A 114,769-nucleotide genomic window follows, 5' to 3' on the forward strand; every position below is an offset into this window, starting at 1 on the left:
CGCTCCGGTCAGGACTGGCGTGCGGCCGAGCACGACGAGCGCCGACTGTATCTCGAGGAGATCGAGCCGACGCTGCGCAGCGGAATGGAATTCCTGCGCGACAACGGCACGGACGTCGGCTGCTACAGCAATCGCTACGTGCGCTCGATCGATCTCGACGGCAACGTGCTCGACGAGAGCTACAACATCGGCCACTGGCGCTCGCTCGACCGCCTCGAGCGCTGGGCCGAATCCCATCCGACGCACCTGCGGATCTTCGTCACGTTCTTCCGCGTCGTCACCGGGCTGTCGAAACTGCGGCTGTATCACGAGGTTTCCGTCTTCGACGCCAGGCATCAGGTCTACGAATACGTGAACTGCCATCCGCGCACCGGGCTGATGCGCGACGCCGTCGCCATCGCCCGCTGAATCCCGCCGGCACCGCCGGGGCCGGCGGTGCCGCTTACCGAACTGGAGAACGTCGATGGCCATCAAACGCCCGACCCGCGAACAACTGTCCGACATTGCAGCCGGTTTCGGCTTTCATGTCGATTCCCGCCAACTCGCCGAATACGACGAGGCGCTGCAGGCGAACTTCGACGCGTACGACGCGATCGACGCGCTGCCCGACTATCTGCCCGTCGTCGCGTATCCGCGCACGCCCGGCTACCGCCCGGAAGGCGACGAGAACCGTTACGGCGCGTGGGCGCGCAAGAGCACGATCCACGGCGCCGCCGACGGCAAGCTGCGCGGCAAGACGGTGGCCGTGAAAGACAACATCTGCGTCGCTGGCGTGCCGATGCGCAATGGCGCGAGCACGTTCGAGGGCTACGTGCCCGATATCGATGCGACCGTCGTCACGCGCGTACTCGACGCCGGCGGCACGATCGCCGGCAAGGCGACCTGCGAGTACTACTGTTTTTCCGGCGGCTCGCACACGAGCGCGTCGGGGCCGGTGCACAATCCGCGCAAGGCCGGGCACTCGTCCGGCGGCTCGTCGTCCGGCAGCGGCGCGCTCGTCGCGAGCGGCGACGTCGACATGGCGCTCGGCGGCGACCAGGGCGGTTCGGTCAGGATCCCGTCCGCCTATTGCGGCATCTACGGGATGAAGCCGACGCACGGGCTCGTGCCCTACACCGGCGCGATGCCGATCGAGGCGACCGTCGATCATCTGGGGCCGATGACGAGCACCGTGCTCGACAACGCGCTGCTGCTCGATGTCATCGCGGGTGACGACGGGCTCGATCCGCGCCAGCGGGCGTTGCCGCCGCGCACCGACTATCTCGGTGCGATCCGCGACGGCATCGCAGGCCTGCGGATCGGCATTCTGCGCGAGGCGTTCGGGCTCGCGAATTCGGAGAAAGTGGTCGACGAGGCCGTGCTGGTCGCCGCGCACCGGTTGCGCAAGCTGGGCGCGAGCGTCGAAGAAGTGTCGGTGCCGTTGCATGCGGCCGGCACCGCGATCTGGCTGCCGATCGCGGCCGAGGGGGCGACGCAGCAGATGATGAAGGGCAACAGCCACGGTTTCAACTGGGGCGGCCTGTACGTGACCGGCATGATCGATCATCACGCGGGCTGGCGCGAGCGCGCCGACGAGTTGCCGGATACCGTGAAGGTGACGATGCTGCTCGGCGAATATTTCACGAGCCGGTATCGCGGGCGCTACTACGCGAAGTGCCAGAACCTCGCGCGGCGCTTGCGATCGGCTTACGACGCGGCGCTGCAGTCGTACGACGTATTGGTGATGCCGACCGTACCGATGCGCGCGTCGAAACTGCCGGAGCCCGATTGTGCGATGTCCGAGTCGCTGACGCGGGCGTTCGAGATGCTCGCGAATACCGCGCCGTTCGACGTGTCCGGGCATCCGGCCATGTCGCTGCCGTGCGGGGTGGCCGACGATCTGCCGATCGGGCTGCAACTGGTCGGGCGCCGCTTCGACGAGGCGACGCTTTACCGCTGCGCCTATGCGTATGAACAGTCTTCCGACTGGCGGCAGACGACATTCGCATGACAAGTCCTGAGCGGTAGCGCATCGCCGCCGCGCCGCGTGCCGGTCCGACCGGCAACGCGGCGTACACGGCGATCGATTGGACAATGCGCTTTTGAACGGGCACGCTACCGGCTGCGTGTTTGCTAACCCATGTGGGGCACGACCATGACGATGCGTCCTATCGCGCGCGCCGCAAGCGGCGACGCGCCCGGCCCGGCGTCCGACAGCCCGCCGGACGAGCGGACGAATTCGGCCATCGAGGTGGCGACCGAAGGCTCGCTCAGCCAGCGTATCGAATTCTGGCGCGAGACGATTCTGCGCCTGTTCGCGGACGTGCAGATCGCGGCCGTGCAGAAAGACGATTTCTTCGGCCAGGTGCGGCAGCGCAAATGCGAAAAGATGCGAATCTCGGAAATCCACGCGAGCGAGCAGGCCGTGATCCGGCGGTATCGGCAGGCGCGCAGCGAGTATGAGGACAAGTATTTCGGCGTGTTGATGCTCGAGGGCAGCCAATCGGTCGAGCAGGACGGCAAGATCGTCACGCTGCACCCCGGGGATTTCGCGATCTACGACGCGACACGGCCGCACCACCTGCAGTTCGGCCAGTCGTGGCGCGAGATCGTCGTCAGCATTCCCCGCACGACGCTGAACCAGCTCGTCGTCGGGATGGAACACCGCACGGCCAGCCCGACGCAAACCGGCGAGGGCGTCGGCAGCGTCATGCGCGCGTTTCTCGAGCAGATGTCGTCGCAGATCGGTAGCGTGACCGAGGACGAGATGCGGCAGTTGTCGGATACCGCGATCTCGCTGATCGCGATGACGCTCGGGGGCATGCAGCGCAACGACCTCGCGCAGTCGAGGATGAAGGCGTTGACGCTGACGCGTGTGAAGCGGCATCTGCTCGAGCACCTGCACGACCCGGAGCTGAACCCGCTGATGATCGAGCGGTCGATCGGGATTTCGTCGCGGTACATCAACAAGCTGTTCGAGGCCGAGAACACGTCGCTGATGCGTTACGTATGGAACCTGCGGCTCGAACGGTGCGCGCAGGATCTCGTGAATCCGCAATGCGCGGTGCTGCGCGTGTCCGACATCGCGCTGCGCTGGGGATTCAACGACATGTCGCATTTCAGTCGCGTGTTTCGCGAGCGGTTCGCGATGTCGCCGCGGGCGTGGCGCGAGCAGGGCAGCAAGCCACGCGCGTGACGCGTCCCGGGCCGAGTCCGTGGCGGGCAAGCGGCGATCGGAAGCGGCTGGACTTCGACAGGCGCGGCCGCCGTCAATGCATCGCGCGCGGCGCGTGCGCCGGCCGCAGCGCGTGCGGGTCGCCGGCATCGGCTGCGCGCAGCGGGCCGCTGCTTCCCGGTTGCGTCGACACCGAGAAGCCGAATGTGTTGACGCCGCCCGCGCATGCGACGAACACGCTGCCGCCGTGCATCTCCGCGACGGCCTTGACGATCGACAGCCCGAGTCCGTGATTCTCCTTGCTGTTCGCGCGCGCTTCCTCGAGCCGGTAGAAGCGCTCGAACACGTGCGCGCGCTGCGCCGGGTCGATCGGTTCGCCGGGGTTGGCGACCGACACGTCGACGAGCGTATCGCGCGGCGTGATCGTCACGTTCAGCGTCGCGCCGGGCGCCGAATGCTGGATCGCGTTGATCAGCAGGTTGGTCATCGCGCGGCGGAACAGCGACGGGTCGACGGCCGCGCGCGCATCGCCGTGCAGTTCGGCGCGCAACTGCGCTTCGTCGAGCGGAATCTCGAGGAAGTCGAGCATGCGGCGCACTTCGTCGGCGAGCGACACGTGCTTCAGGTCGGTCGCGCGTTCGCCGCGATCGCTGCGCGACAGGAACAGCATGTCGTTGATGATCACGCGCAACCGTTCGAATTCCTCGAGGTTCGACTGCAGCGTCTGGCGCATCCGGTCGACCGAGCGGTCGCGGCTCGTCAGCGCGACCTGGGTCTGTCCGATCAGGATGCTGATCGGCGTGCGCAGCTCGTGCGCGACGTCCGCATTGAACGCCTCGAGCCGCGCGTAGGTCTGCTGGATGCGTTCGAGCGCGCCGTTGAACGACGCGGCGAGATCGCGCAGCTCGGTCGGCAGCGCGTCGGTGTGCAGCCGCTGGCGGCGGTCGGTGGCGCCGATGGCCGCGGCGTCCTGCGACATCCGTTCGAGCGGCGCGAGCCCGAAGCGCGCGACCGCGCGGCTCAGCAGCAGCGTGATGACGGTGGCGATCGCGATCAGCGCGGCGAGCGTCCACGCGAAACGACGCAGCATGCGCTGCGTGCGCTCGCACGACGACGCGACGACCAGCTTCAGGTCGGGGCGCTCGCCGCTGCCTGCGATCGGGACGGTCTTCGTCATCACGTCGTAGCTGCTGTGGTTCAGCGCGTACTGCTGGAACGCGCCGAACGGTTCGCCGACGGGCACGCCGTCGACCGGACGGCCGAAGCGGAAGTCGGCGTCGGGGCTGTCGACCTGGTAGCGCGTCGAACCGTCGGGCGGTTCGAGGTCGGCGAGCTTTTCCTGCATCAGGCGGCCGCGCGCGGCCGTGGTCGCGTGCGACACGATCATCTGCGCGACCTTCGCGCGCGTGTCGATCGTCGCACGCAGTTCGGCGAGCAGCTGGCGCTCCATCATCACGAACAGCCCGCAGCCGACCAGCGTGAACACGAGCAGCGACACGATGCCGAACATCGCCGACAGGCGCAGGGTGATCGAGCGTTTCATGCGTGCCGCTCCGCGTCGCCGTCCTCGCGCGCCTCGAGCACGTAGCCCATGCCGCGGATCGTATGCAGCAGCTTCTCCGCGAACGGGCCGTCGAGTTTCGCGCGCAGGCGCTTGATCGCCGTCTCGACGACGTTCGCGTTGCTGTCGAAGTTCACGTCCCACACGAGTTCGGCGATCGTCGTTTTCGACAGCACCTCGCCGCTGCGCCGCGCGAGCACGCCGAGCAGCTGGAATTCCTGCGCGGTCAGGTCGAGGCGTGTGCCGTCGCGGGTCGCGCGCCGGCCGATCAGGTCGACGCGCAGGTCGCCGATCGAGATCAGCGTCGATTCCTGCACGCGCGCGCGGCGCGTCAGCGCGCGCAGCCGCTCGATCAGCTCGAGGAACGAGAAGGGCTTGGTCAGGTAGTCGTCGGCGCCGCCGCGCAAGCCCCGCACGCGATCGTCGACGCGGTCGCGCGCGGTCAGCATGATCACGGGCGTCTGCTTCTGCGCGCGCAACGCGCGCAGCACGCCGAAGCCGTCGAGCTTCGGCAGCATCACGTCGAGCACGACCACGTCGTAGTCGAATTCGACGGCCTTCCACGCGCCGTCCTCGCCGTCGAGCGCGGTGTCGACGACCCAGCCTTCCTCGCTCAGGCCGCTCTTCAGGTATTCGACGACTTTCGGTTCGTCTTCGACGATCAGGACTTTCATGGGCGGGTCCGCGTAACCGGGTTAGGGGGTGACGCTCGTGGCGGGGCGCGGGCCGGCCGCCGCGACGTCGGTCGGCGCGGCGCCGCCCGTCGCGGCGCCGTCCCAGCCGCCGCCGAGCGCCTTCGCGAGAAACACGACGAGCGCCGCGCGCTGGCCCTGGATCTGCACGGCCTGGCGCTCGCTCGTCAGCAACTGCTGCTGGGCCGTCAGCACGTCGATGAACGGCGTCAGGCCGCCCGCATAGCGGTCTTGCGCGAGCGACACGAGCTTGCGCGCGTCGTCGACGGCCGCCGACGCCTGCTGCGCGGCTTCGGCCAGCACCGACAGGCCCGTCACCGCATTCTGCACCTCCTGGAACGCGGTGAGCACGGTCTGCCGGTAATTGGCCTGCGCGGCGACGTAGCCGGCCTGCGCGAAATCGACGCCGGCCTTCAGCTTGCCGCCTTCGAACAGCGGCTGGCTGACCGACGCGCCGATCGACCACAGCAGCGCCGGCACGGTGAACAGGCCGGAGAAGCGCGTCGCGTCCCAGCCGAGGTCCGGCGACAGCGCGATGCGCGGGAAATACGCGGCGCGCGCGACGCCGATCTGCGCGTTCGCCGCGGCCATCGCGCGCTCGGCCGATGCGACGTCGGGCCGGCGCTGCAGCAGGTCGCTCGGCATCCCGGTCGGCAGCGCGGGCGCGTTGATCGGCGCCACGCGCGGCGGCAGCGAAAACGCGGGGGCCGGCGTGCCGACCAGCGTCGCGATCGCCGTCTCGACCTGAGCGCGCTGCTGGATCAGCAACTGCGCCTGCGTGCGCGTCGCGTCGAGCTGCGCGCGTTGCTGCAGCAGGTCGAGGCCGGACACCGCGCCGAGGTCGTGGCGCGCGCTCACGTAGTCGAGCGCCTTTTGCTGCAGATCGATCGAACGCCTGACGACGTCGATCTCGGTGTCGAGCTCGCGCAGTGCGAAGTAGCTCGATGCGAGATCGGCGCTCAGCACCAGGCGCGCGTTCGCGAAATCGTCGCGCGCCTGCTCGGAGCTGGCCTGCGCGGATTCGACGCTGCGCCGCACGCGGCCGAACAGGTCGAGTTCGTAGCTGACGCTCGCGGCGACCTGGATGTCGTTCTGCACGGTCGACATGCTCTTCGTCGCGTAGTTGGTCTGAGGCCGGTCGGCGGAGATCTTGAAGCGCTGGCCGCTCGCGTTCAGGCCGACGGCCGGATACTGCGCGGACGCGACCGATGCGAGCGTCGCCTTCGCCTGGTCGTAGCGCGCGGCGACGGCCTTCAGGTTCTGGTTGTTGCGCAGCGCGTCGGTTTCGAGCGCGTCGAGCTGCGCGTCGCCGAACGCGGTCCACCACGCCGGGTCGAGCGGCGCACGGGCCGGCGCGGCCGGGTGCCAGTATGCATCGGCCGGGTCGAGCCGCCACGCGGCGGGCGTCTCGACGGCAGGGCGCCGGTAGTCGGGGCCGACCGTACAGCCGGTGAGCGTCGCGGCTGCGACGACGGCCACGACCGCTGCGGGGGGCAGGCAGGCGCGCAGCGCGCTCACGACTGCGCTCCCGCGGCCGCGGAGGCCGGCTTCACGACCGGCGGCGCCTGCACGATCACGGTGTCGCCGTTCGCGAGCGCATCGCTCGGGTTCGCGACGAGGCGGTCGTTCGGCGTCAGCGGGCCGTCGACTTCGAGCGTCTGCCCGATCGTGCGCGCGATCGTCACCGCCTTCAGGCGCACCTGGCCGTTCGCGTCGACGGTCGCGACCGTCGGCCCTTCGGCGCGGAACAGCAGCGTGTTGGCCGGAATCTGCAGGCGGCCGACCGGCGTCATCGGCAGGGTCGCCTGCACGTATGCGCCGGGCAGCAGCCGCCCGTCCGGGTTCGGCAGCGTGATCTCGATCTGCAGCGAGCGCGTCGCGACGTCGATCGCCTGGGACGTGCGCGTGATGGTGCCGTCGAAGGTCTGGCCGGGCAGTTCTGCCTGCGCGACGCTCACGCGCTGGCCGACCTTCACCTGCTGCGCATAAGCCTGCGGCACCTGCACGTACAGGCGCAGCCGGTCGGCCTGCACGACCGTGAACAGCGCACGGCCCGCGTTGCCGGAATTGACGAGGTCGCCGACGTCGACGTTGCGCTGCGTGACGATCCCGTCGATCGGCGCGACGATGCGCTGGAAGCCTTTCAGCTCGGTGAGCCGGCGCATGTTCGCATCGGCCGCCGCGAGGTTCGCGGTGCCCTGGTTGAACGCGCCTTGCCGGTCGTCGAGTTCCTGCTGCGACACCGCATCGCGCTGGCGCAGCTGCTGCGCGCGGTCGAACGACGTCTTCGCGAGCGCGAGCGCGGCCTGCGCCTGCTGGCGCTGCGCGGTGGCCTGCGCGAGTTCCTGGTTCAGCTCGGGCGTGTCGAGTTCGGCGAGCAGCTGCCCCTGCTTCACGTGCGCGCCGATGTCGGCCTGCCAGCGCAGCACGTAGCCGCTCGCACGCGCGTAGATCGGCGCTTCGACGAAGCCGCGCAGCGTGCCGGGCAGCGCCAGCTTGCCGCCGGTGGCCGCATCGACCGGATGCACGACGTTCACGTACTGGCGCGTGTTCTGCTCGGCCACCGCGTCGAGCTGATTCCGGTTCAGCACATTGACGACGATCGTGCGCGCGGCGCCTGCGGCCAGCAGCACGCCGATCACGACCAGGACGACCCGCCCGCGCCGCGACACCGACGTGCGCGTCGGCAGGTGCATGCCGTGTTCGTCCACCTGGATGCCGACGGAGCTGTGATGTTTCTCTTCCATGAATTGACCGGGTCGATAGGCTAGAAAGTCAGTGTCCGGCCGGGCGCGCGCCGGCGGGCCAGCCGCGCATGCACGCCGCCGAACACGAGCGGCACGAACAGCAGCGTCGAAACGGTGGCGAACAGCAGGCCGCCGATCACCGCGCGGCCGAGCGGCGCGTTCTGCTCGGCGCCTTCGCCGAGACCGAGCGCCATCGGCACCATCCCGATGATCATCGCGAGCGCCGTCATCAGCACCGGGCGGATCCGCGTCGCGCCGGCCTCCAGCGCGGCCGTGAGCGGCGGCGCGCCGGCCGCGAGGCGCTGGCGCGCGAACGACACGACCAGGATGCTGTTGGCGGTCGCGACGCCCACCGTCATGATCGCGCCCGTCAGCGCGGGCACGCTCAGGTGCGTGCCGGTGATGAACAGCATCCATGCGATGCCGGCGAGCGCGGCCGGCATCGCGCTGATGATGATCAGCGGATCGAGCCACGACTGGAAATTCACGACGATCAGCAGGTAGACGAGCACGATCGCCATCGCGACGCCCGCGCCGAGGCCGAGATACGACGTGCGCATCGTCTCGACCTGGCCGCGCACCGTCAGGTCGGTGCCGCGCGGCAGCGTCGCGCGCGCGTCGGACACGATGCGGTCGATCGCGCCCGCGACCGAGCCGAGGTCGCGGCCCTCGACGCTCACGTACAGGTCGATCGCCGGGCGGATGTTGTAGTGCGTGATCACCGCCGGGTTCGCGACGGGATGGATCTGCACGAGGTTGCCGAGCAATTGCAGCGGCATGCCGGTGCGCCCGCTCGCGGAAATCGGCGTGCCGAGCAGGTCGTCGATCGACGCGATGTTGTATTGCGGGGTCTGGATCTGCAGCGGGTACTGGACGCCCGAGCGCGGATTGATCCAGAACGACGGGGTCGTCTGGGAACTGCCGGACAGCGAGATCAGCATGTTCTGCGCGACGTTCTGCGCGGAGAGGCTGAGCTGCTGCATGCGCGTACGGTCCATGTCGGCCACCAGGGTCGGTTCGTCGTTGCGCTGCAGTACGTGCACGTCGACGGTGCCGGGGATTTGCCTGATCTTCTTCATCAGGCTGCTCGCGATAGCCATGTTACTCGCGAGATCGTTGCCGAGCACCTGCACGTCGATCGCGGCCGGCTGACCGAAGTTGAGGATCTGCGTGATGATGTCCGACGGCTGGAAGAAGAATTCGACGCCCGGGAAGCGCTGCGGCAGCAGCGTGCGCAGCGTCTGCACGTAGTGCGCGGTCGCGCGGTGCCCCGGCTTCAGCGCGATCATCAGTTCGCCGTCGAGCGTGCCGATCGTGCCGCTGTTGCTGTACGACAGGTTGATGCCGCTCACCGGCAGCCCGAGGTTGTCGACGATCGCGCCGAGCTCGTCCGCCGGCACGGTTTCGCGGATCACGCGCTCGACCTGGTCGGCAAGGCGCGCGGTCTCCTCGATCCGGTAGCCGGTCGGCGCGCGCATGTGCAGCCGCAGGTTGCCGGAATCGGCGTTCGGGAAGAAGTCACGGCCGAGCACGAACACGAGGCCGGTCGACAGCACGCAGAAGCCGAGGAAGCACGTCGCGTAGAAGCGGCGGCGCACCAGCAGCATGCTGAGCAGCACGATGTACCACGCGCGCAGCCGCTCGAACGCGGCGTTGAACGCGTGATGGATACGCGCGAAACGCGACGTCGAATGATCTGCGCCGCTGGTGGCCTGCTGCGGGCGGAACAGCAGCATCGCGAGCGTCGGCACGAGCGTGCGCGACAGCACGTAGGACGCGAGCATCGCGAACACCACGGCTTCGGCGAGCGGCACGAACAGGAAGCGCGCGACGCCCGTCAGGAAGAACATCGGCACGAACACGATGCAGATGCACAGCGTCGACACGAACGCGGGCACCGCGATCTCGCCCGCGCCTTCGAGGATCGCGTCGTGCAGATTCGTACCGAGATGCAGGTGCCGCTCGATGTTCTCGATCGTGACGGTCGCGTCGTCGACCAGGATCCCGACCGCGAGCGCGAGCCCGCCGAGCGTCATGATGTTGATCGTCTCGCCGAGCGCGGAGAGTGCGATCAGCGACGTGAAGATCGACAGCGGAATCGAGATCGCGATGATCAGCGTGCTGCGCCAGTTGCCGAGGAACAGCAGGATCATCATCGCGGTCAGCACGGCGGCGATCAGCGCCTCGTGGATCACGCCCTGCACGGCGGCGTTGACGAACACCGACTGGTCGAACAGCGGCGTGATCGTGAGTCCTTCGGGCAGCGTCGGGATCACCTTCGGCAGCAGTGCCTTCAGGTCCGACACGACCTTCAGCGTCGACGCGTCGCCGGTCTTCAGGATCGACATCAGCACGCCGCGCTGGCCGTTCTGCCGCACGACGTTGGTTTGCGGCGCGAAGCCGTCGCGCACCGACGCGACCTCGCGCAGGTAGGTCGTCGCGCCGTTGACGGTCTGGACCGGCAGGCCGTTGATGTCCGCGACCGTGTCGGCAGACGCGTTCGTGTCGATCCGGTATTCGGTCTGACCCATCTTCGCGGTGCCGGTCGGCAGCACGAGGTTCTGGGTGTTGACCGCGTTGACGATGTCGGCGGGCGTGAGGCCCTTCGCGAGCAGCGCCTGCGGATCGAGGTCGATCGCGACCACGCGCGTGCGGCCGCCGTACGGAAACGGAATTTGCGCGCCCGGGATCGTGATCAGTTGCGGCCGCAGGAAGTTGAGCGCGATGTCGGCGAGCGACTGTTCGCTGAGCGTCTTGCTCGACAGCCCGAGCTGGATCACCGGGATGCTCGACGCCGAATAGGTGATCACGAGCGGCGGCGTCGCGCCCTGCGGCATCTGCCGCACGATCGCCTGCGCGGACGAGACCGTCTGCGCGATCGCGGTCTGCACGTTCGCGCCGGGCTGCAGGAACACCTTCACGACCGCGATGCCCGGCAGCGACGTCGACTCGATGTGCTGGATGTTGTTGACGGTCGTCGTCAGGATCCGTTCATGGACGGCCGTGATGCGGTTGGTCATCTCCTTCGCGGAGAAGCCGGTGTAATTCCAGATCACGCTGATGACGGGAATGTTGACCGCCGGCAGGACGTCGACAGGCGTGCGCATCAGCGCGAGCGGGGTGGCCAGCACGATCATGATGGCCATCACGATGAACGTGTAGGGGCGCCTGAGCGCGAGATTGACGATCCACATGGAGGCGGCGGGACAGGCGGTGATCAGGCGGCGGTGAGGGGAACCCGAATGATAGGCGTCGGGGCTGAACGAGTCACTGACACGAAACTGGCGGATTTGTCAGGTTCGGCGCGCGGCGACTGAGGCGACTTCAGGTCGATTGATCGGATGAAACGCGCACGGACGCCGATGCCCGAAAAAGGCCGCCGCACCGCACGCGCATGCCGCAGCAGCGACGCTTCCGTTCATCGGGCGTCGCTCAGATCTGTTCCATCCCGACCCGCGCGAGCGCGGCCAGGTCGACGACTTCGATCTGGTTGTACGCGAGCCGCAGCACGCCGAGTTTCTCGAGTTGCTGCAACGCCTGGTTGATCCGCTGCCGCGACACGCCGACGAGCATTCCCAGTTCCTCCTGCGAGATCGCGAGCGACGGGCCGGTGTCCGGATACAGCGCGGGGTTGAACAGCTGCGCGAGCGCCTGTGCGACGCGCGCGTCGACATCGAGCAGCCGGCTGTTCTGGATCGACGCAATGAACTCGCCCATCCGGTTGTTCAACTGGTGGATCACGAAGCGCGTGAACGGCAGGCTCGTGTCGAGCAACGCATGGAACGTGTCGACCGGGACGAACAGCACGATCGAGCGCTGGACGGCGACGACTTCGTACTTGCGCAGCTCGCGCTTGATCACGCTGCCTTCGCCGAACCAGCCGCCCGACGGCACGCCGGAAAACGTGCAGCCGCGCCCCGACGCGTTGAAGATCGCGAGCTTCAGCAACCCGCGATGCACGCCGATCCAGTATTCGGACGGTGCGAGCCGCTGCGCGATCACGTCGCCGGCCTCGCGCTGCTCGGCGCGCGACTGCGCGAGCACGAGCGCCTGGTGTTCCGGCGCCAGCGCGCGGAACCACGCGCACTGGCCGAACAGCACGGACAGGGCGGGCAACGGGCCCGGTTCGAGCGGCGTGTCGGCCGGCGGGCTGGCCGGCGGGCTGACAGCGGCGGCCGCGTCGGGCGGCGCAACGAGGTGGTCGTGCATGGTTGCGGGTTTGCGAGGATAGGGATAACGCGCAGCGCTCGTGAGGCACTCTGTCGTTTCGATGACAGACGGCTCACAATAGCGCCCGTTAGGCTAGCGGCAATTGAACCACATCAAGACCGGTCGGGGTGCATGCACACTTGCCGGATACGAGGCCGACGCACGCGCCGGTCGACAGAAAACGGGAGACAGGATCATGACGCAGATGTTCGAGGCCGGACTCGGCCGCCGCGATGCCAACTACGTGCCGCTCACGCCGATCGACTTTCTGGTCCGTGCGGCCGAAGTCTACGGCGCGCGCCTCGCGATCGTGCACGGCGACGTGCGGCGCACGTGGGGCGAGACCTACACGCGGGCGAAGCAGCTCGCGAGCGCGCTCGCGCGGGCCGGCGTCGCGCGCGGCGAGACGGTGGCCGCGCTGCTGCCGAACATCCCGGCGATGGTCGAGGCGCACTTCGGCGTGCCGATGGCCGGCGCCGTGCTCAACACGATCAACACGCGGCTCGACATTTCATCGGTGCTGTTCATGCTGCGTCACGGCGAGGCGAAGGTGCTGATCGTCGACACCGAATACGCGGAGCTCGCGCATCGCGCGGCGCTCGAAGTGCCGGGCCTGAAGATCGTCAGCGTCGCCGATGCGATGCCGGCCGACCCCGCGCGCTTCGCGGGCGCGACCGACTACGAGGCGTTCGTCGCGGGCGGCGACCCCGACTACGCATGGACGCCGCCCGCCGACGAGTGGGAGGCGATCGCGCTGAACTACACGTCCGGCACGACGGGCGACCCGAAGGGCGTCGTGTATCACCATCGCGGCGCGTATCTCGCGGCGATCAGCAACCTCCTCGAATGGGACATGCCGAAGCACGCGGTGTATCTGTGGACGCTGCCGATGTTCCACTGCAACGGCTGGTGTTTCCCGTGGGCCGTCGCGGCGCGCGCGGGCGTGAACGTGTGCCTGCGCAAGTTCGACGCGAAGACGGTGTTCGACCTGATCCGCAGCGAACGCATCACGCATTACTGCGGCGCGCCGATCGTACAGAGCGCGATCGCGAATGCGCCGGCCGAGTTGCGCGCCGGCATCGATCACACGGTGCACGCGATGGTCGCCGGTGCCGCGCCCGCGCCGGCCGTGATCGCGAAGATGAAGGAGATCGGCTTCGACCTGCTGCACGTGTACGGATTGACCGAGGTCTATGGCCCGGCGACCGTCTGCGCGAAGCAGGCGCACTGGGACGAGCTGCCCGACGACGAGCGCGCGCGGCTCAATGCGCGGCAGGGCGTGCGCTATCACCTGGAAGCGGGCGCGACGGTGGTCGATCCGGACACGATGGCGCCGGTGCCGGCCGACGGCGAGACGCTCGGCGAAATCATGTTCCGCGGCAACATCTGCATGAAGGGCTACCTGAAGAACCCGCACGCGACGGAGGAAGCATTCCACGGCGGCTGGTTCCATACGGGCGATCTCGGCGTGCTGACGCCGGACGGCTACATCCGCATCAAGGATCGCCGCAAGGACATCATCATTTCGGGCGGTGAGAACATCTCGAGCATCGAGGTCGAGGATGCGCTGTACCGGCATCCGGCCGTCGCGGTCGCGGCGGTGGTTGCGATGCCCGACCCGAAGTGGGGCGAGGTGCCGTGCGCGTTCGTCGAGCTGCGCGAAGGCGCGAGCGCGACCGAGGCGGAGATCGTCGCCCACTGCCGGCAGTTGCTCGCGGGTTTCAAGGTGCCGAAGGTCGTGCGCTTCGGCGAGCTGCCGAAGACGTCGACCGGCAAGATCCAGAAATTCCAGCTGCGCAACGCGGTCGGATCGGACAAGGCGATCGACCTGGCGGGAGACAAGAAGTAACGGCGACGGGGCGTCGTGCGGGCGGACGCCTTGATGCGTGAATGCGCCAATGCGTCAAGGCGCCAAGGCGCCAAGGCGTCAAGGCGTCAAGGCGTCAAGGCACGACGAGCCACGCGATCGCCAGATACCGCCCGACCTTCGCGATCGTCACGATCGCGACGAAGGTCGGCAGCGGCTCGCGCAGCACGCCGGCGATCATCGTCAGCGGGTCGCCGATCACCGGCGCCCAGCTCAGCAGCAGCGACCAGCGGCCATAGCGCCGATACCAGCCCTCGGCGCGCGCGAGCGCGGCCGGCTTCACCGGAAACCAGCGGCGGTCGCGGAAGTGCTCGATGCCGCGGCCGAGCGCCCAGTTGACCGCCGCGCCCGCGACGTTGCCGACGCTCGCCACCAGCACCAGCGCCCACACGGGTTCGCGCCCGGCGAGCAGCAGGCCGGCAAGCACGGCTTCGGACTGGAGCGGCAACAGGGTTGCGGCGACCATCGACACGGCGAACAGGCCGCCGTAAGTGAGCAGTTCGGACATCGCGCGATTGTACTGGTCGTACCGGCCGCATGTCGGCCGGCATGGGGTGGCGCGCGCCGCAGCGCGCCACGTCACGCGCGCAGGCGGCCGCTCAATTCCAGCCGACCATGATCGCGCCCATCCCGACCAGCAGCCCGCCCGTCACGCGATTCATCGCGCGCATCCGCGCCGGCCGCTGCAGCGCACGGCTCAGCCGGTGCGAGAACAGCGCCATCGACGCGACGCCGCCGGCGAACAGCAGCGCGAAGCTCGCCGCGAGCAGCAGGAATTGCGCGTTCAGGCTCCAGTCGGGATCCGGGACGATGAACTGCGGAAAGAACGACGGAAAGAACAGCAGCGTCTTCGGGTTCAGGCCGGAGGTGGCGACGCCGCGCCAGAACAGCGCGCGTCCGGTGGCGGTGTCGTCGGGTGCCGTGTTGCCGGCGTCCGTCGACGCGGCGGGCGCGGTGACCTGCGCCCGGCCGAGCCATTGCTTGCAGCCGAGCCATACGAGGTACGCGGCGCCGGCCCAGCGCAGCACGGTCAGCGCGTGCTCGTCGAGGTGAACCAGCGAATTCAGGCACAGCGCGGTCAGCGCGAGCTGCAGCATCACGGCGAGCGTGCCGCCCCAGACGCACGGCAGCGCGCGGCGCCAGCCGGCGCGCAATGCCTGGTTCATCGTGAGGAGGTTGACGGGGCCGGGGGCGTAGATGAGGACGGCGGACGCAGCGAGGAACGACAGATAAAGCCTGAACGACATGACGGGAGTGCGGAAACGGAGGATCAGGCGCCGGCCCGTGCGACCGGGTAGGCGCGCGGGGGGCGGGACGTTGCATGCCTGCGTGTCCTGCGCCGCAACTCGTGATTGCGGCCAGGCGTCCCGGTGCGAAGGGGTTGTCGCGGGGAGCGTGCCGGACACCAGGCATGGAGAAAATGTATCAAGCGGGCCGGTTAAAAGGCTTCCTGTTTTCCAGCAAAACGCACCCGAAACCGGAAGCCTGTTCAGATAGAATGCGGATTTTCAGTAGAAGATTCTTCCTGTCATGGCTACCCGCGAACGCACGCCGAAAACCCTCGACAACCAGGACCGCAAGATCCTCGGTGCACTGCAAAAAAATGCGCGCCTGTCGAACGCCGAACTGGCCGAACAGATCGGCATGTCGACCACCGCCTGCTGGAACCGCACGCGGCAGCTCGAACTCGACGGTTACATCGACGGCTACGTCGCGCTGGTCAACCAGCGCATGCTCGGCTACGCGGACATCGTGATCCTCGAAGTCACGCTCGATCGCCACGAGGACGATGCGCTCGCGCGTTTCGGCGCCGAACTCGCGGCACTGCCCGAAGTGCTCGAGGCCTACCTCGTATCGGGCGAATACGACTACTGGATCAAGGTCGCGGTGGACGGCACGGCCGGCTACGAACGCTTCCTGCGCGAGAAGCTGTACAGGATTTCGAGCATTCGCCACAGCCGCTCGATGTTCGCGCTGCGGTGCATGAAAGATGTGCCGTCGATTCAGGTGTGAAGACGGGGGCGACGCGTCGCGCGGCGTCGTGACGACGCGGTTCGCGGCGGTGCTGGAGAAGGGCGGGAATCGGGCTGTCGCGACCGTTGCGCGCGGCCCGAAGCCGGATACCGGCAGGCCATGCCCGCGCGGCGGGAAAACGGATGAATCTTCCGTGACGGCCGGGCCCGGCGCATGGTGCGCAGCGGGCATGCATCGGCTACGCAGCGGCCGGACATTCCGGGAAGCTCCGATCGACACCGTGCCGACAAGTTCGTCGGCACCGGCATCCGCGTATCGACATCGCTGCGACCGTGCTCACAGCGCGTGAGCACCATGCCATCGACGGCATTCGCCCTTTTTGCGCCTTCCGTCCGGCGCCCCATGCCGGACGCGGCGGCCTTTCGGCGCGCGTCCCGGCGAGGCGCATCAGACGGATGGAGATGGCGTGCGGCCGGCTGGCGGCCGGTCGCCGCGCTTAGCGCGGCAGGCGTGCGTGCGCTTCAGCGATGACTGCGCAGTTCTCGAGGTGCAGTGCCCATGCTTCTGCAAGCAGCTCGCCGACACGTGCGAGCCAGCCAGCGGATTGGGTGGAACGATCGGAGACATTAGACGTTTGCATGACGAAGCCCCATGTAGGTGGCGAGTTAGGGATAACCCTAATCATAAAGAAACGTCACCGTCTTGTGAAATGCGATTTCGTTATATGAGAATTACTGACAATTTATGTTGCTGCCGCGCAACATGAGCTACACCACCTTCTGCGTGGCGGACAGGCGTGCCGAGACCGCGGCGAGCGCGGCCTCGCATTGACGGGCGAAAACGGAAAGCGGGGCGACGAGAACGGGCGCGGCAGCGCGGCGGCGATTACCCGCCGATCCACCCGAAGCGCCACGACAGGCGGCGCGCCGCGGCGAGCAGCGTATGCGCGAGTTCGCTGTGCGGCCCGCGCGGGAAGCCGCGCGACGAGCCGATGATCGCAATCACGAGCCGGATGCTGCCGGTGTGATCGAACACGGGCGCGGCGATCGTCCCGATGCCCGGCACCGGCGCATCGAATGCGAAATCGAGTTCGTCCGCGCGGATCGTCGCGAGCCGCGCGCGGAACGCGTCGTCGACCTGCGTCGCGCGGCCTGCGAGGCGCACCGGCTCGTCGGCCAGCAGGCCGGCCAGCACGTCGTCGGACATGCCGGCCGCGAACATCCGCCCGATCGCCGTATTCACGAGCGACATCACCGTGCCGACCTGAAGGCTCACGTGCTGCGGCCGCGCCGATTCCTCGAGACGGATCACGGTCGGCCCGAGCGGCCCGAGCGTCGCCGCGGCCACGCTCAGGTCGGTCGCGGCCGCCAGCGCGACGATTTCGGCTTCCGCATCGCGCGTCGGCGACACGCGCTGCATCGCGATCAGGCCGAGCGCCTGCGCGAGCGGCCCGCCGCCGAAGCAGCCCGCGTCGTCGCGGCTCAGCAGGCCGATCTTCTGCAGGCTCACGAGGTGCGGAAACGCCTTCGCGGCCGGCATGCCGGCAGCTGCCGCGAGATCGCGCAACGGCAGCGCACGGCCCGCCGAGACGAGCGCGAGCAGCAGTTCGCCCGTGCTGTCGAGCGCGTTGATGCCGCGCTGCGCCTTCGTGTCGTCGGCGAGCGCGGGCGGCATGCGCTGCGTGGCCGGCGGCATGCCCGGCGCGACCGGCGGTGCGTCGCGTCCCGCGTCGAGCGCCGCGGTGGCTTGCCGTGCCGCATCGCGCAGCGCCGTCGCGATCGGGCCGTCCCAGCCGACGTCGATCGAGCCGCTCGAACCGATCACCGTCAACGCGAGTTGCAGGCGGCCGTCCGCGTCCAGCACCGGCACGCACATCGCGCTGACGCCGGGGCTCGGCCGATCCACGCCGCGCTCGATCCCGCGCGCGCGGATCGCGTCGAGTTCGGCCTGCCACGCGCGGGCGTCGGACGGGGGCTGGTCGCCTTCCGCGCCGGCGAGCGTGGCGCCGGCGCCGGCCTGGCTGGCCGCCATCGCGTCGAGCTGGGCGGGGTCGCCGAACGCGCGGAACACCCGGCCGGTCGCCGTCGTGTCGAGCGACATGACGGATCCGACGTGCAGGTTCACGTGCAGCGGATAGCCGCCGTGCTCGATGCGCACGATCGTGGGCCCGAGCGCGCCCGGCACCGACAGCGCGACGCTCAGGCCGACCGCTTCCGCGAGCCGCGCCGCGTGCGGCAGCGCCGCGCGATAGGCCGGCTGTCGCTCGATCGACATCAGCCCGAGCCGCAGCGACAGCGGTCCCGGCTCGTAGTTGCCGGTGAGCGCGTCGCGCTTCACGAGCGCGAGCCGCGTCAGGCTGACGAGATAGGTGTGCGCCTGCGCGGTCGACAGGTCGGCCGCGGCCGCCAGCTCCGACAGCCCGAGCGGCTTGCGCCGGCGCGCGAGCGCGTCGAGCAGCCGGCCGCCGACCTCGACGCTCTGGATCCCGCGCTGCGCCTTGGGCGGCGCGTCGTCTGCGCTGACTTCGTGGTTCTGCACGCGATGATTCTTCCGTTGACGAAACCCCGCATGGTATCCGACGCCATTTGACGCGCCAGCCCGCAGGTTTACCCGTATTAGACAATAGCAAGCGACTTTGTCATTGACAAATAATCGGCGCGGGAAGATGATCCGCTCATTCCCCTCAACACATGGCTCGCAGCCACGGAACGCAACATGGCCAAAGCATTCGCCTCCCAAGCCGATCTGGAAGAGAAGAAAGTCACCTGGACGCAGCTGTCCGAGAACGCGTACGCATACACCGCCGAAGGCGACCCGAACTCGGGCGTGATCATCGGCGACGACAGCGTGCTGATCGTCGACACGACCGCGACGCCCGCGATGGCGCAGGACCTGATCGCGAAGATCCGCAGCGTGACCGACAAGCCGATCAAGCACGTCGTGCTGTCGCACTACCACGCGGTGCGCGTGCTCGGCGCGTCCGCGTATTTCGACGAAGGCGCGCAGCACGTGATCGCGAGCCGCGGCACCTACGAAATGATCGTCGAGCGCGGCGAGGCCGACATGAAGTCGGAGATCGAGCGGTTCCCGCGGCTGTTCGCGGGCGTCGAGACGGTGCCGGGCCTGACCTGGCCGACGCTCGTGTTCGAGCGCGAGATCACGCTGTTCCTCGGCAAGCTCGAGGTGAAGATCATGCACGTCGGCTCGGGCCACACGAAGGGCGACACGATCGTCTGGCTGCCGTCGCAGAAGGTGCTGTTCTCGGGCGACCTGGTCGAGTACGACGCGGCCTGCTATTGCGGCGACGCGCAGCTCGAACAGTGGCCGGCCACGCTCGAGGCGCTGCGCGCGCTCGGCGCGGAAAAGCTCGTGCCGGGCCGCGGCCCCGCGCTGCTGAATCCGGCCGAAGTGAACAAGGGCCTCGACTACACGAAGGACTTCGTGACGACGCTGCTCGCGCAGGGCCGCAAGGCCGTCGAGCGCAAGCTCGACCTGAAGGCGTCGATGGCGCTCACGCGCGAAGCGATGGATCCGAAGTTCGGCCACGTGTTCATCTACGAGCACTGTCTGCCGTTCGACGTGTCGCGCGCGTACGACGAGGCGAGCGGCATCACGCATCCGCGCATCTGGACCGCGCAGCGCGACAAGGAAATGTGGGACGCGCTGCAGGACTGAGCGGGTCACCGCGGCGGGGCGTCCGGGCGGGCGCCGCGCCGTTTTCCTGACGGCGCCTGAGCGGCGGCCGCATCGCGCGGCGGTTCAGGGAGCCGACTTCCGATCTCACAAGAAAGCCGGGCGCATGCACGCCCGCGGAGACTGCTGCGCGCGCGAATCGCGCGGCCCGTTTGGAGAGAGACATGCCCCAATCGCTTCCCGCCGAAGCGACGATCGCGCACGCGAGTGCCGCGTCGTCTTCCGTCCACGAATCCGCGTCGGCACCGGCTGCCGGCGACGCGCTGCTGTTCCGCAAGATCGCGTGGCGGATCGTGCCGTTCCTGTTCCTCTGCTACGTCGTGTCGTTCCTCGACCGCATCAACATCGGCTTCGCGCAGTTGCAGATGAAGCACGACCTCGGCTTCAGCGATGCGATGTACGGCCTCGGCGCCGCGGTGTTCTACGTCGGCTACGTGTTCTGCGAGGTGCCGAGCAACCTGCTGCTCGCGCGCTTCGGCGCGCGCCGCACGTTCACGCGGATCATGCTGCTGTGGGGCATCGCGTCGACCGCGATGATGTTCGTGTCGCAGCCGTCGCATTTCTACGTGCTGCGTTTCCTGCTCGGCGTGTTCGAGGCCGGTTTCTTTCCGGGCATCGTGCTGTACCTGACCTACTGGTTCCCGGCGAACCGCCGCGCGGCGGCGATCTCGGTGTTCTTCGCGGGTGTCGCGGTGGCGGGCGTGCTCGGCGGCCTGATGTCGGGCTGGATCATGCGCGACATGAGCGGCGTGCTCGGGCTGCACGGCTGGCAATGGATGTTCGCGATCGAAGGCGCGCCGGCGATCGTGCTCGCATGCTTCGCGTTCACGTACCTGGTCGACCGGCCGCAGGACGCAGCGTGGCTCACGTCCGACGAAAAGGCGCGCGTCGCCGCGCTGTGCAGCGATGGCGGTGCGCATGGCGCGCACAGTGCGCACGACAAACGCAGCCTGGTCGCCGCGCTCGCGAACCCGCGCGTCTACCTGTTCGCGTTCATCTATTTCTCGCTGACCTGCGCATCGCTGACGCTCAACTTCTGGATGCCGCTGATGATCCGCGATTTCGGCGTGACCGACGTCGTGTCGGTGAGCCTCTACACGGTCGTGCCGAACGCGGTCGGCGCGGTCGGGCTGATCCTGATCGCCCGCCATTCCGACCGCACCGGCGAGCGCCGCAAGCACTTCGCGTGCTGCACGATCGGCGGCGGGCTGGCACTCGCGGCGCTGACGCTGCACCTGCACAGCTTCGCGGCGATGCTCGCGTGCCTGTCGATCGCGGCGACGCTGATCTTCGCCGCGTTGCCGATCTTCTGGGCCGTGCCGACCCGCTACCTGTCCGGCAACGCGGCCGCGGCCGGGATCGCGCTGATCAGCAGCATCGGGATCACGAGCGGCATCGTCAGCCCGTGGGTGATCGGGCTGATCCGCACGCGCACCGGCAGCATGGATCTCGCCGTGTACCTGCTGGCCGCGCTGCTCGCGCTGAGCGGCGCCGCGCTGATGCTCGGCGTGAAGGGCGAACCCGCACGCCGCGCCTGAATCGCGGCCGGGCGCTGCCGGCGGGCGGCGGCGACCGGCGCCGAATTTCCTGTCAGCACCGTATCCGCATCCATCGAGGAGACGATCGATGTCAGCCCATCTTCAAGCGAACGCCGCGCAGGCGGTTGCGTCCGGTTCCCGTGCGCCGGCGTCGGACAACGACGCGCTGTACCGCCGCATCGGCATGCGGATCGTGCCGTTCCTGTTCATCTGCTACATCGTGTCGATCCTCGACCGCAGCAACATCGGCTTCGCGCAGCTGCAGATGCGGCAGGATCTCGGCCTGACCGATGCGATGTACAGCCTCGGCGCGGTGCTGTTCTTCGTCGGCTACGTGCTGTTCGAGGTGCCGAGCAACGCGCTGCTGCGCCGCTTCGGCGCGCGCCGCACGTTCGCGCGGATCATGGTCCTGTGGGGCGCGGTGTCGGTCGCGATGATCACCGTCGACAGCGCGAAGCACTTCTACGTGCTGCGCTTCCTGCTCGGGCTGTTCGAGGCCGGCTTCTTCCCGGGCGTCGTGTTCTACCTGACCTACTGGTATCCGGCGCGCCGGCGCGCGTCGGTGCTGTCGATCTTCTATGCGGGCGTCGCGGTGGCCGGGATGGTCGGCGGGCTGCTGTCGGGCTGGCTGATGCGCGCGATGTCGGGCGTGCTCGGGCTGCACGGCTGGCAGTGGATGTTCGCGATCGAGGGCGCGCCCGCGATCCTGCTCGGCGTGATCGCGTGGTTCTGGCTGTGCGACCGCCCCGAACAGGCGCGCTGGCTGTCCGACGGCGACCGCCAGCGGCTCGCGGCCGACCTGGCCGCCGACCGGGCGGAGGCGCCCGCGCATGCGGCGTCGTCGCTGCGACAGGTGCTCGCCGCGCCGCGCACCTGGCTGTTCGCATTCATCTATTTTTCGCTGACGACGGCGCTGTTGATGCTGCTGTTCTGGATGCCGCTGATGATTCGCGAATTCGGCATTCACGACGTCGTGCACATCAGCCTGCTGTCGATCGTGCCGAACGCGATCGGCGCGGCCGGCCTGATCGCGATCGCGCGGCGCTCCGACCGCAAGCGCGAGCGTCGCCGGCACTTCGCCGCGTGCGCATTCGGCGGTGCGGTGGCGCTCGCGTTGCTGACGCTGCACTTGCCGAGCATCGTCGCGATGATGGCGCTGCTGTCGATCGCGGCGATGCTGATCTTCGCCGCGCACCCGGTGTTCTGGGCCGTGCCGTCCGCGTATTTCTCGGGCGCCGGCGCGGCGGGCGGGATCGCGCTGATCAGCAGCATCGGCGTATCGAGCGGGATGATCACGCCGTGGATCGTCGGGGTGATCCGCACCCGTACCGGCAGCATGGATGCGGCGATGCTGATGATCGCGGGATTGCTGGCCGCGTGCGCGGTCGCGATGCTGCTCGGTGTGCGGGCGACCTCGCGCGACGCGGCGCCCGTGGCGCGTTGATCGCGTGATGCGTCGACGCGGCGCGCGTACGACGGGGTGGGCGGCCAGGACGGGCGCGAGCCCGTTGTCGGCGGGAACGCGCGCTAGGCCCGATACACCTCGATCCGGTTGCGGCCGCGCTCCTTCGCGACATACAGCGCCTTGTCGGCCCGCGACAGCGCCTGGTACGCGCCGAAGTCGGACGTCCGCATCGCGTCGATGCCGATGCTGACGGTCAGCACGAGCGGCTGATCCTCGTGCACGAGCCGCGAATCGGCCACGCGCTGCTGCACGCGCAGCGCGAGCGCGCACGCCGCGTCGATCCCGGTGTGCGGCAGCACGATCGCGAATTCCTCGCCGCCGATGCGCCCGACGATGCCGTCCGTCCCGATCTCCGCGAGCAGCAGCCGCGCGAAATGCCGGAGCGCGCGATCGCCGAGCGGATGGCCCCAGCGGTCGTTCAGCGCCTTGAAGTGATCGAGGTCGAGCATCAGCACCGCGGCGTCCTGGCCGGTCGCGCGCACGCCGCGCAACGCGGCTTCGCTCTGCCGCATGAACGCGTGGCGGTTCGACAGCTGGGTCAGGTGATCGGTCGTCGCCATCCGGTGCAGTTCGGTCTCGATGTGCTTGCGCTCGGTCGCGTCCGTGATGAAGCCGTGCCAGACCGTGCCGCCGTCCGGCGTGCGTTGCGGGCGCGCGTCGCCTTCGCGCCAGCGCATTCCCTGGTCCGGCAGCAGCACGCGGTATTCGAGCCGCCACGGCGCCAGGCGCTCCGCCGACACCCGCAGCGACTGACGGTAGGCAACCAGGTCGGCAGGATGAATCCGGGTTTCGACCGCATCCGCGTCGCGGGCGATCTGCTCGGGCGTCAGTTCGTAGATGTCGCGTGCGCCCGCGCTCGCGTACGAAAAGAACCGGCGGCCGTCGGCGGTCTGCCGCAGCTGGAACACGAGGCCCGGCACCTGGTCGGTCAAGCTCGTCACGAGCGTGACGGAGTCGCTCAACCGGCCGGCGAGTTCGCGCAGCGCGGTGATGTCCGTGGTCGTGCCGACCATGCGCAGCGCGCGCCCGTGGCGGTCGCGGGCGATGACCTTGCCGCGGCTGCAGATCCATTTGTACGTGCCGTTCTTGCAGCGGATGCGGTGTTCGACCGCATAGCTGTCGGTCCGGCTTTCGAAGTGCGCGAGCATCGCGGCTTTCACGCCGGCGACGTCGTCCGGGTGCAGCCGTTCGTATGCATCCTCGATCCGGCTCGTCAGTTCATCGGGCGCATATCCGAGCAGCGCCTTCCACGCTGCCGAGTAATGGATCTCGCCGGCTTCGACGTTGCGATCCCACACGCCGGTGCCGCTTTCGTTCAGCGCCAGCGTGGTCAGCGCGCTGTGTTCCTCGACGACGCCGAGCCGTTCGCGCAGCGCGGCTTGCGCGTTCGCGCGGCCGATCGCGCGTTCCGCCAGTGTCGCCAGGTCGTGCAGGAAAGCGCGCTGCGCGGCGTCGAGCGTCAGGCCGGTGCTGCCGGCGACGCATAGCGCGCCCAGCGCGGTGCCGTCGGGCGCGAGCAGCTCGCAGGCCGCGACGACGTGCGGCGCGTCATTCGGGAGGTCGCCCGCGGCGGGCGTGATGAAGCGTCGGCCGGCCGCCGGAACGGGCGCGGCACGCGGCGGGAAATGCATGGCAGGAAGCGTGGCGGGCAGCGTGCCGTCGGACGCCGCCACGCGCTGCGCGCCGGCTTCGGCGGACGCGATGAACGCACCGGCCGTGCCGAAATGCGCGCGGGCGAGACGGCACACGGTGTCGAGTTCGGGCAACGGCGCAAGCGCCGGTCGAGCGTCGGCGGGAGCGCGACAGGAGCCGGGCGTGTCGCCGGTCCCGGTGGTGAACATACGGAACCGCATGGTCGAAATCCGCGACGGTCGATTGCGCCGATGATCGGACGAATGCCGGAGGGCGCTGCTTCGGAGGCTGAGATCGTAGAGCTTATCGTCGCGAGGAATGCGTGGCAAGCAAGGGCGAAACGGGTTGGTTGGCGGCGAGTTCGGGGCGTGGAGAAGGGACGTGGAGAAGGGACGTGGAGAAGCAGCGTGGAGAAGGGTCGCGGAGAAGCAGCGTAGAGAGGCCGCGTAGAGAAGCGTTGCAGAGAAGCAGCGCAGAGAAGCAGCGCAGAGAAGCAGCGCAGAGAAGGGCCGCTTCAGGCATCCTGAATGAATGCGCGGGCAAACCGGCAAGCGCCGGCTTCGCAGTCCGATCGTGCGGAAGCCGGCGCCTTTCGGCAGATCAATGCGTGCGCGGGATTGCGCCGCGCGAGATCACGCGACGGGAATCGGGTTGTCGACAACGAAGCGGTTGAACTCGTCGACGAACGCGTGCTCGTTCGGCCCGGCATTGTCGCGCAACGGCTTCGCCGCTTCGACGACGACTTCGGTGGTGGCGGTCTCGAGCAGCGCCAGCGTCTCGGCGACGAACGCGTCGACCGGCATCGCGCGCGGATCGCCGCTCTTGTGCACGAGATCGGTGTCGACCCACGGCGGCGCGATTTCCAGCACGCGCACGCTCGTGTCGCGCAGCATGAAACGCTGCGACAGCGTGTACGAATGGATCGCAGCCTTCGTCGCCGAATACAGCGCGGCCGACGCGAGCGGCACGTACGCGAGCACCGAGCTGTTGTTGATGATCGTCGCGTCCGGCTGCCGCTTCAGGTGTTCGACGAACGCCGCGCTGACGCGCACCGGGCCGAGCAGGTTCGTCTCGACGAGGCGCACGGCCTGTTCGTCGTCGAGCGGCCCGGCCGCATCGTCGAACGGCATGATGCCCGCGTTGTTGATCACGACGTTCAGCGCCGGGTAGCGGTCGATCAACCGCGCCGCGACCGCGCGGATCTGCGCGGCATCGCCGACGTCGAGCTCGATCGTGTCGATGTTCGGATACTGCCGCGCGATCTCGTCGAGCAGCTTCGTGCGCCGGCCGGCGACGACGACCTTGTTGCCCAGGTCGTCGAGCGCGATCGCCAGCGCACGGCCGATCCCGGACGTGCCGCCGGTGATGAGGATGGTGTTGCCGTCGAGTTTCATGACGATGCGCCTCAGCGGGCGGCCGCATAGCGCGGCGCCGGCGAATCGGTCGACAGGTGCGGCGCCATCGTGCGGCGCGCGGCCTCGAACGCATCCCATTCGTCAGCCGCGTGCAGCGACGGAATCGTCACGAGTTCGCGGCGGTCGAAGCCGACCAGCGCCGCGTCGACCAGGTCGGACGCCGGCATCACGATCTCCTTCGGCAGGTGTTCGAGCGGCAGGCCGCCGGTCTGCCAGAAGTCGGTGGCCGTCGCGCCAGGCAGCACGGCCTGCACCTGCACGCCGTGGTCCGCGAGTTCGTGATGCAGCGACTGGCTGAACGCGAGCACGAATGCCTTGCTGCCGCCGTAGACGCCATTGAGCGTTTCCGGCGACAGCGCGACGATCGACGAGATGTTGATCACGGCACCGCGGCCGCGCGCGACGAAGCCGGGCACGGCTGCATAGGTCAGGCGCGTGAGCGCGGTCACGTTCAGGTCGAGCAGCCGCGTCATCGCGTCGACGTCGCTGTCGAGCAGCGGCGTGTGCGTGCCGACGCCCGCGTTGTTGACGAGCAGCGTGATGCTCGCGTCCTGCTTCAGCTTCGCTTCGACGGCGGCGAGCGCCGCGCGGTCGTTGAGGTCGGCGCCGACGATCTCGACGCTGCGCTGCGTGTCGTTCGTGATGCGCTCGGCGAGCGCGGCCAGCCGGTCGCGGTTGCGCGCGACCAGGATCAGGTCGTAGCCGCGGCGCGCGAGGCGGTCCGCATAGATCGCGCCGATGCCGGACGATGCGCCGGTGATGACGGCGGTACCGCGATGTGCTTCAGTCATGATGTCGCTCCGTGTCGAGGAAAGGGTGAGTGCGTGAAGGCATTCTGGCCTCGAATCGCGGCGACACAAATGACGTAGATGGGTATGATTCAGGACATCGGGTGCCGATCGTGCCGCCCGCCACCGGAGACACGCATGCACCGCATCGGCTTTCTGATCAGCGACGGCTTCCAGATCATGGCGCTCGCCACGCAGTCGGTGTTCGAGTACGCGAACCTGGCCGCGGGCGAACCGTTCTACGTGATGGACAACTATTCCGTCGAGGGTGGCGACGTGCGCTCGTCGCTCGGGTTGTCGGTCGCGACGCGCGCGCTCAGCGGCCGGGTCGACGTCGATACGTGGATCGTCGCGGGCGTCAACGATCCGCTCGCATCGCCGGCGCCGGCCGGCGTCGTCGCGTTCCTGCGGCGCGCGAACGCGCGCGCGCGGCGGGTCGCCGGCATCTGCACGGGCGCGTTCGTGCTCGCCGAGGCCGGGCTGCTCGCGCAGCGCCGCGCGACGACGCACTGGGCGTACGGCCGCGAGATGCAGAAGCACTTTCCGGACATTCGTGTCGAGGAGGACCGGATCTACATCGTCGACGGCCCGATCTGGACGTCGGCCGGGATGACGGCCGGCCTCGACCTGACGCTCGCGATGGTGGAGAAGGATCTCGGCGCGGACGCCGCGCGCTCGGTCGCGCGCAAGCTCGTGATGCACCAGCGCCGCTCGGGCGGGCAGTCGCAGCATTCGGAAATGCTGGAGCTCGCGCCGAAATCGGACCGGATCCAGAACGCGCTCAACTATGCGCGGCAGAACCTCGGCCGCGCGCTGACCGTCGAGGAACTGGCCGACGCCGTCCACCTGAGTCCGCGCCAGTTCAGCCGCGTGTTCACGCTGGAAACCGGGCAGTCGCCGGCGAAGGCGATCGAGCGGCTGCGGCTCGAGGCCGCGCGGCTGATGATCGAGCAGAGCCGGCACTCGCTCGACGTGATCGCGAAGGAGAACGGTTTTCGCGACCGGCGTCACCTGCGCGACGCGTTCGTGCGCGGTTTCGGCGTGCCGCCGCAGGCGGTGCGACGCGACGCGCGGGTGGACGAGCGCGAATCGGCCTGACGTTCGCGGGCGCGAGCCGCCAGCGCGCGTCCGGGAAATCGCGCAGAATCTCCCGCATTCCTCGCGAGGAGACACCATGCACGCCGCCCCGTTCAACATTGCGATTCCCGATCGCGCGCTCGACGACCTGCGTCGGCGCCTGCGCGACATGCGCGCACCGCTGCTGACGCCCGCCGACCCGTGGCAGCAGGGTGTGGATGGCGCGTGGCTGCGCGAACTGGTTGCGTACTGGGCCGAGCGCTTCGACTGGCGTGCGGCGGAGCGCGCGTTGAACGGGCTGCCGCAGTTTGTCGCGGACGCATGCGGGCAACGCGTGCATTTCATCCATCGGCGCGGGGCGGGGCCGAAGCCGTATCCGCTCGTCATCACGCACGGCTGGCCGGGCTCCGTATTCGAGTTCGACGCGCTGATCGATCGCCTGTGCGATCCGGCCGCATTCGGCGGCGATCCGCACGACGCGTTCGACGTCGTCGCGCCGTCGCTTCCGGGCTTCGCGTTCTCGCCCGCGCCCGCGGCGCCCGGCATGTCGGCATTTCAGGTCGCCGACAGTTGGGCGGCGTTGATGTCCGGGCTCGGATATCGCCGCTTCGGCGCGCAAGGCGGCGATCTCGGCGCAGGCGTGTCGATTGCGCTCGGCGCGCGACATCCCGACGTGGTGGACGGCATTCATCTGAACTACCTGCCCGGCAGCTACGAGCCTCCGGCCGACGCGGCTTCGCCGCTCACCGAGGACGAACGGGCCTTCGTGACGCAGCGCGGAGAGTGGGCCGCGCTGGAGGGCGGATACGCGCATGTGCACATGACGAAGCCGCAGACGCTGGCTGTCGCGCTCAACGACTCGCCGGCCGGGCTGGCCGCGTGGATCGCCGAGAAATTCCGCGCGTGGAGCGATTGCGACGGCGACGTCGCGCGGCGGTTTTCGCACGACACGCTGCTGACCGGCATCTCGCTCTACTGGTTTACCGGAAGCATCGGTTCGGCAATGCAGATGTATTGGGAAAACCGGCTGCAGCCGATGCGCTTCGCGGCCGGGGAACGCGTGGCGGTGCCCGTCGCGTTCGCGCGCTTTCCGAAGGAAATCAGCCGCCCGCCGCGCAGCTGGCTCGAACGGGTGTTCGACGTCGTGCAGTGGGCCGACATGCCGAGCGGCGGGCATTTTGCCGCGATGGAAGAACCGGACCTGCTGGCCAGCGATATTCGCCGATTTTTCCGGCGCTTTCGGTAAGGCACCGGGAGGCGGCGTCGCTGGCGAAGTGCGCCGGCGGCCATCCGCGCGCTGGCGAGCGCCGGCACCGTGCGGATCGTGACGCGACGCTCTCGCCTGTCTTATCGCATGACTTATCGCGTAACAAACGGCGCCGCGTCATGCGGCGCCGTACGCGCATGCTTGCGCTGGCGCAGCAGCGCGACGCGGCAATTCTCGCGCGCGGTCTCGCGGCCGTCGTCGTCGAGCAGCACCAGGTCGCCGCGCATCACGTTGAGCGTGATTACGTCGTCGCCGGGCGCGCCGAGCGTTTCCGGCGTGTGCACCGACCCCGCCGGTTCGAGCACCGTCGAGCCGGCCTGCGCGACCCATTCGTACTCGCGGTAGCGCCACGCACCCTGCAGCGTATGGACGAACACCTCGCCGTCGTGGCGATGGCGCGGCAGCGTGCCGCCGGCCGGCATCTTCAGCAGCGCGGTCAGCGTGTCTTCCGCCGCATTGATATGCAGATACTTGATCGCGAGCCCCGGCAGGTCGGCGCTCATCGGCAGCCACGGCAGCGCGTCGCCGGGCAGGCACGAAATCGGCGGCAGGTCGGTGGAGAGCGGGGCGGACGGCTGCGTCATGGCGGAGGGAGAGCGGAAACGGGGAAGTGCGCATTATCGCAGAGCGCGAGCGGGCGGCAGCCACGGCCGCGGCCGGACGCCAGCGCGGGCGAAGCCCGAATCGGGCTACGCGTCGGCGCTGTCGTCGCCCGGTCGCGGCGCCGAATGCGCGGCCTCGAGGCAAGACTGGAACAGCAGCGCCGCCCGCGACGGCCGCGGCGAGCGCCGCAGCAGGCTCACGAACCGGCACCGGTAGTTGAAGCGGTGCGGCGCGATCGGCTGCATCAGCCCCTTGTTTTCGAAGCTCTCCGCGTAATGGTCCGGCAGGAAGCCGAGATAGCGGCCGGACAGGATCAGCGTCGCGATCGATTCCTGGTCCGACGCCGTCGCGCTGCGCGTGAGCTTCGCGCGATGGCTCAGTTCCATGTTCGGCGAATGGAAGCCGAGCCCGGCGAACGCATGGTTGCGGATCGTCGTCCACGTGAGCTTGCCGTGCGGCGCGTCGAACAGCGGGTGCTGGCGGCCGCAGTACAGCAGCATCCGCTCGTCGAACAGTTCCGAATACACGAGGCTGCCTGAGCTGCGGTGCGCGGGGATGATCCCGACCTGATAGCTGCCGTCGATGATCCCGCGCTCGACCTCGTTGATCGACGCGACATGCAGGTTCAGCGCGACGTCGGGCGCCTCGTCCGCGAACTGGCGGATCGCGTCGCCGAGCCGCGCCTGCGGGTTGGTGGCGGTCTTGTCGAACACGGCGACGTGCAGTTCTCCGCCCATTTTGTCGTGAATGCCGTCGATCCTGCTGCGAAATGCCTCCATCGACGCGAGCAGGCGCAGGGTTTCCTCGTAGACGGTCTGCCCCTCGGCGGTCAGCGTGAAGCCGGCGCGGCCGCGTCGGCACAGCACGAGGCCGAGGCGCGTTTCCAGATCCTTCACGTGCCGGCTGATCGTCGAGATGCCGATATTCAGCTCGAGTTCGGCCGCCGCCATCCCGCCGCACTGCACGACGCCCTTGAAGACCCGCAGCAGCCGCAGATCCATGTCGCTGAGCTGCCCGAGCAGCGCGCGGCTCTTCGGTTTCTTTGCTTGCATAGATGAGCAAGTGAACATTGATATTGCGATATTGAAGAGACTAATTGTCGTCCCGACAATGCGCAACATCAACACAAGAAGGAGGGGCGCGCCGCGCCGACCGACATGACCGATACGACCATCGCCAAGCAGCAGGAAGAGACGAACCTCCGCACCGACGCCGCGTGGCTCGACGCCCACTGGATGCCGTTTACGGCGAACCGCCAGTTCAAGTCCGATCCGCGCATGATCGTGTCGGCGAAGGACGCGTATTACACGGATGGCGAAGGCCGCAAGATCTTCGACGGTTTGTCGGGCCTGTGGTGCACGGGCCTCGGTCACGGCCGCACGGAAATCACGGAAGCCGTGAGCCGCCAGGTCGCGCAGCTCGACTACGCGCCGGCGTTCCAGTTCGGTCATCCGAAGTCGTTCGAGCTCGCGAACAAGATCAAGGACCTGACGCCGGCCGGCCTCGACTACGTGTTCTTCACCGGCTCGGGCTCGGAAGCGGCCGACACGTCGCTGAAAATGGCCCGCGCGTACTGGCGCGCCAAGGGCAAGGGCACGAAGACGCGCCTGATCGGCCGCGAGAAGGGCTATCACGGCGTGAACTTCGGCGGCATCTCGGTCGGCGGGATCGGCGCGAACCGCAAACTGTTCGGCCAGGGGATCGACGCCGATTTCCTGCCGCACACGCAGCTCGCGGAAAACCGGTTCTCGCGCGGGATGCCGGAAAACGGCGCCGACCTGGCCGACCGCCTGCTCGACCTGATCACGCTGCACGACGCGTCGAACATCGCGGCCGTGATCGTCGAGCCGTTCTCCGGCTCGGCGGGCGTGGTGATCCCGCCGAAGGGCTATCTGAAGCGCCTGCGCGACATCTGTACCGCGCACGACATCCTGCTGATCTTCGACGAAGTCATCACGGGTTTCGGCCGTGCCGGCGCGATGACGGGCGCCGACGCGTTCGGCGTGGTGCCGGACATCATGAACTTCGCGAAACAGGTGACGAACGGCGTGCAGCCGCTCGGCGGCGTGATCGCGACGAAGGAAATCTACGACACGTTCATGGCCGCGGGCGGCCCCGAGTACATGCTCGAGTTCCCGCACGGCTACACGTATTCGGCGCACCCGGTCGCGTGCGCGGCCGGCGTCGCGGCGCTCGACCTGCTCGTGAAGGAAGACGCGGTGGCCCGCGTGCGCGATCTCGCGCCGCATTTCGAGGCGGCCGTGCACGGCCTGAAGGGCCAGCGCCATATCACGGACATCCGCAACTACGGGCTGGCGGCCGGCCTGACGATCGCGGCGCTGCCGGGCGAGCCGGCACGGCGCCCGTACGAGATCGCGATGCGCTGCTGGGCGAAGGGCTTCTACGTGCGCTACGGCGGCGACACGATCCAGCTCGCGCCGCCGTTCATCGCCGAGAAGCGCGAGATCGACAACCTCGTGAACGCGCTGTCCGACGCGCTGAACGAAGTGGACTAAGCCGCGGCCCTTTTCCCGCGACAACCGAATTCACGAAAGAGCCTCAACGATGAAACACGACAGCAATGTGACCTCCACCCTCGGCCACCTGATCGACGGCAAGCGCGTCGACGGCGGCAGCCGCGTCCAGCCGGTGTTCGACCCGGCCACCGGCGAATCGCACAAGAGCGTTGCGCTCGCCGACAAGCTGACCGTCGAAGCCGCGATCGCGTCCGCGCAGGCCGCGTTCCCGGCGTGGCGCAATACGCCGCCGCTGAAGCGCGCGCGCGTGATGAGCCGCTTCAAGACGCTGCTCGAGGAGCATGCGGACGAACTGTGCGCGCTGATTACCGCCGAGCACGGCAAGGTGCTCGCCGACGCGATGGGCGAACTGCAGCGCGGGATCGAGAACGTCGAATACGCGTCCTACGTGCCCGAGCTGCTGAAGGGCGAGCACAGCAAGAACGTCGGCCCCGCGATCGATTCGTGGAGCGAATTCCAGGCGCTCGGCGTGGCCGCCGGCATCACGCCGTTCAACTTCCCGGTGATGGTGCCGCTGTGGATGTGGCCGATGGCCGTCGCGTGCGGCAACACGTTCGTGCTGAAGCCGTCCGAGCGCACGCCGTCGTCGACGCTGCGCATGGCCGAGCTCGCGCTCGAGGCCGGCCTGCCGCCGGGCGTGCTGAACGTCGTGAACGGCGACAAGGAAGCCGTCGACACGCTCCTGACCGACCCGCGCGTGAAGGCGGTGAGCTTCGTCGGCTCGACGCCGATCGCCGAATACATCTACTCGACCGGCTGCGCGCACGGCAAGCGCGTGCAGGCGCTCGGCGGCGCGAAGAACTTCGCGGTCGTGATGCCCGACGCCGACATCGGCAACGCGGTGAACGCGCTGATGGGCGCCGCGTACGGCTCGTGCGGCGAGCGCTGCATGGCGATTCCGCTGGTCGTCGCGATCGGCGAGGAAACGGGTGACAAGGTGGTCGAAGGCCTGCAGGCCGAGATCGCGAAGATGAAGGTCGGCCCGGGCAACGGGGCCGGCGTCGACATGGGGCCGCTCGTCACGCAGCAGCATTTCGAGAAGGTGACGGGTTTCGTCGAGGCGGGCGTGGCGGCCGGCGCGACGCTCGTCGTCGACGGCCGCAGCGTGAAGGTCGACGGCCACGACGGCGGCTACTACCTCGGCCCGTGCCTGTTCGACAACGTGAAGCCCGGCATGCCGATCTATCAGCACGAGATCTTCGGGCCGGTGCTCGGCGTGATCCGCCTGAAGTCGCTCGACGAGGCGATGGCGCTGATCGACGCGCACGAATACGGCAACGGCACGTGCCTGTTCACGCGTGACGGCGAAGCGGCGCGCTACTTCAGCGACAACATCCAGATCGGCATGGTGGGCATCAACGTGCCGCTGCCGGTGCCGGTCGCGTACCACTCGTTCGGCGGCTGGAAGCGCTCGCTGTTCGGTGATCTCCACGCGTACGGCCCGGATGCGGTGCGGTTCTATACGAAGCGCAAGACGATCACGCAGCGCTGGCCGTCGGCCGGCGTGCGCGAAGGGACGGTGTTCAGCTTCCCGTCGAACCGCTGACGCGCTGACGCGTGATCGGGCCGCAACGCGACGCGCGCCGCTCGGCGTGTGTCGCCACGCGGCCGGCGCAAGGACGCACGAGCCCGCCCCGGTCGACGATCGGGGCGGGCCTTTTTACATGTGCGGCGGTCGTGCCGACGCTGAAGACGGGGAAAGAACGCTTACGGCGCGACCACGTGCCACATGTTCTTGAAGTTGTCGCCGTTGCGGTCGCCCTGTTTCATGTCCTTCGCGAAGAAGTACAGCGGCTTGCCCTTGTAGGCCCATTGCGGGCTGCCGTCGTCGCGCTTGACGATCGTATAGGGGCCGACCGGAACGTCGGTCGCGCTGGCCTTGTACGGCGGCCAGAAGGACTCGCATTGGCCCTTGCATGCGCTGGTGCCGGCGTTGGGCTTGTCCTGGTCGAAGGTGTAGACGGTCATTCCGTTCGCGGCGACGAGCGCGCCGTTTTCGACCTTGGTGATCGAGCCTTGAGCCGAGGCCGAAACGGACGCCATGGCGAGCAGGGCGGAGCTGACGAGCAGCACGGCTTTCATGATTACCTCCTTGTAGTCCGGTGGGCGGCGCGCTCGCGCGCACGGCCGGGCGTGCGCGCGAGCGCGGGGAATGGTGCCGGAACGCGGCGCCGTGGCCGCCGGTGCGAGCGACGCGAAGTCGAATGACGGCGGAACGGACCCGCTTCATTCACCATAGGCGGTTTTTCGCGGGGCTGCGAGAAGAACCGGGGGCGCATCGGCGGCGCGTAGGCGTCGCGCAACGTCGCGGCGGTCGTGCGCGTGCAGCGGTATTCGACATCCGTCCCCGCAGCGGCGCGAACTGGCGCCGCAGGTGCTGCCGTGCATCAACGCCGCGCGCGATGGGGCGGTGCGACGCCCCGCGATCACGCGCGCCGTCGGCGAGCATCGACTCGGACAACGGCTCGCCGGGCAGCGCGACGGCGATGCCTGTGCGATCGCGGCGCACGATATCGACTCCGCGACGGGCGGATTCAGGTCGGTCCGGTGGCTGTTGAATCGCGATTGCCGATCTCGTTGCATTCGGCAACGGTGCCACGCCGTCAGCGAAACACCGGCGCCGACGCGAGCGCCGTCAGCACGGCCGGCATCGCGAGCGCGGCGGCGATCGTCTGGAACGCGGTGATGCCGGCCATCAGCGGCGCGTCGCCGCCGAGCTGGCGCGCCATGATGTACGACGAGGACGAAGTCGGCAGCGCCTGGAACAGCAGCGCGATGGTCAGCGCGGCATCGCCGAGCCCGAACAGGCGGCCGGCTGCGAGCGTGGCGAGCGGCATCGCCATGAACTTGAACGCCGACGCGATGCACATTGGCTGCATCCATCCGCGCGCCGCGTCGAACTTCAGTGCCGCGCCCACGCACAGCAGGCCGAGCGGCATCGATGCGGCGCCGAGCGCGCGCACGGCCGGTTCGACGGCGGCCGGAAACGCGAGGCCGGCGGCCTGCATCGCGATCCCCAGCGCGCACCCGACGACGAGCGGATTCGACAGGATCTGGCGCACGAGCGCCCACGCGCCGAGCCGCGTGTCGCCGTAGCGCGCGAACACCAGCACGCACATCACGTTCACGGTCGGCACGATCGCCGCGACGCACACGGCCGCGAGCGCGATGCCGTGCGCGCCGAACAGTCCGGCGGCGAGGGCGGTGCCGACATAGTTGTTGAAGCGCACCGCGCCCTGGAACACCGACGTGAACCCGGCGCCGTCGACCTGCACGAACCGGCGGACCAGCAGAAGCAGCGCCGCGACGAGCACGGTCGAGCCGACCAGCGCCGCCGCGAGCGGCAAGACGGGCAGCGCTTGCAGCCGCGCAGTCGCGAGACCGTGCGCGAACAGCGCGGGCAGCAGCACGTAATAGCAAAGCCGCTCGGCGTGCGGCCAGAACGCATCGGCGATGAAGCCCGTGCGCCGCAGGCCGTGGCCGAGCGCGACCAGCAGCGCGACCGGCGCGAGCGCGAGCACGATCGGGCCGATCATCGACGCGCCTTCAGGCGACGCGGGCCGAACGGCCGGCGGGCGGCGCGGCGGAACGAAGCGGGAATCCATCCGGCGGGCAACATGGCGGCACGCAATCGAAAGAGTGACGATGCCGCCAAGTTAACACGCGCAAGCAGCAGGAATAATGGTGAATTATCGGGTGTTCAATGAGAAATTCTCATCGATGATGCGCTGACTTCGGCGGCCAGCGCACGTGCGAAACGCTCGGTCGGACGCGACTGGTGTTCGAGCAGCACGACCGCGCGGCCCATCTGCGGCTGGCCGAACGGCAAGCGCGTGACGGGCGGCAGCCGCGCGAGCGTCGCGTCGGGGAGCGCGACGATCGCCGCGCCGAGCCCGCGCGCCACCATCCGCGCGATCGTCTCCGCGCTGTCGAGCACCATCTCCTCGCGCACGCGCACGCCGATGCGGCGCAGCTCGGCGGCGATCATCCGGCCGGCCCACGCCTGCGCGTCGAAGCGGATGAACGGCAGCGCCTCGAGCAGCGTGCCCGCGTCGCGCTCCGCGTAGTGCGGCGGCGCGAGCAGCCAGAAGCGGTCTTCGTACAGCGTGGTCCACGTCAGTTCCGCCGGATGCGGGCGCACCGGGCGCGTCGTGATCGCCGCGTCGAGTTCGCCGGCCGCGACGCGGTTCGCCAGTTCGGCCGACATGCCGGCCGATACGTGCACGCGCAACGACGGGTGCGCATCGCGCAGCGCGAGCAGCGCATCGGGCAGCGGGCCGGACAGCGCGGTATGGATCGCGCCGATCCGCAGGCGGCCGACGAGCTTCTTCTCGTCGCTGAGCGCATCGGGAATCCGGTCGACCATCGCGAGCACCTGCTCGGCCTGCGCGACGAGGATCTTGCCGGCTTCGGTGAGTACCGGCTGGCGGCGCGAGCGGTCGAACAGCCGGACGTCGTATTCGCTTTCGAGCGTCTTGACCTGCAGGCTCACGGCGGACTGCGTGAGCCCGATCGCTTCGCCGGCGCGCGCGAAGGTGCGGTAGCGGGCGATCGCGACCAGGGTTCTGAATGCGCGTAGTGACATGGGCTCGGTGAGAGGGGCGGCCGGGACCGGCACGCGGATTGCTCGATGATGCCGGAGGCGGTGCAGGGGCGACGTGCCGATTGCGCCGCCGACGCCGCCGACGGCTGCCGAAGCGGACGGGTGCGGCCGGCACGCTGCCGGACATCATGCCCGCGCGTGCGGAAACGGGCAACCGCGGCAGCGGCGGCATCGGCTGCCCGCGGCTGAATGCGGCAGAACGCGCGGTGCGTCGCGTGCGGACCGGCCGGTGCGGGTTTTCGCGAATGGCATCGCGCCGGGCCGGCGCGCTCATCTGTGAACGCAGGATGGGCCGCGCTCGCGCGTGCCGCCCGCCCGCGTTTCATCGATACCTCGGGGCGACGCGTGCCGTCGCGTCGCCCCGACTCTTTGCGGAGGTAACGACGATGCCAGAGGACCCCGGTGAGGTTGCGCGCGCCAGCTATCGCGCGTATGTCGACAAGGACCGCGATGCGATCGAAGCGCTGATCGCGCCGGACTTCCATTTCACGAGCCCGCTCGACAACCGGCTCGATCGCGACGCGTATCTCGCGCGCTGCTGGCCGAACAGCGCGATGCTCGCCGGTTTCGAGTTCGTCGACGTCGCCGTGCACGGCGAATACGTGTTCGTCGTGTACGAAGCCGCGACGACCGCCGGCAGGCGGTTCCGGAATGCGGAGCGGTTGCGGGTCCGCGACGGCCGGATCGTCGAGGCCGAGGTGTATTTCGGCTGGTACGTGCCGCATCAGGCGCCCGATGGCGGGTTCATCGAATCGGGCGGTTGACGCGCGACGTGCAGCGGCAGGTCACACCCAGAGCCGGTACATCCAGAACGATTCGTCCTCGGCGAAGCGCCGCACGAACTCGGTTGGCGAGAAGCCCGTGATGCGCCGCGTCGCGCGGCTCAGGTGCGCCTGATCGGCGAACCCTTCGTCCAGCGCGAGCGCGGCCCAGTCGACCGGTTGTCCGGCGTCCTGCCGGTCGCGCGCGGCGAAGAACACGCCTTCGGTGCGCACCAGCATTTGCCAGTCGCGCAACGAGCGCCCGCTGTACGCCTTGATGCGCCGTTCCACCTGGCGCGGGCTGTGGGTGTGCCGCCATTCGCGCGCGATCGACGCGAGACGCCCGACCCAGCTGCGCCCGGCATCGCGCAGCGACCACAGCGGCGACACGCTGCCGCGCAGCGCATGCCAGCGCGGCGCGAGGTGTCGGTCGAGCGCGGCCAGCGCGTCGTCGTCGTGCTCGGCACCGGCGAGCGCATCGAGCAGCGGCCGCCAGCTGTCGTCGAGGCATGCATGTGCGTCGACGAAGGTGTCGTGGATCGTCGGCAGCGCGACGCCGAACAGCGCGCGCGCAGCATCGGCATGCAGGCAGACGATGCCGCCTTGTCCGCCCGTCGGCGCCCAGCTCGCGACCGGCATCGACTGGCTGCCCGACAGCGTCGCCGATGCACCGAACGGCCGCCATACGGGGCCGTCGCCCGTGGGCCGGACGAGCCCGACGTCGAAGCCGCGATACCACGACAGGCAGACGATCGGCGACGCGGGGAAATGCGTGAGCCGCTGCGCGTCGCTCAACGCGAAGCCGCGCGTGTCGCGGCAGACGATCGCGACGACCGCGCCTCGCAGCGCGGCCGGTGGCGGATACAGCCGCGTGGGCGGCGATCGGCCGTCGCACCGCACGCGCGGCGCACGCGCGTACGGATCGGGACACGGCGACGGATTCGGAGACGGACCGGAGGGCATGACGCCGGAGTATAGGGACCGGCGCCGCACGTGTCGATGTCGTTTGCGTTCAAGACCGGCAGCGTGTCGATCCGGACAATCCGGAGCATGAACCCACGATCCTCTTCCCGATGCCCGTTTCATGCGGACGCCGCTGATGCGTCGCCCGTGTTTCACCCGCCCGGCGTATGGCCGCCGGGGCCGCGTGCCGGCCTGACGGGGTGGCCGCTGCTGCGCGCGATGTCGCGCGACCTGACCGGCGCGCTCGCAGGCTGGCAGCGTGCGCATGGCGACGTCGTGCACCTGCGCATGTGGCCCGAACATGCGGTGGTCGTGACCGATCCCGCCCTCGTGCGCGAGCTGCTGGTCACGCATCACGATGCGTTCGTGCGCTGGGAGCGCGGCATTCGCGTGTTCTCGCGGGTTCACGGGCACAGCGTGCTGGTCGCCGAGGGCGACGCATGGCGCGACAAGCGGCACGCGCTGCAGGCGAACTTCGCGCCGAAACCGGTGCAGGCGTTCGTGCCGTCGATCGCCGCGACAGCCGGTCGTGCGCTCGCGCAGTGGCCCGCGTGCGACGCACACTGGCCGGTCGAGAGCGCGCTGACGTCGCTGGCGATGGACGTGATCATGCGCACGATGTTCTCGGATTCGATCGGCGCACACGCGCGCGTTGCCGAAGAGGCCGTGCGCACGGTGGGCGCGGCGGCGAACGCGGAGTTCTACCAGCCGGCCAGCGCGCCGGACTGGATGCCGTGGAAGCGCGGCAAGGCGCGGGCGCTGGCGGTGCTGAACGGACTGATCGACCGGCAACTGCATGCGCGTCTCGACATGCCGGAGCACGGCTGGCCGGACGACCTGCTGTCGCGCCTGTTGCGGCTGCACCGTGCCGACGGGCACGCATGGCCGCTGCGGGCCGTGCACGACGAGTGCATGACGGCATTCCTGGCCGGCCACGAGACGGCCGCAGCCACGCTGACCTGGTGGGTGTGGAACATGGCCGCGAATCCGGCCGCGCAGGCCGCCGCGCGCGACGAGGTCGTGCGCGTGCTGGGCGGCCGTGCGCCGACCGCCGACACGCGCCCCGCGTTGCGCTACCTGACGCAGACGCTCGAGGAAACGATGCGCCTGTATCCGGCGGCACCGATCCTGATCAGCCGTCGCGCAGTGCGGCCGGTCGCGCTGGGCGCATGGCGGTTTCCCGCGCGGACGCTGTTCATGCTGCCGATTCAGCTGATGCATCACGATGCACGATGGTTTCCGGAACCGCGGGCCTTCCGGCCCGAGCGCTTCGCCGACGACGCACCGGCGATTCCGCGCGGCGCATACATGCCGTTCGGCACGGGGCCGCGCGTGTGCCTCGGGCAGCATCTGGCGATGACGGAGATGACGGTGGTGGCGGCGATGATCCTGCAGCGCCATGAATTGTCCGTGCCGCCCGGCATGGCGGCGCCGCGCGCGGCGCTGAACGTGACGTTGCGGCCCGAGCGCGCCCTGCACGTGGCGATCGCGCCGACCGGGCTGGCGGCGGACGTCGCATTGTCGTAACGCGGCGGCGTGTCGCGTTTACCCCACCGCATCCTCCCCAAGCGCCTGGATGAACCGCGAAAACAGCTCCGGCTGCGACGAGATCCCGAGCTTCGCGTAAAGATGCCGCCGATGCACCTTCACCGTTTCCGGTGAAATCGCCAGCCGCTCGGCGATCGCCTTCGACGAATTGCCGCGCAGCACCATTCTCGCGATCGACATCTCGCGATCGGTCAGCACGCCCGCGCCGAAGCGCGCGAGCGCTTGCTCGACGCGCGCGCCGAGATCGTCGTCGGGCGTCGCGCGCGCGGCGTCGCCCACCAGCCGCCAGTGCTGCCGGATCGTCGCGAGCACCCACGGCATCGCGGCCGTCAGCTTGCCGAGCGGTTCGACGTCGAAGCGCGCGGCCGCGCCGAGCGACAGCGACAGCAGCAGGTCGGGGTTCGGCCGCAGCAGGATCTGGATTTCATCGTCGCCGACCGCATCGCGGAAGTAGCTCAGGAAATACTCGCTCTGCCGGAACAGGTCGGGGGCGACTTCCTCGAGCCGGTAGCAGCCGTCGGCGAGCCCGTCGTGCGCGGCCTGCAGGAACGGATCGAGCAGATATAACCCGTTGAGGTAAAGCGGCACCGGCGACGCACTGTCGGTGCCGCCCGTGTCGTATTCGTCGAGGACGAGCGGCACGCCGTCGCGGCCGATCGCGGTCGCGAGCGCGTTGTCGAACGGCACCATTTCGTTGAGCAGCAGCACCAGGAAACGCCAGAAGCGCGGCTGGCCGAGATGATCGATCGCGCGGCCGAGCGCCTGGTGCATCGCGATTTCGGAGAAGAGTCGATCCATATCACCACCGAAGGGTGTAACACGAAGGGGGAATAGCGGTCCTGAAATTGGCTTCCTAGACTGCCACGCAATCAATCGGGCCCGAGTATGGGTGTTCAAAAAAGCGCAGGACAGAAGCAACAGGAGAACGAAATGGCGATGATGTCGGAATCGACGGGCACGCTGCAAGCGACGCCTGCCACGGAAGGCGCGCCGCGCGCGTTGTCGCAGACGCTCAGCGTGCGCGACGCGGTGATGATCACCGTGTCGGGCGTGACGCCCGCCAGCTCGATCTTCGTGATCGCGCCGTTCGCGATCCAGCAGGCCGGCAGCGGCGCGGTGCTGTCGTTCCTGCTCGGCGGCGTGCTCGCACTCGCGTTCGCGCTCTGCTACGCGGAGCTCAGCGCCGCGCACCGCAGCGCGGGCGGCGAATACGTGATGGCCAAACGCGTGTTCGGCACGCTGCCCGGCTATCTGACCTTCATCACGGTGCTGTCCGTCAGCGTGTTCATTCCCGCGGTGCTCGCGAGCGGTGCCGCGCCCTACCTGAACAACGCGCTCGGCACGCACTTCAGCAACCAGTCGGTCGCATTGACGATCGTGTTGCTCAGCTACGTGCTCGGCATGCTGAACATCAAGACGAACGCATGGATCACCGGCGCGTTTCTCGTCGTCGAGATCGGCGTGCTGATGCTGATTGCGGGGCTCGGCTTCGGCTCGCCGCATCGCGGCGCGGACGCACTGGTCGCGCCGGTCGTCGCGAGCGGCAATGCGCTGGTGCCGGCCACGCTCGCGGCGATCGTGCCCGCGATCGGCACGGCGATCTTCTGCTACAACGGCTTCGGCTCCGCCGCCTATCTCGCGGAAGACCTGCGCGGCGGCAACCGCAACGTCGCGAAGGCGGTGATCTACTCGCTGCTGGTGATTCTCGTCGTCGAACTGATTCCGCTCACCGCGATCGTGCTCGGCGCGCCGTCGCTGACGGAACTGACGAAGAGCGCCGACCCGATCGGCTATGTCGTGCGCTCGCTGAGCAACCCGGCGGTGTCGCGCGCGGTCAGCGGCGGGATCTTCCTGTCGGTATTCAACGCGATCATCGCGATCGTGATCACGATGGGGCGCCTGCTGTACAGCAGCGGCCGCCATGCGCTCTGGTCGCGCACCTGCAACCGCGCGTTCTCGACGATCCATCCGCGCTTCGAATCGCCGTGGCTCGCGACGCTCGCGCTCGCCGTGCCGTCGTCGGGGCTGGTGTTCGTGTCGAGCCTCGACGAGCTGACCGCGTTCACGGTCGACCTGCTGCTGCTGATCTACCTGGTCGTCGGGCTGGCCGCGCTCGCGAGCCGGCTCGTGCGTCGCGACGTCGAGCATCATTACCGGATGCCGCTGTGGCCCGTGACGCCGCTCGTCGCGGTCGCGGGTGCCGCATACACGCTCTACACGACGCTCGCGACGGCGACGAAGCCGACCGACCTGATCATCATCGGCGCTCTGCTGGTGGCCGCGCTCGCGATGTATGCGGTCTGGGCGCGCCACAGCGATGCGTTCCGCTCGCTCTGAACCACTCGCACACCGAACCATTGAAAGACTGGAGGAATTGCATCATGCGCACGAGGGATCTCGGCATCCGCATCGGACTCGGCACGCCGGGCCGCTTCAACGCGATCACGGACGTACCGGGCGTGCGGGTCGGACATTGCACGCTGAACGTCGAGAACGGCGATGCATCGATCCGCACCGGCGTGACCGTGATCGAGCCGCGCGCGGGCGCCGCGCACGATTCGCCGTGCTTCGCGGGCGTCCATGTGCTGAACGGCAACGGCGACGCGACCGGGCTCGAATGGATCCGCGAAGCCGGCCTGCTGACGACGCCGATCGCTTATACGAACACGCACAGCGTCGGCGCGGTGCGCGATGCGCTGGTCGCGAACGAACGCGAGGCGGCGGCCGGGCGCGTGTACTGGTGCATGCCGGTCGTGATGGAAACCTACGACGGCCTGCTCAACGACATCTGGGGGCAGCACGTGCGTGCCGAGCACGTGCTGCGCGCGCTGGCCGCCGCGCAGTCGGGGCCGGTCGCCGAAGGCGGCGTGGGCGGCGGCACCGGGATGATCTGCCACGAGTTCAAGGGCGGCATCGGCACCGCGTCGCGGGTGGTGGCGGCCGACGCGGGCGGCTGGACCGTCGGCGCGCTCGTGCAGGCGAACTACGGCGTGCGCGAGATGCTGCGCGTGGCCGGTTATCCGGTCGGCGACGTGCTGCGGCACGTGCCGTCGCCGTTTCGCGCGCCCGACGGGCAAGGCGAGGCCGGGATGGGTTCGATCGTCGTCACGATCGCGACCGACGCGCCGCTGCTGCCGCATCAATGCACGCGCCTCGCGCAGCGCGCGAGCGTCGGGCTGGCACGCGTCGGCGGCGGCACCGAGGATTCGAGCGGCGACATTTTCCTTGCGTTCGCAACGGGGAACGACGGTCTGCCCGCCGCGAACTACGGCAGCAAGGGCGCGCCGACGACGGCCGTGAAGATGGTGAACAACGACCACATCTCCGCACTGTTCGTCGCCGCGGCGGAAGCGGTGGAGGAAGCGATCGTGAATGCGCTGGTCGCCGGGAGCGACGTCGAGTCGCGCGGCGCGCGGGTCGAAGGGCTGGGGCAGGCGCGCTTGCTGGATGCGTTGCGCGAAGTGGGGTGGCGGCCGGAGCGCGGCGCCTGAAACGGCATGCGCCGCTTCAATCGAAGCGGCGTGGCGGGCAGGGTCGTTGCGGCGATCGTCCGGCTCGTCGTGCACGCGCGCAGGCGATACGTGCGATACGTGCGATGTGCGCGCGGCGAGCCCGGCCGTGACGACGCGGCGTCATGCTCAGCTGCCGAAGTAGACGTTGCAGAAGCTGACGGGGCCGACGCATGCGTTCGGGTCTTCCTGCTTCGATTGCGCACGATCGACGCGGCCCGAGGCCTGGACGGCTTCGGCGCGGTTCGCCGGTTGTTGCGCGACGTCGGCCGGCGCGCTCTGCGCGTGCGCGACGGCGGCGGTGAGCGACAGGGCAACGAGGGCGAGGTGCAGCGGCTTCATTTCGGTTTCTCCTGGGTCAGTGCCAGTCTCGCTGGCAGTGAGGAAACTATAGGCTCGCCCTGCCTGGAAATTAATCACCGCGGGTGCAGAGCTTATTTCCAATCGGAACAAGGGTGACGTTGCGTATGCATCGATCTCCCGCCGACCCTCGTCGGCGCTCAATGACGATGACGGTTGAACGGCGCATCCTTGTCCAGCAGCGCGCTGCGAATGAAGTGCAGGCAGCCGACGATGCGCTGCATGCGGTGGCGTTCATCGGGCACCGCGTACCATGCGTGCAGCGTGTGCTGTGCGGCGCGAATCGCCAGGTTCACCGACTTGAGCGTGCGCGCATGATGGCCGGGCGTCGGATCGTCGAAGAAGCGCGGCAGCTCGTGCAGCACCGCGTCGACCGAGGCGGTCCAGCGCAGCGTCTGCGGCGGTTTCGATTCGCTGAATCCGTGCAGCTCGTCGCGCAGGTCGATCACCGCATGGCCGACTTCGAGCGTCGAGAGCATCCAGCGCAGCGCGTCGCGATGCTGTCGCGTGCGCTTGACGAGCAGCGTGCGCAGCTGCGCCATGAGGTCGTGCGTGCTCGACTGGAAGCGCGCGGCGAGCCCGTCGCGCGCGCCTTCGCACGCGAACGTGACCTGGCGGCGCAGGTCGTGCGCGATCCGCGACGTGAGCCACGGCATGTGGGTCGGAAACACCACGGCGAACACGATCGAGCACGCGAGCATCGCGACGACGACGGCGAAGCCGTTGTTGATCAGCACCTCGGGCGTATACGCGATCGCGTTGTCGGGGCCCGCGAGCAGGCAGAAGAACACCGCGAAGCCGATCCCGTAGCCCGACAGGCCCGGGCGCATCGCGAGAAACGCGCCGAGGCCGAGCACCGGCGCGAGTGCCGCACACAGCAGCGGAAAACCGTCGATGTTCGGATAGACGTAACAGAGGAACACATAGCCGACGGCCGTCGCGAACGCCGCGCCGACGCCCATCTGCGCGACGAACTTCGGTGCGCGCGGCGACGTGGAGCTCAGCGCGCACGCGATCGCGGTGGCGATCACGGCGAGCGAGCCGCTCGGCCATTCGGACGCGAGCCAGAACGCGCTCATCGCGCCGACGGCGACGAGCGTGCGCAGGAACGCGAAGCCGACGAAGAACGAATTGGTCTTCACCGCGTAGTGCGTGACCGAGCGTTCGAACGCGTGATCGTCGCGATCGAGCGACGCGTTGGTGTCGGCGTAGCCGAGATACTCGCCGATGAAGCGATACATCAGCTCGATCGCGGTATCGAAGTCGAGCAGGCCGCCGGCCGCGTGATCCTCGATCGCACGACGCGACGCGCGCGCGGCCTTCGGCAACGCGGCGTGAAAGCGGCGCAGTTCGAGCAGTGCGCCGGTGGTCGACGCGATGCCGCGCTGCCGCTCGTCGCGCAATGCGGTGATCCGCTGCGCGAGCGCATCGATGTGCGGCGCGAGTGCGTCGAGCACCGCGTCCGACCGGTTTGCGCGCAGGCGTTTGACGAGCTGGTGCAGCGCATGCAGGCGCGTGCATGCATTCATGAACTCGCTGTTGAGCCGCGCGAGCCGGCGGCTGCGCGCGCGAATGTGCGGATCCTCGAACGACGCGAACGCGCGGTTGGCCTCGAACCCGACGATCTCGTCGACGAAATCGGCGAAGCGCCGCTCGAAGTCGCCGCGCGCGAGGTCGCCCGACAGCGCGCCGGCCGCGAACGCCGCGAACTTCACATGACGCGCGCTCAACGAGCGCATCAGCGCTTTCGCGGAACTGAGCGGCAGGATCAGCGCACTGACCGCGCCGGAGCATGCGATGCCGAGCGCGACTTCCGCGGCGCGCGTGAGCGCGGACTGGAACAGCGTCTGCGGCGTCATCACCGCGGGCAGGCCGATCAGCGCGGCGGTGTAGCCGGCGAGCACGAACCCGTACCAGCGGAAATGGCGGTTGCGCACCGCGAGCGCGATGCAGCCGCCGACCCACAGTGTGATGCCGGCCATGTACAGCTCAGGCTGCTGCGCGAACAGCCCGCCGAGCGCGAGCGCGGCGACGAGGCCGGCCGCCGTGCCGAGCATGCGGTAGAAGCTCTTCGCGAACACCATCCCCGACAGCGGCTGCATCAGCACGAACACGGTCGTCATCGCCGTGCGCGGCTGCGACATCTCGAGGCGCATCGCGATCCCCATCGCGAGCAGCGCGGCGAGCACGGTCTTGGCGAGGTGCAGCCAGATCAGCCCGTCGGTCGCGGCCCAGTCGCGCGCGGCGCCGCCGAGCGGATCGAGCCAGGTTCTCCATCGGGCCGGTTCGATGGCAGGTCGCTCGATCGCAGGTTGTGGCTTCATGAAAAAAAGCGGGGCGCGTGCGGTGCCGCGGCGCGTCCGGACGGGTCCGTTCGACTGGTGAGGCGCCGATTGTAGGAGTGCGGCGCTTGGGCATTAACGCAGCTACGGGGAAACGATAGTTGCAGGCCGCGTAACAATCTGTCGCACCCGCTGGAGGAAAATGGCGGCTCCGCTACAGGTGGCTCACAGGAATGGATACCCTACAAAACATGCGGGTGTTTACGCGCGTCGTCGAGACGGGCAGTTTCACCGCGGCCGCGCAATCGCTGAATTCGACGACCGGCGCGATGTCGCGCGCGGTGTCGGAACTCGAGGCGCGCCTGCGCACCCGTCTGATGAATCGCTCGACGCGCCGCCTCGCGCTGACGTCGGCCGGCGAAAGCTATCTGCGGCGCTGCCGCCAGATTCTTGCCGACGTCGATCGCGCCGAGGAGGAGGCGAGTTGCGCGCACGAACGGCCGGCCGGCGTGCTACGCATGCACAGCTTCGCGAGCGTCGGCCATCACTATGTGATGCCCGCGCTCACGCGCTACCACACGCAATATCCGGACGTGTCGATCGAGCTGTCGCTGTCGCAGCGCATGCCCGACCTGTTCGACGGCACGAGCGACATGGCGGTCGTGACCGCATCGTCGCTGCCCGATTCGGAGCTCGTGTCGCACCTGCTCGGCTCGACCTTCAGCATCCTGTGCGCGTCGCCCGAGTACGTGAAGCGCCACGGCGCGCCGGCCCGCCCGCAGGATCTCGGCGCGCACGCGTGCCTGACACTTTGCACGCCGGCGTTCCCGACCCACGAATGGGTGCTCGAAGGCGCCGACGGCATCGAGCAGATCCATGTCACCGGGCCGGTGCAGACCAATACGGCCGAGTCGCTCGCGCTCGCGATCCGCGACGGTATCGGGATCGGCATGCTGCCGCTGTATGCGGCGATCGACGCGCTGCAGGACGGTACGCTCGTGCGCGTGCTGCCCGGGCACATCCTGCAGAAGATGAACGTGTATGCGCTGTATCCGTCGCGCCGCTTCATCGACGCGAAGGTGCGCACCTGGGTCGAGATGCTGCGTGCGCAGGTGCCGGGGATGATTGCTCGCGACGTCGAGATGCTGAACGCGATCGACCGCGAGCCGCAGGCTGCCTGATCAGGCAGCCCGAGCGCGAATCCAAGACGAGATGGCCGCGTGCCGGACGGCACGCTGTCCTGCCGCATCCATCGTGACGAACCGGTTCGCGCGATTTCCGCCGCGCCCGCGGGACGCATGTCACGCGGGTGCGGCGTTGCTGCGTGTCTTCACAGCGCGGGCTTTGCCGCCACGCCCGATTCCGTTGCGCCCGCACCGGCCGGGCCATATGCGCGTTGCGCGGCCTTGTGCTCGGCGAGCCGTTTTGCTGCCAGGCGTTCCTGCGCGGCCATGATGTCGTCCGGATAGTTGCCGGCGTCGCCGAGCGACGGGTTGTAGCCGACCGATTCGAGGTCGTAGAGCTCCTGCAGCACCTGGGCGCGCGTGACGGGCGCCTTGGCGGACTGAGCGAACGACAGGGCCGGTGCGGCAAGCAGGACGGCAGCGGCGGCGGTAACGACGAGCGATTTCACGATGTTCTCCAGTAGACGGGGTGTGAGGCCGGTCCGGTGATCGACGCGCGATCCGAACCGTCGATGCCAGTCTATGCAGCACACGCGCGCACAAAAACCCCGATTCCGGGCAGGCAGCTTTCCAGATGGAACAACATTGGTGCAGGTCGCCCACAGCGCGCGAACCCGTCCGCCAGGACAGGGTCCCGGCGGACGGGCGACGGGCGCTTACGCGGCGCGGAACTCAGAACCGCGTGCGCATGCCGATCGTGCCGACGATCTGGTTCGCGGTGCTCGAGGCGCCGCCCGACGTGTTGATGAAGGCCTGGTAGCCGCGGCCCGACGCGTGCTGGTACATCGCTTCCGCGTACAGGTCGGTGCGGCGCGACAGCTTGTACACGGCCTGCAGGTCGACCTGGTGCCACTTCGGATCGGTGCCGTGCTTGCTGTCCGGGTTCGACACGCTGGCGTCCGTGTACACGTAGGCCGCGCCGAGGCTGACGGCCGGCGTCACCGCATAGCGCACGTTCACGTCGTAGTTGTTGAACGCGACCTGGCCGGTGGAACCGAACGAGCCCGAGTTGTCGTACTGCGAGCGCGTATAGACGAAGCCGACCGTCGCCGGACCGAACACGTAGCTGACACCGCCGCCGTACGAGCGCATGCGGTCCGCGCCCACCGACCAGCCGCCCTGGCTCACGCTCTTCGCTTCGGCCACGTCGGTCGCGCCCGGGCTCGCGCTCGTCGAGCCCTTCGTGCCGTTCATCTGCAGGTACGCGCCGGCCAGCTTCAGCGGGCCATTCGTGTAGCTTGCCGCGACGCTGTACGCGCGGTTGCCGGCGAAGTTCGTGGAGTTCGAGAAACCGTACAGCGCGCCGACCTTGAAGCCCGCGATCGTGTCGCTCGTGTACTTCACCGCGTTGTTGATGCGCACCGAGTGGTTCAGGTTGTCGTTGTCGAACGGATGCGCGAAGCCGGTATCGCCGAAGTCGCCGGCCGTCGCGGACAGCGGCGCGACGAAGTCGACCATCGTGTCGTACTGCCGGCCGAGCGTCAGCGTGCCGTAGCCGCTGCTGGTTAGGCCGACATACGCGTGGCGGCCGAACAGCTTGCCGTCCTGCCCGAGCGCACCGTTGTTCACGTTGAAGCCGTTCTCCAGGACGAACAGCGCCTTCAGGCCGCCGCCGAGATCTTCCGTGCCGCGCAGGCCGAAGCGGCTGCCGTTGACCGTGCCGGAGGTCATGCGCCACAGCGATGCGCCGCCGGCGTTGTTGGTGTACGCGATGCCGGCATCGATCAGGCCGTACAGCGTGACCGAGCTCTGGGCGTGCGCGAGCGGGGCGAAGAGTGCGGCGGCCGATGCGGCGGCAATCAGGGTTTTGTTCGTTTTGTGCATGTAACAGCTCCTGCGTGTGGGACGGGTGACCAAAGTTCGGCGCAAGTGTAGGGGCGGGGTCGCGCGATTCCGGCCGCAGGCGCGCGAGTACACCGTTGCGAGTTGCGCAAGAGTGCGTCACACGGCGTTCACAAATCGGTCCGGAGGCCGGACGGCGTGCGTTTTCGCCGATGGCGCGACGCGAGCGGTCGGGCGGCCGCGCATGCCGTGTCGCGCATTGACAACACGCGCGTCGCCGGTGCGGGAGTTGATCGCCGCGCCGTGCGCGTGGAGAATGGGCAGACCATTGCCGAGATCCGGAGCCCCCGATGACCACGCCGCGCCGTCCTTCCTTGAGTGCCGCGCTGTGCTACCGCGACCCGAATGCCTCGCTCGCATGGCTCGAACGCGCATTCGGCTTCGAGCGCGCGCTGGTCGTCACCACGCCGGAAGGCGACATCGCGCACGCCGAAATGAGATTCGGCGACGGTCTCGTCATGATCGGCGGCGCGTGGGCCGACTTCATCGCGTCGCCGCAGGACACGGGCGACCGGAACACGCAGCACGTCCACGTGCATCTTCCCGACGACGCCGACATCGACGCGCACTGCGAACGCGCACGTGCGGCCGGCGCGGAGATCCTGCAGGCGCCGGCCGACCAGTTCTACGGCGATCGCATGTATCGCGCGCGCGATCCCGGCCGGCACGTGTGGACGTTCGGCAAGCACGTGCGCGACGTGACGAACGACGAGATGAGCGCGGCGACCGGCCTGACGATCGAGGATTTCAAATAAGCGCGGCACGCATCGCAGGAGCCGGTTTTTCCCCACCACGCGGCGCGCTGACGCCGCATGACGCCTGGACCCACCATGAACCTCTTCAATGCACGCCTGCGCGGCCGCGACGGGCTGTTCACGATCGGCATCGACGGCGACCGGATCGCGCGGATCGACGCGCAGGCCGCGCCGGTCACGGTCGGCGCCGGCGATGTCGATGCGGGCGGCCGTCTCGCAATTCCGCCGCTCGTCGAACCGCATATCCATCTCGATGCCGTGCTCACGGCCGGCGAGCCGGCCTGGAACATGAGCGGCACGCTGTTCGAGGGCATCGAGCGCTGGTCCGAGCGCAAGGCGACGATCACGCACGAGGACACGAAGGCGCGCGCGCATGCGGCGATCGGCATGCTGCGCGATCACGGCATCCAGCACGTGCGCACCCATGTCGACGTCACCGATCCGACGCTGGCCGCGCTGAAGGCGATGCTCGAAGTGAAGGACGAGGCGCGCGGGCTGATCGACCTGCAGATCGTCGCGTTTCCGCAGGAAGGCATCGAGTCGTTCGACGGCGGCCGCGCGCTGATGGCGCAGGCGATCGAACTCGGCGCGGACGTCGTCGGCGGGATCCCGCATTTCGAGAACACGCGCGAGCAGGGCGTCAGCTCGATCCGCTTCCTGATGGAGCTGGCCGAGCGCACCGGCTGCCTTGTCGACGTGCACTGCGACGAGACCGACGATCCGCATTCGCGCTTTCTGGAAGTCCTCGCGGAAGAGGCGCGCGTGCGCGGCATGGGCGCGCGCGTGACCGCGAGCCACACGACCGCGATGGGCTCGTACGACAACGCGTATTGCTCGAAGCTGTTCCGGCTGCTGAAGCGCGCGGGCCTGAACTTCGTGTCATGCCCGACCGAGAGCATTCATCTGCAGGGGCGCTTCGACACGTTTCCGAAGCGGCGCGGCGTCACGCGCGTAGCGGAACTCGATCGCGCGGGCCTGAACGTGTGCTTCGGACAGGATTCGATCAAGGATCCCTGGTATCCGCTCGGTAACGGCAACATCCTGCGCGTGCTCGACGCCGGCCTGCACATCTGCCACATGATGGGCTACCAGGACCTGCAGCGCTGCCTCGACTTCGTCACCGATCACAGCGCGACGGCGATGCATCTCGGCGACGGCTACGGGATCGCGGTCGGGCGGCCGGCGAACCTGGTCGTGCTCGATGCCGACAGCGACTATGAAGCCGTGCGCCGGCAGGTGAAGGCCACGCTGTCGGTGCGCCACGGGAAGGTGATCATGCGACGCGAGCCGGAGCGCGTCACGTATCCGGAGTGACGCGGCTGCGGCGACGGCGGCGGACGGCGGCACGCCCCGCGGGGGAACTGCCGTCTTTCTTGTATGCGCTGAATGCATGAGTTGATCAGAAAAATACGTTTGTCTCATGATAGATCGACGCCTACGATGCGGTCCTGACGGCGGCGTGCATGGTGCGCGCCGTCTTGTCGATCATCGTCCGCCGACCTCATGCGCCTCGATCTCCCGTCTGCTCCCGCGTCTTCCTCGCCGTCCGTCAGCCCGTTTGCGCGGATGGCTGCCGTCACGATCCTGACCGGCATCGGCGCTGGCGTCGGCGGGATGCTGCTCGCGCTGCTGCTGCACGCGATCCAGCACGTCGCGTACGGCTACAGCCTCGCGCACGTGGTCGGCACCGAGAGCTTCCTTACCGGCGTGAGCCAGGCCGACCCGCAGCGCCGGCTCGCGGTGCTCGTCGTCTGCGGGCTCGTCGCGGGCGGCGGCTGGTGGGCGCTGTACCGCTATGGCCGGCCGCTCGTCAGCATCCGCCGTGCGGTGCGTGCCGCCGATCCGCGGATGCCGTTCGTCAGCACGACGGTGCACGCGCTGCTGCAGATCGTCACCGTCGCGCTCGGTTCGCCGCTCGGCCGAGAAGTCGCGCCGCGCGAGATCGGCTCGCTGCTGGCCGGGCAGCTCGCGCACCGCGCGGGGTTGACGCCCGCCGACTGCCGGCTGATGGTCGCGTGCGGTGCGGGTGCCGGGCTCGCGGCCGTCTACAACGTGCCGCTCGGCGGTGCGGTGTTCGTGCTCGAAGTGCTGCTCGGCACGTTCGAACTGCGCGCGCTGGTGGTCGCCGTCGTCACGTCGGCGATCGCGGCGGCCGTCGCATGGATCGGGCTCGGCAACGAACATCAGTACACGGTGCCTGCGTTCGTGCTGAGCACGCCGCTCGTCGCGTGGTCGATCGTCTGCGGGCCGCTGTTCGGTTTCGCCGCGTACGGCTTCGTGCGGCTCACGAGCCGCGCGCGGGCGGATGCGCCGAAGGGCCGGCTGCTGCCCGTGCTCGCGCTGATCAATTTTGCGGTGATCGGTGTGCTGGCGATGCGCTTTCCGCAACTGCTCGGCAACGGCAAGGGGCCGGCTTCGATGGGCTTCGACGGCACGCTGACGATCGGGCTCGCGGCGACGCTGCTCGTGCTGAAGGTGGCGATCGAGGCGGGCAGCCTGCGCGCGGGGGCGGAGGGCGGGCTGCTGACGCCCGGTCTCGCGAACGGCGCGCTGCTCGGCGTCGTGCTCGGCGGGCTGTGGAGCCTCGTGTGGCCGGGCGCGTCGATCGGCGGATGCGCGCTGGTCGGCGCGACCGCGTTCCTCGCCGCGTCGATGCAGATGCCGATCACGGCCGTCGTGCTGTTGCTCGAATTCACGCGCGCGAATCACGACAGCCTGGTGCCGATGCTGCTGGCCGTCGCGGGCTCGCTGGTTGCGTACCGGTTCGCGCAGTGGGTGGTGGAGGGGCGGATGGGGGCGGCCGCGGCCGTCGCCACGCCGGTGACGGCGACCCGGTAGCCCTCCTCGGCACAGGCTGCGGCGCGCGGGCTGCGCCGCTGAAGTGCATCGATCTATATCACGGCAAGGAACGGGACGCCGCCGCGAAGCAGCACGTATTACGCCCGAACAGCACCTATCGGATCGAGCATTCGCCGAAGTCGCAGTAGCGATAAGACGCCGTTGCGCAATGCAACGGCGCGCCGTATGCCGTTTCGCCGACGCTATTCAAGCGTCCGGATCGAATTGCTGATTCCGCGTGCGCAGTCGATCACCGCCGGCGCGAGCTTGCGGCGCGCATCGTCGAACGTCCAGCGGCTCGTCGGCGCGACCACGTGCACGGCCGCGACCGGCTGCCCCTGGCTGCCGAGCACGGGCGCGGCAATCGACATGTCCCCGATGAACAGTTCTTCCTGGTTGGTCGCGTAGCCTTCGCGCCGTGCACCGTCGAGCAATGCGACGAGCTCGTCGAGCGCCGTGACCGTACGCGGCGTATGCGGCGTACGCACCATGCCGTCGAGCCGCACACGCGCTTCTTCCGGGGGCAACGCGCTCAGGAACGCACGGCCACTGCCAGTGCAGTACATCGGGATACGGCTGCCGATCGGCATGTGGATCGGCACGAACTTCGTCGATACGAAACGCGCGACGTAGACCATTTCGTCGTCGTCCGGCTCGGTGAGATTGGTGGTCTCGCCGGTCAGGTTCGTGAGCTCGGACAGGAACGGATTCGCGACGTCGATCAACGTATCGGCCGCGAGATAGTTGAAGCCGATCCGCATCACGTGCGGCGTGAGCTGAAAACGCCGCGTGATCGGATGCTTGCGGATGTAACCGAGCTGCTCGAGCGTATAGACCATCCGCTGCGCGGAGCTTTTCGTGATCCCTGCCGCGTCGGCCACTTCCGCCAGCGTCATCGTGCGCCGCTTCGCGCTGAACGCGCGCAGCACGTTGAGCCCTTTTTCCAGCGACTGATTGAACAGCAGATCGTTTGATTGATCGGGTGACGTTTCCATGGCGAGGGGCGTGATCGATTCGATATCGCATCCTATCGTATCGAATATCGATACGCAAAAATCTTTTCGCGATATTTTTGATTCGTTTTAAGATCGGGTCATCGTCGCAGTGTCGATCAGCGGCCGGCCGACGCACCGGGTTAATCGAGAAGGAGACGTCATGGTTTCGTTCATCAAGCGGTTCGGCGCACTGGCCGCCGGTTTCGCCACCTGTATCGCACTCTCGACGGCTTCTGCGAGCGCCGTTGCGGCCGAGCCCACGCTGAAGGTCGGCGCGACGGCCACCGGCGTGCCGTTCACGTTTCTCGACGTCAAGAGCAATTCGATCCAGGGGATGATGGTCGATGCGATCACCGCAGCCGGGAAGTCGGCCGGGTTTCGCGTCGACGTGCAGCAGACCGTGTTCTCGGCGCTGATCCCGTCGCTCACCACGCAGAAGATCGACATCATCTCGGCCGCGATGCTCAAGACGCCGGCGCGCCAGCAGGTCGTCGATTTCTCCGACACCGTCTACTCGTTCGGCGAAGGCCTGATCGTGAAGGCTGACAATCCGGGCCGCTATACGTCGATGGACGATTTCAACGGGCAGGTGGTCGGCGCGCAGGTCGGCACCGCGTTCGTCGATGCGCTCAACAAGAAGGGCATCTTCAAGGAAGTCCGGACCTATGATTCGATCGCCGACATCATGCGCGACGTCGCACTCGGGCGCATCAAGGCCGGCTTCGCCGACCAGCCGATCGTCGCGTACCAGATCGAGCACGGCGTCAATCGCCAGGTGCGGCTCGTGCCGGAATACCAGAGCGTGGTGAAGGGGCAGGTCTGCTTCATCGTGCGCAAAGGCGACACCGCGACGCTCGAACAGCTCAACGGCGCGATCCGCAAGATGAAGAGCGACGGCACGCTGCAGCAGATCCTGCAGAAGTGGCACATGAGCTGAGCACCGGCGCCCGATTCCCGTCCGGCATCGCCCGCGCGTCGCGGGCATCCACCGCGGCGCGCCGTTCGGGCGTCGCATAGGAGACCTCATGTTTTTTCAGAACGCGATCGATTTCCTGCCGATCCTGCTGAAGGGCGCGGTGATCACCGTCGAGATCACGGCATGCGCGTTCGTGCTCAGCTCGGTGCTCGGACTGATCCTCGCGCTGATGAAAGTGTCGCGCAACCGGGCGGTGTCGACGGCCGGCAGCACGATCGTCAACGTGATCCGCGGGCTGCCGATCATCGTGCAGCTGTTCTACATGTACTTCGTGCTGCCCGATCTCGGCGTGCAACTGTCGGCGTTCCAGGCCGGCGTGCTCGGCCTTGGCATCGCGTATTCGGCGTACCAGGCCGAGAACTTCCGCGCCGGCATCGAGGCGATCGATCGCGGCCAGATCGAAGCCGCGCACGCAATCGGCATGCGCGGCCCGATGATCATGCGGCGCGTGGTGCTGCCGCAGGCGTTCCGCATCGCGCTGCCGCCGTACGGCAATACGCTCGTGATGCTGCTGAAGGATTCATCGGTCGCGTCGACGATCACGGTCGCGGAAATCACGCGTGCCGGCCAGCTGATCGCGTCGTCGACGTTCCAGAACATGAGCGTCTACACGCTCGTCGCGCTGCTGTATCTCGCGCTCGGCCTGCCGCTGATGTTCGGCGTGAACCGGCTCGGCAAGCGGCTCGCACTGAGGAGGGGCGCATGATCAGGATCGAATCGATACACAAGCGGTTTCAGCAACACGCGGTGCTGAAGGGCGTGAGCCTCGACGTGCAGCAGGGTGAAGTTGTGTGCCTGATCGGGCCGTCCGGTTCCGGCAAGTCGACCGTGCTGCGCTGTATCAACGGTTTCGAGACCTACGACGAAGGGTCGATCACGATCGACGGCGTGAAGGTCGACGCACATTCGAAGCGCATCCACGAGCTCCGGATGCGCGTCGGCATGGTGTTCCAGCGCTTCAACCTGTTCGCGCACCGCACGGCGCTCGAGAACGTGATGGAAGGGCCGGTGCACGTGCGTCGCAGGCCGGCCGCGCAAGCGCGCGAGCAGGCCCGCGCGCTGCTCGACAAGGTCGGGCTCGCGCACCGGATGAATGCGTATCCGTCGGAGCTGTCGGGCGGCCAGCAGCAGCGCGTCGCGATCGCACGCGCGCTCGCGATGGAGCCGCAGGCGATCCTGTTCGACGAGCCGACGTCGGCGCTCGACCCCGAACTCGTCGGCGAAGTGCTCGGCGTGATGCGCGGGCTCGCCCGCGACGGAATGACGATGGTGGTCGTCACGCACGAGATGGCGTTCGCACGCGAGGTGGCCGATCGCGTGTGCTTCCTCCACGACGGCACCATCTGCGAAAGCGGGTCGGCGCGCGCCGTGCTGACGCAGCCGACGCATCCCCGCACGCAGGAATTCCTGCGCCGCCTGCTGGCGTCGGACGGCGCCGACAACCCGGATCGAACATGAGTGCAACGAACGCGGCACCCGGATGGCCCGACTCGCCGTGGCCGGATTCGCTATGGGCGGCGACCGCCGCGCCGGCACCCGATACGCCCGCGCTCGACGCGTCCGTGTCGTGCGACGTGGCGATCGTCGGCGCCGGCTTCACGGGCCTGTCGACCGCACTTCACCTGGCCGAGCGCGGCGTGAACGTTCGCGTGATCGACGGCGCGCAGCCGGGCTGGGGCGCGTCGGGCCGCAACGGCGGGCAGGTGATTCCCGGGCTGAAATACGACCCGGACGAACTGGTGCGCCGGTTCGGCGATACGGCCGGCGAGCAGCTTGCCGGCATCGTCGGCGGCGCGGCCGACACCGTGTTCGACCTGATCGCGCGGCACGCGATCGACTGCGATGCACGTCGCCACGGCTGGATCCAGCCGGCGCCGACCGCCGCGATGCTCGACACGGTCGCACGCCGGGCGCAGCAATGGGCCGCGCGCGGTGCGCCGGTCGAGGTGCTCGGCCGCGACGACGTCGCGCGGCGGCTCGGCACGCATGCGTATGCGGGCGGCTGGATCGATCGCCGCGCGGGCAGCGTGCAGCCGCTCAGCTTTACGCGCGGCCTGGTGCGCGCCGCGCAGGCGAGCGGGGCCGTCGTGCACGGCTCGACCCGCGCCGCCGGGCTGACGCGCGTCGACGGCCGCTGGCGGATCGCGACGTCGGGCGGCGCGACGCTGTCCGCCCAGCGCGTCGTGATCGCGACCAACGGCTATACGGACGGGCTGTGGCCCGGCTTGCGCCAGTCGGTGATTGCGGCGAACAGTTTCATCGTCGCGACGGAACCGCTCGCGCCGGAGCTTGGTCGCGACATCCTCTCCGGCGGCGAGGTCGCATCAGATGCGCGGCGTCTGCTGCTGTACTTCCGCCGTGACGCCGCCGGGCGCCTGCTGATGGGCGGCCGCGGCCCATTCTCCGAACCGCGTGCGCCGGGCGACTGGCGCCATCTCGAGCGTGCGACGACGCTGCTCTATCCGCAACTGACGGGCGTCCGGTTCGAATACCGCTGGGCGGGGCGCGTCGCGATCACCGCGGATTTCCTGCCGCACGTGCACGAGCCCGCGCCGGGCGTGACGATCGCGCTCGGCTACAACGGCCGCGGTATCGCAATGGCGACGACGCTCGGCAAACATCTGGCCGCGCATCTGTCGGGCGATGCGCAACTGCCGCTGCCGTTCCGGGTCACGCCGATCCGGCCGATTCCATTGCACGGGCTGCAGCGCTTCTATATCGCGGCCGGGGTCGCGTGGTATCGGCTGCTCGACAGCCTGTCCTGACGCCGGCGCGAGGGGCGGGTCGCCATCCATCGTCCGATCGGGCAGAATCGGCCTGCCGCCTTTCCACCGACGGACGCCGCATGACCGACCCGACCGAACCTCCCGCCCGCCGCGCTTACGCGAGCTTCGCGCAACGCTACGCGGACATCGCGCCGACCAAGGCGCACAACGCACTCTACGAGCGTCCAACAACGATGGCGCTGCTCGGCGACGTCGACGGCCTGACGGTGCTCGACGCGGGCTGCGGGCCCGGCATCTGCAGTGCGCATCTCGCGCGCCACGGCGCGACCGTCCACGCATTCGACATCACGCCCGAGATGGTCGCGCTCGCGCAAACGCGCTGCGCAGGCCTCACGGTCGACGTCGTCGAGGGCGACCTGGAGGTGCCGCTCGCGTGGCTGCCCGACGCGTCGTTCGACAAGATCCTGTGCTCGCTCGCGCTCGACTACGTGCGCGACCTCGCCCCGACGCTGCGTGAATTCAGACGCGTCGCACGGCCCGGCGGGACGCTCGTGTTCTCGATGGCGCACCCGATGCGCGACTGGATGGACGAGCGCACACGCGGGGACGCCACGTACTTCGATACGAGCCGTTTCGGCTTCCATTGGTCGGGTTTCGGCGAACCGAAGCCCTATGTCGAAGCGTGGCGCCGGCCGCTTGCCGACATCCTGAACGCGCTCGCCGACGCCGGCTGGCGGCTCGACCGGTTCATCGAACCGACGCCGCTGCCCGAGATGAAGGCCGTGTCGGAGCGGCTCCATGCGGAGCTGTCGCTGGCGCCGGCGTTCCTCTGCATCCGCGCGCAGCGCTGACCAAAAGCGGCGGCGGGCCAGCCGTCAGCGTGCCGGCTCGTCGGTCAGCGTGCCGAGAAACGCTTCGATATCCTTGATGTCCTGCTCGGTCATCGCGGGCTGGTCGCCGGGCTTGCGATCGAACGGCGCGTCCGTCACGTCGACGTTCGCGCGGTACTTCGCCGGGATGTCGTCGTACACGTCGACCTTGCCGTCCGCGCCGCGCGGATAGAACTTCTGCGGCGAGATGCTGCGTTCGTTGTAGAACGCCATCACCTGGTCGAGCGTATGGAACACGCCGTTGTGGAAGAACACGTGGCGCGTCGCCGCGTTGCGCAGCGTCGGCGTGAGGAACATCGCGCAGTACTGCGTCTGGTCCTTCAGGTCCTCGCGGAACGGCCCGCACACGCCGAGATCGTAGAACGCCGGGTTGCGGTTCTGCGCGAGCGCCTTGTTGCGCGGCGCGCCGAGCGCCTCGTACTGGTAGTCGGTAAACATCGGCGGCAAGCCGTCCTTGCCGGGCTTCGACAGGTGGCAGCCCGCGCAATTCGCCTTGTCCGGATCGTTGAAGAGCTTCAGCCCGCGCAACTCGGCCTGCGTGAGGCGCGCGCGGCCTTCGAGCCAGCGATCGTACTTGCTGCTGTACGGATGGAACGACGGATCCTCGACCTGATAGCGCGCGATCGCGAACATCGCCTCCGACACCGCGAGCTGCGGCGTGGCGAACACGCGTGGCCCGAACAGCTGCTCGAACTGCGCGCGATGCGGCGACTGCGCGAGCTTGCGCACGACGTCGTCGATGCTCGCATTGGCCATCTCAACCGGATTCAGCAGCGGCCCGAGCGCTTGCTGCTGCAACGTATCGGCGCGGCCGTCCCAGAACATCCCGCCTTGCGGCACGAGCTGCGGCGCGGCTGACGTGCCGGCCACCTTCTGCGCCTTGACTACGCCGGCCGCGGATGCCGCCTGCTGCGCGACGCTCGGCGCGGCGTCGTTTTCGCCGGCATCGGGGCCGATGCTGAAGTTGGGCTGGCGATACAGGTACATCAGCGACGGCGGCGGGCGGTAGCCCTGCTGCGTCATCGCGAGGCCGCCCGGCTGCACGTCGAGCCCGTTCGGCGGGCCGTACGCATGATCGGGGCTGTGGCACGACGCGCACGACTGCTTGCCGGATGCCGACAGCGACGGATCGGCAAACAGCGCGCGCCCGAGCTGCGCGACCGCGGACATCGGCTGCGCGGCTGGGCGCTGCAGCACGACCGGATGCGGATTCGCACCCGTCCAGCCGGCGACGACGTCGCCGATCGCCGCCGGCGTGCGGGCCGGAAACGCGATCGCGAATGCGCCATAAGCGAACACGGCCGCGCCGAGCGCGAACGCCGCGCGGCGCAGCACGCGGGCAGGGGAACGCGGCGCGGCGCCGCCGGATGCGTCGGGAGACGGGAACGCGGGACGAGCTGTCATGCTGTCGGTCGAAAATCGGGCACCGTGTGAAAGCGGCGCGTTAAACGGAAACGGCCGGCGCACGATGCGCCGGCCTGCTGTTGCCTGCTGCGACCGGTTACGCGATGCCGGTCAGATCGACGGCGCCGCGCTCAGCACGGTGCCTTGCGCCGGATCGAGATACAGCGGCGCCGTGTTCGGCTTCGACGAGAAGTCGAACAGCCCGCGCAGGTCGCCGGCCGTCGCATCGAACGAACCGCCGCCGATGCGCTGGCCGCCGAGCCAGTTGTCCTCGATGAAGCGCACGACGGACGCCTGGTCGATCAACGTGTGGTCGACGTAGTTCTGCTTCGCGTACGGCGAGATCACGACGAGCGGAATGCGCACACCCGGGCCGCAGCGGCCATTCACCGTGCCGCCGTTCACGCCGGTGGTGCCGCCCGAGCCGCACTTGCCGTTGCCGTTCACCTGGTCGACCGCGTCGGACGACGCGCGGGTCGGTGCCGTGTACGCGTGGTCGTACCAGCCGTCCGAGTCGTCATAGGTGACGATCACGGCCGTGTTCTGCCAGTCGGGCTGCTGCTGCAGGAAGTTGACGACCTTCGTCACGAACGCCTGCTCGTCGAGCGGATCCGAGTAGCCCGCGTGCGCATCCTGCGCGGCCGGCGCCTTCAGGAAGCTGACCGACGGGAAGTTGCCGGCCTTCACGGCCGCGAAGAAGTCGTCGGTGTCGTACTGGTGGTTCGCCGGTTCGGCCGTCTTGCCGTCGGCTTCGAGGCTCGAGCCGATCGCCGCGACCGCGCTCGGGCGCGTGTGCTGCGGGTTCGCGGTCGACGCGTAGTACTGGAACCAGTTGTGGTGCGGGATGTAGTCGGTCGTCGCGGCGTTCACGGCGGTGGCCACGGTGCTGCGGCTGCAGCCGGTCGTGCCGTTGCTGTTGGTCGTCGACAGGTTGAAGCCGCCCATGAAGCCGCCCCACGTGATCTTCGCGCCGTTCAGCAGGTCGCCGATGTTCTTGCCGCTCATCATCGCCTGGTCGGTCGTGCTCGAGCACACGTCGAAGCCCGGGTCGACGTCGTTGATCATCGTGAAGCCGCCCTGGCCGTCGTTGATGTAGTACGAGGTGGCGGCGAGCGTCGACGGCTGCTTCGACGTCTTGACGATCTGCATCCCGTTGGTCTGGCCCGACACGACGTTCAGCGCGCCGGGCGTCGACGGGCCGTAGACCGTCGTGTACGCGTTGTCGCTCATCGCGAAGCGCTGCGCGTAGTTCCACAGCGCGGTCACGGTGTTGCCGTCGAAGTAGCCCATCACCTGGCCCTTCGTGCCGAACGCGCCGGCGCCGCCGGACGAACCCTTGCCGGTGTATTTCGGGAACAGGTCGGCGAGGCCGTTGTCCTCGGCCTGCTGCTCGGCCGTGTACGCATGGTTCTGGTCGGCGGTCGCGGCCTGCGTGCGGTCGAGGCGGAACGGGTTCGCGGCGTCGGTGCCGTTGGCCGTGTTCGTGAAGTTCGGGTTCGCGGTGAGCAGCGTGCCCGTCAGCCCGTTGATCGTCGGCGTGCCGGGCTTCGCGTTGAAGGCCGGTTCGCCGGACGGGTTCGACGCGTTCGGGTAGGTACCGAAGTAGTGGTCGAACGACACGTTTTCGCCGTAGATCACGACGACGTGCTTGATCGGCGTGGCGGTCTGCAGCGCGTCCTGCGACGACACGGCGGGCGTCGACGTGGGATCGTCGCTGCCGCCGCAGGCGAACAGCGCAAGCGCCGCGGCTGCGCAGGCGGTGACGAGCAAGGCTTGACGGAACATCGGGAAACTCCAGGTAGGCTTTCGACGGTGAAGATCGGCCCCGTCGCCGTGTCGGTCCGGCGCGGAACGCGATAAAGCACCGGCATTGAAGCAGTTCGGTATGAAGATATGGGGGCGGACCGGTTTCGCGACGGTTGCGCCGCGGTATCGATTCCATTACGGCGCGACGCGGCGCGAAAGAAAGCGGAAAGGGGCCACGCGGATGCAACCTGGGCGACACATTGGGCGGTGGGCACGGTCACGGCCGCGCATGCCGCGCGGGGCGGGCGGCAGCGCGCGGCGGGCCGGTTCGTGGGGTGCCGGGACGCGTTCTTTTTTTGACAATCGTGTGACGCATTCATACGATGGTTGGCCCGCGGCGACGATTTCGCGTTGCCGGCCGTCAGCGAGTGCTCAACGTGCCGATTCCCGTTCTGTTTGCGGTCCTGTGCGCGGCCTTCCTGCATGCGTCGTGGAATGCGCTCGTGCGCAGCAGCGGCGACCGGTTGCGCTCGGCCACGGTGCTGCAGATCGCGATCGGGCTGTTCGCGCTGCTGTTCCTGCCGGCCGCCGCGCCGATCACGCCCGCGAGCTGGGCCTGCGTCGTCGCGTCGGCGGTGCTCCACGTCGTCTATACGCTGCTGCTGGTGCGCGCTTACGAGCACGGCGACCTGAGCGTCGCCTATCCGGTCGCACGCGGCACCGCGCCGCTGCTCGTTACGCTGGGCGCCGCGGCGTTCGCAGGCGAGCGCCTGAACGCGGGTGCGCAAGGCGGGCTCGTGCTGATCTGCGCCGGCATCATGGCGATCGGGCTGGAGCGCGGCCGCGGCGCGCGGCACCGGATGACGCAGGTGCTGCCGACTGCGTTCGCCACCGGCGTATCGATTGCCGCGTACAGCGTGGTCGACGGGATCGGCGTGCGGGAAAGCGGCAGCACGGTCGGCTATACGGCGTGGATGTTCGTGCTGACCGGCTTGCTGATGGCCGCGTACTACCGGCTGCGGGCGGGGTCGCTGCGGCTCGCGCAGGATGTCGGTGAAACGGCGAAGGCCGCATGCGGCGGCGTGTGCGCGGCGCTCGCATACGGGATCGTGATCTGGGCGATGGAGCGTGCGCCGATGGGCCCGGTGTCGGCGCTGCGCGAAACGAGCGTGGTGTTCGCGGCGCTGATCGCGCGCGTCTATCTCGGCGAGCGGCTGACGCCGCGTCGCGCCGGCGGGTGTCTGGTGATTGCGTGCGGGGCGTTGCTGATCAGCGCGTTCGAGGCGGTGCGCTGAGCGCGGCTGCCGAACCGGGCATCGCCCCGCCGGTCGCGCGGCGCCGCATCAGCCTTCCACTGGCATCGCACTCGTGCACTTGATCTCGTCGAGGCACACGCTCGAATGCACGCCGCTCACGCCGGGAATCCGCATCAGCGTTTCGAGCAGGAACGTGGACAGCCCCTTCAGGTCGCGCGCGACGACCTTCAGCACGTAGTCGATATCGCCCGTCACCGAGAAACACTCCTGGATCTGCGCGAGATCCGACACGAGTTTCTGGAACTTCGACAGGTCGCGGATATGCCCGCGCTCCATCGTCACGTGTACGAACGCGGTGACGCCGAACCCGAGCGTGTCGGGGCACAGACGGGTTTCGTAACGGCGGATCGCGCCGATCTCCTCCAGCCGGCGGTGGCGTCGCAGCGTCTGCGCGGGCGACAGGCCGACGGCCTTCGCCAGGTCGAGGTTCGACGCACGGCCGTTCTCCTGCAGCACCGACAGCAAATGGCGATCGATGCGATCGAGAACCGGTTCAGGCATTTTTGTTTCCTCATCTGTCTCCCGCGTGCAATCTTATCTCATAATGTAGGGTTTGCATGAGCCGGTTACGCAACCCGATTTCGCTGTCGCGACGCTAAACTGACGCCGGATTTTCGTGTGCGCCTGCAGCAAGGCGGCGAGAGCGACGGTCGGTGGCCGGTCTGGTGGGCCTGCCGACAGAAATCGGGGGTCGCCACGCGAAGATTGCAGTCCCCAACCCGGCGGCTCCACGAACGGCCGCCGGCACAGCAAAACAGCGCCCGGCACACCGAGGCGCGCCGCACCGCTTCCGGCGGAGGCGGGCAAAATGGAGAAGACATGGTTTCTGGAAACGAGAAGGACGGCCTGAAGCGGGGGCTGAAGAACCGGCACATCCAGCTGATCGCGCTCGGCGGCGCGCTCGGCACGGGGTTGTTCCTCGGCATCGCGCAGACGATCAAGATGGCCGGCCCGTCCGTGCTGCTCGGCTACGCGGTGGCCGGCGTCGTCGCGTTCTTCATCATGCGCCAGCTCGGCGAGATGGTGGTCGACGAGCCGGTCGCCGGCTCGTTCAGCTACTTCGCCGACAAGTACGTCGGCCACTTCACCGGCTTCCTGTCCGGCTGGAACTACTGGGTGCTGTACATCCTCGTCAGCATGGCCGAGCTGTCGGCCGTCGGGATCTACGTGCAGTACTGGTGGCCCGGCGTGCCGACCTGGGTGTCGGCGCTGGTGTTCTTCGTCGCGATCAACCTGCTGAACCTGGCGAGCGTGAAGTCGTACGGCGAGACGGAATTCTGGTTCTCGATCATCAAGGTCGCCGCGATCGTCGGGATGATCGGCTTCGGCGGCTGGCTGCTCGCGAGCGGCCATGCGGGGCCGGAAGCGAGCGTCGCGAACCTGTGGCAGCACGGCGGCTTCTTCCCGAACGGCGTGTCGGGGCTCGTGATGTCGATGGCGGCGATCATGTTCTCGTTCGGCGGGCTGGAGCTGATCGGCATCACCGCGGCCGAGGCCGACGATCCGAAGCACAGCATTCCGCGCGCGACCAACCAGGTGATCTACCGGATCCTGATTTTCTACATCGGCGCGCTCGCCGTGCTGCTGTCGCTGTATCCGTGGGAGAAGGTCGTCACCGGCGGCAGCCCGTTCGTGCTGATCTTCCACGCGCTGAGCAGCAACCTGGTCGCGAACGTGCTGAACGTGGTCGTGCTGACGGCCGCGCTGTCGGTCTACAACAGCGGCGTGTACAGCAACAGCCGGATGCTGTTCGGCCTCGCGAAGCAGGGCAACGCGCCGAAGGTGTTGTGCTCGGTGAACAAGCGCGGCATTCCGCTCGCCGCGCTCGGCGCGTCGGCGCTTGCCACCGGCGCGTGCGTGCTGGTCAACTACTTCATGCCGGGCAAGGCGTTCGAGGTGCTGATGGGCCTCGTCGTGTCGGCGCTGATCATCAACTGGGCGATGATCACGCTGATCCACCTGAAGTTCCGCCAGGCCAAGCGCATCGCCGGAGAGCAGACTTCGTTCCGCAGTCTGGGCTATCCTTTCACGAATTACCTGTGCCTGGCGTTCATGGCCGGCATTCTCGTCGTGATGTACCTGACGCCGGATCTCCGCCTGTCGGTGTACCTGATTCCCGTATGGCTCGCGGTGCTCGCGGTCGGGTATCGCTTCCGTCAGAAGAATGCGGACTATGTGATGCGCGACGGCGCGTCCGCGCGCTGACACGGGCATCCCGACCATTCTTCCAAACGAGACCGACATAGCCATGTTCGAACACATCGACGCGTACCCGGGCGATCCGATCCTGACGCTCAACGAGAACTTCCAGAAAGATCCGCGCGATCAGAAGGTCAACCTGAGCATCGGCATCTATTTCGATGCCGAAGGCCGGATTCCCGTGATGGGGGCCGTGCGCGAAGCCGAAACGGCGCTGCAGCGCGACCTCGGCCCGAAGCCTTACCTGCCGATGGTCGGCCTCGCCGCGTATCGCGACGCCGTGCAGGCGCTGGTGTTCGGTGCCGATCATCCGGCGCGCACGGCCGGCCGCATCGCGACCGTGCAGACGCTGGGCGGCTCGGGCGCGCTGAAAGTGGGCGCCGATTTCCTGAAGCGCTACTTCCCGGACGCGCAGGTGTGGCTCAGCGACCCGAGCTGGGAAAACCACCGCTTCATCTTCGAGCGCGCTGGCTTCACGGTGAACACGTACCCGTACTACGACGAAGCGACGGGCGGCCTGAAGTTCGACGCGATGCTCGCGGCGATCGACGCGCTGCCGGCGCGCAGCATCGTATTGCTGCACGCGTGCTGCCATAACCCGACCGGCGTCGATCTCGACGAAGGCCAGTGGGAGAAGCTGATCGACGTGATCGAGGCGCGCGGGCTGCTGCCGTTCGTCGACATGGCGTACCAGGGCTTCGGCGCGGGCCTCGACGCGGACGCGTTCGCCGTGCGCGAACTGGCCCGCCGCGGCGTGCCGGCACTCGTCGCGAACTCGTTCTCGAAGAACTTCTCGCTGTATGGCGAGCGCGTCGGCGGCCTGAGCGTCGTCTGCGACGATGCGGCCGCGGCCGAGCGCGTGCTGGGCCAGCTGGCCGGCGCGGTGCGCTCGAACTACAGCAACCCGCAAACCTACGGCGCGAAGGTCGTCGCGACCGTGCTGAACACGCCCGCGCTGCGCAAGCAGTGGGAAGAGGAGCTCGCCGCGATGTGCCGCCGGATCGCGCGGATGCGCCAGTCGATCCACGACGGCCTGCGCGACTACGTCAGCGGCGAAGCCCTCACGCGCTACGTGAAGCAGCGCGGGATGTTCACGTACACGGGTCTGACCGAATCGCAGGTCGATGCGCTGCGCGAAGTGCACGGCGTGTACATCCTGCGTTCGGGTCGCATGTGCGTCGCGGGGCTGAACGATTCGAACGTCGGCATCGTCGCGGATGCGATCGGCAAGGTGCTGAAGAGCGGCGTCTGACCGGTGCGCCCCCGAGCGCCCGATCGCATCGCATGAACCGGCTGTCTCCCTTGCGGAGGCAGCCGGTTTTTTCTTGCGCGGAGGCAGCCGGTTTTTTCTTGCGTGGCGGCGGCGCGGCGGTACGATGGCGGATCGAACGCAAGACGAAGGAGCGGCATGGCAATTCGAATCGTACGGCTCGGCACGCCGCGCGCGGCCGGCGAGGGCCTGAGGATCGGCACGGTGCGGCGGCCGCCGCGCGGGGTACCCAAGGCGGAATTCGCATCGCGCAACTACTATGATGTATGGCTGCCGACGCTGTCGCCGAGCCCTGAGCTGGTCGCGCAGGCGCAGGCTGCCGAAACCGACGCCGAATGGCGTGCGTTCACGCGCCACTTTCGCGCGGAAATGGCGCACGGCGACGCACCGAAGGTGCTGGACCTGCTCGCCGCGCTGTCGGCGACGAGCGCGTTCTCGATCGGCTGCTACTGCGAGGACGAGCGCCGCTGCCATCGCAGCGTGCTGCGCGAACTGCTGGCGGAGCGCGGCGCGTCGATCGACGCGGAAGCGGGCTGAGCGCCCGCCGGGCGTCGCTTCGTGCGGCGCAGCGAACCGGTTGACGTGGGTCAAGCGTGCGGTGCCGCGGGCCGCTATGCTCATGTCATGAATTGCCCCGACGATGACAGGCGGACAGATGCAGATTGCCTTTCCACCCGAACCGCCCGAATATTGCGCGCGCGATCTGGTCGTCGCATTTTCGGCGCTGGTCGACGGCCGTTGCGTGCAGTGCGCGATCACGGCCGAAGCACTGGAAGACCATTTCGGTGCGCCGTCGCTGCTGGAACGGGATTTGCTGGATGCGTTCGATGCGCACCGGTCGGCGATCGAGGCGAAGGCACGACAAATGCTCGACGAAATCGGCGGCCGGCCGGTGTTGCTGCACAGTGGTCACTTCCGGATGGACGGCTGATTCCGCAGGAGGACGCATGACACTGCAAGGCACGATTCATGAACGCGACTGGTCGGTCGAGATCGAGACGCGACAGTGCGAATCCGGCGAGTTCCGCTGCCGTGTGTCGGTCGAGCACGGCACGGGGCCGGCGCGCTTTCACCACACGTTCGAGCACAGTCATGCATATCCCACGGAGCACGAGGCCGCGATCGAAGGGTTGCGGGCCGGGATGACGTGGATCGAAATGAAGGCGTCGCAGACGTTCAGCATGTGAACCGCCTCGCGCCGACGGCGCGCGGAGGCAATGCTGCCACGGCAGTGATCGCCGCATCGGTCGTCGCGCCGCGCGACATGCGTGCGGGCGGATTCCGCGGCGGGCAGGGCAGGGAAACATGGGGCAGGCAATCCGGTCGACGAGCGGCGACCGCGTCAGGAGGAACGACATGGGCGTGGGCATGCAGATCGTCTGCGTCGGATTCGCGGGTTCCGCCGCGCTCGAAGGCGAAGCGGGGGCGCAGCTGGTGCGGCTCGAACGATTCCGCGCGCGGCTCGACGATTGCCTGCTGGCGATCGAGTCGCGCACGACCGGCGACGGCGGCCGGACCTACGACGTGCGCCTCGAACTGCTCATGCATGATCGCGCGCCGGCGGTGCTGCCGGGCAGCAGCGGCGATGACGTGAACGAAACGATACGGCGCGTGTTCGCGCAAGCCGAACAGGCGCTGTCCGCCTGGCAGGCCGGCGAACCCGAAGCGGTCGCGCGGCATGCGGCCACGACGGGCGCGGCCGCGCAATGACGCCGGCCGCGCGTCGGGCGTCAGACCTGCGCGAGCGCCTGCGCGTCGAGGATCCGCACGCGCTTGCCGCGCGTTTCGACGAGCGAATCCCGATGGAACCGCGAGAACATCCGGCTGACGGTCTCGAGCTTCATGCCGAGATAGCAGCCGATTTCCTCGCGCGTCATCCGCAGGTTGAATTCCGATGCCGAATAGCCGCGCGCCTCGAAGCGCGCCGACAGGTTCAGCAGGAACTGCGCGACGCGCTGCTCGGCCGACATCGTGCCGAGCAGCAGCATCTGGCTCGATTCACGGACGATCTCGCTGCTCAGCATCTGGTAGAGGAAATGCTGCATCGGCTTCATCTCGCGGCACGCCGCCTCGAGCGCGCCGAACGGGATGATGCACACGACGCTGTCCTCGAGCGCGATCGCGTCGCAGCAGTGCTGGCCGCTGCCGATGCCGTCCATGCCGAGCGTTTCACCGGCGATCTGGAAGCCGGTCACGTGCTCGCGGCCGTCGCGATGCATCATCACCGTCTTGAACGAGCCCGCACGGACTGCATAGATGCTGTGGAACGGGTCGTCGATGCGGAACAGCGCGTCGCCCTGGCGAACCTGCCGGGTCGAGCAGATGATCGCGTCGAGGCGGCCGTACTCGTCCGCAGTCAGGTCGGGCGGCAGGCACATCGAGCGCATCGCGCAGCCCGAGCAGCGCGCGGCCGGGGTTTTGACGGCGTCGGTGCGCGCGACCGCACGAAGCGGAGTCGTTGGCCGAGGCGCGACGGGCGGGGCGGTGGCGCAGGCAGTGGCGGTAGACATGAGTCACTCCGGCTCGATCAGGGGTGGTGCGCGCGAGCGTGCACCAGGGATTCGATGACGCGGCATGCGGCGTCGAATTCGGCGGTCTTGTCGAAGAAATAATCGGCGCCGGCCGCCGCGCATGCCTCTCTGAATGCCGCCGCCGAGTGGTTCGTCAGCACGATCGTGATGACGCGCGGCGTGGCCTTCGACAGCATCCCGATCAGGTCGAGACCGCTGCCGTCCGCGAGCCGCAGGTCGACGATCACGACGTCCGCGTGGCTGCTGCGGATGTGCATCCACGCGTCCTGGCCGTCTTCCGCTTCGCCGACGACCGCGACGCCGCGGATCGCGCCGACGAGCAGCGCGATCCGTTGCCGGACGGCGATGGCGTGATCGACGAGAAACACCCTGAGCGCGACGGCGGGTGACAGGCTGGCATTCATGCCGGCAGTATCGTGTTGCGCCGCCAAAAATGAAATCGGCCGAACTGGAAGTTTGTGTAGGCCGCTTCGACGTGTTGTAGGGCGATTCCTACAACGCGTACGGGAAGGCGGCGGCGACGCCCGAGCCGCGCTGGCCGGCGTGCGTGGTGCAACCGGCAGGTTGCCGGTCGCCGCCGCCGCCGTCGAATCAGCCGTGCCGGCGCGCGGCCAGCGCGTCGCGTGCCGTGCGGCACGCGGCCAGATCCCATGCGGCGCAGCCGACGGTCTTGAACAGCAGCGGGCCGCCGCGCGCGAAGGCGCCGCGCAGCACGTCGGCGAGCGACGCGACCTGCTGCCAGTCGACCTGCGCGACGATCAGGTCGCCGGCCTCGTGGCGCGCGCCGGCCGGATCGTCGACGACGAGCCGGCTGTGGCGCACGGTATCGGCGTCGATCTCGGCGGCATCCGCGGTGAACGCGCCGACCCCGACCACGAGGCGGCCTTCGCGTGCTGCTTCGCGATAGACGGGCGTGCGGCTCGTCGTCAGCGTGACGACGACATCGATCGCATCGGGAATCGCATCACCGTCGAGCGGCGCGAGCTGCGGCGCCTGAGCGCGGTGCGCGGCGCAGAACGCGGCCGCGCTGTCGGCGCGCGAGCCGCGCACGTGCAGGCGCGCGTCCGGAAAGATCGCCGCGAGCGCTTCCGCGTGATTGGCCGCCTGCTTGCCGGTGCCGATCAGCAGGATGTCACGCGGCGCGGCGCCGTGCAGCGCCTGGATGCCCAGCGCGGTAACGGCCGCCGTGCGGCGCCCGGTGACCGTCGGGCCGTCGAGCACGAAGCGCAGCTCGCCGGTCGTCGCATCGTATGCGCTCACCTGCCCGAGGATCGTCGGCAGCCCGCGCGCGCCGTTGCCGGGGCACACGTTCACGAGCTTGTGGCTCGCGAGGTCGCGCGCGCTCGACGGCATCGACAGCATCACGCCGCCGGCCTGCAGCGGCACGACCAGGCGTTCGGGACTGACGATCTCGCCCCCCGCGTATTCGGCGACGGTGTGCCTGAGCGTCGCGAGCAGCGCGGGGTAGTCGAGCAGCGCGGCCGTTTCGGCGGCGTCGAAAGAGGGAATCCGGGAGAGGGCGGTCATCGTGTCGGTCGGTTGGGGCGGTGGGCGTGGGAGACGGCGCATCGCGCGCTCGCCACGGAGGCGGCCGGCTGTCGCGATGGCAGGCGGTTTGGATCAAATCTATACCAGTTTCCGGCCACCCGGCAAGCCGGAAAAGCCAGCGGACGGCCGCTTTTGGTTCTAATATCCGTCCAGATGGGCGTCGCGCGCACCGGCGCCGGTACCGCTCCGGTATAGTGCGACGCATTCCCGATCCCCCACCCGACCGGGCAGGAGCCCTAGATGATGTCCGCACGTCCCGAATCGCTCGAAGCCGGTTTCCGGCCGCTGCAGATCTACGAACAGGTCGCCGAAAGGATTCGCGACGAGATTCGCGCGGGGCGCTACGCGGCCGATTCGAGGCTGCCGTCGGAGCGCGAACTCGCGGCGCTGTTCCAGGTTGGCCGGCCGGCCGTGCGCGAGGCGCTGGGCGCGTTGCAGAACGAAGGGCTGGTGTTCACGAAGCGCAATTCGGGCACCTACGTCGTGCCGGCGCCGCTCGACGTACTTGCGCAGCGCGGCGACCCGCAAGGCGCGCCCGATGCCGACTTCAGCCCGACGTCGACGCTCGACGTGCGGCTCATCCTCGAGCCCGCGATCGCGCGCCTCGCGGCCGCGCACGGTCGCGCCGATCCCGTCGCCGAAGGCTATCTCGCACAGATGGAAACCGTCTCCGACATCGACGATCCGCAGCAGCGCGCGCTGTGGAACGAGAGCGACCGGCTGTTCCACCGGCAGCTCGCGCTGATGACCGGCGACGCGCTGATCGTGAAGATCGCGGACGAAGTCGCAAAGACGATGGACCAGCCGCTGTGGAAGCGGCTGAAGGACGACGGCATCTACGACGCGGGCCGGATCCGGCTCTACGTGTCCGAGCACCGGCTGATCTACGAGGCGATCGTGTCCGGCGACGCCGATGCGGCCGCGTTCTATGTCGAGCAGCACATTCTTCGCGTGCGTCGCGACATCACGCCGAAGTAATGCGCGCCACCTCGCTCTGGTCTAAAAAATGACCAGAATCGCAAAAAACTTTTTGAAATTGCTTGCATGGTGACCACATGTGTCCTACATTGGTTTCACACAAAACCAATCAGGAGACACCATGCGACACTTCGTTACCGCGCTCTCGGTGGCCGTTGCCGCCGGCGCGCTGAGCGCCGCGCACGCGCAGGAAGTCGTGATGATCGGCCATTCGGCGCCGCTCACCGGCCCGCAGGCCGCGAACGGCAAGGACAATGAAAACGGCGCGCGCCTCGCCGTCGACGAGCTCAACAAGGCGGGCGTGAAGGTGGCCGGCAAGACGGTCACGTTCAAGCTGGTGTCGGACGACGACCAGGCCGACCCGAAAGCGGGCGTGCAGGTCGCGCAGAACCTGGTCGACAAGGGCGTGGTCGCGGTGCTCGGGCCGTACAACTCGGGCGTCGCCATCCCGGCATCGCGTGTGTACAGCAACGCAGGCGTCCCGATGTTGCCGGTCGCGTCGAATCCGGCACTCACGCGGCAGGGCTTCAAGAACATCTTCCGGATCGGCGCGAGCGACGAACAGCTCGGCGGCACGATGGCGACCTTCGCCGCGAAGACGCTGAACGCGAAAACCGCCGCGGTCATCGACGATCGCACCGCGTACGGGCAGGGCGTCGCCGAGCAGTTCATGAACGTCGCGAAGGCGAACGGAATCAAGATCGTCGACCAGGAGTACACGAACTCGTCGGCCACCGATTTCCTCGGCATTCTCACCAAGATCAAGGCCAGCAATCCCGACGTGATCTTCCTCGGCGGCTATGCGGCGCAGGGCGCGCCGATGGCGAAGCAGATGAAGCAGCGCGGCTTGCGCGCGAAGCTGCTCGGCGGCGACGGCATCTGCTCGGCCGACATGGGCAAGGTCGCGGGCGAGGCCGCGTCGATCGTCTATTGCGCGCAGGGCGGCGTCGCGCTCGAGAAGACGCCGGCCGGCCGCGAATTCCTGAAGAAGTACCACGACACCTATCACACGGATACGCAGGTCTACGGCGTCAACTATTACGACGGCATGAAGCTGCTCGCCGACGCGATGGTCAAGGCCGGCACGACCACCGACAAGGCGAAGCTGATCGCGCAGCTGGCGAAGTCGAACTATGCGGGCGTCGCGGGCACCTATTCGTTCGACGAACGCGGCGACCTGAAGGGCGCGCCGACCAGCGTCTACGTGATCCGCAACGGGCTGCCCGAACCGTACGCGAAGTAAAACCGCTACCGGAACGACGGCGCCGGTGCGCCGTCGTTCGTCTTCACGCTTTCGATCTTCATGAAAATTTCCCGATCCCTTTCCACCGTCGAAGTGCATACCGGCGGAGAAGCGTTCCGCATCGTCACGAGCGGGTTGCCGCGCCTGCCCGGCGACACGATCGTCCAGCGCCGCGCATGGCTCAAGGAGAACGCGGACGAGATCCGCCGCGCGCTGATGTTCGAGCCGCGCGGCCACGCCGACATGTACGGCGGCTACCTGACCGAGCCGGTGTCGCCGAACGCTGATTTCGGCGTGATCTTCGTGCACAACGAAGGCTACAGCGACCATTGCGGGCACGGCGTGATCGCGCTGTCGACCGCCGCGGTCGAGCTCGGCTGGGTGCAGCGCACGGTGCCGGAGACGCGCGTCGGCATCGACGCGCCATGCGGCTTCATCGAGGCGTTCGTGAAATGGGACGGCGAGCATGCGGGGCCGGTGCGCTTCGTCAACGTGCCGTCGTTCATCTGGCAGCGCGACGTGTCGGTCGACACGCCGTCGTTCGGCACCGTGACCGGCGACATCGCGTATGGCGGCGCGTTCTATTTCTACGTCGACGGCGCGCCGTTCGACCTGCCGGTGCGCGAGGCGGCCGTGGAGAAGCTGATCCGCTTCGGCGCCGAAGTGAAGGCCGCCGCGAACGCGAAATATCCGGTCGTGCATCCGGAGATTCCGGAGATCAACCATATCTACGGCACGATCATCGCGAACGCGCCGCGCCATCCGGGCTCGACGCAGGCAAATTGCTGCGTGTTCGCGGATCGCGAGGTCGACCGTTCGCCGACCGGCTCCGGCACCGGCGGCCGCGTCGCGCAGTTGTACCTGCGCGGCCGGCTCGCGGCCGGCGACACGCTCGTCAACGAGTCGATCGTCGGCACCGTGTTCAAGGGGCGCGTGCTGCGCGAGACGACGGTCGGCGACATCCCGGCCGTGATCCCGGAAGTGGAGGGCAGCGCACACATCTGCGGATTCGCGAACTGGATCGTCGACGAGCGCGATCCGCTGACCTACGGTTTTCTCGTGCGCTGAGCAGCGGCGCACGGCACCGTTGTACCAGGCTTGGCGCGCGGCCCCGTTGCGGGGCGCGCGCCTTTTTTTGTTGTAAAAATGCACGCCCGGACGCCGTTCGCGCAGGCCCGGGACGGCCGCCGGCCGGTGGGCGGCGCGAGTTTTGGTACGATGCAGCCTTTCCAGCAGATCCCCCACCCGCGTGAATCGCCGAAACGTGTCGTCAGTGCGTGACCTCAGTGCCAAATGGGTCGCGCGCGCCCAACCCGTCGCGGCCGCTGCCGCCGTGCTCGTCAAGCGTGTCCTGGCCAGCGCCTGGCACCATCTCCGTCATCCGACGCGCCGCGGCGTGCTGCGCGCGGCTGCCGCCGTGCCCGCGCTGTTCCTGCTGTACGTGCTGGTGCTGATTCCGTTCACGCCGGGCATCGGCGACATCCGCAAGGCGCGCGTCGACCAGCCGGCGCAGGTGCTGTCCGCCGACGGCAAGGTGCTGGCGGAATTCAAGCCGTCGAACCGCGAATGGGTGTCGCTCAAGCAGATCTCGCCGCACATGGTCGACGCGCTGATCGCCACCGAGGACCATCGTTTCTACGAGCATCACGGTCTCGACTGGAAGCGCACTGCGTCGGCCGCGCTCCATACGTTCTCGGGCAGCCGCCAGGGCGGCTCGACGATCACGCAACAGCTCGCACGCAACCTTTATCCGGACGAGATCGGCCGCGCGCCGACGCTCACGCGCAAGGTGAAGGAGGCGATCACCGCGCTGAAGATCGAGGCCGTCTACAGCAAGGACCAGATCCTCGAGACCTACCTGAACACGGTGCCGTTCCTGTACAACGCGTACGGCGTCGAGATGGCCGCGCGCACCTATTTCGACAAGTCGGCCGACGAGCTCGACGTGCTCGACAGCGCGACGCTCGTCGGGATGCTGAAGGGCAACAGCTACTACAACCCGGTGCTGAATCCCGAGCGCGCGCTGCAGCGGCGCAACACGGTGCTCGGCCAGATGGTGAAGTACGGCAAGCTGTCGCCGGCGCAGTTCGCGCAGTTGCAGCGCCGGCCGCTGCGCATCGACTTCGAGCGCCAGAAGGAGCCGCCGGGGCCCGCGCCGCACTTCGCGCAGCAACTGCGTAAATGGCTGATCGGCTGGGCCGACCGCAACGACTACAACATCTATTCAGACGGGCTGATCGTGCGCACCACGATCGATTCGCGTCTGCAGCAGATGGCGACCCAGGCGCTGACGCTGCAGGCGAACCAGCTGCAGGGCATCGCGAACAATGCGTGGAGCGGCCGCGACGGCTGCGGCACCGACAACGAGGTGTTTCGCACCTTCATGCGCGAGTCGCCCGAATACAAGGCCGCGCAGGACGCCGGCAAGAACGATGCGGCCGCGATGAAGCAACTCGCCGCCGACCGCGGCTTCATGCGCGCGCTGTGCAAGGCGAAGACCGACGTGCAGGCCGGCTTCGTCGCGATCGATCCGCGCGACGGGCAGATTCGCGCGTGGGTCGGCAGCCGCGACTTCACGAACGAGCCGTTCGATCACGTCGCGCAGGCGCGGCGTCAGCCGGGCTCGACCTTCAAGCCGTTCGTCTATGGCGTCGCGTTCGCGAACGGGATGAAGCCGGACGACACCTTCATCGACCAGGCGGTCGAGATTCCGCTGAAGGGCGGCGAGATCTGGCGGCCGAGCGACGACGCGCCGCCGACGGGCAAGCCGATGACGCTGCGCGACGCGGTCGCGCTGTCGCGCAACCGGATCACCGCGCAGGTGATGGAGAAGGTCGGTCCGGCGGCCGTGGCGCGGTTCGCGCGCGACATGGGCGTGCGCGAAAGCCCGCTCGAGCGCGTGCCGTCGCTTGCGCTCGGCACGAGCCCCGTGACGCTGAAGGAGATGGTCGCGTCGTACGCGACGATCGCGAACGGCGGCCTGTACGTCGAGCCGCAAATGGTGACGCGCATCGAGAACCGCCGGGGCGAGGTGCTCGCCGAATACGCGCCGGCGCCGCCCGAGCGCGCGCTCGACGCCGAAACCGACAAGACGCTGCTCGACGTGATGCGCGGCGTCGTGACGCGCGGCACCGGCAGCAGCATCCGTACGCGCTTCGGCATTCGCGGCGACGTGGCCGGCAAGACCGGCACCACGCAGGACAACGCGGACGGCTGGTTCATCCTGATGCAGCCCGGGCTGGTGGCCGGCGCGTGGGTCGGTTTCGACGACGGCCGCGTGACGCTGCGCAGCGACTACTGGGGGCAAGGCGCGCACAGCGCGCTGCCGATCGTCGGCGACTTCTTCCAGCGCGCGCAACGCGCCCGGATCGTCGACGCGAAGCTGAAATTCGACACCGAACCGTCGCCCGGCTGGTTCGCTTCGGTGCGTGAACGGGTGACGGACCTGGTCGACGGCTGGTTCGGTCCCGAGCCGAAGCAGGCGGCGGCGCCCGTCAGGACGCAGCGTATCGAGCGCGAGCCGGAGGCGGACGCAGCCGCGGCGTCGGCCGCATCCGGCGCGTCGGCGCCCGAGGCGGCATCCGGCGGCATCGTCGAGGAATGGGTGCCCGCGTCCGAGGTGGCGGCATCGGCCGCTGCGTTGTCGGCGTCGCAACCGCCGGTCGCGCAGCCGCCGGCGACGGGCGGCAATGCGACGAGCCCGGGCAACGCCGGGGGCGGCCTCGGCTCCGCCCCGGCCGTCGCGCCCTCCGCTACGCCGGCGCCGGCGCCGACACCGGCTTCACCCGACGCGACCAGCGGTTCGGAGTAACGAGCCGTTCAGATTTCGCGCGAGGCTGCCGTAATAACGTTGTCACGACAGCTCGCGCGGTCGCTCCGCGCCTTTCCGATGCGGCTCATCACCGATCACGTCGCGCTCGCGCGCGATGACATCTCCGCCGGCGTCCCGCTCGGCTTCGATCTCTACGATGCCGGCGGCGCCGCGCTGCTGCCCGCCGGCACGACGTTGCGCGATCCCGCGCAGCATGACTTCCTGTTCGATCACTTCCGGCCGGTGCGCCGGCGCGATGACGCCGAGCCTGCCGCGCCGGCGCACGACGCCGTGCCGGCGGCCACGCGCATGGGGCTGTCGGCCGGCGCCGCGATCGGCATCCGGCGGCGGGTCGGCGCGACCCGCGTGCTGCAGCGCTGCCGGTTGATCGGGGTCGGCGCATCGGGCGCGCTGTTCGTCGAGCCGCAGCCGGCGGTCGTGCTCGAGTTCGCCCGCGGCGACGACGTCGAGGCGGTCGCGATCGGCCGGTCGGCCGTGTCGCGCTTCGGTGCGACCGTCGAAGCGGTGCAGGCAGCGGGCGCCGCGCCGTTCATGGTGCTGTCGCCGCCGGGCTTCGTCGACCGGTTGCGCACGCGCGCGGAGCCGCGCGTGCCGGTACGGATCGCGGCCCGCTGCACGGGTGGGCCGGCGCAGGCCGACGGCATCGGGATCGTGCGCGATCTCAGCCTGAACGGACTGTCGATCGCGCTCGACCGGCCGCTCGCGGCGGCCGGCGAGCCGTTGCGCGTGCAGTTGCCGTATGCGGACGAGGACCGTGTCGCGCTGCTGACGCTCGACGGGACGGTGCGTGCGGTGCATGCCGATCCGGCCGGGTCGGGCTGGACGCTTCACCACGCGGCGTTCGACGAAGTCGCTGCCGCCGACCGGATGCGCCTCAAGGCGCTGCTGTTCGACCTCTCGTCGGGGGCGGTGGAGGCGGATCAGGTCCGCTGATGTGTCGAACGGAGAAGCGGGGCAAACGTGGCAGCCGCCTGGCGGTCGTCCACGGCCCGGTGAATCGATCCGCACTGCGCGAGCCGGGCGAGAGCGCGCCGCAGCCTATTGGCTGCGGATGCGGCCATAATCATCTGATGATTCGATCGAATGCGCCGGCAATTGTACGGTTTCGGTCAACAGTGAATTTGCGATTTAAGTATTTACCCTGATAGCCGTGCCGCCTAGACTTTCACTCATGCGCAACGACTACCCAGTCCGAAGCGCCTGACAAGACAAATCTGGAGGTAACGCATCATGAAATCGCTGATCAAGGCAGTTGCACTGGCCGCTCTGGTGGCCGCACCGGTCGTTTCGTTCGCTCAATCGAACCAGCAGCCGCTGACGCGCGCGCAAGTGCGTGCCGAGCTGGCCCAGCTGGAAAAGGCCGGCTACAACCCGAACGACTGGATCAACTATCCGGAAAACATCCAGGCCGCACAGGCGAAGATCGCGGCAGCCCAGAACACCGGTGCGCAGGCTGATGCAACGGGCTACGGCGCGAACCCGGTGGCGACGTCGCAGTCGGGCCAGCGCGTGACCGTGCCGGCCGCAGCCGATCGTTCGTCGGTGTACTTCGGTCACTGAGCAAGCCGTTCACCGTGCGGCCTCCGGGCCGCCGGCAAAGCCGTATCGAAAAGCCTGCACTCATGTCGAGTGCGGGCTTTTTTGCGTGCGCGGCCAAGCGTGGCGCCGGCTGACAATTCGCCGCGCGTGCGCTAGCATCCCGGTCGGCATCGCCACGCTACCGTAGCCGCGGCGAATGGGGTAGCGCCGGCCGGCCTGCGACGCCGCGCGCCGAGGCGCGGCGGCAAGGCTGGCATCACGTTCCACGACTTCAACGAAAACAAACAGGAGCATCCATGCGTGTCTTGACCGGTCTGCTGTGCGCGCTGGCGCTGACGGCGAACCTTGCCCACGCACAGGCAAATTGCGCGGACGCGACGGATCAGGCGGCGATGACGGCATGTGCCGATCGCGCGTACAAGAAATCCGACGCGGAGCTGAACCGCACCTACCAGGCCGTCACCGCGCGCCTGCGCGATGCGAAGCCGCTCGCAGAGAAACTCGTGAACGCGCAGCGCGCGTGGATCGCCTACCGCGATGCCGAATGCAACTTCTCCAGCGCGAATGCCGAAGGCGGCAGCGCCTATCCGATGGTCGTGTCGACCTGCCTCGACGATCTGACCAGGACCCGCACCGAGACGCTGAAGAGCTATCTGTCCTGCGAGGAAGGCGATCTCGCGTGCCCGGTGCCGGCGAAGTAACGGCTGCGCGACGTCCGGCCAGCTCGCAGCGCACGTCGCGCGGCCGGCATGGTTCGCCGGCCCGTTCGCCTAGACGTCGTCCGTTTCGTCGAGCAGCTTGTGCCGCAGCGCGTAGCGGACCAGCGCCGCTTCGTGCGGCATCTGCATCTTTTCCAGGATCCGGGTCTTGTAGGTGCTGACCGTCTTCGCGCTGACGCACAGCGCCTGCGCGATCTCGGTCAGCGTCTGCCCGGCGGCGATGCGACGGAACACGTCGAACTCGCGATCGGACAGCCGCTGGTGCGGCAGCGTCTCGGCCGGCTCGTTCAGGCTCTGCGCGAACTGTTCGGCCATCGCGAGGCTCACGTAGACGCCGCCCGACGCCACCTTGGTCACCGCGCCGACCAGTTCGGCGCTCGCGCTTTCCTTGGTCAGATAACCCGACGCTCCGGCGCGGAACGCACGCACCGCGTATTGCTGTTCCGCGTGCATGGTCAGCACGAGCACGCGCAGCGCGGGCTTCTCGTCCTTGATCTGCTTGATCAGTTCGACGCCGTTGCGGCCCGGCATCGACAGGTCGAGCACCAGCACCTGCGCAGGCGTCGACCGGATGAGCGCGATCGTCGACGCTCCGTCGCATGCTTCGCCGGCTACTTCGAATCCGGTGGCGTTCTGGAGGATGTGCCGCAGACCGTCGCGCACGAGCGTATGGTCGTCGGCGATGAGCACCTTGATCATGTGAGGGTGGTTTCCTGTTGTACGGAACCGAGCGGGAATGCGACGGTGATCGAGAAGCCGCGCGCGAGCGCGGTGTCGATCGTCACGCTGCCGCCCAGCATGTGTGCGCGTTCGCGAATGCCGATCAGGCCGAAAGATTTGTCCTCATGGGCGGTGCCGACCGGTGCCGCGCCGCGGCCGTTGTCCGCGACGCGCAGCACGCAGAAGCCTTCCTCGATGTCGAGGCGCAGCGCGACGCGCGTCGCGTCCGCATGGCGCGCGACATTCGTCAGCGCTTCCTGGACGATCCGGAACAGCGTGGTCGCCCCCGCGCTGGTGAACGTGAGGCCGCCCGTTTCGATGTGGCGCTCGACGTCGATGCCGTAGCGGTTCGTGAAGTCGTTCGCGAGCCACTCGATCGCCGGCACGAGGCCGAGATCGTCGAGCATCACCGGGCGCAGGTCGGCCGCGATGCGCCGCACCGACGCGACGGTCGCGTCGATCAGCCGGCGCATGCCCTGCAGGTGCGACAGCACGCCGACTTCGGGTTGCGCATGGCCCGGCGTGCGCAGTTGCTGCTCGATGACCGACAGGTCCATCTTCAGCGCGGTGAGTTGCTGGCCGAGGTCGTCGTGCAGTTCGCGCGCGATGCGGGTTTTTTCCTCCTCGCGCACGTTCTGCAGGTTCGCCGAGAGTTCGCGCAGCTCCTGGCGCGACTGCTTCAGCGCATTCTCGGCGCGCTGCCGCTCGGTGATGTCGCGCAGCATCACCGTATAGAGCTTGCCCGACGCATCGCGGATCTGCGAGATCGACGCCTCGATCGGGAACTCCTCGCCGTTGCCGCGCAGCCCGAACAGCACGCGCTGGCGGCCCATCTGCCGCTCGGACACGCCCGTCACGCCGAACTGGTCGACGTGCTTCGCATGCGCGGCACGAAACCGCTCGGGGATGAAGCGCGACAGCGGCGCGCCGATCGCTTCCATCGCCGACACGCCGAAGACCTGTTCGGCCATCGGGTTGAAGATCACCACCGTCTGCTTCTCGTCGATCGTGATGATCGCTTCCATCGACGAACGGATGATGCCCATCATCCGCGCCTCGTTCAGGATGCCGCGGCTGCTGGCGCCCGTATCGGCGTGGCCGGCGCGGCCGCGCAGCAGCGCATGGACGAGCGCCGCGAACGCGAACGACGCGATCAGCCCCGCGGCGAGCACCGTGCCGGCCGCGCGCTGCGCGCCGGTCGCGCTCGGGCGGCCGTCCGCGGAATAGGCGAGCTTCAGCACGGTTCCGCCGAAATTCAGCTGGTCGGTGCGCCGCATCAGGTCGGGCGACGCGGAGGCTTCGTCGGTCGTCGTCTCGGCGCTCGCGATCGGGTGCGGATCGTCGCCCGCGCTCATCCGCAGGTCGAGCCCGCGTTCCGCGTCGAGCGCGCGCTCGACCAGGCGATTCGGGCTCACTTCCGCGAACAGCACGCCGTCGGCGCCGGCGTCATGGGCGACGGCCGTACGCGACGAAGCCGTCGCGGGGACGAACAGCGTGAGGGTGCGCGCATCGCGGGACGTATCGTTGTCGGCCGGATGGATGCCGAGTGCGATATCGCCGGTCCGCAGCGCGTGCGCCAGCGGAGCCTGGTCCGGCGCGCCGAAGCGCACGCCGGCCGAGCTCGATGCCGGTGCAACGAGCGTGGCCACCGCGAGCGGGCCGGCGGGCATCGGCGCGTGGCCGGCGAGGGCGCTGCGCGTCGCGGTCGACAGCGGCGCATAGCCGAGCTGCCGGATCGGCGAACGCCCGCTGTCGAGATCGAGCGTATCGGCATACCGGCGCCATTGCTCGGCGGTGATCTGCGGCGCAAGCGCGAATGCGCCGCGCGCGCTTTCGAGCACGGCGACGCTGCCTTGCAGCTCGTGGCGCAGCATCGCCGTCACGTGCGTCGTGCGGCGTTCGAAGCGCGTATGGACGGCGCCTTGCCACTGCTCGCGCACGAGCAGCGCGACGCCGAGCGACAGCGCCGCGCCGGCGAACAGCGTAACGACGCCAGCCGCGAGCGGCTGGCGTAACATGATCTGGAAACGCGCGGGCCCTCGGGCGTCACGCGACGGGGTTCCACTGGCGGTGGTCATTCGATGGCCATTCTGGTGTCGGGGCCGCCCGTGGCACGCGGGCAGCGCGGCAAAACCGGGAAAAACCGGGAAAAACTCGCACCGGCCGCGTGCGACGTCTATTTTCAAGATGAAATTGTGCGCGTTTTACGCGTTTTTTGTAATAGGGTCAGCTAAAAATGAGATAGCCGGGCGGTGTAGCGGGCGTCCCGGCCGCATTTGACGCGCGTCAACGGGCGCGTCGGCACGTGGGGCAGACTGTTCGGCAGGCGAGCCGGCATCGGGCCGGCTTGCGGTGACGGGGACGCCGTTTGCGCGATGCGCGACGGGTGCCCGGTCGGAGGGTGGACCATGTACAAGCGGATTTTCGTCGGGCTCGATGGCAGCCCGAGTGCGCGTCTCGCGCTGAACGAGGCAATCCGGATCGCGGCGGCATCCGGCGGCGAGGTCACGTGCGCGTATGTCGTCGAGCACCGGCCGCAGCTCGTCGACGTCGATGCGGGTTTTGCGGCCGAACGCGATGGCGACGCGGCGGCAACCGCTGCGGCGACGCCCGTGCTCGACGACGCGAAAGCGGCGCTCGCGCAGCGGCAAGTGGCGGGCACCGTGCGCGCGATCGACGCGTACGGCGAGGATGTTGCCGCAGTGCTGATGCGCACGGCGGCCGAGGTCGGCGCGGATCTGATCGTGATGGGGACGAGCGGGCGCCACGGCCTGCGCCGACTGCTGCTCGGCAGTGTCGCGGAATCGCTGCTGCGCGCGGCCGACCGGCCCGTGCTGCTGGTGCGGCACGACGAGCCGGCCGCGGCGGCGACCGCGTGACGGGGCGGTACGGCACCGACGCGTGAGCGGCGGCGGGCAGGGGCTGCCGCGCGGACGCCGGCGTGATGGCGGGCTCGAGGGTTCGTCCGTTGCATCGATCGCCATGCCGCGCATCCGCTGCGCCGCAATGGCGGTGTCACGTCGCGCCGGTTGCATCGTGGCCCGCACTTCTGGCAGCATCGACCGGCGTTCGCTTCATCGTCGCGCGCCGCGTTCCGCGCGCGACCCGGTCGCCGCGTGCATGGTCGCGGCGATCGACGCAGCGGCACGCGACGCTGGTCGATCGCATCATCGATCGGACGGGCCGCGCGTCGCGTGTCCGGTTCACTCCTTCACCGACGTCATCCGCCATGCCGATCTCCGCCGCCGACCTGATTCAACAGTTCGATCTGCAACCGCACCCCGAGGGCGGCTATTTCCGCGAAACCTACCGCGCGGCCGATACGGTCGTGCGTCCGGCCGACGGCGCGTCGCGTGCGGCGTCGACCGCGATCTACTACCTGTTGTGCGACGGCGCGTATTCATCGTGGCACCGGATCCGTTCCGACGAGGTCTGGCATTTCTACGCGGGCGATCCGCTCGAAGTATGGGTGCTCGACGAGCGCGACGGCCTGACGATCCACCGGCTCGGCAACCCGCTCACGCACCCGGGCACCGTATTCCAGGCGGTCGTGCCGGCCGGGCGCTGGTTCGGCGCGCGCTGCGCGTCGCCGGAGCACGTCGCGCTCGTCGGCTGCACGGTCGCGCCGGGGTTCGAGTTTGCGGAATTCGAGCTCGCGGACGCGACGGCGCTGGCCGCCGCATTCCCCGAATATGCGGAATACGTCGCGGGGCTCGCGCAGCGCTCCGACGCATGAGTGTGCCGGCGGCCATGCCGGCCGCACCGAGCCGCCTTCGACGGCAGCCGTTCCGCGCGGCCGCGGCCAAACCCGTTTAGAATGCACGGTGGTGCAGGATCGGTCGCGGACGTGCCGCGGCGATCGCTGCTTGCCGTATCGACGGCCGCCCCCGTCGCACGGTCCGCATGTCTTCCAGGAGCGCCGCCGTGTGGCACTTTCCCATCGCGATTCCCTCGTCGCTCGGCCCGTGGGCCGTGTTCGCGAGCGTACTGATCACGCAGCTCGGCGTGCCGGTGCCGGCCGTGCCGATGCTGATCCTCGGCGGTACGATGGCGGCGATGGGGCAGGCGTCCTGGGCGAGCATGTTCGTGGCGGCGATCGGCGCGGCGATGCTCGCCGATTCGCTGTGGTTCTTCATGGGCCGCACGCGCGGCCGGCGCTTGCTGAACGGGCTCGTGCGATTCTCGCTGTCGCTCGACACGACGCTGCGCTTCGCGCGTAACGTATTCGAAAGATACGGCGCGCCGCTGCTCGTCCTCTCCAAATTCCTGCCGGGCCTCGGCCTCGTGTCGGCGCCGCTGCTCGGCACGACCGCGATCGGCGTCGGCGTGTTCCTGTTCTGGGATCTGGCCGGCGCGTCGCTGTGGGCCGCGTTCTGGCTCATCGGCGGCGCGGCCGTGCACGACCAGATCGTCCAGTTCGTGCTGTGGGTGCGCGCGAGCGGCGGCACGATCCTCGACGCGTTCCTCGCGATCTTCATCACGTTCCTGCTGTACCGCTGGGTGCGCCGCGTGCAGTTCCGCCGCTACCTCGCGCAGGTGCGCATCTCCCCGCCGCAACTCGTCGAGATGATGACGTCGAACGAGCCGCCACTGATCTTCGATGCGCGGCCGCGCGCGATTCGCGAACGCGAGCCGTACCGGATTGCCGGTGCGGTGCCGGTCGATCTCGATTCGCCGGACCTGCTGGATCCGGAATTGCTGAAGCGGCCGATCGTCGTGTATTGCGTGTGCCCGAACGAGGCGACCGCGAAGCGCCTGATCGCGAAGATGCAGCGCAAGAAGATGCTGCACAACATCAAGGCGCTGAAGGGTGGCCTCGACGCGTGGGAGAAGCACGGCTATCCGGTCGAGCCGCTGCCGGCCGATCTCGATTCATCGAGGTATTTCGTGCGGCCGGAACATGCGGCGCTCGCGGGCGAATATACGGTGCGCGCGACGTTGTCGAAGTGAGTCGTGCGCGGGATTCCGTTCATGACGGAAAGTGTCCGAAGCGTGCACCCAATTCGTGTGTGGTCCCGAACAGCCCAAGCGGATCAGTCCCTTTGCCAACACGTCGTGAAGGTGGAATAAATCAGCAGGGGCATACGCGGGATGCGCGTCGATCAGCCGGCCTTTCTGGGTTCTTTCTTTTTGTCGCGGCTCGCAGACCAGATGCTGCTCTTTCTGGTGCCGCTCGTCGTCTTTCAGGTCACACGGAAAGCGACGTGGTCCGGGCTCGCCTTTTTCGTCGAGGCGTTCCCGCGATTCATCGCCTTTCCGGTCTGTGGCGCACTGAGCGACCGTGTGTCACCGATCCGCGTGCTGCGAGCGAGCCAGACCAGCCGGGCCGTCGCTTGCGTGATCGGCATCGCCGGCTATGTCGCCTGGAGCGGAATCGGATGGCTGATCGCATTGTCCGCCGTATGCGGCGCACTCACGAGCCAAGGTCTCGTCGCTCGTGAGGTGTTGCTGCCGCAGATCTTTCCGCAGCAGCGCTTCGAAAAAGTGTTGTCCTATACGCAGCTCGCCGATCAGTTGGGCGTCGTGCTTGGACCGATCGTCGCGGCGGCGCTGCTTGGGTATCGCGACTGGGAGTGGGCTGTCGCTTCCGCGGCGCTGCTGTTCGTCTCGGCGGATTTGCTGGCATTCGTCTGGCAACGGACCAGCACGGCACGCGTTGCGCCTCCGGAACGCTCGGTGGGGCCGTGGTATGCACCATTCGGTGTGGCGCTGAAGCATGTCGTCACGCTGCCGGGGCTGTTGCGGCTGATCCTGCTCGCAGCGGCGGAAAACCTCGTGATCGGGACGACACTTGCGACGTCGGCTGCGATGGTCACCGGTGCGTTTCGGCAGTCCGGCGGTTTCTATGCCGGACTGCAGGTCACGGGTGCCGTCGCGACTGTCGCGATCCTGCTGTTCGTCGCGCGTATCGAGGTGGCGCGCGAGCGGCTCGGCATCGTCGCATTCGTCGCGATCGCGGCGGGCGGCCTCGCGATGGGCATGGCCGGCTCGATTGCGATGTACGTCGCCGGTTTCCTTTTGGTCATCGGTTTCGACAAGATGTTCAACGTGTACATACGCAGCGCCCGGCAGGCCATCATTCCCCCTCGGGACTATGGCAAGACGACGGGCGTCATGGTCCTGCTGAATAACGCGACGCAGCCGTTTGCCGGGCTGCTTGTGGGGCTCTTCTCCGGTCACGGGCGCGTTGCGCTCGTCGTGACGCTGACCTCGATCGGCATGGCAATACTCGGTGGCGCGGTCATTGCCGTTGGCGCCGGCCGGCCGCGATCGACTGCGCGCGTTTCGGACTGACGCGGCGGTACCGCAAGGAATACGGCGCTGGCGACGCGAAACCGGTGTTCGGCGTGGTGCGAGATGAAGTCGCTGCATTCCCGGACGTGATCGTGACCGGGGCGGGGCAGGCGCTCGAACCCGGATGCGGGGCGATCGTAATCTCGCTGCATCGACCGGATCGAGCCTGACGGGTGTCGACAGGGTCGACAGGGTCGACAGTCCGGCCGTTATCGAAGTAAATCGTGCGCGGAATGCCGCGCACATGCCGATTTCGCCTCCGATTTCACGCTTCCCGTTTCCGGGAAAATCGGCTGGCGCGAAACCTCCGATTATTCTTATAATCCCGCCTGCATATTGCGTGCGCTTGATTGCGCACATTCGACGCGCGTTCGTTCGCGCCGAAAGCGATTGATCCCGTTGCCGCCCGCCACGCGCACAGCCGTGTCGCGCGGGCCGCACGGGCGTATTCCGTGAAAGGCCCAATCCGTTTTTCCGGATTGTTCCGGAAAATACCGATAATCAACGGTAATTCCAATCGGAGTGACGCAGTATCCGCAGCGTTTTTCATCCGGAAAACGGCGGCGGGGATTTTTCGTTTTCGGTTTGCCGGTATCGGCATGAACGGTCGCGCATTGACATCGACAATGACGGCGGCCCGTTCGCGGCTGCCAGGAGACGGACTTGAAACAACCAGAAGACCAGCTGCACCGCGGGCTGGAAGAGCGGCACATCAACCTGATGGCGCTCGGCGCGACGATCGGCGTCGGCCTGTTCCTCGGCTCGGCCGCCGCGATCCGCACGGCCGGCCCGGCCATCCTGCTGACCTACCTGCTGGGCGGCATCGCGATTTTCCTGATCATGCGCGCACTCGGTGAAATGGCGATCACCAATCCGGTCGCCGGCGCCTTCAGCCGCTATGCGCGCGACTACCTCGGCCCGCTCGCGGGCTACCTGACCGGCTGGACCTACTGGTTCGTGTGGATCGTCACCTGCATGGCGGAAATCACCGCGGTGGGCGTCTACATGCACATGTGGTTCCCCGGCGTGCCGAACTGGGTCTGGGCGCTCGCGGCGCTCACGGCGATGGGCGCGGTGAACTTCATCGCGGTCAAGCTGTACGGCGAATTCGAGTTCTGGTTCGCGCTGATCAAGATCGTCACGATCGTGCTGATGATCGTCGGCGGCGGCCTCATGATCGCGTTCGGCATCGGTAACGGCGGCGTCGCGACGGGCATCTCGAACCTGTGGGCCCACGGCGGCTTCATGCCGAACGGCATCGGCGGCGTGATCGGCGCGCTGCCGATCGTGATGTTCGCGTATCTCGGCGTCGAGATGCTCGGCCTCACGGCCGGCGAGGCGCGCAATCCGGAGAAGTCGCTGACGAAGGCGGTGAACTCGGTGTTCTGGCGCGTGCTGATCTTCTACATCGGCGCGCTGTTCGTGATCATGTCGCTCTATCCGTGGGACCAGATCGGCACGCAGGGCAGCCCGTTCGTGATGACGTTCTCGCGGCTCGGGATCCCGGCCGCCGCCGGCATCATCAACTTCGTCGTGTTGACCGCGGCGCTGTCGTCGTGCAACAGCGGCCTGTTCAGCACGGCGCGGATGCTCTACAACCTCGCGCAGCAGGGCCAGGCGCCGGCCATGCTCGGCCGCGTGAATCGCAACGGCGTGCCGGTGTACGGCGTGATCGTGTCGGTCGCGCTGCTGCTGATCGGCGTGCTGCTCAACTATCTCGCGCCGCAGCACGTATTCACGTGGCTGACGTCGGTGTCGACGTTCGGCGCGATCTGGACGTGGTGCGTGATCCTGATCGCGCAGATGCGCTTTCGCCGCACGCTGTCGGCCGACAGGATCGCGCGCCTGCCGATCCGCGTGCCGTTCTATCCGCTCGGCTCGTTCGTCGCACTCGGGTTTCTCGCGCTGGTCGTCGTGCTGATGGCGTTCTCGCCGGATACGCGCGTCGCACTCGTGATCGGCCCGGTCTGGATCGTGCTGCTCGGCATCGCATACGCGGTGTTCCATGCGAACCGGGCGAGCGCGCCCGCGTCGACGAAGTCGTAAACCAAGCGGCCGAAAGTCGCCGCGCCGCGCGCCGCACAGCCGTGCGCGGCGCATCGCGGCCCGCACGGGTATTGATCGCGATCATGCACGTGCGGGCCGGACGACATATGCTGTCTGAATCGCTTGTCCGCGCTTCGCGTGGCCGTCCGCCGATCCCCGCGACCGCGTCGGCCGTCCGTCCGCCATTCGTCGTTCGCCGCTGCCCGCGCGAAGCTCCGGTCGTCGTTCGCGACGACGCGTCCGCAAGGAGGCTTTCGCCATGCAGTCCACCCCGACCATCCCGCCGCTCGCGCGGATCTCGCTGGCCGTCGATCTGACGCCGGAGTCGCTGTCCGCCGCGCGCTACACGCGCACGCTGCTGCGTCCCGGCATGCAGGTGCGCATCGTCTGCGCGATCGACAATCCGCGTCTCGTGCTGCCCGACATCCCGCGCGTCGACGCGCTGCTGACCTCCGCGCGCGAGGAGATGACGCGTGAAGCGCAGGCGACGCTCGAACGCATCGCGGAACTGTTCGCCGGCAGCGGCGTGGGGATCGAGCAGATGATCATCGATACGTCGCTCACGGGCGGCACGGTGGCCGATGCGCTCGCGAACGACACGTCGGCATGGCACGCCGACGTGCTCGTGGTCGGCGCCAATCCGCACCATGGGCTGCTGCGGCTCGTCGAGGGGGCGGTGTCCGACACGCTGGCCGCGCGCGCACGCTGCGCGCTGCTGATCGTGCCCGCCGACTATGCGCGGCCGTCGGACGGGCCGCTGCAGCGCCTGATGTTCGCGGTCGACGGCAGCGAGCCGTCGCTGCACGCGGTGCGCGTCGGGCTCGGCTTCGCGGTGCCGACGACGCTGCTGTACGCGGTCTATGTCGTCGATCGCGCGGTTCGTCTGACGGATCTCGTGCCGGTGCGCGCGCTCGAGGATGCGTATCGCGCGGAGGGCGAGGATGCGCTGGCGCGGATCGGCCCGCTGTTCCATGTAACGGGGAACCCGACCAAGCGCGGCATCGTCGAGACCCGTCCGACCAGCGACGACGTCGCCCATGCGCTGATGCGCGACGCGGTGCACTGGCATGCGGAACTGCTGGTGGTCGGCACGCACGGCCGGCGCGGCATCGCGGCCTGGCTGATCGGCAGCGTGGCGCGCCGGGTCGCGCATCTCGCGCAGGTGCCGGTGCTGCTCGTGCGCGAGGCCACGTGAGGATTGCGCTGCGACGAATGCGAAGCGGACTTTCATTGACCTGCATCAGAAACGTCGCGCGTTTTGCATGAGATAGTCGCACGACGTGCGTGTGCATGCGGCGGATGGTCCGTCGTCCGTACCCGACGCCGCGATTCGACACGTCGGTCCGGAACCGCGCGAACCGGCGCCTGTCCGATGCCGTTGCGATTCAGCCGATTTCCTGAGCCGTGTAGCGCATCGCGCATCGGCCGATCACGAACTCTCTGGCACGAGGGTAGGCAGCCGGCGGCTGCCTTGGATAACGGACGGGGTGCATTGCACCCCGTCCGCTTTCCTGGCCCCGTGCTGACTCTTTTCCTCGCAGGTATTGTCTTCGTCGATGTCGCCGTGTGGAACGGCGCGTGATGCCACGCGATCGCGCGATCGCGGATTCGGTCTGGATCGCGGCATGCGCTGCGCGCCCGGCGCGGTGCCGCAGCCTTCACGCGGCCGCGTGCGGCGTCGGCTGCGTGAAGGCCCCGCGTTCAGGCCCAGCGTTCAGGCCTTTACGCGGCGCGAGGCGCTCGCAGGTCGCGCTGGCGGTGCGCGTCGCGGCATACGCATGCACCGCGACGCACGCCATGCAGTCGGCCTCGTCCGCCAGGCGTGCGATTGCGCAGCCGCGGCCAGCCGGGGCGCGTCTTGCGGCGCTGCCTCACGACGACCGTTGCGCCGGCACCGGCCCGCGCGCGGAGCGCCGCGGCGAACCGCTGCAGCGCGAGCACCGATCCCGCGACGCTCTGGTACTTTTCGCGGCCGATCTGCCCGTCGAGCGTGACGAGCAAGCCCGATTCGCGCGCGAGTGCGAGCAACGCGTCGAGATCTTCCGGCGGGCGGATTGCGGCCGGCACGGCGGTCGCGGCCAGCATGCGCGTGCGCCGCTGTCCGTCCCGCGCCGGGAAGTTGCGATGAATCATGATGGGTCTCCCTGCGCCCGACCCCGCGTGCCGGCTCGAGGGCCGGCTGAGCGATGACCGGGTATGAACGCTTCGTTCATGACATCAGTATCCGCCGCGGAGACCGCGCTGCCAATCGGTGCGTGCTGAAGTCGCTGTCAGACGTTGCGTGCGAGGTATCGGAATCCGCTGACACGCCGGACAGGCGAGCCGCCGCTGCGGCGCGAGGCGGGCAGGCGGGCAGGCGCGATGTGCGGCGCCCCGATCCGGTGCATTCGAACAGACGAATCGCGGCGTCGCGCGTCGCTTGACGCAGGACTTTCGCGGGTCTAAGGTCCCACACTGCATCGGCATCGCGCGACGGTTCATCGTCCGAGCGATCGCACGGTGCCGCGCCTCGGGGTGGCGTGACAATCCTTCCAGTCGTTCGCGGGCCTTGGGCGCCGCGAATCCTGCGCGCGGGCCGGTTCGGGGACGGATCGGCGCGGCGGCACGCAAGGTGCCGTTGATCGCGCGCAACCACGCTTCGGCGCATCGTACGCCGGGCGGCCGTTCAGCCTTTAATCTTCCGGTAGCGTCATTTTTTCCTTTCGTTCCTCGACCGTCAGGAGCCCGTCGATGTCACAGGACAATTTGCTTGATGCCTTGAAGGCCGTCGCCGCAGAGCGCGCGATCGGCGCCGATCAGTTGCGCACGATGCTCGACGATGAAGTGCGAGCGTTGTCGTCCGATGCCCGCGTGCACGATTACATCCACGTGTTCGCGATCCGCCACCTGCGCGAACGGATGCGCAGGCAGGACGAACTCGAGCGCGACACGCCGGCCAGTACGCCGCGCGACGAGCCGGATACGCGTACTGGCCGCCGTCTGTAAGGGACGATCGGCGCGACCGGCGCCGCGGTGCCTCATGACAGCGGCAGGCCCCTGAGCGCCGCGCGCCTCCGGCACCGGCACCGTTGCACGCCTGCATACCGACAACGCGCCTGCTTGCCGGTCGCGCCTTTCTTCATATATTTGACCGAATCGACACAACGGCCTCAAGTAAGCGGCGCGGATGCCGTTTACCCGGTGAATTCGTCCACCGGGCGTTCGCGCTCCCTTACCGAGTCGTTGCCATGTTCTCGTCCATCCGCACCCGCATCCTCGCCGCGTGCGTCGCCATCGTCGTGTTCGCGCTCGTCGCCACCACGCTGATCAATTACTTCATCGCACGCGCGTACAACAACGACGCGATCGACCGCAACCTGACCTCCGTCGCGAGCGGCCACGTGGTCGGCATCGGCGACTGGGTCGCGACGAAAAGCCGGATGATCGCGTCGTTGCAGGACGCCGCGCTGTCGCCCGATCCGCTGCCGGTGTTCAAGCAGATGGCCGCGGCGGGCGGCTTCACGAACGTCTACGCGGGCTATGCCGACAAGGTGTTCCATTTCTCTGACCCGACCGGCATCCCGCCCAACTACGACCCGACCGGCCGTCCGTGGTACAAGCAGGCCGCCCAGGCCGGCAAGCCGGTCGTCACGCCGCCGTACGTCGATGCGGGCACCGGCAACCTGGTCGTCACGTTCGCGGTGCCGATCCTGCGCGACGGTGCGCTGAAGGGCGTCGTCGCCGCCGACGTCGCGATGGACAGCGTGATCGCGAACGTGAAGTCGATCCACCCGACGCCCACGAGCTTCGGGATGTTGATCGACAGCAGCGGCCACGTCGTCGCGCATCCTGACGCGAAGCTCACGCTGAAGCCGGTCGCCGACGTGTCGCCCGACCTCGGCGGCATGAGCGCCGCGACGCTGGCGGCGTCGAACGCGCCGGTCGAAGTGCACGTCGGCGGCGACGCGAAGCTGGTGCGCGCGCAAGCCGTGCCGGGCACCGACTGGTACGCGCTGGTCCTGCTCGACAAATCGGAAGCGACGGCCGGGATGCGCTCGCTGCTCACCGCGTCGCTGATCACGCTGGTGGTGATCGTCGGCGTCGCGTCGCTGATCGTCGGCGCGATCACGACGACCGCGTTCCGCCGCCTGTCGCAGGTGCGTCAGGCGATGGCGTCGATCGGCTCGGGCACGGGCGACCTGACGCAGCGCCTGCCGGCCGACGGCCGCGACGAGGTGGCCGATATCGCGCGCTCGTTCAACAGCTTCGTCGACAAGCTGAACGACGTGATGCGGCAGATCCGCGACGCGAGCGAATCGGTGCGCACGGCCGCGAACGAAATCGCCGCGGGCAACCAGGACCTGTCGTCGCGCACCGAATCGGCGGCGGCGAGCCTCGAGGAAACGGCCGCGTCGATGGAAGAAATCACCGCGACGGTCGGCCAGTCGGCGGCCGCTGCCGGCCAGGCCGACGAACGCGCGGCCGCGGCGTCGCGGATCGCGTCGCACGGCGGCGTGGTCGTATCGGACGTCGTGTCGACGATGGAGAAGATCGAGGAAGCGTCGGGCCGGATCGGCGACATCATCGGCGTGATCGACGGGATCGCGTTCCAGACCAACATCCTCGCGCTGAACGCGGCCGTCGAAGCGGCGCGTGCCGGCGAGCAGGGCCGTGGGTTCGCGGTCGTCGCGCAGGAAGTGCGCAGTCTCGCGCAACGCAGCGCGCAGGCCGCGCGCGAGGTGAAGGTGCTGGTCGAATCGACGGTGGCGAGCGTGTCGGCCGGGTCGGGGCAGGTGCGCCAGGCCGGCGAGACGATGCGCGAGATCGTGTCGAACGTCGCCAACGTGACGACGATCATCTCCGAGATCACGCACGCGGCGAACGAGCAGACGCGCGGCATCCAGGAAGTGAACCGCGCGGTCACCCAGCTCGACGAAATGGTGCAGCAGAACGCGGCGCTCGTCGAACAGTCGACCGCGGCCGCGACCGCGCTGCAGACGCAGGCGAACGCGCTCGCGACGACGGTCGGGCAGTTCAAGGTCGCATGACCTGCGCCGGTTGACGCAGGGCCCGCGGCGGCGCTCAGGGGCGGCCGTCGTCGCGCATCAGCGCAAGCCGGTTGTAGAGCGTCTTCAGGCTGATGCCGAGCGCTTTCGCGGCTTGCGGCTTGTTGCCGTCGAAGTGCTGCAGCGTGGCCGCGATGAAACGTTGCTGCGCATGGTGCAGCGTCGCGCCGAGCGGCAGCGCCATCGCGTCGTCCGACGTGTGGTCGGGCGGCGCTGCCGGCCTCGGCAACGCGACGTCGATGCCGTCGTCCGCGAGGATGTACGCGCGCTCGATCGTGTTGTGCAGCTCGCGCACGTTGCCGGGCCACGAATAGGCGCGCAGGGCGGCGATCGCCGCGTCGGTCAGCCGCTTGTGCGAGCGGTGCCGCGCGTTGAGCGCATCGACGAACTCATGCGCGATCGCCTCGACGTCGCCGCTGCGCTGGCGCAGCGGCGGCACATACAGCGCGAACGCGGCGAGACGGTAGAACAGGTCCTCGCGCAGCCGGCCGTCGCGCACGGCATCGGCCGGATTGTGGCGGGTCGCCGACAGGATGCGCACGTCGAGCGGAATCGAGTCGGTGCCGCCGACCCGCACGATCGTGTTCGATTCGAGCGCCCGCAGCAGCTTCACCTGCAGCGACGCGGGCATCTCCGCGATCTCGTCGAGCAGCAGCGTGCCGCCGCACGCGGCTTCGAAAAAACCCTCCCGTTGCGCGATCGCGCCGGTGAAGCTGCCTTTTTCGTGACCGAACAATTGCGCTTCGGCGATGTCCGCCGGAATCGCGCCGCAGTTGACGGGCACGAACGGCCCGTCGCGTCGCGCGCTGAGGTCGTGCAGCCGGCGCGCGACGATATCCTTGCCGACCCCGCTTTCGCCGGCAATCATCACGCTGGCGCGGGTCGGAGCGATTTTCTCGATACGGCCGAGCAGCGTGCGCATCGCCGCGGAGCGGCCGGACAGCCGGCGCGCGTCGGCGCCTTGCTTCGGACGGTTTGCGGATTCAGCCATAAGCGTCGGCGGGCCGTTTTGAAAATCGGCACCGCACCTTCCCTTCATTGCAATATCTATCATCGACAGCGAAACCGCACGGAAGGTGCCGCGATTTAGAAATTTACAATGTCCGGTGCGGGGATCGAAGAAATACGCGATCACGGGGGCACGATGCCGACAGGCGGCAGCCGACACCGCGTGTCGATGCTTTTTTGCAGCCGACCGATGAAAAATCGCAAGTCGGCATCACCCGCGTTCCGCGCAAACGCGGCGCGGCGGCACGCGCAGCGCGCCGCGCCGCGAAGCCGCCGCGCGGCCGTGCCGCGGGTACGCGCGTTGCGCCGGCCCTTGGGCTCGCCCCCGAACGCTCGACGGCACATGCCGGCCGCCGAGGCGGGAGCCGTCGAGCGACGGTCGCCGGGGCGATGCAGGGACACGATGAGGATCCTTACCCGTGAACTGTTCCGGCAGGGCGCATGGGTCGTGCTGGCCGTCGGGGTGGCGTCCGCGCTGCAGGCGTGGGCGATGCACGTCGTCGGCGTACATGCACCGTTTGCACAGCTGCCTTTCTACGCCGGTGTTGCGGCTGCGGCCTGGCTGACGTCGTTCGGCGGCGGCCTGGCCGCGATCGCCGCGAGCGCGGTCGTGATTGGCGCGTTGGGCTGGCGCGAGGTGACGCTGCCCGCGCTGCTCGCGCAGGCTGGCGCCTTCGTCGCGATCGGTTTCGTCGAATGCGTGCTCGTGATGGTCGTCAAGCCGCTGCTCGCAAACGATCGGCTGCGCGGGGCCGAGGATGTGGAGGAAAACGACGCACGCGTGCCGCGCCGCGAACCGGCACCCGCGGCGCGCTCGCTCGACGACATCCTGCTGCGCCGTGTGGTCGATGCGTCGCCCGACGCGATCGTCGGCGTCGACGCCGTCCGGCGGATCACGAGCTGGAACCCGGCCGCGCGGCGCCTGTTCGGCATCGATGCCGCGGCGGTGATCGGGCACGACGTCACGACGCTGATCGCGCCGCGCTGGCTGCGCTTGCATCCGGTTCCCACGTCGTTCGCGAACGCGCGCCCGCCCGCAGGCCCGCTCGACATTCTGTGCCTGCGCCACGACGGCGGCCGCTTTCGCGCGACCTTCGTGGCGGCGCCGATCGTCGACGCGCAAGGCAACTGCACCGGCATGTCGATGACGCTGCGCGAAGCGCGCGAACGCCGCCGAAGCGAGCGGCGCAACCTGCGTTCGTTACGCGGTGCGCGCGACGCGCGCGTGCAGGCCGACGAGTCGAACCGGCTGAAGGACGAACTGCTCGCCACCGTATCGCATGAACTGCGCACGCCGCTGAACGTGATCTACGGCTGGGTCGAGGTGATGCGCAGCGCCGACGGCCAGAGCTTCGCTCACCAGGCGATCGATGCGATCGACCGCAGCGCGCGCTCGCTGTCGCGGATGGTCGGCGACCTGCTCGACGCCTCGTCTCTCGCGACGGGGCGGATGCGGCTCGAGCGCGCGCCCGTCGATCTCGTGCGCGTCGTGCGGGAAGCGGTGCGCGAACTCGGCGCGACGGCGGAGGCGAACGGTCTCGAACTGTCGATCGCGTGCGCGATGTCCAACTGCGTGATCTCCGCGGACGGCGAGCGGGTGCGCCAGATGCTGTCGAACCTGCTGTCGAACGCGATCAAGTTCACGCCGCCGGGCGGCAGCATCAAGGTGTCTCTGACCCGGGCCGGCGCGCGCGTGCGGCTGTCGGTCGCCGATACCGGCCAAGGCATTTCGGCGGAACGTCTGCCTCATCTGTTCGATACGTTCAACCGGCCGGAAGGCGCGTCGGCCTCGCCCAAGCGTGGGCTCGGACTCGGCCTGTCGATCGTGCGCAACATCGCACGGCTCCACGGCGGCGAGGTGACGGCTGCGAGCGATGGCGCCGGGTGCGGCACGACCGTGACCGTGATGCTGCCGGTGGACTGGGGCGCCGACATGCCGAACGGCCAGCCGTTACGGCCGAGCGGTGCGTCGACGGCGGTCGCGCTCGACGGCCGGCGCGTGCTGGTGGTCGATGACGATGCGACGTCGCGCGCGAGCCTTGCGGCGGCGCTCGAAACGCTCGGTGCGCAGGTGTCGACCGCGCAATCGGGGCGCGACGCGCTCGACGTGGTCGCGCGGCAGCACCCGAGCGTCGTGCTGTCGGATCTCGCGATGCCGGACGGCGACGGCTTCTGGCTGCTCGACCACATCCGCCATTTGCCGAACGGCAGCGGGCGCCTGCCCGTCGTCGCGGTGACCGCGCATGCGGGTGCGGCGGACCGGAACCGCGTGATGGCCGCCGGCTTCGACGCGTATCTGTGCAAGCCGGTCGACATGCCGACGCTGGCCAGCGTCATCGTCGACGTGTCGAGCGCCGAGCGGCATCGCTGACGCGCGGCGGCCTGCGCACTCCGCGCCAGGCGGCACGATGAAGGGATCGAACCTTGCCAGGCGCGACAGCACCGGCGGCAGGCCGAGTCGACGGGCAGCGTGCCCGACGAGCGGCGACGCGCGACCGCGATTGGGGTCGTGCCCAACATCGACGGTTCGCGCGGTGTGTGCGACAGGCTGCGGACCCGCGGGAAGTCACGTATGACACGACGTTCGCGGAGCGCACGTTGCGAGTAGCCGCCGCATTGTCGATCGAGCGTGTCGAGGGGGCATGGAGCAAAGGCGCGTGGACCGATTTCCTGCGTCCGCGCATCGTCCCGCATGACGGGTCGGTTGCCGCGTTCGGCAGGGCCGATCCGTCGACCGATACGGAGGTCCGGATGAAAACGAGCGACAGGAATCTGCGCCGAGCCACCGCGGTTGCCGGCATCGTGTGCCTGGTGGGATCGGGCGTGCTCGCGGTGTTGCGCGTACCGGCATTCGCGCCGGCGCATGCGCAGGCGCCGCCGGCATCGTCCGTTCAGGTCGCGCCGGGCGTCGTCAGTCCCGGCGCGACCGCCGACGAGGCGGACATGACGCGGCGGCCGAGCGGCATCGACGCCGAATTCATCGACAAGGCCGGCATCGTCGGCAAGACGGAGTTGCAGGCGAGCCAGCTCGCGCTCGACCGGTCGTCGAATCCGGGCGTGAAGGCCTTCGCGCGCCGGATGATCGACGATCACGTTCGCATGACCGCGGAATTGCGCCGGCTCGGCGCGCAAAAGGGCTTGCCCGTGCAGACGCGGATGCTGGTCGATCCGGCGGTGAATGCGCTGCGAAGCAAGAGTGGCCATGCGTTCGACAAGGGGTACATCGAGCTGGCGGGACCGAACGCGCACGACGCGGCGATCCGGCTCTACTCAGCCGAGGCGCGCGACGGCCACGACCGGGAGCTTCGCGCGTTCGCGGCCAACGCGCTGCCGACGCTGAAGGCGCACCTGAGCGCCGCGCGCGCACTCGAGCGTGCGATCGCGGCCGCGCACTGATCCGCACGGCGATCCGCGCGCCCCGGCGCGTCCGTCAGTGCGGCCGCGTGTCGCTTTCCGGGCCGTCCGGCGACGCCTCGAAGGGCGGCGCATCGAGTACCGTTTCGCCTTCCTCGATCAGCCAGTACGGCGATGCGCCGTAGTACGCGTGCAGCCCCTCGGCCCAGGCGGGATCGGCCATCGTCGGCCAGCGGTCTTTCTCGAAGCCGGGCGCGTCGCGCACGCGCTCGGTCGAAACGGGCAGCACGAAACAGCGGCGCCCGGCGTCGAGCGTCAGCACGTTCCACGGCACCGCGAGCAGCTTGTCGCCGATCCCGAGCAACCCGCCCGACGACACGACCGCATACGCGATCCGGCCCGAGCGGATATCGAGCATGATGTTCGTAATCTTGCCGATGTCGTCGCCGTCCAGCGTCAGCACGCGATCGTCTTCCAGCGTGCTGGCGGCCATCACGTCCGGCCCCGGCCCGCCGGCCGAACGGCCGCGGTCGCCGACGATGCGCGCCTGCGTGCGCGACGGTCTGTCCGTTGTCATCGCTGTTCTCCTGGTCGAAGCGGCGCGGCGCACGCGGCGCGCGGGCCGCACGGGTGAGGGCAGCCGGTCAGCGGCGGCGCGGCAGGGACACGTCCTCGAGCGTGTTCGCCAGCTCGTCGCGTGCCGGGCCGCCCGCGCGTGTCGCGATGTCGCCCAGCGACACGATGCCGACGATCTGGTGATTGGCGTCGAGCACCGGCATCCGGTGCAACTGCACGTCGGCCATCCGCTGCTGGACGTCGCCGACGCCGTCGTCTTCCACGCACCACTGCACCGGCGCGGACGCGACCACCTTCACCGGGGTGTCGGACGAATGCCCGTGCGACAGCGCTCGCACTGCGAGGTCGCGGTCCGTCACGATCGCGACGAGCCCGGTGTCATCGCAGACCGGCAGCACGCCGATGTCGAAGCGCTGCATCAATTCGGCCGCATGGCGAATCGTGTCGGTCGGCGCGACGCAGACCACGTCGCGCGACATGATTTCATTGACGCGATACATGAACGCCTCCTTCGTGAACGAGACGACATGGAAGCAGAACGCGTGCCGCGTTCAATCGGCACAGGCCGGGCCTGCGCGGCCGGGCCACGGAGAAATTTGCCAGCCGGCTTGTACATCTTCCACGGCGGCAGCCGCGGCCGGGCCGCGAGCGACGCTCAGTGGCCGACGCCCGTCATCACGACGATTGCCAGGACCAGCGCGCTCTCGATCGCGGCGAGCGCCGCGACGCCTGCGGCGCCGCTGACTTCGTGCCATGCACGTTCGATGCGTTTCATCACTTCACTCCGGTTGGGCCGGCCGGGCGACGCTACGTTGCCGCGCATCGCGGGCCGGGTGCCGCCGTCAGCCGTGATCGCGGGGCGGTTGCGGGGCGTCGGGCGCGCGACGTTCGCGTTCGCCGGACGGCCTGGCGGGGTCGATGCGGGTCGCACCGCCGACGGCGGGCGGATCGCTGGCCGGGAACGTCTCCTCGAGCCCTTCGTCGATGCGCTCTTCCGTCTTGTCGTCAGACGGCTTGCGCGACGTGGCCAGGGAGAGCGGGCTGGCAGCCGGTGACACGGCGTCTCGGCTACCGGGGGCGGATGCGGTCATGATCGAACCTCCTTATGGGTACGAGGGGTGCAAGCACCGTACCCGCGCAGCGCGGGCGGCATGACGCTTGCAGCCGTCGAGCCGGCCGGGCGGGCTGAGACGTGGCCGGCCCGCCGCCGGCGTGGACGAGAGGACATCGTGATGAATGAACCCAGGGAAAGAATACGTTACGACGCGAACGTGTGCGGCGGCGATTTCAGTCAGGTGCGCGAGCGTTTCGACACATGGAAGCGCGAATCGCGGCTCCATCGGCCCGAGCGGCGCATGTTCGACGGGAAGGACGAGGTTCGCGAGCTGGACCCTACCGTCTACGCGGGGCCGGAAAGCGCACAGCGGGCGCTCGCCGCGCGATGCGCGCCGTCCGATCGATTCGCACTCGCGGCGCGCCTCGCCGCCGAAGGGCGCACGCTGTGGCTGGTGATGGCGGCCTACGATGCATGACCGGTGCGCACCCGGGCAGGCACGCCGCTTGCGCGCGCTCGCCGCACCCATCGACACGCGCGAGCCGCCGCGCAGGAGCGACATGAGTACACGATCCATGCTGCACCGTCCGGAGCCGACGCCCGACTTCGATCCCGATCCGGCGCTGCCCGAGCACGACGATCCGTTCGATCCGCCCGTGCCCCCGGGCCTGCCGCAAGGCGATCCGCCGTCGCAGCCGCCGCCGATGCGGATGCCGGGCGAGGGCAGCGAACCACGGCCGGCCGCGCGATCACTGAAAGGAGGACCATCATGGACATTCACGTGCAATCGCCCGACAAGCGCGCGATCGCCCAGGTGCTGGGCCGCTATTTCGAGTCGCGTTCGTTGCGTTACCACATCGAGGAGTTGCCGGGCGGCGTGCTGCATATCGGCTTTCGCGCGAGCGGGCGCCCGGTCGCCGTCACCGTGTCGTTCGACGACACCGCCTACGACACCTACACGCACTGGGACGCGAGCCAGAAGCAGCTCGCGCTCGGGCGTCTCGCGGACGGCTTCTCGCGCATGATGGCGAAGCGCAGCCCGGCCGCGCTCGCCGGTGACTATCACGTCGAGCGTTTCTGACTCCGCAACCCTGCGCCGGCTCATGCCGGAATACGGCAAAGTGCCCGCGTTCAACGGGCGCTTTGCGGCTTCGCGTGCGCCAGCGTAGGATGTTCACAATTCAGCGCACGCTACGTTCGCGCCGTCGGCTGCTCGCCGTTGCAGCCGGCCAGGCTGCGACGCGCTTTCCCTCAGGTTCGTTTCGTGCAACCGACGGAGACCGCCTTGATGACCGTTGCCCGCCCGTTGTTGTCGCCCGGCACCCGCCGGTTCGTGTCCGGCCTGTCGGCCTTCGCCGCGCTGGCGGCGGCCGGTGCCCGCGACGCGTCGGCCCAGACGCCGTCGCCGCTCGGCGAATGGCAATACTCGGCGGGCGTCCCGCTGCAGAAACTGTTCAGTCCGACCGTCCCCACGTGGCAGGTCAGCGTCGGCGCGGCGATGACGCTGCAGCCGCGCTACGCGGGTTCCGATCGCTATCGCGTGATGGGCGGCCCGAATCTCGACGTGCGCTATCGCGACCTGTTCTTCCTGTCGACGGGCGACGGGCTCGGCGCGAACGTGTTGCGCGGGCCCAACTGGCGCGTGAGCCTGTCGGTCGGCTATGACCTCGGACGCCGCGCGGCCGACGATCTCGACCACCTGAACGGGCTCGACAACATCAACGCGGCGCCGGTGATGAAGCTCGCGGCCGACTACGTGATCTCGAAGGATTTTCCGCTCGTGCTGCGCGCGGATGTGCGGCGCAGCATCGGCGGCTCGAACGGCTGGGTCGGCGATTTCTCCGCGTACATGCCGATGCCGGGCAGCAACGAACACTTCTTCTGGTTCGCCGGGCCGACCGTGTCGTTCGCCGATTCGCGCTACATGAACAGCTGGTTCGGCGTGCCCGCGGGTGCGTCCGCGCGTTCGGGGCTGCCGGCCTATTCGTCGGGCGCGGGGATGAAGTCGTTCGGCGCGGGCGTGACGATGGTGTGGTTCGTCAACAAGCACTGGTTCGTGACGATGGACGGCGCGATCGAACAGCTCGTCGGCCGCGCACGGCGCAGCCCGATCACGCAGCAGTCGACGAACGGCGTGTTCGACATGTCGGTGAATTACCAGTTCTGACCGGATCGGCGCCGGCGGGGCTGCCGCGTGGCGGTGCGCGGCATGCGGCATTTTTCGTCACATTTGATATGATTCCGACCTGTACAAACGTACAGTGATCGATCCCCGTGACGCCTGCATCGCCGACGCCCCCGGCGTTTTACTACCTGACCAATTTCGAACGCGCGCTGGCCTGGCTCGGCGAGCGTTACGACGACCTGCTCGATGCGAGCGAACATGCGTTTCTCGCGCATTTCGCGCAACTGCCGAAAGCGTCGCGTGCGTTGCTCGTGCGGATGCTGATGCGCAGCGGCACCGACTTCCGCGCGAGCAAGCTCGCGTACGACGAAATCGGCAGCACGCTCGACGCGGCCGTGCCGCTCGTCGAGCTCGGCTGGGTCGATCCGGCACCCGCGCTCACGCTCGACGAGTTGTTCGTGCTGTCGACCAAGGCCGACCTGCTGAAGATGTTCCCGTCGCTCGCCGCGCACGCGGGCGAGCGCAAGCCCGAATGGCTCGAGCGGTTGCGGCCCGCGCACGACGTGGCGCAGCCGTTCGACGCATGGTGCGCGCAAGCCGACGATCGCGTGCTGCGCGTGACGGTCGGCGCGCTGTGCGACCGCCTGCGGCTGATGTTCTTCGGCAATCTGCATCAGGACTGGAGCGAATTCGTGCTCGCCGATCTCGGCGTGTTCCAGTACGAAAGCGTGCCGTTCGCGCCGTCGTCGCGCGCGTTCCAGCAGCGCGACGACGTCGACGCGTATCTCGCGCTGCAGACCTGCCGAGAAGCACACGACGCATGGCCCGACGACCAGCCGTTCGACGATCTGCTGCAGGCGATCGACGCGGTCGGTTGCGCGCAGCCGTGGCTCGCGACGCGCCGCGCGAAGCTGCTGTTCACGCTCGGGCAGACCTGCGAGCGCCGCGCCGACTGGGCTGCCGCGCTCGACGCGTATGCGCGCAGCGCGTGGCCGGGCAGCCGGCACCGGCGCATTCGCGTACTCGAACGCTGCGGCCGCGACACCGATGCGCTCGCGCTGGCGCTCGATGCGCGCGGCGGCTTCGAAAGCGACGAGGAGCGCCAGCGCGTCGAGCGGATGCTGCCGCGCCTGCAGCGCCGTCTCGGGCAGCGGGTCGAGCGCGCGGGCAGCACGCCCGACGTGCCGCGCGAGACGCTCGTGCTGATGCGCCCTGAAGCGTTCGTCAGCGTCGAATACGTGGTGCGCGACCATCTTGCGCAGCCCGATGCGCCGGTTCACTACGTCGAGAACACGCTGATCAATTCGCTGTTCGGCCTGCTGTGCTGGGAGCCCGTGTTCGCGGCCGTGCCAGGCGCGTTCTTTCACCCGTTCCAGCGCGGCCCGGCCGACCTGCACGCGCCCGATTTCGCCGTGCGCCGCACGGATGCGTTCGCCGCCTGTTTCGCGCAACTCGACTCGGGCGCGTACCGCGACACGATCCGCCGGCACTTCGCGACGAAGACGGGGCTGCAATCGCCGTTCGTGTTCTGGGGCGTACTGACCGACGAACTGCTCGACGAGGCGCTGGCCTGCCTGCCGCCCGAGCACCTGCGGCTGTGGTTCACGCGCCTGCTCGCGGATATCCGCGGCAACCGCTCGGGGCTGCCCGATCTCGTCCGTTTCTGGCCCGGCGAGCGGCGCTATGAATTGATCGAGGTGAAGGGCCCCGGCGACCGGCTGCAGGACAACCAGACGCGCTGGCTCGCGTACTGCCTCGCGCACGGCATGCCGGTGCGTGTCGTCGATGTCGAATGGGCCGGAGCCGGAGTCGAGCAGGCCGAAGCGGCGGGATTGTCCGCATGAGCTACGTCGTCGCGGTGCGGGCGATGTGCGAATTCACCGCGCGGCGCGGCGATCTCGACCTGCGCTTCACGCCCGCGCCGACCGCGCTCGAAGGCATTGCCGGCCACGGAGCCGTCACGTCGAAGCGCGGTGCGCGCTACGAAACCGAGATCGCGCTGACCGGCACGTGGGGCACGCTCACCGTGCGCGGGCGCGCGGACGGCTACGACCCGGTCGCGAACCGGCTCGAGGAGATCAAGACCTACCGCGGCAGCCTCGACGCGATGCCGGCCAACCATCGCGCGCTGCACTGGGCGCAGGCGAAGGTCTATGCGCACCTGATGTGCGACGCACGCGGCCTCGCGGAAATCGACGTCGCGCTCGTGTATTTCGACATCGTGTCGGAGCGCGAGACCGTGCTGACCGAGACGCTCGGCGCAAGCGCGCTCGCCGCGTTCTTCGCCGAGCAGTGCGCGTGCTTCGTCGGCTGGGCCGAGCGCGAGACCGCGCACCGCTCGGCCCGCGATGCGGCGCTGCGCGCGCTGACGTTTCCGCACGGCCGATTCCGCAGCGGCCAGCGCGAGCTGGCCGTGTCCGTCTATCGCGCGGCGCGCGACGAGCGCTGCCTGATGGCGCAGGCGCCGACCGGCATCGGCAAGACGCTCGGCACGGTGTTTCCGCTGCTGAAGGCGTGCGGCGAGGGCGAGCTCGATCACGTGTTCTTCCTGACCGCGAAGACGCCCGGTCGCGCGCTCGCGCTGGAAGCGGCGACCACGCTCGGCGCCGGCACGCCGGCGCTGCCGCTGCGCGTGCTGGAGCTCGTCGCGCGCGACAAGGCGTGCGAGCATCCCGACCGCGCGTGTCACGGTGAATCGTGCCCACTTGCGCAAGGCTTCTACGACCGCCTGCCGGCGGCGCGCGACGCGGCGATCGGCGCGGGGCTGCTCGATCGCGATACCGTGCGCGAGGCGGCACTCGCGCACGACGTCTGTCCGTACTATCTCGCGCAGGAGCTGGCGCGCTGGTCGGACATGGTAATCGGCGACTACAACTACTACTACGACGGCAGCGCGATGCTGCATACGCTCGCGCAGCAGAACCAGTGGCGCGTCGGCGTGCTCGTCGACGAGGCGCACAACCTGCTCGATCGCGCCCGCAAGATGTACAGCGCATCGCTCGACCCGTTCGCGTTCGCGGCCGCGCGCGAGGCGGCGCCCGCGGCACTGCGCAAGGCGTTCGACCGGCTCGCGCGCGCGTGGGGCACGCTCAATCGCGCACAGGCCGAGCGCTATGCGGCATACCCCGAGATTCCGGGGCCGATCGTGTCGGCCGTGCAGAACCTCGTCGCGGCGATCGGCGAACACCTGGCCGATGCGCCGCGCGCGAACGGCGACGCGCTGCTGCGCTTTCATTTCGAGGCGATCCAGTTCGGCGTGCTTGCCGATGCGTTCGACGGCGCGTCGATCTTCGACGCGACGCTGCACGGCGAGCCGCTGCCGCGCCAGTCCGGGCTCGACGGTGTCGCACCGGCCGGGCGCCGGCGCCGCATCCAGTCGACGCTGTGCGTGCGCAACGTGATTCCGGCCGGCTTTCTCGCGCCGCGTTACGACGCCGCGCGCGCGACCGTGCTGTTTTCCGGCACGTTGAGCCCGTTTCATTTCTATCGCGACACGCTCGGGTTGCCGGCCGACACCGGCTGGCTCGACGTCGACGGGCCGTTCCGCGCCGAGCAGCTGACCGTGCGCGTCGCGAGCCACGTATCGACGCGCTGGCGCGACCGCGACCGTTCGCTCGAACCGATCGTGGACCTGATCGCCGCGCAGTATGCGACACGGCCCGGCAACTACCTCGGTTTCCTCAGCAGCTTCGACTATCTCGGGCGCGTCGTCGCGCTGATGCAGACGCGTCATCCGGACGTGCCCGTGTGGGCCCAGGCGCCCGGCATGGCCGAAAGCGAGCGCGACGCGTTTCTCGCGCGCTTCGACGCGGGCGGGCGCGGGGTCGGCTTCGCGGTGCTGGGCGGTGCGTTCTCGGAAGGCGTGGATCTCGTCGGCGAGCGGCTGATCGGCGCGTTCATCGCGACGCTCGGGCTGCCGCAGGTCAACGATGTCAACGAACAGATGCGGCGCGCGATGGAGGCGCGCTTCGGCAACGGGTACGACTACATGTATCTGTACCCGGGCCTGCAGAAGGTCGTGCAGGCGGCCGGGCGCGTGATCCGCACCGAACACGACGAGGGCGTCGTGCATCTGATCGACGATCGTTACCGGCGGCGGGAGGTGCGCGATCTGTTGCCGCGGTGGTGGCGGATCGGGTGACGGGCGTGACGGATGTCGTGAGCGGGATGACGCGCGCGCGGCTCGCGTGAATCCCTAAAGCACGTTGAGCATCGCGAGCGCGGTTTCCTGCAGATGCGGCAGCACGCGTCGCACGGCCGCGTCGGTCGTCTCCGTGCCGATCGGCATGTTCGTGCTCAGCGCGGCGACGACTTCGCCGTGACGGTTCTTCAGCGGCACCGCGATGCCGCGCACGCCGACCTGCAATTGCTGCTCGATCACCGCGAAGCCCGCGTCGCGCGCGTGGTCGACCTGTTCGAGCAGGCGCGCCTTGTTGGTGATCGTGTGCGGCGTGAACGGCGCGAGTTCGGTGTCGTCGAGCCACGTGCGGACGGCCTCGCGATCCGGATGATGCGCGAGCAGCACGACGCCCGGCGACGTCAGCGGGGCGGGCACGCGCGCGCCGAGCACGAAGCCGGTCGTCATCACGCGCGACACGCCGTTGCGGGCGATGAACACGAGTTCCCAGCCGTCGAGCACGCTCACGTACGCCGATTCGTTCAGCGACGCGCTCAGTTGCTGCAGATAGGGCTGGACCGTGCGCGGCAGGCGCGCCGAATCGAAGTACGACCAGCCGACCCGCAGCACGCGCGGCGTGAGGCCGTACAGCTTCCCGTCGGTGTACACGTAGCCGAGCGATTCGAGCGTCAGCAGGTAGCGCCGCGCGGCCGTGCGCGTGAGGCCGGTGCGGGCGGCGGCCTGGGTCGGCGTCATCCGCGCGTGCTGGCTGTCGAATGCCTCGAGGATCATCAGGCCCTTTTCGAGGCCGGCTATCCAGTCGCGTCGGTCGAGGTGGGGCTTTTTCATGGTCGAGGATGCGTCGTGCGCGGTGTTCGTGCGGGAGTGGGCGATTATCGCGCGGCGCGGCGGACAATGCGATATGCGGCGAGCCGGCGCTGTCCGTTCGGCCAGCTGTGCGGCCTCGCATCGCAGATATACAATTTGTCTTGTATATCCACGGAGGTTCGTATGCAGGTTGCAAAGTGGGGCAACAGCCTGGCGGTCCGCCTTCCGGCCAGTGTGGTCGACGCACTGGAGCTTCGCGAGGGGGACGATATCGAAATCGTCGTCGACAGTCCGCGCGTTTTCGCCGTGCGTCGCAAGCCGAGGCCGGACGAGCTTCTGCAGCGATTGAGGCGTTTCAGGGGCAAGCTGCCCGCAGACTTCAAGTTCAGCCGGGATGACGCGAATGAGCGGGATTGAGTCGGCGAAATCGTTCGTCGACAGCAATGTCGTGCTTTCTCTGTTGTCCGAGGACGAAACCAGGGCAAATCGTGCGGAGGCGCTATTCCTTCGACGGCCGACCATCAGCGTTCAGGTACTGAACGAAGTCGCCAGCGTTTGCAGCCGCAAATTGCGGATGCCCTGGCGCGAGGTGGGGCAGTTTCTGGAGCCGATCAGGAGTTTGTGCCATGTCGTGCCGATCACGGTCGATACGCACGACCTCGCTCGAAGGCTGGCGGAGCGGCATCGCTTGTCCTTCTACGACGCGTGCATCGTGGCAGCTGCGTCGATCGAGGGTTGCGAATACCTGTACACCGAGGACATGCACGACGGCTTGAGCGTGGAGGGCGGTCCGGAGTTGCGAAATCCGTTTGCCTGAGGATGCGGCGCGAACGTTACACGCGCCGCATCCGGGTCGACGTTACTCGCTGCTCGTCCACTCGACGTTCGCGCCGACCGAACGCAGGTTTTCGACGAAATGCGGATGCGCGCGGCGGATCGGCAGCGCGTTCATGATTTCCGAGCGGCCTTCGATGCTCGCGGCCACCATCAGCAGCGCGATCGCGACACGGATGATGTACGGGCTCTCGACGCGCGCCGGCGTCAGCTGCAGGCCGCCGAACGTGATCAGCCGGTGCGGATCGGACAGCAGCACGTGCGCGCCGAATTTCGACAGTTCGCCGGACCAGCCGAGCGCGCCGTCGTAGACCTTGTTCCAGAACATCGCGCTGCCTTCCGCACGCACGCCGAGCGCGATGAAGATCGGCAGCAGGTCGACCGGCAGGTACGGCCAAGGCGCGGCTTCGACCTTGGTCAGGATGTTCTGCGTGAACGGCCGGCGTACGCGCAGCGGGCCGTCGCGTTCCGCACGGGACCAGCCGTCGCGGTGCGTGACGGTCACGCCGAACTTCGCGAACGTGCGGTCGATCAGCGGGAAATGCTCCGGCGACGAGTTGCGCACCGTGATGTCGCCGCCGGTGATCGCGCCCAGTGCGAGGAACGTCGCGATTTCGTGGAAATCCTCGGCGAAGCGGAATTCGCCGCCGCCGAGCTTGCCGCCGCCCGTCACGCACAGGCGCGACGTGCCGATGCCTTCGATCGCGACGCCGATCATCGCGAGGAACTGGCAGAACTCCTGCACGTGCGGCTCGGACGCCGCATTCATCAGCGTGGAGGTGCCGCCGGCGGCCGTCGCGCACAGCGCGAAGTTTTCGGTGGTCGTCACCGATGCGTAGTCGAGCCAGTGATCGTTGGCCGTCAGCGGGCCGTCGGCACGGACGATCAGCGAATCGGGCGTGCGCTGGATGTGCGCGCCGAAGCGCTCGAACACTTCGACGTGCGGATCGATTTCACGCACGCCGAGCGTGCAACCCTTCACGTCGTTCTCGAGGCGCGCGACGCCGAAGCGCGCGAGCAGCGGCGGAATCAGCATGATCGACGAGCGCATCGCCTCGGGCAGGCGGTGAACGGCCGGGTCGAACGTCGTGTTGCGATGGTGGAGTTCGAGAATGCCGGTCGTGAAGTCGACCGACACGTCGCTGCCGAGCGTGCGGAAGATGTCGAGGATCTTGCGCACGTCGGTGATGTCCGGTACGCCGACGAGGCGCAGCGGCTGATCGGTCAACAGGGTGGCGCACAGGATCGGCAGGACGGCGTTCTTGTTCGCGGACGGCTTGATGTCCCCGCGCAGCGGAGTGCCGCCGTGGACGATGAGATTCGACATGATATGGGGGCGTATCTGTGACTGACGTAGGCCCATATGATGCCATTGGTCGGCGGGTGACGTGGAATGTTCAGAGGGGAAAAAGGGCTTCTGCGCGCGGGATTGACCGTGTTTGACGTTGGGCGAGGGCGGCCGACACGGACGCGGATCGATCGCAGTGTAAGGACAAAAAGGGGGGGCAGCCGCGAATGCCCGGATTGGGACGGATCCTTATCTCGTAAAATCGAGGCCGGATTTTCGAATGATTCCATCCATGTCGACATCATCCCCTCAATCCCCATTTGCTGAAGAGGCTCCGGAGAATGCTGACGGGCGGCCTTGGACGCGCGATGAACTTCGAGCGTCGGTAGAGGAATATCTCAAAATGCTCGAGAGTGAGCGCGGGAGGCAGCCATACGTCAAGAAGGCGGTCTACGACGGGTTGGCTGGTCGATTCAATCGCACCGCGAAGGCGTTCGAGTACCGGATGCAGAACATTTCGTATGTGCTGGCGTTGATGGGCCGAGAGTGGCTGTCCGGACTCAAACCCGCTAAAAACGTCGGGGCGAACGGCGTGCTGATCGAGCAGTTCATCAACGAATGGGAGAAGCGGTCGGCTGCCCCGACCGTGAAATTCGAACTCGACGTGCGCGACGCGCTGAAAAAAACGCCGCTCGCGCCGCCGCCGGGCAATCCGAACCCCGGGACGACTAGCTCGACGGTGACTCAAATCCGCCGCGATCCGTTGGTGAAGGCCTGGGTGCTGACGCAAGCGAACGGGACCTGCGAATGCTGTGGCGAACCGGCCCCGTTCAAGGGGGCGGACGGATTGCCTTACTTGGAAGTACACCACGTCCGCAAGCTGGCGGAGCGGGGCCCCGACCTCGTGTCGAACACGGTGGCTGTTTGTCCGAATTGCCACCGTGCATTGCATTTCGGTGAGAACGCCCGGCTCCTCGTCGAGCGCCTTTACGAACGATTGCCGCGCCTCGTTCGCCCGTGACCGGCGTCGCTCACCGGTCATGGGCGCGTCCTCACTCCGCCGCCCGCATCCGCGCGGCGACCACCAGCGAGATCAGGCAACCCACTGCGAGATAGCCGGCGACCAGGTGCCACGAACCGCCGGCCAGGCTGACCAGCGCCACCGCGATGAACGGCGTGAACCCGCCGCCGACGACGCTCGCGAACTGATAACCGACGCCCGCGCCGCTGTAGCGGTATTCCGCACCGAACAACTCGGTGAAGAGCGGCTGCTGGACGCTCACGATCATGTCGTGCGCGGCATTGGCCAGCAGGATCGAGAAGACCACGATCCACGCGATCGAGCGCGATTCCAGCGCGACGAAGAACGGCACCGCCGACGCGAGGCCGATCAGCGCACCGATCAGGTAGATGCGGCGCAGGCCGAAGCGGTCCGCCAGCCATGCGAAGCACGGGATCGTCAAGCAGCTGACCGCGCCGACCAGCAGGCCGATGTTCAGGAACAGGTCGCGCGACATGCCGAGGTTCGACGTCGAATAGCTGAGCGCGAACGCGGTGACGATATACATCGTGAACAGTTCGGCGAGCCGCAGCGCGACGATCAGCAGGAACGCCTTCGGATGGCGCGTCAGCGCCTCCAGCACCGGCAGGCGCAGCTTGCGATTGCCGTGCTCGACCTTTTCGACGAATTCCTGCGACTCGTCCATGCTCTTGCGGACCCACAGCCCGATCAGCACCAGCACGATGCTGAACACGAACGGCAGGCGCCAGCCCCACGACTTGAACGCGGCCTCGCCGAGCGTATGGCTCAGGATCGACACGATCCCCGTGGCCAGCACGAGCCCGACGCCATAGCCGACCTGCACGCCGCTGCTGTAGAACGCCTTTTTCTGCTTCGGTGCGCTCTCGACGGCCATCAGCGCTGCGCCGCCCCATTCGCCACCGACCGCGAAGCCCTGGATCGCACGCATCAGCACCAGCAGCACGGGCGCCCACCAGCCGATCGTCGCGAAGCTCGGCAGCAGGCCGATCGCGACGGTCGACAGCCCCATCAGCATCACGGTCAGCACGAGCATCCGCTTGCGGCCGAGCCGGTCGCCGTAATGGCCGAACACGACGCCGCCGAGCGGCCGGAACAGGAAGCCGACGCCGAAGGTCGCGAACGCCGCGAGCGTGCCCATGGTCGGGCTGACCTTCGGAAAGAATTCGGAATTGAAGACGAGTGCGGCGACGATCCCGTACAGCAGGAAGTCGTACCAGTCGACGACGGCACCGACGAAGCTGCCGATTGCGGCCTTGCGGGCCTGGCTGCGCGCGCGGGCGCCGGCGGCGGCGTCGAGGGTGTCGAAGGTTGGGGTCATGGCGAAGTCTCCTGGCATGGCGCATCGTGGAATCGTGGCGGCGCCGCGTCCGATGCTGCATTGAAGTCGATGGGTGGACGGAGAATAGGGCGCGCGCCGCGCGACGGCAATTGGCCGATCGGACAAAATGCGCGATTATCGCTCTTTTATGTGCGATTATCGAACGAATCCCGGGTTTGCACTAGGCGAGGCATTCGTATCCCGTTCGGCCAGGGTGTGCCGGCGTGAACGATCTGGTTAAAATCGGGACCATCAAAACCTTGCCCGAATCGGGCGGACACCCGGCCACCCCACCGGCCGGGCATGCCGCACGCGCCGGGCGTCATCCCCATCGACCGCATACCCCCGGAGACTGTAATGCCCGGCAATTCCCACCCCCTGTCCAGCGATACGCCGCCCGTTGCCGATCCGGCCGCCAATCCGCTCGGGATGGCCGGGCTCGAGTTCGTCGAGTTCGCGGCGCCGGTGCCGGACGCGCTCGCGCAACGCTTCGAGCAGCTCGGATTCAAGGCGATCGCGCGCCATGTCAGCAAGAACGTCACGCTGTACCGGCAAGGGCAGATGCAGTTCCTGATCAACGCCGAGCCCGATTCGTTCGCTGCGCGCTATGCAGAGGAATACGGGATGGGCGTGTGCGCGATCGGGCTGCGCGTGGCCAACGCGCGGCGCGCGTTCGAGCGTGCGATCGAGCTCGGCGCGTGGGCGTTCGAGGGCGAGCGGATCGGGGTCGGCGAGCTGAAGATTCCGGCGATCCAGGGGATCGGCGATTCGCACCTTTATTTCGTCGACCGCTGGCGTGGGCGCGACGGCCAGCGCGGCGGCGTCGGCGACATCTCGATCTTCGACATCGATTTCCGGCCGATCGACATCGCGACCGCGCATACCGATCTCGATTGCGCGGGCACGGGCCTGCAGCAGGTCGACCATTTCACGCAGACGGTCGGCGCGGGGCGCATGCGCGAGTGGCTCGACTTCTATCACGACCTGCTGCACTTCCGCGAAATCCATGAAATCGACGCGCACTGGCATGTGTCGGAAGAGTCGCGCGTGATGGTGTCGCCGTGCGGCGCGGTGCGGATTCCGGTCTACGAGGAAGGCACGCGCCGCACCGAGCTGATGCACGCGTATTTGCCGGACCATCCGGGCGAAGGCGTCCAGCACGTTGCGCTGGCGACCGACGACATCCTGGCGAGCGTCGATGCGCTGCGCGCGAACGGCGTCGAATTCATCGAACCGCCGGCGCGCTATTACGACGAAGTCGATGCGCGGCTGCCGGGGCACGGCGTCGATCTCGACGCGCTGCGCCGCCGCGCGGTGCTGGTCGACGGCGAAATCGGCAGCGACGGCGTGCCGCGCCTGTTCTTCCAGACCTTCGTCAAGCGCCGGCCCGGCGAGATCTTCTTCGAGATCGTGCAGCGGCAGGGGCACCACGGATTCGGGGAAGGGAACCTCGCGGCGCTGGCCCGCGCCCGCGACGCCGGGTGAGCGACAGAGGGCGTGGTCGCGTAGTGGCCACGGCCGCGAGTGCGACTGCGGAATCAGCGACCGCGTAACGTCACACGCCCGCGGCCGGCACACTGTTCGGCGCCGGATCGTTCGGCGCCTTGAGCGCGCATGCGGTACCGCCCGGCGTGTACATCGACACGACGCAGCGATTGCATGACGTGCAGCCCGATTGCGCGATGCGGCCGTCGCGCAGTTCGTTCACGAAACCCGGCTCGAACACGAGCGCGCGGGCGAGCGCCACCGCGTCGAATCCTTCGCGCATCGCCAGCGCGACGTTCTCGCGCGAGCGCACGCCGCCGAGATAGGCGAGCGGCATCCGGACGGCCGCACGCACCTGCCGCGAATGCTCGAGGAAATACATCTCCCGAAACGCGCCCATCTTCGGCTCGGTGAGCTTCTGCAGCGCCATCGCGGTGCGCACGATCGCGTTGTCGGCGTTCGCGCGCGCCTCGCCGGGCAGCGGGCTGCCGAACAGCTGCCACACCGACTCGACGTTCATCCCGCCGCTCAGCACCAGCAGGTGCGCGCCCTCGGCCTCGAGCCGCCGTGCGATCTCGGATGCGTCGTCGGGCGTTCCGCCGCCACGCACGCCTTCGGTCACGCCGATCTTGCAGACCACGGCGAGATCTCGGCCGACCGCATCGAGCACGCGGCGCAGCACCTCGACGGGGAACGTCGCGCGACGCGCCGCATCGCCGCCGTATGCGTCGCGGCGGCGGTTGTACAGCGGCGACAGGAACTGGCTCAGCAGATAACCGTGACCCATATGGATCTCGACCGCGTCGAAGCCCGCGTCGCGCGCGTGGCGCGCCGCGCGTGCGAATTCGTCGGCGATGACGGTCATCTGGTCGCGCGTCATCGCCTGCTTCAGGAAGCGGCCGCTCATCACGCCGACCTTGTTGAACCCGCCCGACGCACTCAACGGACGTTTCGTCGACAGCGACGGCAGGAACGTGAAGCAGCCGCCGTGGGTGATCTGCGCGGACGCCGCCGCGCCGTGGCGATGCACCGCGTCGGTCAGCGCGCGGAATTGCCGGACCGTGGGCGCATCGAGCCGCGCCTGGTCGACGAACGTGCGGCCGTCGTCGCTGACCGCGCAGTACGCGACCGTCGTCAGCGCGGCGCCGCCCGCGGCGATGCGTTCATGAAACCCGACGAGCGCACGCGACGGCACGCCGTTCGGCGTCATCCCTTCGTTGGTCGCGGATTTGATCAGGCGGTTGCGCAGCGTCAGCGGGCCGATCTGCAGCGGGCTGAACGCAGTATCGAGGGCGGCAGGTTCCATGTCGGGCGTGCGTCGGAATGGGGATGGCGACCATTGTGCGGAGCCGACGCCGGATCGCATCGTCCACGTGGATGATCCGCCGCCCACCGCCCACCGCCCGCACCGCCTAGTCGGCCGCGCCCAGCTTGCGCGCCTGGCGGCGCATCCCGTCGAAGATCGCATCGGCCACGTCTGACGGGAAATCCGCCGGAATGCGCGACGCGACGCCGGCGATTACCGGTTCGGTGCGTGCCGCCACATCGGCCATGGCCGCGCGTACGACGTCTTCGGTCAGACCGACACGCGCGCCTTGAGCGATCCAGTGACGCGGCTGGATGTCGCCGATCACGTAATGGCGATTCTTCCCGCACACGGCCATCGCGAGCCGGGCGCGCCGCGGCGGCAGCTGATTGCGGCGCGTACCGATGATCGGATGCGCGGACAGCACATCGTACAGCGGCGTGCTGCGATACGTGTTGCCGGGCAGGTGCGCGATGCTGAAATTCTTCGCGTGGCCGTCGATCGCCGCGAGTACCCAGAACACGAGCTGCGTGACGAAGAAGTTCGTCCGGTCCCGCGCGGCCTCGGCGGAATTCGCGAGGATGCCCATGATCGTCGCGATGCCGGGGCCGCCGTCGGATTCGTATTTGGCGCCCGACGGCGTGCCGGTCGCCTGGCACATGTCCTCCTGCGGCAGCCGCAGGATCCAGGTGCCGTCGCGGGACCGACGGCGGTCGAAACGCTCGACGATCAGCGCCTTCTGGTCGTCGAACCGGCCGATGTCGCACGCGGCGACCGGCAGGCCGTACGCGGCGACGATCTTCGAACACAGCCATTCGTTCTCGACCGACGTGCGCATGTCGGCCTGCATGTTCCCGACGCGCCCCAGCGGCAGCTTGAAGATATGCGTGGTCGGCGTGCTGCCGGCCGGCAGCAGCCAGCGATTGCCGTCGCGCAATAGCGCGGTCTTTTCCTGCGCGCCGGCGATCGACAGGCGCAGCTCGCCGTCCGGCTCCGCGTGGCCGGGCAGCGGGGCGGCGGTCGCGTGGCGCAGCACGTCGGCCACGGCCGCATCGTCGAGCGCGGTGCCGTCGATCGATTCGAGGTCGACCGGTGCTTCGTCCGGAGGCAACAACTGCAGCGCCCCGACGCAATCGCGGCCGATCGACGCGAGCAGTTCGAACGGCGCCGTCGACCCGAGCCGGTAGCGCTGCGCGATGCGGCGGCGGATCGGCTGGCTGTCCGGGAGCAGGTTGTCGAAGTAGTCGGCGACGATCGCGCCCTGGTGCGGCTGGTTGCCCGGCGTGAACGGCAGCGACAGCGACAGCGGACGGCCTTGCGGATCGTCGACCCACGCCGGCAGGTAGACGAGGCGCTCGACGCCGCGCCGGACTTCCCAGTAGCCGACCGGGATGCCGTTCATCCACAGGTCGAGGCGGTCGTGGCGGAGGCGGCGGGCCATCGTCACCAGTCCTCCCTTGTGGTGCCCCGAGGCTTGCCGGGCGTGGCGGCGGCGGGCCGTTTCCGCGTGGCGGCGGATGGGGCCTTCGCAGCGGCCGGCGGGCGAGCCGGCA

General features: G+C 68.6%; 101 protein-coding genes (2 of these 101 cut by a window edge). 58 read left to right on the plus strand and 43 right to left on the minus strand.

Translation table 11 applies throughout. From position 1 onward, the window contains the following. The 3 genes from U4012_RS00965 to U4012_RS00975 all read left to right on the plus strand — a co-directional run. Positions 1–408: the end of a phenylacetaldoxime dehydratase family protein gene (locus tag U4012_RS00965; protein ID WP_321795377.1), read on the plus strand. Its footprint begins 651 nt before the window's first position; 408 of the gene's 1,059 nt are visible here — the last part of the coding sequence; its start codon lies beyond the left edge, outside the window; its stop codon occupies positions 406–408. 55 nt (positions 409–463) lie between these two features. Continuing rightward, the gene (locus tag U4012_RS00970) at positions 464–1,990 is read left to right on the plus strand and encodes an amidase (RefSeq protein ID WP_321795379.1); all 1,527 of its coding nucleotides are present in this window, start codon (positions 464–466) and stop codon (positions 1,988–1,990) included. A 144-nt stretch (positions 1,991–2,134) separates the two neighbouring features. After that, positions 2,135–3,175 carry a helix-turn-helix domain-containing protein gene (locus U4012_RS00975; RefSeq protein WP_044843148.1) on the plus strand — a complete coding sequence of 347 codons (1,041 nt, stop codon included), beginning with the start codon at positions 2,135–2,137 and terminating at the stop codon, positions 3,173–3,175. 73 nt (positions 3,176–3,248) lie between these two features. On the opposite strand, the gene U4012_RS00980 is transcribed toward U4012_RS00975, so the two are convergent. From U4012_RS00980 to U4012_RS01005, 6 genes are all read right to left on the minus strand, one after another. After that, positions 3,249–4,697, minus strand: coding sequence for a heavy metal sensor histidine kinase (locus U4012_RS00980; RefSeq protein WP_321795383.1), 1,449 nt, complete (start codon positions 4,695–4,697; stop codon positions 3,249–3,251). Further along, positions 4,694–5,389 carry a heavy metal response regulator transcription factor gene (locus tag U4012_RS00985; RefSeq protein ID WP_044843022.1) on the minus strand — a complete coding sequence of 232 codons (696 nt, stop codon included), beginning with the start codon at positions 5,387–5,389 and terminating at the stop codon, positions 4,694–4,696. The genes U4012_RS00980 and U4012_RS00985 overlap by 4 nt, the downstream gene beginning before the upstream one ends. A 21-nt stretch (positions 5,390–5,410) precedes the next feature. After that, positions 5,411–6,916 carry an efflux transporter outer membrane subunit gene (locus U4012_RS00990; RefSeq protein ID WP_321795997.1) on the minus strand — a complete coding sequence of 502 codons (1,506 nt, stop codon included), beginning with the start codon at positions 6,914–6,916 and terminating at the stop codon, positions 5,411–5,413. Positions 6,917–6,921: 5 nt separating this feature from the next. Next, complete coding sequence (locus tag U4012_RS00995) at positions 6,922–8,154, minus strand: efflux RND transporter periplasmic adaptor subunit (protein WP_321795385.1); 1,233 nt, start codon at positions 8,152–8,154, stop codon at positions 6,922–6,924. Between the two features lie 20 nt (positions 8,155–8,174). Continuing rightward, on the minus strand, positions 8,175–11,348 hold the full coding sequence (locus U4012_RS01000) for an efflux RND transporter permease subunit (protein ID WP_321795387.1): 3,174 nt from the start codon (positions 11,346–11,348) through the stop codon (positions 8,175–8,177). Between the two features lie 238 nt (positions 11,349–11,586). Then, positions 11,587–12,363 carry a Crp/Fnr family transcriptional regulator gene (locus tag U4012_RS01005; protein WP_321795389.1) on the minus strand — a complete coding sequence of 259 codons (777 nt, stop codon included), beginning with the start codon at positions 12,361–12,363 and terminating at the stop codon, positions 11,587–11,589. A gap of 196 nt (positions 12,364–12,559) precedes the next feature. On the opposite strand from U4012_RS01005, the gene U4012_RS01010 reads away from it, so the two are divergent. After that, positions 12,560–14,212, plus strand: a complete 1,653-nt coding sequence (locus U4012_RS01010) for an acyl-CoA synthetase (RefSeq protein WP_321795391.1) — start codon at positions 12,560–12,562, stop codon at positions 14,210–14,212. A gap of 94 nt (positions 14,213–14,306) precedes the next feature. Here the strand turns inward: U4012_RS01010 and U4012_RS01015 are convergent, their stop codons facing one another. Both U4012_RS01015 and U4012_RS01020 read right to left on the minus strand, forming a co-directional pair. Beyond that, positions 14,307–14,738: a YqaA family protein gene (locus tag U4012_RS01015; RefSeq protein WP_321795393.1), complete on the minus strand. Its 432-nt coding sequence runs from the start codon at positions 14,736–14,738 to the stop codon at positions 14,307–14,309. A 91-nt stretch (positions 14,739–14,829) separates the two neighbouring features. Further along, positions 14,830–15,477 carry a LysE family translocator gene (locus U4012_RS01020; RefSeq protein ID WP_321795395.1) on the minus strand — a complete coding sequence of 216 codons (648 nt, stop codon included), beginning with the start codon at positions 15,475–15,477 and terminating at the stop codon, positions 14,830–14,832. A gap of 283 nt (positions 15,478–15,760) precedes the next feature. On the opposite strand from U4012_RS01020, the gene U4012_RS01025 reads away from it, so the two are divergent. Continuing rightward, complete coding sequence (locus tag U4012_RS01025; protein ID WP_006755380.1) at positions 15,761–16,243, plus strand: Lrp/AsnC family transcriptional regulator; 483 nt, start codon at positions 15,761–15,763, stop codon at positions 16,241–16,243. 846 nt (positions 16,244–17,089) lie between these two features. On the opposite strand, the gene U4012_RS01030 is transcribed toward U4012_RS01025, so the two are convergent. After that, positions 17,090–18,742 carry an IclR family transcriptional regulator gene (locus tag U4012_RS01030; protein WP_321795397.1) on the minus strand — a complete coding sequence of 551 codons (1,653 nt, stop codon included), beginning with the start codon at positions 18,740–18,742 and terminating at the stop codon, positions 17,090–17,092. A 177-nt stretch (positions 18,743–18,919) separates the two neighbouring features. Here U4012_RS01030 and U4012_RS01035 point away from each other — a divergent pair, with 177 nt between their 5' ends. From U4012_RS01035 to U4012_RS01045, 3 genes are all read left to right on the plus strand, one after another. Further along, on the plus strand, positions 18,920–19,879 hold the full coding sequence (locus tag U4012_RS01035) for an MBL fold metallo-hydrolase (protein WP_044843030.1): 960 nt from the start codon (positions 18,920–18,922) through the stop codon (positions 19,877–19,879). A gap of 182 nt (positions 19,880–20,061) precedes the next feature. Then, entirely contained in the window at positions 20,062–21,435 is a 1,374-nt protein-coding gene (locus U4012_RS01040; protein WP_321795400.1) for an MFS transporter, read from the plus strand. 88 nt (positions 21,436–21,523) lie between these two features. Further along, positions 21,524–22,879 carry an MFS transporter gene (locus tag U4012_RS01045; RefSeq protein ID WP_321795402.1) on the plus strand — a complete coding sequence of 452 codons (1,356 nt, stop codon included), beginning with the start codon at positions 21,524–21,526 and terminating at the stop codon, positions 22,877–22,879. Between the two features lie 83 nt (positions 22,880–22,962). Here U4012_RS01045 and U4012_RS01050 read toward each other — a convergent pair whose 3' ends face one another. The 3 genes from U4012_RS01050 to U4012_RS01060 all read right to left on the minus strand — a co-directional run bounded on the left by U4012_RS01050 (position 22,963) and on the right by U4012_RS01060 (position 26,738). Then, positions 22,963–24,753 carry a diguanylate cyclase gene (locus U4012_RS01050; RefSeq protein WP_321795405.1) on the minus strand — a complete coding sequence of 597 codons (1,791 nt, stop codon included), beginning with the start codon at positions 24,751–24,753 and terminating at the stop codon, positions 22,963–22,965. Between the two features lie 411 nt (positions 24,754–25,164). Further along, positions 25,165–25,926, minus strand: coding sequence for an SDR family oxidoreductase (locus tag U4012_RS01055; RefSeq protein WP_321795407.1), 762 nt, complete (start codon positions 25,924–25,926; stop codon positions 25,165–25,167). An 11-nt stretch (positions 25,927–25,937) separates the two neighbouring features. After that, entirely contained in the window at positions 25,938–26,738 is an 801-nt protein-coding gene (locus tag U4012_RS01060) for an SDR family NAD(P)-dependent oxidoreductase (RefSeq protein WP_044843034.1), read from the minus strand. 135 nt (positions 26,739–26,873) lie between these two features. On the opposite strand from U4012_RS01060, the gene U4012_RS01065 reads away from it, so the two are divergent. Both U4012_RS01065 and U4012_RS01070 read left to right on the plus strand, forming a co-directional pair. Further along, complete coding sequence (locus U4012_RS01065) at positions 26,874–27,833, plus strand: GlxA family transcriptional regulator (RefSeq protein ID WP_124920554.1); 960 nt, start codon at positions 26,874–26,876, stop codon at positions 27,831–27,833. Between the two features lie 76 nt (positions 27,834–27,909). Then, complete coding sequence (locus U4012_RS01070) at positions 27,910–29,058, plus strand: epoxide hydrolase (protein WP_321795412.1); 1,149 nt, start codon at positions 27,910–27,912, stop codon at positions 29,056–29,058. Between the two features lie 113 nt (positions 29,059–29,171). Here the strand turns inward: U4012_RS01070 and U4012_RS01075 are convergent, their stop codons facing one another. Further along, the gene (locus U4012_RS01075) at positions 29,172–29,663 is read right to left on the minus strand and encodes a 2,4'-dihydroxyacetophenone dioxygenase family protein (RefSeq protein ID WP_044843036.1); all 492 of its coding nucleotides are present in this window, start codon (positions 29,661–29,663) and stop codon (positions 29,172–29,174) included. 105 nt (positions 29,664–29,768) lie between these two features. Continuing rightward, positions 29,769–30,734 (minus strand): LysR family transcriptional regulator, encoded by a 966-nt coding sequence (locus tag U4012_RS01080; protein ID WP_321795415.1) that lies wholly within the window; start codon positions 30,732–30,734, stop codon positions 29,769–29,771. A gap of 105 nt (positions 30,735–30,839) precedes the next feature. Here U4012_RS01080 and U4012_RS01085 point away from each other — a divergent pair, with 105 nt between their 5' ends. Further along, complete coding sequence (locus U4012_RS01085) at positions 30,840–32,198, plus strand: aspartate aminotransferase family protein (RefSeq protein WP_044843038.1); 1,359 nt, start codon at positions 30,840–30,842, stop codon at positions 32,196–32,198. A gap of 49 nt (positions 32,199–32,247) precedes the next feature. Next, the gene (locus U4012_RS01090) at positions 32,248–33,765 is read left to right on the plus strand and encodes a CoA-acylating methylmalonate-semialdehyde dehydrogenase (protein ID WP_321795418.1); all 1,518 of its coding nucleotides are present in this window, start codon (positions 32,248–32,250) and stop codon (positions 33,763–33,765) included. Positions 33,766–33,926: 161 nt separating this feature from the next. Here U4012_RS01090 and U4012_RS01095 read toward each other — a convergent pair whose 3' ends face one another. The 3 genes from U4012_RS01095 to U4012_RS01105 form a co-directional block, all read right to left on the minus strand. Next, complete coding sequence (locus tag U4012_RS01095; RefSeq protein ID WP_044843040.1) at positions 33,927–34,301, minus strand: hypothetical protein; 375 nt, start codon at positions 34,299–34,301, stop codon at positions 33,927–33,929. A gap of 521 nt (positions 34,302–34,822) precedes the next feature. Next, on the minus strand, positions 34,823–35,755 hold the full coding sequence (locus U4012_RS01100; RefSeq protein ID WP_321795420.1) for an AEC family transporter: 933 nt from the start codon (positions 35,753–35,755) through the stop codon (positions 34,823–34,825). A 164-nt stretch (positions 35,756–35,919) separates the two neighbouring features. Beyond that, positions 35,920–36,804, minus strand: a complete 885-nt coding sequence (locus U4012_RS01105; RefSeq protein ID WP_321795422.1) for a LysR substrate-binding domain-containing protein — start codon at positions 36,802–36,804, stop codon at positions 35,920–35,922. A gap of 404 nt (positions 36,805–37,208) precedes the next feature. Here U4012_RS01105 and U4012_RS01110 point away from each other — a divergent pair, with 404 nt between their 5' ends. Then, positions 37,209–37,586, plus strand: coding sequence for a nuclear transport factor 2 family protein (locus tag U4012_RS01110; protein ID WP_044843042.1), 378 nt, complete (start codon positions 37,209–37,211; stop codon positions 37,584–37,586). A 21-nt stretch (positions 37,587–37,607) separates the two neighbouring features. On the opposite strand, the gene U4012_RS01115 is transcribed toward U4012_RS01110, so the two are convergent. Further along, entirely contained in the window at positions 37,608–38,546 is a 939-nt protein-coding gene (locus U4012_RS01115) for a helix-turn-helix domain-containing protein (RefSeq protein WP_321795426.1), read from the minus strand. An 87-nt stretch (positions 38,547–38,633) separates the two neighbouring features. Here U4012_RS01115 and U4012_RS01120 point away from each other — a divergent pair, with 87 nt between their 5' ends. Continuing rightward, a complete protein-coding gene (locus U4012_RS01120) occupies positions 38,634–40,073 on the plus strand; it encodes a cytochrome P450 (protein WP_321795428.1) in 1,440 nt (479 codons plus the stop codon). An 18-nt stretch (positions 40,074–40,091) separates the two neighbouring features. Here the strand turns inward: U4012_RS01120 and U4012_RS01125 are convergent, their stop codons facing one another. Next, entirely contained in the window at positions 40,092–40,892 is an 801-nt protein-coding gene (locus U4012_RS01125) for a helix-turn-helix transcriptional regulator (RefSeq protein ID WP_321795430.1), read from the minus strand. Between the two features lie 132 nt (positions 40,893–41,024). Between U4012_RS01125 and U4012_RS01130 the strand changes: the two genes are divergently transcribed. Beyond that, positions 41,025–42,431, plus strand: a complete 1,407-nt coding sequence (locus U4012_RS01130; protein WP_044843045.1) for an APC family permease — start codon at positions 41,025–41,027, stop codon at positions 42,429–42,431. Between the two features lie 44 nt (positions 42,432–42,475). After that, positions 42,476–43,585, plus strand: coding sequence for a P1 family peptidase (locus tag U4012_RS01135; RefSeq protein WP_321795433.1), 1,110 nt, complete (start codon positions 42,476–42,478; stop codon positions 43,583–43,585). 147 nt (positions 43,586–43,732) lie between these two features. Here the strand turns inward: U4012_RS01135 and U4012_RS01140 are convergent, their stop codons facing one another. Further along, positions 43,733–43,945: a hypothetical protein gene (locus U4012_RS01140; protein ID WP_044843047.1), complete on the minus strand. Its 213-nt coding sequence runs from the start codon at positions 43,943–43,945 to the stop codon at positions 43,733–43,735. 158 nt (positions 43,946–44,103) lie between these two features. Next, a complete protein-coding gene (locus U4012_RS01145) occupies positions 44,104–46,287 on the minus strand; it encodes an FUSC family protein (RefSeq protein WP_321795436.1) in 2,184 nt (727 codons plus the stop codon). A 191-nt stretch (positions 46,288–46,478) separates the two neighbouring features. Here U4012_RS01145 and U4012_RS01150 point away from each other — a divergent pair, with 191 nt between their 5' ends. Beyond that, positions 46,479–47,426, plus strand: a complete 948-nt coding sequence (locus U4012_RS01150) for a LysR family transcriptional regulator (protein ID WP_124484886.1) — start codon at positions 46,479–46,481, stop codon at positions 47,424–47,426. A gap of 149 nt (positions 47,427–47,575) precedes the next feature. Here U4012_RS01150 and U4012_RS01155 read toward each other — a convergent pair whose 3' ends face one another. Then, positions 47,576–47,878 (minus strand): DUF4148 domain-containing protein, encoded by a 303-nt coding sequence (locus U4012_RS01155; protein ID WP_124484885.1) that lies wholly within the window; start codon positions 47,876–47,878, stop codon positions 47,576–47,578. 223 nt (positions 47,879–48,101) lie between these two features. After that, positions 48,102–49,253, minus strand: coding sequence for a porin (locus U4012_RS01160; protein WP_044843051.1), 1,152 nt, complete (start codon positions 49,251–49,253; stop codon positions 48,102–48,104). Between the two features lie 308 nt (positions 49,254–49,561). On the opposite strand from U4012_RS01160, the gene U4012_RS01165 reads away from it, so the two are divergent. From U4012_RS01165 to U4012_RS01175, 3 genes are all read left to right on the plus strand, one after another. Continuing rightward, positions 49,562–50,026: a VOC family protein gene (locus U4012_RS01165; RefSeq protein WP_321795442.1), complete on the plus strand. Its 465-nt coding sequence runs from the start codon at positions 49,562–49,564 to the stop codon at positions 50,024–50,026. A gap of 75 nt (positions 50,027–50,101) precedes the next feature. Next, positions 50,102–51,340 carry a cytosine deaminase gene (gene codA / locus U4012_RS01170; RefSeq protein ID WP_321795444.1) on the plus strand — a complete coding sequence of 413 codons (1,239 nt, stop codon included), beginning with the start codon at positions 50,102–50,104 and terminating at the stop codon, positions 51,338–51,340. Between the two features lie 189 nt (positions 51,341–51,529). Continuing rightward, entirely contained in the window at positions 51,530–52,864 is a 1,335-nt protein-coding gene (locus U4012_RS01175) for a chloride channel protein (RefSeq protein ID WP_321795446.1), read from the plus strand. Between the two features lie 203 nt (positions 52,865–53,067). On the opposite strand, the gene U4012_RS01180 is transcribed toward U4012_RS01175, so the two are convergent. Beyond that, positions 53,068–53,859: an IclR family transcriptional regulator gene (locus U4012_RS01180; RefSeq protein ID WP_321795448.1), complete on the minus strand. Its 792-nt coding sequence runs from the start codon at positions 53,857–53,859 to the stop codon at positions 53,068–53,070. A gap of 160 nt (positions 53,860–54,019) precedes the next feature. Between U4012_RS01180 and U4012_RS01185 the strand changes: the two genes are divergently transcribed. The 5 genes from U4012_RS01185 to U4012_RS01205 all read left to right on the plus strand — a co-directional run bounded on the left by U4012_RS01185 (position 54,020) and on the right by U4012_RS01205 (position 58,412). Further along, entirely contained in the window at positions 54,020–54,796 is a 777-nt protein-coding gene (locus tag U4012_RS01185) for an ABC transporter substrate-binding protein (RefSeq protein ID WP_321795450.1), read from the plus strand. A gap of 88 nt (positions 54,797–54,884) precedes the next feature. Then, positions 54,885–55,541: an amino acid ABC transporter permease gene (locus tag U4012_RS01190; protein WP_059690035.1), complete on the plus strand. Its 657-nt coding sequence runs from the start codon at positions 54,885–54,887 to the stop codon at positions 55,539–55,541. Continuing rightward, the gene (locus U4012_RS01195) at positions 55,538–56,293 is read left to right on the plus strand and encodes an amino acid ABC transporter ATP-binding protein (protein WP_321795456.1); all 756 of its coding nucleotides are present in this window, start codon (positions 55,538–55,540) and stop codon (positions 56,291–56,293) included. The genes U4012_RS01190 and U4012_RS01195 overlap by 4 nt, the downstream gene beginning before the upstream one ends. Further along, positions 56,290–57,600, plus strand: a complete 1,311-nt coding sequence (locus tag U4012_RS01200) for an FAD-binding oxidoreductase (protein ID WP_321795458.1) — start codon at positions 56,290–56,292, stop codon at positions 57,598–57,600. The genes U4012_RS01195 and U4012_RS01200 overlap by 4 nt, the downstream gene beginning before the upstream one ends. 80 nt (positions 57,601–57,680) lie before the next feature. Beyond that, positions 57,681–58,412, plus strand: a complete 732-nt coding sequence (locus U4012_RS01205) for a class I SAM-dependent methyltransferase (protein WP_321795460.1) — start codon at positions 57,681–57,683, stop codon at positions 58,410–58,412. Positions 58,413–58,436: 24 nt separating this feature from the next. Here U4012_RS01205 and U4012_RS01210 read toward each other — a convergent pair whose 3' ends face one another. Both U4012_RS01210 and U4012_RS01215 read right to left on the minus strand, forming a co-directional pair. Next, the gene (locus U4012_RS01210; protein ID WP_321795462.1) at positions 58,437–59,855 is read right to left on the minus strand and encodes a cytochrome-c peroxidase; all 1,419 of its coding nucleotides are present in this window, start codon (positions 59,853–59,855) and stop codon (positions 58,437–58,439) included. 111 nt (positions 59,856–59,966) lie between these two features. Continuing rightward, positions 59,967–61,640 (minus strand): alkaline phosphatase family protein, encoded by a 1,674-nt coding sequence (locus tag U4012_RS01215; protein ID WP_321795464.1) that lies wholly within the window; start codon positions 61,638–61,640, stop codon positions 59,967–59,969. Between the two features lie 344 nt (positions 61,641–61,984). Between U4012_RS01215 and U4012_RS01220 the strand changes: the two genes are divergently transcribed. Beyond that, complete coding sequence (locus U4012_RS01220) at positions 61,985–62,896, plus strand: EamA family transporter (protein WP_321795466.1); 912 nt, start codon at positions 61,985–61,987, stop codon at positions 62,894–62,896. A gap of 48 nt (positions 62,897–62,944) precedes the next feature. Here U4012_RS01220 and U4012_RS01225 read toward each other — a convergent pair whose 3' ends face one another. Continuing rightward, on the minus strand, positions 62,945–63,418 hold the full coding sequence (locus U4012_RS01225) for an Lrp/AsnC family transcriptional regulator (RefSeq protein WP_044843065.1): 474 nt from the start codon (positions 63,416–63,418) through the stop codon (positions 62,945–62,947). A 318-nt stretch (positions 63,419–63,736) separates the two neighbouring features. On the opposite strand from U4012_RS01225, the gene U4012_RS01230 reads away from it, so the two are divergent. The 6 genes from U4012_RS01230 to U4012_RS01255 all read left to right on the plus strand — a co-directional run bounded on the left by U4012_RS01230 (position 63,737) and on the right by U4012_RS01255 (position 68,096). Beyond that, entirely contained in the window at positions 63,737–65,122 is a 1,386-nt protein-coding gene (locus tag U4012_RS01230; protein ID WP_124484873.1) for an amino acid permease, read from the plus strand. Between the two features lie 43 nt (positions 65,123–65,165). Beyond that, positions 65,166–66,368 (plus strand): amino acid aminotransferase, encoded by a 1,203-nt coding sequence (locus U4012_RS01235; RefSeq protein ID WP_321795470.1) that lies wholly within the window; start codon positions 65,166–65,168, stop codon positions 66,366–66,368. A gap of 156 nt (positions 66,369–66,524) precedes the next feature. Continuing rightward, the gene (locus U4012_RS01240; protein ID WP_321795472.1) at positions 66,525–66,923 is read left to right on the plus strand and encodes a DUF488 domain-containing protein; all 399 of its coding nucleotides are present in this window, start codon (positions 66,525–66,527) and stop codon (positions 66,921–66,923) included. Between the two features lie 103 nt (positions 66,924–67,026). Continuing rightward, positions 67,027–67,317 carry a DUF1488 domain-containing protein gene (locus tag U4012_RS01245; protein ID WP_044843069.1) on the plus strand — a complete coding sequence of 97 codons (291 nt, stop codon included), beginning with the start codon at positions 67,027–67,029 and terminating at the stop codon, positions 67,315–67,317. A 16-nt stretch (positions 67,318–67,333) separates the two neighbouring features. Next, positions 67,334–67,573 carry a UDP-glucose 4-epimerase gene (locus tag U4012_RS01250; RefSeq protein ID WP_124519488.1) on the plus strand — a complete coding sequence of 80 codons (240 nt, stop codon included), beginning with the start codon at positions 67,334–67,336 and terminating at the stop codon, positions 67,571–67,573. A 169-nt stretch (positions 67,574–67,742) separates the two neighbouring features. Further along, entirely contained in the window at positions 67,743–68,096 is a 354-nt protein-coding gene (locus U4012_RS01255; protein ID WP_124665889.1) for a metal ABC transporter ATPase, read from the plus strand. Positions 68,097–68,116: 20 nt separating this feature from the next. Here the strand turns inward: U4012_RS01255 and U4012_RS01260 are convergent, their stop codons facing one another. The 3 genes from U4012_RS01260 to lhpI form a co-directional block, all read right to left on the minus strand. After that, complete coding sequence (locus tag U4012_RS01260; RefSeq protein WP_044843072.1) at positions 68,117–68,896, minus strand: helix-turn-helix domain-containing protein; 780 nt, start codon at positions 68,894–68,896, stop codon at positions 68,117–68,119. 17 nt (positions 68,897–68,913) lie between these two features. Continuing rightward, positions 68,914–69,321 carry a response regulator transcription factor gene (locus U4012_RS01265; RefSeq protein ID WP_044843073.1) on the minus strand — a complete coding sequence of 136 codons (408 nt, stop codon included), beginning with the start codon at positions 69,319–69,321 and terminating at the stop codon, positions 68,914–68,916. 187 nt (positions 69,322–69,508) lie between these two features. After that, positions 69,509–70,444: a bifunctional Delta(1)-pyrroline-2-carboxylate/Delta(1)-piperideine-2-carboxylate reductase gene (lhpI, locus tag U4012_RS01270; RefSeq protein ID WP_321795478.1), complete on the minus strand. Its 936-nt coding sequence runs from the start codon at positions 70,442–70,444 to the stop codon at positions 69,509–69,511. A 261-nt stretch (positions 70,445–70,705) separates the two neighbouring features. On the opposite strand from lhpI, the gene U4012_RS01275 reads away from it, so the two are divergent. The 7 genes from U4012_RS01275 to U4012_RS01305 all read left to right on the plus strand — a co-directional run bounded on the left by U4012_RS01275 (position 70,706) and on the right by U4012_RS01305 (position 78,758). Further along, a complete protein-coding gene (locus U4012_RS01275; protein WP_044843075.1) occupies positions 70,706–71,443 on the plus strand; it encodes a FadR/GntR family transcriptional regulator in 738 nt (245 codons plus the stop codon). A 121-nt stretch (positions 71,444–71,564) separates the two neighbouring features. Continuing rightward, positions 71,565–72,686, plus strand: coding sequence for a branched-chain amino acid ABC transporter substrate-binding protein (locus tag U4012_RS01280; RefSeq protein ID WP_257772573.1), 1,122 nt, complete (start codon positions 71,565–71,567; stop codon positions 72,684–72,686). Between the two features lie 60 nt (positions 72,687–72,746). After that, positions 72,747–73,754 carry a trans-3-hydroxy-L-proline dehydratase gene (lhpH, locus tag U4012_RS01285; RefSeq protein ID WP_124484865.1) on the plus strand — a complete coding sequence of 336 codons (1,008 nt, stop codon included), beginning with the start codon at positions 72,747–72,749 and terminating at the stop codon, positions 73,752–73,754. A 196-nt stretch (positions 73,755–73,950) separates the two neighbouring features. Further along, complete coding sequence (locus U4012_RS01290) at positions 73,951–76,497, plus strand: penicillin-binding protein 1A (protein ID WP_321795485.1); 2,547 nt, start codon at positions 73,951–73,953, stop codon at positions 76,495–76,497. Positions 76,498–76,575: 78 nt separating this feature from the next. Then, the gene (locus U4012_RS01295; RefSeq protein ID WP_321795487.1) at positions 76,576–77,451 is read left to right on the plus strand and encodes a PilZ domain-containing protein; all 876 of its coding nucleotides are present in this window, start codon (positions 76,576–76,578) and stop codon (positions 77,449–77,451) included. A 297-nt stretch (positions 77,452–77,748) separates the two neighbouring features. Further along, entirely contained in the window at positions 77,749–78,078 is a 330-nt protein-coding gene (locus tag U4012_RS01300; RefSeq protein ID WP_321795489.1) for a DUF4148 domain-containing protein, read from the plus strand. Positions 78,079–78,353: 275 nt separating this feature from the next. Beyond that, the gene (locus U4012_RS01305) at positions 78,354–78,758 is read left to right on the plus strand and encodes a lysozyme inhibitor LprI family protein (protein ID WP_044843081.1); all 405 of its coding nucleotides are present in this window, start codon (positions 78,354–78,356) and stop codon (positions 78,756–78,758) included. Between the two features lie 69 nt (positions 78,759–78,827). Here the strand turns inward: U4012_RS01305 and U4012_RS01310 are convergent, their stop codons facing one another. Together U4012_RS01310 and U4012_RS01315 are read right to left on the minus strand one after the other, a co-directional pair. After that, on the minus strand, positions 78,828–79,475 hold the full coding sequence (locus U4012_RS01310) for a response regulator transcription factor (RefSeq protein WP_124484860.1): 648 nt from the start codon (positions 79,473–79,475) through the stop codon (positions 78,828–78,830). Beyond that, positions 79,472–81,514, minus strand: a complete 2,043-nt coding sequence (locus tag U4012_RS01315; protein ID WP_321795493.1) for a PAS domain S-box protein — start codon at positions 81,512–81,514, stop codon at positions 79,472–79,474. The genes U4012_RS01310 and U4012_RS01315 overlap by 4 nt, the downstream gene beginning before the upstream one ends. 390 nt (positions 81,515–81,904) lie before the next feature. Between U4012_RS01315 and U4012_RS01320 the strand changes: the two genes are divergently transcribed. The 6 genes from U4012_RS01320 (at position 81,905) to U4012_RS01345 (ending at position 89,031) form a co-directional block, all read left to right on the plus strand. Next, entirely contained in the window at positions 81,905–82,375 is a 471-nt protein-coding gene (locus U4012_RS01320) for a universal stress protein (protein ID WP_124484858.1), read from the plus strand. Between the two features lie 350 nt (positions 82,376–82,725). Continuing rightward, positions 82,726–83,232, plus strand: a complete 507-nt coding sequence (locus U4012_RS01325) for a cupin domain-containing protein (RefSeq protein WP_124519479.1) — start codon at positions 82,726–82,728, stop codon at positions 83,230–83,232. Positions 83,233–83,420: 188 nt separating this feature from the next. Then, complete coding sequence (locus tag U4012_RS01330; RefSeq protein ID WP_124519578.1) at positions 83,421–84,446, plus strand: DedA family protein/thiosulfate sulfurtransferase GlpE; 1,026 nt, start codon at positions 83,421–83,423, stop codon at positions 84,444–84,446. Positions 84,447–84,587: 141 nt separating this feature from the next. Continuing rightward, complete coding sequence (locus U4012_RS01335) at positions 84,588–85,790, plus strand: MFS transporter (protein ID WP_321795497.1); 1,203 nt, start codon at positions 84,588–84,590, stop codon at positions 85,788–85,790. Positions 85,791–86,453: 663 nt separating this feature from the next. Beyond that, positions 86,454–87,836: an amino acid permease gene (locus tag U4012_RS01340; RefSeq protein WP_321795500.1), complete on the plus strand. Its 1,383-nt coding sequence runs from the start codon at positions 86,454–86,456 to the stop codon at positions 87,834–87,836. 259 nt (positions 87,837–88,095) lie between these two features. Then, the gene (locus U4012_RS01345) at positions 88,096–89,031 is read left to right on the plus strand and encodes a universal stress protein (RefSeq protein ID WP_321795502.1); all 936 of its coding nucleotides are present in this window, start codon (positions 88,096–88,098) and stop codon (positions 89,029–89,031) included. A 527-nt stretch (positions 89,032–89,558) separates the two neighbouring features. On the opposite strand, the gene U4012_RS01350 is transcribed toward U4012_RS01345, so the two are convergent. After that, on the minus strand, positions 89,559–89,969 hold the full coding sequence (locus tag U4012_RS01350; RefSeq protein WP_044843090.1) for a hypothetical protein: 411 nt from the start codon (positions 89,967–89,969) through the stop codon (positions 89,559–89,561). Positions 89,970–90,566: 597 nt separating this feature from the next. Here U4012_RS01350 and U4012_RS01355 point away from each other — a divergent pair. Both U4012_RS01355 and U4012_RS01360 read left to right on the plus strand, forming a co-directional pair. Next, the gene (locus tag U4012_RS01355; protein WP_124484851.1) at positions 90,567–90,821 is read left to right on the plus strand and encodes a DUF3562 domain-containing protein; all 255 of its coding nucleotides are present in this window, start codon (positions 90,567–90,569) and stop codon (positions 90,819–90,821) included. A gap of 242 nt (positions 90,822–91,063) precedes the next feature. Then, positions 91,064–92,863 (plus strand): methyl-accepting chemotaxis protein, encoded by a 1,800-nt coding sequence (locus U4012_RS01360; RefSeq protein ID WP_321795506.1) that lies wholly within the window; start codon positions 91,064–91,066, stop codon positions 92,861–92,863. 34 nt (positions 92,864–92,897) lie between these two features. On the opposite strand, the gene U4012_RS01365 is transcribed toward U4012_RS01360, so the two are convergent. Beyond that, positions 92,898–93,935: a sigma-54 dependent transcriptional regulator gene (locus U4012_RS01365; protein WP_321795999.1), complete on the minus strand. Its 1,038-nt coding sequence runs from the start codon at positions 93,933–93,935 to the stop codon at positions 92,898–92,900. A gap of 357 nt (positions 93,936–94,292) precedes the next feature. On the opposite strand from U4012_RS01365, the gene U4012_RS01370 reads away from it, so the two are divergent. Together U4012_RS01370 and U4012_RS01375 are read left to right on the plus strand one after the other, a co-directional pair. Next, positions 94,293–96,260, plus strand: coding sequence for an ATP-binding protein (locus tag U4012_RS01370; RefSeq protein ID WP_321795508.1), 1,968 nt, complete (start codon positions 94,293–94,295; stop codon positions 96,258–96,260). Positions 96,261–96,640: 380 nt separating this feature from the next. Then, positions 96,641–97,285, plus strand: coding sequence for a DUF4142 domain-containing protein (locus tag U4012_RS01375; RefSeq protein WP_321796001.1), 645 nt, complete (start codon positions 96,641–96,643; stop codon positions 97,283–97,285). Between the two features lie 34 nt (positions 97,286–97,319). Here the strand turns inward: U4012_RS01375 and U4012_RS01380 are convergent, their stop codons facing one another. The 3 genes from U4012_RS01380 to U4012_RS01390 form a co-directional block, all read right to left on the minus strand. Continuing rightward, the gene (locus U4012_RS01380; protein ID WP_321795510.1) at positions 97,320–97,820 is read right to left on the minus strand and encodes a PRC-barrel domain-containing protein; all 501 of its coding nucleotides are present in this window, start codon (positions 97,818–97,820) and stop codon (positions 97,320–97,322) included. 67 nt (positions 97,821–97,887) lie between these two features. Continuing rightward, positions 97,888–98,319 carry a CBS domain-containing protein gene (locus U4012_RS01385; protein WP_044843097.1) on the minus strand — a complete coding sequence of 144 codons (432 nt, stop codon included), beginning with the start codon at positions 98,317–98,319 and terminating at the stop codon, positions 97,888–97,890. A 342-nt stretch (positions 98,320–98,661) separates the two neighbouring features. Beyond that, positions 98,662–98,910 (minus strand): hypothetical protein, encoded by a 249-nt coding sequence (locus U4012_RS01390; protein WP_044843098.1) that lies wholly within the window; start codon positions 98,908–98,910, stop codon positions 98,662–98,664. A gap of 141 nt (positions 98,911–99,051) precedes the next feature. Between U4012_RS01390 and U4012_RS01395 the strand changes: the two genes are divergently transcribed. The 5 genes from U4012_RS01395 (at position 99,052) to U4012_RS01415 (ending at position 105,139) form a co-directional block, all read left to right on the plus strand. After that, positions 99,052–99,351, plus strand: coding sequence for a hypothetical protein (locus U4012_RS01395; protein WP_321795514.1), 300 nt, complete (start codon positions 99,052–99,054; stop codon positions 99,349–99,351). 291 nt (positions 99,352–99,642) lie between these two features. Further along, positions 99,643–99,954, plus strand: a complete 312-nt coding sequence (locus U4012_RS01400; protein ID WP_044843100.1) for a hypothetical protein — start codon at positions 99,643–99,645, stop codon at positions 99,952–99,954. Positions 99,955–100,161: 207 nt separating this feature from the next. Beyond that, a complete protein-coding gene (locus U4012_RS01405) occupies positions 100,162–101,040 on the plus strand; it encodes a MipA/OmpV family protein (protein WP_321795518.1) in 879 nt (292 codons plus the stop codon). Between the two features lie 107 nt (positions 101,041–101,147). Continuing rightward, a complete protein-coding gene (locus U4012_RS01410; protein WP_321795520.1) occupies positions 101,148–102,842 on the plus strand; it encodes a VRR-NUC domain-containing protein in 1,695 nt (564 codons plus the stop codon). After that, the gene (locus tag U4012_RS01415) at positions 102,839–105,139 is read left to right on the plus strand and encodes an ATP-dependent DNA helicase (RefSeq protein ID WP_321795523.1); all 2,301 of its coding nucleotides are present in this window, start codon (positions 102,839–102,841) and stop codon (positions 105,137–105,139) included. The genes U4012_RS01410 and U4012_RS01415 overlap by 4 nt, the downstream gene beginning before the upstream one ends. A 54-nt stretch (positions 105,140–105,193) precedes the next feature. On the opposite strand, the gene U4012_RS01420 is transcribed toward U4012_RS01415, so the two are convergent. Continuing rightward, entirely contained in the window at positions 105,194–105,964 is a 771-nt protein-coding gene (locus U4012_RS01420; RefSeq protein WP_321795527.1) for an IclR family transcriptional regulator domain-containing protein, read from the minus strand. Positions 105,965–106,126: 162 nt separating this feature from the next. On the opposite strand from U4012_RS01420, the gene U4012_RS01425 reads away from it, so the two are divergent. Then, the gene (locus tag U4012_RS01425) at positions 106,127–106,360 is read left to right on the plus strand and encodes an AbrB/MazE/SpoVT family DNA-binding domain-containing protein (protein WP_044843105.1); all 234 of its coding nucleotides are present in this window, start codon (positions 106,127–106,129) and stop codon (positions 106,358–106,360) included. Further along, on the plus strand, positions 106,347–106,760 hold the full coding sequence (locus U4012_RS01430) for a PIN domain-containing protein (protein ID WP_321795530.1): 414 nt from the start codon (positions 106,347–106,349) through the stop codon (positions 106,758–106,760). The genes U4012_RS01425 and U4012_RS01430 overlap by 14 nt, the downstream gene beginning before the upstream one ends. 42 nt (positions 106,761–106,802) lie before the next feature. Here the strand turns inward: U4012_RS01430 and U4012_RS01435 are convergent, their stop codons facing one another. Further along, positions 106,803–108,104 (minus strand): UDP-N-acetylglucosamine 1-carboxyvinyltransferase, encoded by a 1,302-nt coding sequence (locus U4012_RS01435; protein WP_044843107.1) that lies wholly within the window; start codon positions 108,102–108,104, stop codon positions 106,803–106,805. A gap of 364 nt (positions 108,105–108,468) precedes the next feature. Here U4012_RS01435 and U4012_RS01440 point away from each other — a divergent pair, with 364 nt between their 5' ends. Continuing rightward, positions 108,469–109,086, plus strand: coding sequence for an HNH endonuclease (locus U4012_RS01440; protein WP_321795533.1), 618 nt, complete (start codon positions 108,469–108,471; stop codon positions 109,084–109,086). 31 nt (positions 109,087–109,117) lie between these two features. Here U4012_RS01440 and shiA read toward each other — a convergent pair whose 3' ends face one another. Continuing rightward, positions 109,118–110,425: a shikimate transporter gene (gene shiA, locus U4012_RS01445; RefSeq protein ID WP_321795535.1), complete on the minus strand. Its 1,308-nt coding sequence runs from the start codon at positions 110,423–110,425 to the stop codon at positions 109,118–109,120. 357 nt (positions 110,426–110,782) lie between these two features. On the opposite strand from shiA, the gene U4012_RS01450 reads away from it, so the two are divergent. Next, complete coding sequence (locus U4012_RS01450; RefSeq protein ID WP_321795537.1) at positions 110,783–111,910, plus strand: 4-hydroxyphenylpyruvate dioxygenase family protein; 1,128 nt, start codon at positions 110,783–110,785, stop codon at positions 111,908–111,910. A gap of 70 nt (positions 111,911–111,980) precedes the next feature. Here U4012_RS01450 and U4012_RS01455 read toward each other — a convergent pair whose 3' ends face one another. From U4012_RS01455 to U4012_RS01465, 3 genes are all read right to left on the minus strand, one after another. After that, positions 111,981–113,216, minus strand: coding sequence for an NADH:flavin oxidoreductase (locus U4012_RS01455; protein WP_321795539.1), 1,236 nt, complete (start codon positions 113,214–113,216; stop codon positions 111,981–111,983). 106 nt (positions 113,217–113,322) lie between these two features. Further along, positions 113,323–114,657 (minus strand): type II toxin-antitoxin system HipA family toxin, encoded by a 1,335-nt coding sequence (locus tag U4012_RS01460; protein ID WP_321795541.1) that lies wholly within the window; start codon positions 114,655–114,657, stop codon positions 113,323–113,325. A gap of 2 nt (positions 114,658–114,659) precedes the next feature. After that, positions 114,660–114,769 carry the final stretch of a helix-turn-helix transcriptional regulator gene (locus U4012_RS01465; RefSeq protein WP_321795543.1) on the minus strand. It continues 322 nt past the right edge of the window, so 110 of the gene's 432 nt are visible here — the last part of the coding sequence; the start codon falls outside the window, past its right edge; its stop codon occupies positions 114,660–114,662.

Origin of the sequence: Burkholderia sp. BCC1988 (assembly GCF_905339895.1) — a bacterium.
In the GTDB taxonomy this organism is placed as follows: domain Bacteria; phylum Pseudomonadota; class Gammaproteobacteria; order Burkholderiales; family Burkholderiaceae; genus Burkholderia.

Coding starts and splice junctions, on each gene's coding strand:
- U4012_RS00975 (WP_044843148.1), top strand. CDS start 2,135: ATGACGATGCGTCCTATCGCGCGCGCCGCAAGCGGCGACGCGCCCGGC.
- U4012_RS01395 (WP_321795514.1), top strand. CDS start 99,052: ATGAATGAACCCAGGGAAAGAATACGTTACGACGCGAACGTGTGCGGC.
- U4012_RS01060 (WP_044843034.1), bottom strand. CDS start 26,738: ATGACTGAAGCACATCGCGGTACCGCCGTCATCACCGGCGCATCGTCC.
- U4012_RS01240 (WP_321795472.1), top strand. CDS start 66,525: ATGGCAATTCGAATCGTACGGCTCGGCACGCCGCGCGCGGCCGGCGAG.
- U4012_RS01405 (WP_321795518.1), top strand. CDS start 100,162: ATGACCGTTGCCCGCCCGTTGTTGTCGCCCGGCACCCGCCGGTTCGTG.
- U4012_RS01305 (WP_044843081.1), top strand. CDS start 78,354: ATGCGTGTCTTGACCGGTCTGCTGTGCGCGCTGGCGCTGACGGCGAAC.
- U4012_RS01400 (WP_044843100.1), top strand. CDS start 99,643: ATGGACATTCACGTGCAATCGCCCGACAAGCGCGCGATCGCCCAGGTG.
- U4012_RS01300 (WP_321795489.1), top strand. CDS start 77,749: ATGAAATCGCTGATCAAGGCAGTTGCACTGGCCGCTCTGGTGGCCGCA.
- U4012_RS01120 (WP_321795428.1), top strand. CDS start 38,634: ATGAACCCACGATCCTCTTCCCGATGCCCGTTTCATGCGGACGCCGCT.
- U4012_RS00980 (WP_321795383.1), bottom strand. CDS start 4,697: ATGAAACGCTCGATCACCCTGCGCCTGTCGGCGATGTTCGGCATCGTG.
- U4012_RS01005 (WP_321795389.1), bottom strand. CDS start 12,363: ATGCACGACCACCTCGTTGCGCCGCCCGACGCGGCCGCCGCTGTCAGC.
- U4012_RS01145 (WP_321795436.1), bottom strand. CDS start 46,287: ATGAAGCCACAACCTGCGATCGAGCGACCTGCCATCGAACCGGCCCGA.
- U4012_RS01000 (WP_321795387.1), bottom strand. CDS start 11,348: ATGTGGATCGTCAATCTCGCGCTCAGGCGCCCCTACACGTTCATCGTG.
- U4012_RS01035 (WP_044843030.1), top strand. CDS start 18,920: ATGGCCAAAGCATTCGCCTCCCAAGCCGATCTGGAAGAGAAGAAAGTC.
- U4012_RS01430 (WP_321795530.1), top strand. CDS start 106,347: ATGAGCGGGATTGAGTCGGCGAAATCGTTCGTCGACAGCAATGTCGTG.
- lhpH (WP_124484865.1), top strand. CDS start 72,747: ATGAAAATTTCCCGATCCCTTTCCACCGTCGAAGTGCATACCGGCGGA.
- U4012_RS01335 (WP_321795497.1), top strand. CDS start 84,588: ATGCGCGTCGATCAGCCGGCCTTTCTGGGTTCTTTCTTTTTGTCGCGG.
- U4012_RS01310 (WP_124484860.1), bottom strand. CDS start 79,475: ATGATCAAGGTGCTCATCGCCGACGACCATACGCTCGTGCGCGACGGT.
- U4012_RS00970 (WP_321795379.1), top strand. CDS start 464: ATGGCCATCAAACGCCCGACCCGCGAACAACTGTCCGACATTGCAGCC.
- U4012_RS01130 (WP_044843045.1), top strand. CDS start 41,025: ATGGCGATGATGTCGGAATCGACGGGCACGCTGCAAGCGACGCCTGCC.
- U4012_RS01160 (WP_044843051.1), bottom strand. CDS start 49,253: ATGCACAAAACGAACAAAACCCTGATTGCCGCCGCATCGGCCGCCGCA.
- U4012_RS01265 (WP_044843073.1), bottom strand. CDS start 69,321: ATGAATGCCAGCCTGTCACCCGCCGTCGCGCTCAGGGTGTTTCTCGTC.
- U4012_RS01105 (WP_321795422.1), bottom strand. CDS start 36,804: ATGTCACTACGCGCATTCAGAACCCTGGTCGCGATCGCCCGCTACCGC.
- U4012_RS01415 (WP_321795523.1), top strand. CDS start 102,839: ATGAGCTACGTCGTCGCGGTGCGGGCGATGTGCGAATTCACCGCGCGG.
- U4012_RS01295 (WP_321795487.1), top strand. CDS start 76,576: ATGCGGCTCATCACCGATCACGTCGCGCTCGCGCGCGATGACATCTCC.
- U4012_RS01375 (WP_321796001.1), top strand. CDS start 96,641: ATGAAAACGAGCGACAGGAATCTGCGCCGAGCCACCGCGGTTGCCGGC.
- U4012_RS01075 (WP_044843036.1), bottom strand. CDS start 29,663: ATGACGCAGCCGTCCGCCCCGCTCTCCACCGACCTGCCGCCGATTTCG.
- U4012_RS01455 (WP_321795539.1), bottom strand. CDS start 113,216: ATGGAACCTGCCGCCCTCGATACTGCGTTCAGCCCGCTGCAGATCGGC.
- U4012_RS01010 (WP_321795391.1), top strand. CDS start 12,560: ATGACGCAGATGTTCGAGGCCGGACTCGGCCGCCGCGATGCCAACTAC.
- U4012_RS01355 (WP_124484851.1), top strand. CDS start 90,567: ATGTCACAGGACAATTTGCTTGATGCCTTGAAGGCCGTCGCCGCAGAG.
- U4012_RS01050 (WP_321795405.1), bottom strand. CDS start 24,753: ATGCGGTTCCGTATGTTCACCACCGGGACCGGCGACACGCCCGGCTCC.
- U4012_RS01020 (WP_321795395.1), bottom strand. CDS start 15,477: ATGTCGTTCAGGCTTTATCTGTCGTTCCTCGCTGCGTCCGCCGTCCTC.
- U4012_RS01150 (WP_124484886.1), top strand. CDS start 46,479: ATGGATACCCTACAAAACATGCGGGTGTTTACGCGCGTCGTCGAGACG.
- U4012_RS01125 (WP_321795430.1), bottom strand. CDS start 40,892: ATGGATCGACTCTTCTCCGAAATCGCGATGCACCAGGCGCTCGGCCGC.
- U4012_RS01055 (WP_321795407.1), bottom strand. CDS start 25,926: ATGAAACTCGACGGCAACACCATCCTCATCACCGGCGGCACGTCCGGG.
- U4012_RS01190 (WP_059690035.1), top strand. CDS start 54,885: ATGTTTTTTCAGAACGCGATCGATTTCCTGCCGATCCTGCTGAAGGGC.
- U4012_RS01365 (WP_321795999.1), bottom strand. CDS start 93,935: ATGATAGATATTGCAATGAAGGGAAGGTGCGGTGCCGATTTTCAAAAC.
- U4012_RS01070 (WP_321795412.1), top strand. CDS start 27,910: ATGCACGCCGCCCCGTTCAACATTGCGATTCCCGATCGCGCGCTCGAC.
- U4012_RS01435 (WP_044843107.1), bottom strand. CDS start 108,104: ATGTCGAATCTCATCGTCCACGGCGGCACTCCGCTGCGCGGGGACATC.
- U4012_RS01045 (WP_321795402.1), top strand. CDS start 21,524: ATGTCAGCCCATCTTCAAGCGAACGCCGCGCAGGCGGTTGCGTCCGGT.
- U4012_RS01100 (WP_321795420.1), bottom strand. CDS start 35,755: ATGATCGGCCCGATCGTGCTCGCGCTCGCGCCGGTCGCGCTGCTGGTC.
- U4012_RS01110 (WP_044843042.1), top strand. CDS start 37,209: ATGCCAGAGGACCCCGGTGAGGTTGCGCGCGCCAGCTATCGCGCGTAT.
- U4012_RS01175 (WP_321795446.1), top strand. CDS start 51,530: ATGCGCCTCGATCTCCCGTCTGCTCCCGCGTCTTCCTCGCCGTCCGTC.
- U4012_RS01360 (WP_321795506.1), top strand. CDS start 91,064: ATGTTCTCGTCCATCCGCACCCGCATCCTCGCCGCGTGCGTCGCCATC.
- U4012_RS01225 (WP_044843065.1), bottom strand. CDS start 63,418: ATGCCTGAACCGGTTCTCGATCGCATCGATCGCCATTTGCTGTCGGTG.
- U4012_RS01385 (WP_044843097.1), bottom strand. CDS start 98,319: ATGTATCGCGTCAATGAAATCATGTCGCGCGACGTGGTCTGCGTCGCG.
- U4012_RS01165 (WP_321795442.1), top strand. CDS start 49,562: ATGACCACGCCGCGCCGTCCTTCCTTGAGTGCCGCGCTGTGCTACCGC.
- U4012_RS01320 (WP_124484858.1), top strand. CDS start 81,905: ATGTACAAGCGGATTTTCGTCGGGCTCGATGGCAGCCCGAGTGCGCGT.
- U4012_RS01220 (WP_321795466.1), top strand. CDS start 61,985: ATGGTTGGCCCGCGGCGACGATTTCGCGTTGCCGGCCGTCAGCGAGTG.
- U4012_RS01090 (WP_321795418.1), top strand. CDS start 32,248: ATGAAACACGACAGCAATGTGACCTCCACCCTCGGCCACCTGATCGAC.
- U4012_RS01095 (WP_044843040.1), bottom strand. CDS start 34,301: ATGAAAGCCGTGCTGCTCGTCAGCTCCGCCCTGCTCGCCATGGCGTCC.
- U4012_RS01235 (WP_321795470.1), top strand. CDS start 65,166: ATGTTCGAACACATCGACGCGTACCCGGGCGATCCGATCCTGACGCTC.
- U4012_RS01345 (WP_321795502.1), top strand. CDS start 88,096: ATGCAGTCCACCCCGACCATCCCGCCGCTCGCGCGGATCTCGCTGGCC.
- U4012_RS01205 (WP_321795460.1), top strand. CDS start 57,681: ATGACCGACCCGACCGAACCTCCCGCCCGCCGCGCTTACGCGAGCTTC.
- lhpI (WP_321795478.1), bottom strand. CDS start 70,444: ATGACCGCCCTCTCCCGGATTCCCTCTTTCGACGCCGCCGAAACGGCC.
- U4012_RS01015 (WP_321795393.1), bottom strand. CDS start 14,738: ATGTCCGAACTGCTCACTTACGGCGGCCTGTTCGCCGTGTCGATGGTC.
- U4012_RS01460 (WP_321795541.1), bottom strand. CDS start 114,657: ATGGCCCGCCGCCTCCGCCACGACCGCCTCGACCTGTGGATGAACGGC.
- shiA (WP_321795535.1), bottom strand. CDS start 110,425: ATGACCCCAACCTTCGACACCCTCGACGCCGCCGCCGGCGCCCGCGCG.
- U4012_RS00985 (WP_044843022.1), bottom strand. CDS start 5,389: ATGAAAGTCCTGATCGTCGAAGACGAACCGAAAGTCGTCGAATACCTG.
- U4012_RS01080 (WP_321795415.1), bottom strand. CDS start 30,734: ATGCAAGCAAAGAAACCGAAGAGCCGCGCGCTGCTCGGGCAGCTCAGC.
- U4012_RS01390 (WP_044843098.1), bottom strand. CDS start 98,910: ATGACCGCATCCGCCCCCGGTAGCCGAGACGCCGTGTCACCGGCTGCC.
- U4012_RS01315 (WP_321795493.1), bottom strand. CDS start 81,514: ATGTTACGCCAGCCGCTCGCGGCTGGCGTCGTTACGCTGTTCGCCGGC.
- U4012_RS01260 (WP_044843072.1), bottom strand. CDS start 68,896: ATGTCTACCGCCACTGCCTGCGCCACCGCCCCGCCCGTCGCGCCTCGG.
- U4012_RS01230 (WP_124484873.1), top strand. CDS start 63,737: ATGGTTTCTGGAAACGAGAAGGACGGCCTGAAGCGGGGGCTGAAGAAC.
- U4012_RS01275 (WP_044843075.1), top strand. CDS start 70,706: ATGATGTCCGCACGTCCCGAATCGCTCGAAGCCGGTTTCCGGCCGCTG.
- U4012_RS01115 (WP_321795426.1), bottom strand. CDS start 38,546: ATGCCCTCCGGTCCGTCTCCGAATCCGTCGCCGTGTCCCGATCCGTAC.
- U4012_RS01255 (WP_124665889.1), top strand. CDS start 67,743: ATGGGCGTGGGCATGCAGATCGTCTGCGTCGGATTCGCGGGTTCCGCC.
- U4012_RS01065 (WP_124920554.1), top strand. CDS start 26,874: ATGCACCGCATCGGCTTTCTGATCAGCGACGGCTTCCAGATCATGGCG.
- U4012_RS01210 (WP_321795462.1), bottom strand. CDS start 59,855: ATGACAGCTCGTCCCGCGTTCCCGTCTCCCGACGCATCCGGCGGCGCC.
- U4012_RS01215 (WP_321795464.1), bottom strand. CDS start 61,640: ATGTTCCGTCAAGCCTTGCTCGTCACCGCCTGCGCAGCCGCGGCGCTT.
- U4012_RS01250 (WP_124519488.1), top strand. CDS start 67,334: ATGACACTGCAAGGCACGATTCATGAACGCGACTGGTCGGTCGAGATC.
- codA (WP_321795444.1), top strand. CDS start 50,102: ATGAACCTCTTCAATGCACGCCTGCGCGGCCGCGACGGGCTGTTCACG.
- U4012_RS01195 (WP_321795456.1), top strand. CDS start 55,538: ATGATCAGGATCGAATCGATACACAAGCGGTTTCAGCAACACGCGGTG.
- U4012_RS00995 (WP_321795385.1), bottom strand. CDS start 8,154: ATGGAAGAGAAACATCACAGCTCCGTCGGCATCCAGGTGGACGAACAC.
- U4012_RS01025 (WP_006755380.1), top strand. CDS start 15,761: ATGGCTACCCGCGAACGCACGCCGAAAACCCTCGACAACCAGGACCGC.
- U4012_RS01140 (WP_044843047.1), bottom strand. CDS start 43,945: ATGAAGCCGCTGCACCTCGCCCTCGTTGCCCTGTCGCTCACCGCCGCC.
- U4012_RS01280 (WP_257772573.1), top strand. CDS start 71,565: ATGCGACACTTCGTTACCGCGCTCTCGGTGGCCGTTGCCGCCGGCGCG.
- U4012_RS01245 (WP_044843069.1), top strand. CDS start 67,027: ATGACAGGCGGACAGATGCAGATTGCCTTTCCACCCGAACCGCCCGAA.
- U4012_RS01085 (WP_044843038.1), top strand. CDS start 30,840: ATGACCGATACGACCATCGCCAAGCAGCAGGAAGAGACGAACCTCCGC.
- U4012_RS01040 (WP_321795400.1), top strand. CDS start 20,062: ATGCCCCAATCGCTTCCCGCCGAAGCGACGATCGCGCACGCGAGTGCC.
- U4012_RS01420 (WP_321795527.1), bottom strand. CDS start 105,964: ATGAAAAAGCCCCACCTCGACCGACGCGACTGGATAGCCGGCCTCGAA.
- U4012_RS01380 (WP_321795510.1), bottom strand. CDS start 97,820: ATGACAACGGACAGACCGTCGCGCACGCAGGCGCGCATCGTCGGCGAC.
- U4012_RS01370 (WP_321795508.1), top strand. CDS start 94,293: ATGAGGATCCTTACCCGTGAACTGTTCCGGCAGGGCGCATGGGTCGTG.
- U4012_RS01325 (WP_124519479.1), top strand. CDS start 82,726: ATGCCGATCTCCGCCGCCGACCTGATTCAACAGTTCGATCTGCAACCG.
- U4012_RS01440 (WP_321795533.1), top strand. CDS start 108,469: ATGCTCGAGAGTGAGCGCGGGAGGCAGCCATACGTCAAGAAGGCGGTC.
- U4012_RS01200 (WP_321795458.1), top strand. CDS start 56,290: ATGAGTGCAACGAACGCGGCACCCGGATGGCCCGACTCGCCGTGGCCG.
- U4012_RS01350 (WP_044843090.1), bottom strand. CDS start 89,969: ATGATTCATCGCAACTTCCCGGCGCGGGACGGACAGCGGCGCACGCGC.
- U4012_RS01180 (WP_321795448.1), bottom strand. CDS start 53,859: ATGGAAACGTCACCCGATCAATCAAACGATCTGCTGTTCAATCAGTCG.
- U4012_RS01185 (WP_321795450.1), top strand. CDS start 54,020: ATGGTTTCGTTCATCAAGCGGTTCGGCGCACTGGCCGCCGGTTTCGCC.
- U4012_RS01135 (WP_321795433.1), top strand. CDS start 42,476: ATGCGCACGAGGGATCTCGGCATCCGCATCGGACTCGGCACGCCGGGC.
- U4012_RS01450 (WP_321795537.1), top strand. CDS start 110,783: ATGCCCGGCAATTCCCACCCCCTGTCCAGCGATACGCCGCCCGTTGCC.
- U4012_RS01425 (WP_044843105.1), top strand. CDS start 106,127: ATGCAGGTTGCAAAGTGGGGCAACAGCCTGGCGGTCCGCCTTCCGGCC.